Genomic DNA, 113592 nt, shown 5'->3' with positions numbered 1-113592 from the left:
GGTACTGGCGCATTGTCCGCGGTGGTTTGAACGCACCGAGTTGCAGATGGATGGCACCGTGCTCGGCGCTGTCGTAAATGCACAGCCCTTGCTGGCGATAACGCGCAATGACGGTCGGATGCGGATGACCGAACGAGTTGCCCTGGCCACGGGATATCAAAACGGCGTCGGGTTTCAACGCTTTGAGCAATGCCATCGATGATGAACTGCGGCTGCCGTGGTGCGGGGCTTGCAGCCATTGAGTGGCTACGTTCAGAGGGCTTTGCAGCAAGACTCGCTCGGCGTGTTTATCAATATCGCCGGTCAGCAGCAGGCGCTCACCATTGGCCTCGATCTGCAACACGCAGGAGCGCTGATTGCTGTCGTGAGCGTCCGCCCATTGCCAGAGTTGAAAACTGACACCGTCCCACTGCCATTGCCGGCCACTTTCACACGCCTGCGCGTTCAGTTCGGCTGGCAGCCCTGGCGGATCGCCGCTGATGACTTGCTTCACCTGCAAACGGCGCGCAACGGCCAAAGCACCACCGGCATGATCGGCGTCGGCATGGCTGAGCAGCATCAAGTCCAGTGTCTCGACATTCAGTTTGCGCAGGGCCGGCAAGACAACACGTTCGCCAAGATCGAAATCGCGGAACCGCGGCCCGGCATCGTAGAGCAACGCGTGATGACGCGTACGGATCAGAATCGCCAGGCCTTGGCCGACATCCAGTTGCCAGACATCGGCCAGTCCGGCGTCCAGCCGCTCCCGGGGTGGCACGACCAGAATCAACAACACTGGCCAGCCCAGCGGACGCAGGGGTACGCCTCGCGGCAACAGCAACAGTACGGCACCGAGACTGCCGATAGCCAACGCCCAACCGGGAAGCGACGGCGCAATCCACGCCGGCCACTGCCCGGCGATCAGTGCCAGGCCCTGGAACAGCCAGTCGATCAAGCCACCCGCCAGCCACAACAGCCCTTCGCCGACAAATGGCACCGGCAATAACAGAGTCCCAAGCAACGCCGGGGGCAGCACCACCAGGCTGACCCAAGGCACCGCCAGCAAATTTGCCAACGGCCCACTGAGGCTGATCGGCAGATTCAGCGCCAACAACACCGGGCAGAGGCCGATCGCGATCAGCCACTGCGCCCGCGTCCAGGTCTGCCACCAGCGCCATGCCCCGAGACGCCCGCCAAAGGTGAAGATCAGCACCGCCACCGCCGCGAAGGACAACCAGAAACCGGGGCGCAGACTGGCCAGCGGATCCAGCAACAGCACGCCATTAAACGCCAGCAACAGTGGCCACCAGGCGCCGAGATGACGAAAGCGCAGGCGCCACAACAGCACCAGCCCGACCATCACGCAGGCCCGTCGCACCGGCACATCGAATCCGGCGAGCATCCCGTAACCGAGTGCCGCGGCGAAGGCCAGGCCACAGGCCCAAGGCAGCCATGGCCAACGCAGCGGCCACAGACCATATCGGGCCAGCCCGGCGACCAGCCAGTACATCACCGCCGCCAGCATGCCGATGTGCTGACCGGAAATTACCAGCAGATGCACGGTGCCGGTGTCTTGCAAAGTCTGCCAATCCTCGCGACTCAGGCCCGAGCCATCGCCCAGCACCAGCGCCGCCAACGCCCCTTCCCGGCCCTGCGCGTCGACCGCCAGCAAGCGCTGACGAAGGCTGTCGCGCCACGCCCATCGCGCCTCGCCAAGGCGCTGACCGTCCTTGACCGTGCCCGTTGCGCCAATGCGTTGCGCGAGTAGCCAGGCTTCATAATCAAAGGCGTCCGGATTGAGTAACCCGCTCGGGCGTTTGAGCTTGACCGCCAGGCGCCAGCGCTCGCCGCTGCTGACCGGCGGCCCGGCGTACCAGGCCAGGCGCATCAGTGACGGCAGTTTGCCGTGGCGCGAATGGGCGTCCGCCAATTCGAAACGAACCACGCCGTCGCTGTTTTGCGGCAACCCGACCACGCGCCCTTCGAGCCAACGGGTCTCGCCATCCAGCGCCACCGGCAAGCGATCCTGCAACGCCCAATGCGCGCTGACGCAAGCCCAGGTGAAACCCAACGGCAGAAAAGCCAATGGATAGCTGCGAAACGGCAGCAACATCAAAGCCACGACCGCCAGCAGCACCATCAACCAGACCGGCGGTAACGCCGGCATCAATATCGGAGCAAGCAAACCGACTGCCAGCGCCATCATCCCTGTGCGCATAAGCCCGTCCTTGAGAGTCCCGAACTTAGGCATAGCGGGTATTTGGCACGACCGCCGTCAACAATTGTCACAAAGTCTGAATGGGCCGTTCATGGAATCCAGACATACTTGCCGCCTTAACCGACCGAGAAGCCTTATGCCCCGGCGCTTATTCAAACGTTACATGCCCGACCCGACGAGCATCAGGGAACACAAATCCTTACGCTTTCTCGGCAAGTTGCTGCATGACCCAAACCTCTGGCACCTCAATCGCCACTCGGTGGCCCGAGGGATGGCGGTTGGGCTGTTCGCCGCTTTCCTGCCGATTCCCGCTCAGATGCTGGTCGCCGCGGCACTGGCCGTCGTGGTGCGAGGCAACATGCCGATTGCCGTCAGCCTGGTGTGGCTGACCAATCCGATCACCATGCCGGCAGTGTTTTTCTGCACCTATCAGACTGGCGCCTGGCTGATGGACGTGCCGGCGCGGCACTTGCCGGATGAGCTGACCTGGGAATGGATCAGCGGTGAACTCGCGACGCTGTGGCAACCGTTTTTGCTCGGCTCGGTAGTGGTCGGGCTGGTGCTTGGCGTCATCGCCTATTTCGGCGTGATGATGTATTGGCGCTGGTGGGTGTCCCGGCAATGGGCGCGGCGCAAGAAAAAACGCATGTCGTGAATGCAAAACGGCCTCCGCAATGGAGGCCGTTTGGTTTTATCGTGTTTTTGATGCCGCCTTCGCGAGCAAGCTCGCTCCCACACGGGATCTGCGGCGCTCTGAAGATCTCTGTGGGAGCGGGCTTGCCCGCGATGGCAGCGGCGCGGTTTGGGATCAGGTACGCATCCCGCGCCCACTCACCAGCAACCGCGCACAGGCGATATACAACACCACCGTCGCCACCAGCATGAACGTGATCGCGATGCCGATGCGGATATCCGACACCCCGAGAATGCCGTAACGGAACGCATTGACCATGTGCAACACCGGGTTAGCCATCGACACGGTCTGCCAGAACGGCGGCAGCAAGGTGATCGAGTAGAACACGCCCCCCAGATACGTCAGAGGTGTCAGCACGAAGGTCGGGATAATCGAAATGTCATCGAAGTTGCGCGCAAACACGGCGTTGATGAAGCCCAGCAGCGAGAAAATCGTCGCCGTCAGCACCACCACCAAAATGGTCACGCCCAGGTGATGCACCTGCAAATCAGTAAAGAACAGTGACAGGAGGGTCACGATCACCCCGACCATCAACCCGCGCAGCACGCCACCGCAGGTGTAGCCGATCAGAATCGTGTGCGGTGATACCGGCGAGACCATCAGTTCTTCAATCGAGCGCTGAAATTTGCTGCCGAAGAAGCTCGAGACCACGTTGCCATAGGAGTTGGTGATCACCGACATCATGATCAGCCCCGGCACAATGTACTCCATGTAAGTGAAGCCGCCCATCTCGCCGATCTGCCGACCGATCAGGTTGCCGAAGATCACGAAGTACAAAACCATGGTGATCGCCGGCGGCAGCAGCGTCTGCGGCCAGATTCGCGTGAAGCGTTTGACCTCGCGGTAAACGATGGTCTGGAGGGCGACGAGGTTGGGACGGAACTCGGAACTCATACCGCCACCTTCGACAGATTTTTCTCCACCAGGGACACGAATAGCTCCTCAAGGCGATTGGTTTTGTTACGCAGGCTCAGGACTTCGATGTTCTGCAACGCCAATTGGCCGAACAGCGCGGTAATGCCCATCGATTTGTCGACCTGGACTTCCAGGGTGCGCGCATCCACCAGACGCGCCGGATAGCCGACCAGTTGCGGTGCGGCAGCCAGATCACCTTTCAGGTCGAGCAGGAAGGTTTCCACATGCAACTGACCGAGCAGCTGACGCATGCTGGTGTTCTCGACAATGGTGCCGTGGTCGATGATGCCGATGTTGCGACACAGTTGCTCAGCCTCTTCCAGATAGTGGGTGGTGAGGATGATGGTGATGCCTTTCTGATTAAGTTCGGTGAGGAACGTCCACATCGAACGGCGCAGCTCGATGTCGACGCCGGCAGTCGGTTCGTCGAGGATCAGCAGACGCGGTTCATGCACCAGCGCGCGGGCAATCATCAGCCGCCGCTTCATGCCGCCGGACAGCGAACGCGACGGCACATCGCGTTTGTCCCACAGACCGAGCTGGGTCAGGTACTGCTCGGCGCGTTCCTTGGCGATCTTCGCCGGAATGCCGTAGTAACCGGCCTGGGTCACGACGATGTCGAAAGTCTTTTCGAACTGGTTGAAGTTGAATTCCTGGGGCACCACGCCAATCGAGCGCTTGAGCTGCGCAGGGTTCTTGTCCAGGTCATGACCGAAGATATTCACCGTGCCGCTGGTCTTGTTCACCAGAGTCGAGAGAATGCCGATGGTCGTGGATTTGCCGGCGCCGTTGGGGCCGAGCAAGGCGAAAAAGTCACCTTCGGCGACGTCCAGATCGATACCACTCAAGGCCTGGAACCCGTTGCCGTAGGTTTTGGTTAGCTGCCGGATGGACAGAGCGGAACTCATATCTGATTTACGCACCATGGTGAAGGGAAGAAAGAACTGAATAAGGGCGCGCGACGGCGAATTCAACCGCGGCGCAAGAGCGCAATGGTGCGTGCCGCCGCCGCACAAGTACAGTCAAGCGTGTCGATAGTAGGTATTAAGTCAACGCGGTCATAACTGCTTTGCGGTACGCCGGACGCTGCTTCAGGCGCTCGTACCAGGCTTGCAGATGCGGTTGCGGCGCGCGCTCGATGGGCATCTCGAACCAGGCATAAATGAAACTGCCGAGCGGGATATCGCCCATGCCGATTTCGTCACCGGACAAGTAGGGTGTGTCGGCGAGGGCCTGATCGGCCATGGCCAGCAACTCGGTGCAGTCCTTGATGGCGGCGCGGATGGCCGGCCAATCCTGTTGATCCGCCGGAGTACGCACCACGCCCCAGAACACGGTGCGGAAAGGGCTGGCAAAACTCGCGGTGGCCCAGTCCATCCACTTGTCGGCAATCGCGCGCGCTTGCGGATCTGCCGGGTACCAGTTGCTGGCCGGCGCATGCTTGGCCAACAAATAACGGACGATGACGTTGGATTCCCACAGCACGAAACCGTCATCTTCGATCACCGGCACCCGGCCGTTCGGGTTCATCGCCCGGTACTCAGGCGTGTCGACCACACCGAAGGCGCCACCGGCATCAACCGCCTCGTAATCGAGGCCCAATTCCTCGGCAGCCCACAGCGGCTTTCTGACATTCGATGAGTTTTTCCGTCCCCAGATCTTCAGCATGACTGCCTCTTTGCACATGAGTGGGCAGGCAGCATACGCCGGATCAGAGTCTCCTGACATCACTCTGCATGTCGCCCAACAGTGGCGGCAAGTGATCACCGAACAGATGCGGATAGCATTTTTCCAGGTGTTCGAAGAAGAAGGTTTCCGGCACATCGGTGAACTGGCCATGATCGACCAGATACTCCATCAACTGCGCGCCGTCACGGTTGAACGGGTGGAAAACACTGTCATTGATGCCGTCGAATTCCAGCGGTGCGACGTTGAACATCTCGCAGAGCTGCTGATTGAACGCCGGGGTCGCCTTGACCCAGCGACCGTTAAGCAACAGTTCCGTGTAGCCGTGCATGGCGAACACATCGCTTTTCAGCAGTTCAAGCAATCGCGGGGTCGACAGGTGATTTCTGACATCCGCCAGCCCGATGCGCGCAGGAACACCGCAATGGCGCGCGCAGGCGGCAAGCAGCGTGGCTTTGGGCACGCAATAGCTCTCCCCCGTTGCCAGCGCATAGCTGCCGCACAACGTTTGCGGGTCACGGCTGAAGGTGTAGGGGTTGTAGCGCACCGCTTCGCGCACGGCGTAATAAAGGTTGATCGCCTGCTCACGCGGATCGCGGCTGGCACCACGATGTCGTTCGGCGAACTCCACCACCGCCGGGTGGTCACTATCGATGAAGCGGCCGGGACTCAGATACTCGCGCATGACGACAGATCTCCTGGGTGAGCCTCGAGTCTAGCGACAGCTCAAGCACAGAGATAACGACGTTTCGGCCAAACTTGGACGCAAAGGCGCGGGATAAGCGAACGATTTCCCACACGTGTTGCCCACCGAACCTACGAAAACCATCCGGGGTTTCCCACGATTTCAATCACCTTGCTCTGACCACCCGGTTTCGCAGATGCCGTCTAAGCTGTGGAGGGTCGATTTGCCTTGGTTCACGGAGGACTGAAATATGCTGTTGTTGTGGATACTGGTTTTGATCATTGGTGTGGCGTACCTCGCCCACCGGCGCATCGCCCCGCTGCCCGCACTGGGCATCGTTGCTGTCTATCTGGTGGCCATGGGGATTTTCAGCCACGCGCCAGGCTTGCTGCTGCTGATTCTCTGGGTCGTATTGGCGGTCGTCGCGGCCCCTTTGCTGCTGCCTGACCTGCGCCGTAAACATTTCAGTGCGCCGTTGTTCAACTGGTTTCAGAAAACCCTGCCGCCGATGTCTCAGACCGAGCGCGACGCGATCGATGCCGGCACCGTATGGTGGGATGGCGAGCTGTTCAGTGGTCGTCCGGACTGGGACAAACTGCTGGCCTATCCCAAGGTTCAATTGACCGAAGAAGAACAGGCGTTCATTGATGGCCCGACCGAAGAACTCTGCGCAATGGTCACGGACTGGCAGATCGGTCAGTCTATGGACTTGCCGCCAGAAGCCTGGGCGCACATCAAGGAGCACGGCTTCTTCGCCCTGATCATTCCCAAGGAGTTCGGTGGCAAAGGCTTCTCGGCCTATGCCCACTCGCAAGTGGCCATGAAGCTCGCCACGCGCAGCGGCGACCTCGCTTCCACCGTGATGGTGCCCAACTCCCTCGGCCCGGCCGAATTGCTGCTGCATTACGGCACCGACGAACAACGTAATCACTACTTGCCACGGCTGGCCCGTGGCGACGATATCCCGTGCTTCGCCCTCACCGGGCCACTGGCCGGTTCCGATGCCGGCGCGATGCCCGACACCGGGATCATCTGCAAAGGCCAATGGGAAGGCGAGGAAGTTCTAGGCCTGCGCCTGAACTGGGAGAAGCGCTACATCACCCTCGGCCCGGTGGCCACCCTGCTCGGCCTCGCGTTCAAGGCCTATGACCCGGATCACCTGCTGGGCGACAAGACCGACCTCGGTATCAGCCTGGCGCTGATTCCGACCGATACAGCCGGCGTGGAAATCGGCCGTCGGCACTTGCCACTGGGGGCCGCGTTCATGAACGGGCCGAACTCGGGCAAAGATGTGTTCATCCCGCTGGACTTCCTGATCGGCGGTCAGGAAATGCTCGGCAAAGGCTGGATGATGCTGATGAACTGTCTGTCGGTCGGGCGCTCGATTTCGTTGCCTGCCGTCGGCACCGGCGCGGCCAAGTTCACCAGCCTGGTGACTGGCCAGTACGCGCAGATTCGCGAGCAATTCAACGTGCCGCTGTCGGCATTCGAAGGTATTCAGGAAGCACTGGCGCGCATCGGCGGTAACGCGTGGATGATGGACGCCGCACGGATGCTCACCGCCAACGCGGTGGATCTGGGCGAGAAACCTTCGGTGCTGTCGGCGATCCTCAAATATCACCTCACCGAACGCGGTCGCGAATGCATCAGCCACGCCATGGATGTACACGGCGGCAAGGCGATCATCATGGGCCCGAACAATTACCTGGGACGCAGTTGGAACGGTGCACCGATCTTCATCACCGTGGAAGGCGCGAACATTCTCTCGCGCAACCTGATGATCTTCGGCCAGGGTGCGATTCGCTGCCACCCATTCGTGCTCAAGGAAATGGCTCTGGCCGGTCGCGAGGACAAGGATCAGGCCCTGAAAGAGTTCGATGGCCTGCTGCTCAAACACATCGGCTTCGCCGTAGGCAATGCCGCCAGTACGCTGTTGCTGAACCTCGGCTTCGGTCATTTCGAAAAAGCACCGGGCGACAAGATCAGCCAGGGCTACTTCCGCGCACTCAATCGTCAGGCGGCGGCGTTTGCCATGCTCGCCGACTTCAGCATGATGCTACTGGGCGGCGAACTGAAACGGCGCGAACGCCTGTCGGCACGCCTGGGTGATGTATTGAGCAATCTGTATCTGGCGTCGGCATCGCTCAAGCGTTATCACGATCTGGATTCGCCGGCCTACATGGAGCCGTTGTTCAGGTGGGCCATGGAAGAAAGCCTTGGTCAGTCGGAACGGGCGCTGGATGAACTGCTCAGCAACTTCCCTAACAAGGTCTTCGGTTGCCTGTTGCGGGTGATCGTGTTCCCGTTCGGTCGTCGTCATAAAGGCCCGTCGGACAAACTCGGTGCCGAAGTGGCAGGGGTCATTGGCCGAGCCAAAGGTGACCCGGCGCTGGAAGAACTGCTTGCCGGCTGCTATCGCCCGCAATCGGCAGACGATGCTGTCGGTGCGCTGCAACATGCCAGCGATCTGTTGAATGCCGCGCAGCCGCTGCACAAAAAACTGCACACTTCGTTGAAAAGCGGCCAGGTCAAACCGGTGGCGGGCGAACACGCCATTGATGCGGCGCTGGAAGCAGGTGTGTTGCAACCGATTGAAGCGCAGAGCCTGCGCGATGCCGAAGCAGCACGGCGCAAGGTGATCGATGTCGATGACTTCGACAAAGAAGAACTGCTGCTGGCAGAGGGCAAAGTGCGCTGATCGGCGCTACCGCCTAACCGTAAGCGGTGAAAAAAGGGCGCAGGAGCTTTATACTCCTGCGCCCGTTTTGCTCTTGAGGACTTATCTCGTGTCCAACGTCGTTGCCGATCATCTTGTGTTACTCGACCATCTGCGCAGTATTCTGGTCGCCGTAGGTGAGGCCGAACAGGTTCCCGAAGAAAGCCATGCCTTGTTCCTGGAGCGCTTTGACGAATTGCTCGCTTCACTGCCCATCGAACCGATCGAAAGCCAATACCTGGGCCAGGACATCCTGACTCAAGTGATCAGCCGTTATCCGCAAATTGCCCACCTGATCCCGCGCGATCTGCTGTGGTTCTTTGCTGGCGATTGCCTGCACTACCTGTCTGATGAAGAGATCGACATGTACCAGGCGCTGGAAGAACGTCGCTTCGAAGCTGAACAGAACGATGAACCGTTCGACTGGAATCAGGAAAAGCAGCTGCTGGCGATGTCCGCTCAGGACAGCAAGCACTGATTTTTATCGGCTGAAGATCAAAAGATCGCAGCCTTCGGCAGCTCCTACAGGAGAATACGTTCCCATGTGGAGCTGCCGAAGGCTGCGATCTTTTGCTTTTGCGCTACAACAACCCCTCGCTTTCCGGTAACTCATACGCCATCGCTGCGTTGATAACGCCCCCCGTTTTCCCCGGTTTACTCAACGTCGGCTCTTTCTCCAGGCACGCCACCAGATAGTCGATAAACACCCGCAACTTTGGCGGCAGGTAGCGCGTTGGCGAATGCAGCAACCACAGCCCCCCGTGGTATGAAGCCAGGAACGTCCAGTCTGGCAGCACCTGCACCACCAACTTCTGCTCCAGTGCATAGCGCGCAGTGAAATACGGCAGGCTGCCGATACCAATGTGCTGTAACACCGCGCCCAAGCGCACGCCGGTGTGATTGGCGGCATAGCGCCCGCGCACCCCTACCGTTACTGCTTTGGCGCCCCTTTTGAATTTCCAGCGCGCATCGCTCGGGGTTTCGCCCAGATAAATGCAACTGTGATTGAGCAAATCGTGGGGATGCGTCGGCGTACCGTGCTCGGCCAGATATTGCGGGGACGCGCAGAGCAAATGATCGATGGTCAGCAGTTGCCGCCCAACCAGCCCGGCCGGTGGCCGATCCGTGATGCGGATCGCCAGATCGACATGGTCGTCAATCAGATCGACCTCCCGGTCTTCCAGCAACAACTCGACATCGACCTTGGGGTAACGCCGCAGAAACTCGGGCATGTGCGGATGAATCACGAAACGCCCCACCGCTTTCGGCACACTGACGCGTACCAGTCCCTCAGCCTCATGGGTGAACTGGCCGCTGATCTCCATCACCGACTTGGCGGCGCTGACCATCTCCTGACAACGCTTGAACACCTCTTCCCCGCCGTCACTCAGCCGCAGCTTGCGCGTGGTGCGTTGTAACAGCCGCGTAGCCAAAGCCTTTTCCAACCGAGAAATGCTGCGGCTGACCGCCGACGGAGAAGAACCGAGCTGGCGTGCGGCCTCAGAGAAGCTGCCGGTCTCCACGACCTTGACGAAAATCGCCATTTCGCCGAGCAGTGGTAGCGGGAGATTGATGCCCACAGCGCACAAGTCCTTTGAGTTTTGAACGGATTATCACGTTATTGCACGATTCATATAATAAAAATAGAACTTTAATAAGGGCATGGAATATGACGCTTCGCCTCTTTTTCCATAGTGATGACCTCAAGGCCAATGTGGAAGTCCTCGACTGCACGCCCCAAGAGAACGAATTCGCAGTAGTGCTGCGCGCCACTTTGTTTCATCCGCAAGGTGGCGGCCAGCCTTGTGATACCGGCTGGATTGGCGAAAGTCTGGTGCTGCGCGTGGTGCAGGAACCGGATCGAATCATCCACTTCGTTGACCGACCGGTACCGCTCGGTATGACCTGCATCCGCGTCGACGAACAGCGCCGTTGTTTTAATACCCGCATGCATTCGGCCGGTCATTTGATCGGGCACTTCATTCAGGCGCTGGGCTGGACGCCGATCAAGGCGCACCACTGGCCAGATGAAGGACGTGTGCAATTCAAGCCGGGCGATGACGCGCAGGAGATCGACGCGCAATCCGTTCAACTCGGTATCGATCAATGGGTCGAACACGACCTGCCACGCCTCACGTCACTGCGCGAAGGCGCGCGGGAAATCGGTTTTGGTGAGCTGCCAGCCTATGGCTGCGGCGGCACCCACGTACGTAGCCTGAAGGATCTGGGCACAGTCACGATCGCATCCCTTTCACAGAAGAAAGGCACGCTGTCCGTCCACTACAGCGTGGAATGAGCATTTCGGCCGCTGCTCTGCGCAGTGGCCGGCGCGGGGGAACCGCACGCGCGGATTCCGTTGACTATCGATAGATGGACCTAAAGAAATGATGCTAGACGTCGAGCGTCTCGATGAGACGTGCATAAAAAAACTGGCCAACGAAGAAGTCCTCGCCATCCGCGTCAGAGGCTTTTTGCCCGAGCCGCTGGCGATCCAGATTGGCGACAAGATTCTTGCTCCAGGCTTCGAGGGCTACATCAATGCACCTAGCATCGGCCGCATCGGCATGGCGTTTTATGAAGCGGAAAACCAGCCGCTACTGATCGAGGATTATTTCGAACGGGCCAGCCGCAACATCGCCGAACTGCGTCAGCGCTGTGCGCCCTACTCTTCGCCGGTCGACACGCTGCGTTGCATGCTCGACGAATCCTGGCCAGCCGGCGCACATCTGGAAAACCTTTACGGACGCAAAATGTATGTCGGTCTGTCGCGCGTGGTGAAACCCGGCGTGTGTTTCCTGGCCCACCACGACATTTTCGCCAAGGATGCGCCGGAGAGCTTTCAGGCCCGCAGCCTTGAGGCGCAATTTGCCTGCAACGTATACCTGAACATGCCGACCGAAGGCGGCGCGTTGCAAATGTGGGATGACGACATTACGCCGGATCAATTCGACGAAATGCGCGGCGACAGTTACGGCATCGATCCGGCACTGCTCGGCCCGCCAACCCTGGAAGTGCGGCCCGAGCCCGGCGATTTCATCATGTTCAATTCGCGCTGCATGCACTCGGTCACGCCGGGCGTGGCCGATCCGCGCTTGAGCCTTTCCTTCTTTGTCGGCTACCGCGGCAATGCTTCACCCCTGACCTTCTGGAGCTGAGATGTTATCGAACTACTTGGGCGAATTTCTGGCGCTAGCCACCATTCACTTTCTGGCCGTGGTCGCTCCCGGACCGGATTTCGCTGTCACCATTCGCCAGAGTGTGCGTTTTGGCCGAGTGGTGGGCATTTGCACGGCGCTGGGTATCGGGGCGGGGATTTCCGTGCATGTGCTGTACACCTTGCTGGGCGTCGGCGCCTTGATGCACACCACCCCGTGGCTGTTGACGGTGGCCAAGGTGATTGGTGGCGCCTACATTTTGTATCTGGGTGTCAGCCTGCTGCGCAGCAAGCCGAAATCGACGCTCGAGGGTGACAAAATTGCCGATGAACCCATTGCCGAACAAACGCTGTTCAAAGCCTTCAGTACCGGTTTTCTGACTAATGCCACCAACCCCAAAGCCACGCTGTTCTTCCTCGCGATATTCACCACCATCATCAGCGCCAGCACACCGCTGGAGATTCAAGCGCTTTACGGTGTGTGGATGTGTTTTGTGAATGCGCTGTGGTTTGTGGTGGTCGCGCTGTTTTTTTCAAGCAGCAAAGTGCGGTTGTTGTTCATGCGCATGGGGCACTGGTTCGAACGCACCATGGGCGTTGTGCTGATTCTGTTTGCCGGTCGACTGATGCTGTCCTGGTAATTTGCCCCCGCAACGCAAAAGGCCCACCGACTTTCATCGATGGGCCTTTTTTGCCAGGGTGGTACTTAACGAAGAATCCAAAAAAAGCGCATACAAAAACGCCGCTCATCACTGAGCGGCGTTTTTGTGAAATTGGAGCGGGAAACGAGACTCGAACTCGCGACCCCGACCTTGGCAAGGTCGTGCTCTACCAACTGAGCTATTCCCGCAAATGGCGTCCCCTAGGGGACTCGAACCCCTGTTACCGCCGTGAAAGGGCGGTGTCCTAGGCCACTAGACGAAGGGGACACGCTACCCGGAACACATGGTGTGTGTTTCGGTGTCCAGATCCAAATCCGAAGACCTGGTTCTGGTTTCACTCAGCCCCGCCCGAAAGCAGTGCTGTTTAAAAATGGAGCGGGAAACGAGACTCGAACTCGCGACCCCGACCTTGGCAAGGTCGTGCTCTACCAACTGAGCTATTCCCGCATTGGCGTCCCCTAGGGGACTCGAACCCCTGTTACCGCCGTGAAAGGGCGGTGTCCTAGGCCACTAGACGAAGGGGACACACTACAACATTCACTCCCTACCGCGTTTCGCTGTGTGCTTTACGCTGTAAGTGGCGCGCATTCTATGGATGGATTGGGAGGTCGTCAACCCCCTGATATAAATTTATTTAAATCAATGACTTCGACCCGCTTTAAGGCACCGATCCGACTTTTCCATTGCCCGACGATTGACGCCTATATTCCGGCAGTCGCCAAGACGTTATAGTCCACCGCACAGTAATGGCAATCTGCACATCATGCGCCAGCATTCATATAAGTGGTGTATGGCCGATACAGATAGAACCCGCCGCGCCAGCTCGTCGAACGGCGCTAGGCGCGTAAATGCCCAACCACTACACTCGCATGCGAACCCTATAAAGAGGTCTTACCGGTGACACCACTCATGATCACCCTGCTAGTAGTAGCCGGGATCGCAATTCTGATCGCCATTGGCTACATGAACCATGTGGTGGAAAACAACAAACTGGAAAAGGCCCGCACCAAAGTCGAACTCAACGACCGCCTGCGCCGTTGCGGCGAACTGACCGAGACCTTCCCGGGCCAGTTCATGACACCGGCCCTCAAGCTGTTGCTGACTCGTCTGGAACTCAACGTCTGTCAGCGCTTGCTGAACCTTGAGAAAACCAGCGCAGCCACCAAAGCCCGTATCACTGAACTGAATGCGCTGGTAGCCCAAGGCGAATCGATCCCGGTCAACAATCCACCGGCGCCGATCCTGACCGAAGCCAAAGCCAAGGACGTACGCTTCCTCCTCGAAGCCCTGCACGGCCAGATCACCCGCGCCGCCCATGACGGCTTCCTGCCACCGAACGAAGCCAAACAATGGATCCGCGAAGTCCGCCACATCCTGGTACTGCTGCACATCGAGTTCTTCAACAACCTCGGCCAACAGTCCTTGCAACAAAACCAACCCGGCCAAGCCCGCCTCGCGTTCGAACGCGGCGTGCAATACCTGCGCAAACAACAAGAACCGCAGATGTATGCCGAACAACTGGAGTACCTGGAGAAACTGCTGGCTCGCGCCAACGCCCAGGTCATGGACAAAATCGCTCCGGTGGAAGGTGAAGAGAACCAACTGACTGCAGGGCTCAAGGATGCTGAAGCAGATGCGGACTGGAAGAAAAAAGTCATCTACGACTGATCGCTGATGCTGAAATAGAAGCCACCGAGAGGTGGCTTTTTTGTGGGCTCGCGCGGGAGATCAAGAACCCCTCACCCTAACCCTCTCCCAGAGGGAGAGGGGACCGACCGAGTTGCTTCAAAAACGTACGCCGACCTGAACGAAAGCGCCGAACAAAAAATCAAAACCAACCCTCACCACTAGACCACCACCACCACCACCACCACCACCACCACCACCACCACCACCACCACCCACCGCGGCAAAGCCGCCCCACTCAATAGAATGAGCGTTAGCTCGACTGCAGTTCTTGATCTACAAGGCCCCGTCGGCAGGCTGAGAGGAGGGATTCATCCGGGGGATTGGCGCGTAGCGCCGTTCGACGAAGTCGGACACATCGAAAGGAGGTGCAGCGCAGCAAACCGGAAGCGATGCCCCCGGATGGCTCCCGGAACGAAGGAACCCCGAGCCCCAGCGAGCGGGCCGAACGTTGGGGCCCAGACCTTTGGTTCCTTTGGGGCGTTTGCCAAAGGGACTCGCTGTAAAAGCGAAACCGCCAGCCGCAACACCCAAAAAAACGGATATTCACCCCAACCCCCACAACATGGTCGGCCCAAAGGCCGCCAAGTCAAAAGCGTCAAAGCCGAAAATGCCCAACCATCCCCCGCAACTCACTCCCCAACTGCGCAAGCTCAATACTCGAAGCCGCATTCCCACGCATCGCAATCGACGACTGATCGGCACTCGCGCGAATACTCGTCACACTGCGATTGATCTCCTCCGCCACCGAACTCTGCTGCTCCGCCGCCGCGGCAATCTGCTGATTCATCTGCTGAATCAACGAAACCGCCGCCGCAATACTCCCCAACGCACTCTCAGTCTGCAACGCATCACTCACCGCCAGCTTCACCAACTCACCGCTGCTTTGAATCTGCTGCACCGACGAATGCGCCGCCGAGCGCAATGCACTGACCAGCCGCTCGATCTCTTCGGTCGATTGCTGCGTGCGTCGAGCCAATGCGCGAACCTCATCGGCCACCACCGCAAAGCCCCGGCCCTGCTCCCCGGCCCGCGCCGCCTCGATCGCCGCATTCAATGCCAACAGATTGGTCTGCTCGGCAACGCTTTTGATCACACCCAGCACCGTGCCGATATTCTGGATTTCGGCACTGAGACTCTCGATGCTTAAGCTGGCCGAATTCGCCGAATCCGCCAGCTGCTCGATCCGCGCCATGCTCTGGCGCACCACCTGCTGACCACTCTCGACCTTGCCGTCCGCCGTCTGCGCCGCAAACGCCGCTTCTTCAGCGTTGCGCGCGACATCGTGGACGGTGGCGGTCATCTGGTTCATGGCGGTGGCCACCTGTTCGGTTTCTTCCTTCTGACTGCTGACCTCAAGATTGGTCTGCTCGGTGACTGCCGACAGCGACTGTGCGGAGCTGGCCAATTGTTCGATACCGGCCTGCAACCCACTGACAATTGTGCTCAACCCCGCGCCCATCTGCTGCATCGCCAACATCAGCTGGCCGATTTCGTCACGGCGGGTGACTTCCACGGTCGCACTCAAATCACCGGCCGCTATGCGCTGCGCGACATTGATCACACTGCGCAACGGCGCGACGATCAGACGAGTAATCAGCCACGCCGCAATCAAACCGACCAACAGCGCCAATGCCGAAGAACCGACAATCAACAGGGAGTTCTTTTTCAGCTCGGCCTGCATGGCGGCGTCTTCGGCAACGTAAGCCTGATCCACCCGCGCCATCACTTGTGCCGCGCGCTGATGCAATTGCTCGTAGACAGTTTTTTCCTGTTCGAGCAATCCGGTGTACTCGGCCAGCTTGTCGTTGAAACCGGCAATGTGCCCCGAGACTTCATTGAGCACCGTCAGATACCCATCGTCCTTGACCGTGGACTTCAGCGCTTCGGCCTGGCTCTGGGCTTGCGCGGCCTGTTCGATATTGCCCTTGCCACCGCTGTCATCGCCCTTGCGACTTTGATCCAGACGAACCCGCGCCTCATTCATCGCTTGCAGCATCAGCCTCGACACCTGACTGATCTGGTTGGCCTGTTCGATGAACTGCGCACCGTCCTTGCCTTCGGTGTCCTTCAGGGTATACGCACCATCGTCCGCCAGCCCGGCCTGCAAGACGTCGAGGTTATTGGCCACGCTGGAGACCGACCAACTGGCCATTTCCAGCGCCAGGTCCTTGGTCTGGGTCAACGAGACAAACTCGTCGAACGCCTTGCGATAGGCGCCCAGCGACTGCTCGACATCCATCATGACCGGGACGTTGGCCGGCGATTGCGCCTTGAGTTCGTTGGCCAGGGCAATCAAGCCATCCACGCCCTCACGCAAGGCGTCGGCCGTTTTCGGATTACCGCGCAAGGCATACTCCTGCTCGAGCAAACGCACCTTGAGCAGGCGGCTATTGAGCGAGGACATCTGTTTCAGTCCGTCGAATCGGTGACTGATGGTTTGCAGGGACCAGACGCCAATCGCCGCCACCAGTGCGGTCAGCAGCAAAACCAACACAAACCCGATACCCAGTTTTTTCGCCATACCGAGGTTGGCAAAACGTCCTTGCACGGCCGAAATCATTGCGCGTAGTCCCCTGCCAAAGTCAGTTGACGAAGAGTCGCAATGGCCATGAACAAGCACAAGTCTCTGGCGTCGGAATAATGGCAAAAAGCTACGTCTGCGTCGTTTTCAGAACATTTGAGGTCGATCCGAACCGGTATGCCGAAAAAACTGTCGAGCCCGCGGATCACAGGCGTAAGCCACGTTGATGCGATGCCAGTCGCCACCCTCGCCACTGGGGCTGAAGGCGTCCGGGGCGGACAGCAAAACACCGCAACGCTGAGCCTGTGCGCGCACTCGCGCCTGATCCGCCACCCGCGCACGTGCCCAGATGAACAAGCCGCCAGTCGGTTTGCCGAACACTTCCCAGTCGGCGTCTTCCAGTGCCTGCAATGCCGCGGCGCGATCGGCATTCAGACGCTGCCGCTGGCGCTGCACCAGTTTGCGATAAGCACCGGTCGCCATCAGGTTGGCCAGCGCCGCCTCGGAAAACCTTGAGGCCCCCAGACCACTGATCATCTTGACCTGGGCAAGCCGCGCAACAATCTCGCTGTCGGCGAGAACAAATCCGACCCTTAACGAACTGCTGAGCGTCTTGGAAAAACTGCCGACATAAATCACTCGCCCTTCATCGTCCAGCGCCGCCAGTCGAGTACCGTTGCCCGTGTGCAGGTCGGCGTAGACATCGTCTTCGATCACGCGCAAATCGTAGGCCTTGCTCAATTGCACGATGCGCTGCGCCACCGCCGGCGTCAGGCAACTGCCAGTCGGGTTCTGGTGATGGCTGTTGATGAACAATGCCCTGGGCTGAAACTGGCGCAGCAACCCCTCAAGCGCGACGGTATCCGGCCCGCTCGGTGTGCGCTGCACTTCAAGCATCTGCACCCCGTGCAGCCGCAACAGGTCGAACAGCGGCGCGTAACCGGGGGTTTCGACTACCACGCAGTCGCCGGCCTTGAACAAGGTTCGAACGATCAGGTCGAGCGCGTGACTGGCGCCGCTCGTGCTCAGCAACTGCGTGCTGCGAGCCTCGATACCGAACAGTCGCAGGCGTTTGACGATCTGCTCGCGCAGTGCCGCAAGGCCCAGCGGCGTGCTGTAGTTGAACAGGCTGGCCATGTCGGTGCGCGCCACCTCCCGCAGCGCATAGCTGAGATCGTCAGGCTCGCGCCAGCTCTGCGGCAAACCGCCGCCGCCAAGTTTCAAACCACTCGCGGCCCCACACACTGCATCACACCAGGCAAGCCGCTCCTCGAAGGGCACTGACTCATCCTCTGCGCTCACCGTCGACGGCGACGCTGCCACGATAAATCCCGCGCCCTGACGGGTGGTCAGGACGCCCTGTGAAACCAGCCGCTCGCACGCCTCGACGACACACGACTGGCTGAGCAGATTACCCCGGGCGATTTGCCGAACCGAGGGCAAACGGGTGGCTGGCGGTACCCCGCTTTGCAGGATCCACTCAGTCAGCCCGTCAACAATCTGCTGTACGACGGGCACCATTGCCTGTCGGTCAATTCTCAATTCCATGAGCAAGCAAACTCCTGTCCGTTTTGCTGGCGGCAGTTAATCACAGCCACGCGGCACAGGCTGTGCGACAACGCCGTCAAAAGCGACTGTTCTAATCATTTGATACACATTGTTTAGTGGTTTAAGTGAACTCAACGCAGCCCATAAAAAAACCCGCACGAATGCGGGTTTTTTCAACCATGTGATTCAGAACGCGGTAACGCCGCCATCCACCGCCAACGAATGGCCCGTGGTGAACGCAGCACCGTCGCTGCACAGGTACAACACCGCACTGGCGATTTCCTCGACCTTGCCGATGCGCCCCACCGGATGCATGGCATTGGCGAACTCGCCTTTCTTCGGATCGGCCTCATAGGCACGACGGAACATGTCGGTGTCGATGACGGCCGGACACACCGCGTTGACGCGGATTTTCTTCTTCGCGTACTCGATGGCCGCCGACTTGGTCAGACCGATCACCGCGTGTTTCGACGCGGCATAAATGCTCATCTTCGGCGCCGCCCCCAGGCCCGCCACCGAGGCGGTGTTGACGATCGCTCCACCCCCCTGAGCCAGCAACAGCGGCAACTGATATTTCATGCACAGCCACACGCCTTTGACATTGACGCCCATGATCGCGTCGAACTCGTCCATCGAACCGTCGGCCAGTTTGCCCTTCTCGATTTCGATCCCGGCATTGTTGAAGGCATAGTCAAGACGGCCGTAGGTATTGATCACCTCGTCCATCAGATTTTTCACTTCGCTTTCGACGGTAACGTTGCAGCGCACGAAGGTAGCTTCTCCGCCGGCTGTACGAATAAGCGCGACAGTGCCCTCCCCTCCGGCAGTATCCAGATCGGCCACCACCACTTTCAGACCCTCGGCGGCGAATGCCTGGGCCGTTGCACGGCCGATGCCGTTGGCGGCTCCCGTGACTACGGCAACCTGACCGGAAAACGTCATGCTCATTGTTATGTCCTCGAACGGATAGATGCAGGGGCTGTGTAGACGTGCAGCGCCATTGCAGCATAGCGACAAGGGTTTGCCGGACGTCAGCACTATCAGAAGGCTGTTTATGCGCCCATGCGTCGCAGTGATAAATCCATGCCTATGACTATCACTGCATTGGATCGGCGTGCATTCGCCGCATCAGCCAACCTTGCGGCATCGCCCATGAAGGTCTATCAACAAGGCTTCATTCAACTTGAGTGCCTGTCATGACTTCCCAGACCAATCGCCAGTTCCTGCTCGCCAAACGCCCGGTGGGTGCCGCCACCCGCGAGACCTTCACCTATCAGGAAGTGCCGGTCGGAGAACCTGCGGCAGGACAGATTCTGGTCAAGAACGAATACCTGTCCCTCGACCCGGCCATGCGCGGCTGGATGAATGAAGGCAAGTCCTACATTCCGCCGGTCGGTATCGGCGAAGTCATGCGCGCCTTGGGCGTAGGCAAAGTCGTCGCATCGAACAATCCGGGCTTTGCCGTCGGGGACTACGTCAACGGCGCCCTTGGCGTGCAGGATTTTTTCCTCGGCGAGCCCAGAGGTTTCTACAAAGTCGATCCGAAACTGGCGCCGTTGCCGGTTTATCTGTCTGCGCTGGGCATGACCGGCATGACCGCCTACTTCGCCCTGCTCGATGTCGGCGCACCGAAGGCTGGCGACACCGTGGTGCTTTCCGGCGCGGCCGGTGCGGTGGGCAGCATTGCCGGACAGATCGCCAAGATCAAAGGTTGCCGCGTGGTCGGCATTGCCGGCGGTGCCGACAAGTGCAAATTCCTGATTGATGAACTGGGCTTCGACGGCGCCATCGACTACAAGAGCGAAGACGTGGTTGCAGGGCTTAAACGTGAATGCCCGAAAGGCGTCGACGTGTATTTCGATAACGTCGGCGGCGATATTCTCGACGCGGTGCTGAGCCGTTTGAACATGAAGGCGCGCGTGGTGATCTGCGGTGCGATCAGCCAATACAACAACAAGGAGGCGGTCAAAGGCCCGGCCAACTACCTGTCGCTGCTGGTCAACCGTGCGCGAATGGAAGGTTTTGTGGTGATGGACCATGCCGCACAATTCGCTGCCGCCGGACAGGAAATGGCCGGCTGGATGGCCAAGGGCGAACTCAAGAGCAAGGAAGATATTGTCGAGGGGCTGGAGACGTTCCCGGAGACGCTGATGAAATTGTTCAGCGGCGAGAATTTCGGCAAGTTGGTGTTGAAGGTTTAAATCAAAGTTAAAAAGATCTCAGCCTCTAGGCAGCCCATGCAGGCGCTGCCGGAGGCTGCGATCTTTTACCATTTTCAGCCATTTGCATAAGCTGAGGGCAGATCAAAAGATCGCAGGCTACGCCAGCGCCTACCGGTTTTTGTGCAGGGGTTTCAGGCGATTTCGGCGACGACGGAGGCCAACGCCTGCGCCGGATCAGCCGCCTGGCTGATCGGACGGCCGATCACCAGGTAATCGGAGCCTGCATCCAGCGCCTGACGCGGGGTCAGAATGCGCCGTTGATCGTCCTGCGCGCTGCCCGCCGGGCGAATCCCCGGGGTCACCAGTTGCAGCGACGGATGCGCAGTTTTCAGCGCCTGGGCTTCCAGTGCCGAGCACACCAGACCATCCATCCCGGCTTTCTCGGCCAGTGCTGCCAGACGCAGAACCTGCTCTTGCGGCTCGATATCCAGACCAATACCCGCCAGGTCTTCGCGTTCCATGCTGGTCAGCACGGTGACGCCGATCAGCAGCGGCTGCGGGCCGCTACGCTTGTCCAATACTTCACGGCAGGCCGCCATCATGCGCATACCGCCGGAGCAGTGAACATTGACCATCCACACGCCCATCTCGGCAGCCGCTTTTACGGCCATCGCCGTGGTGTTGGGAATATCGTGGAATTTCAGATCAAGGAAGACTTCAAAACCCTTGTCACGCAGGGTGCCGACGATTTCAGCGGCGCAACTGGTGAACAGCTCCTTGCCCACTTTGACCCGGCACAGTTTCGGGTCCAACTGGTCGGCCAGCTTCAGTGCGGCGTCACGGGTGGGGAAATCCAGGGCGACGATGATAGGAGTCTGGCAGACGGACATTGGAAGGGCTCTCAGGCAGGTCGAAATCGGCGCGCATTGTAGCGGAACCGGCGGCGGCGCGGCACCCGATGATCGGTAAAATCGTCGCGCCAGCCGAGATCAGCATAGCGCTCGCTGCTATTGTGTCGACTCCGATACACAACCGACATGCCGCCAACACGCGCCCGCGCTAGCCTCGCCAGCCGCAACACGTCCTTACATCAGCACTTCCCGCCTCACCGCCGGACGCCTATGCTGAAACCACCACCTCGCAGCCCATCTTTGTGGTTGGCGGCCTACTGGCAGATGAACAGCCCCATGCACAACACCCAAACCACCGTGACGGATGAGCAAAAAGACGACAAGCGCTGGAGCATTCGTGCACTGATCGTCGACGACGACGTCCCGATCCGCGAGTTGATGATCGACTACCTCGCGCGTTTCAACATCCATGCGAGCGGCGTCACCGATGGCACAGCGATGCGCCAGGCCATGCAAGCCGAGCATTTCGATGTGGTGGTGCTGGACCTGATGCTGCCCGGCGAAGACGGCTTGTCGTTGTGCCGCTGGCTGCGCGCCGAATCGGACATCTCGATCCTGATGCTCACCGCACGCTGCGAACCCACCGACCGCATCATCGGCCTGGAACTCGGCGCCGACGACTACATGGCCAAACCGTTCGAACCGCGCGAACTGGTCGCGCGGATCCAGACCATCCTGCGCCGCGTGCGCGATGATCGCACCGAGCAGCGGACGAACATCCGCTTCGACAACTGGCGCCTGAACAGCGTCCTGCGCCAACTGGTCGCCGACGACGGCCTGGTGGTGCCGCTGTCCAACGCCGAGTTTCGCCTGCTCTGGGTGTTTATCGAACGCCCGCGCCGGGTGCTCAGCCGTGAACAATTGCTCGACGCTGCGCGCGGTCGCTCAATCGAAGCGTTCGACCGCAGCATCGATTTACTGGTCTCGCGCCTGCGACAGAAACTCGGCGACGACCCGAAAGCCCCGCAGTTGATCAAAACCGTGCGCGGTGAAGGTTACCTGTTCGACGCCCGAGACATCGGCTGATGCGGGCGCGCTTCGACACGCTGTTCGGCCGGCTGTTTGGTGTGCTGTTCGTGGCGATCGTCCTGGCGCACTTGCTCGCTTTTGCCTGGTTCCGCCTCTACGGCCCGCCCCCGCCTCCGCCGCCACCGGAATTCTCCCAAACCATCGAAGGCCAACCGTCGCCGCACGATTCTCGCTACCCGCCACGCCCACCGCGCCCCTGGTTCGGTGGCCCGATCGTGCCGCTGACGTTTCAGTTCATCACCTTGATGGTCGCCGCCTGGTACGGCGCCAAGTTGCTCAGTCGGCCGATCCAACGCCTGAGCGACGCCGCCGAACGTCTCAGCGAAGACCTCGACAGCCCCCCGCTGGACGAGTCAGGCCCACGCGAGGCGCGGCAAGCGGCACACACCTTCAACCTGATGCAGCGGCGCATTCGTGAGCAAGTCCAGCAACGTGCGCGCATGCTCGGCGCGGTGTCCCATGACCTGCGCACCCCTTTGTCGCGACTTAAGTTGCGCCTGGAGAACATCAGCGACGACAAACTGCAAAGCCAGATGCGGCAGGATTTGAACGACATGATCGCCATGCTCGACGCCACCCTCACCTACCTGCATGAGCAACGCACCAGCGAAGCCCAGCAGCTGATGGACGTGCAGGCGCTGGTCGAATCATTGTGCGAAAACGCTCAGGACCAGGGCGCGGACGTACACGTCAGCGGCCACTGCGCACCGCTGCCGGTGCAACCGATGGCGCTGCGTTCCTGCCTCAACAACCTGATGGATAACGCCCTGCGTTACGCCGGGCAGGCGCGCATCGAATTGCACGATCAGCGCGAGCAACTGTTGATCCGCGTGATCGACCACGGACCGGGGATCGCCGAGGACAAACGTGAAGCGGTGTTTGAACCATTCTTTCGTCTGGAAGGATCGCGCAACCGCAATTCCGGTGGCGTCGGGCTGGGCATGACCATTGCCCGTGAAGCGGCGCAGCGACTGGGCGGGCAATTGAATCTGGAAGAAACCCCGGGTGGCGGCCTTACCGCCATCATCCACCTGCCGCGCGCCTGAAAACACCACCTTCCCCTGTGGGAGCGAGCTTGCTCGCGAAGGCGTCGGCTGTTTCAACATCAATGTTGAATGTACTGGCCTCTTCGCGAGCAAGCTCGCTCCCACATTTTTTCGGGTGTACACACAACTGCGTACCTGCCCAAGGTGTGAGCCCGATGATCGGTAGCGTCAGCAACTACACGAGCTATACCAGCACCCACAGCACCGCCACGCAAAACGCCCGCAGCCAGCCACTGCAGAAAGACCTGTTCGCCAGCATATCCGTTACTGCGGGTGCTGCCGCTGGCGGTTTCGATTTACAGCGAGTCCCTTTTTCAAACGCCAAGAAGAAACCAAAAGGCTTTCCCCGGCGTACGGCACTTCGCTGAGGCTCAGTGTTCCCTCGCTACGGTGTCCATCCGGGGGCAGTCGCCTGCGGTTGGCTTCGCTGCATCTCCTCTCGATGTATGCGGCTTCGCCGCACCGCTGCGCGCCTCCCCCCTGATGACCACCTTCGCTCGGCCTGCCGATGGGGCAAAAGATCAAAAGCCGAAGCAAGATCAAAAGCAAGATCAAGAGCCCCTCACCCTAGCCCTCTCCCGGAGGGAGAGGGGACTGATTGAGGTGATTGGGCAAGGTCAGGGCACAGAGCTTTTGGTTACTTTGGGCTGGGCCAGCACTCCGGCGTTTGCCAAAGTGACCCGCCGTAAGGGCGGAACCCTAATCGGCCATCACCACAAAAACGGATATACACACCTCAAAGCGACCCTAAACCCGAGCCTGACTCTTACTCCAATCCGTCAACAAACTATAAGCCACCGCCAAAAGCGTTGGCCCGATAAACAACCCGATAAACCCGAACGCAATCAACCCGCCAAACACCCCAAGCAACACGATCACCAATGGCAAATTCCCGCCTCGGCTAATCAGATACGGCTTGAGCACGTTATCCACGCCACTGATGATCAATGCCCCCCAGATTCCCAAGAACACCGCCATCCCATACTCGCCCTTCCAGGCCAGCCAGGCAGTGGCCGGCACCCACACCAATGGTGGCCCCATCGGAATCAGACTCAGCAGAAACGTGACGATACCCAGCACCAAGGCCCCCGGCACCCCGGCAATCAGAAACCCGATCAACGCCAGAACCGCCTGCGCCGCTGCCGTGCCGATCACCCCGTTGACCACCCGCTGCACCGTGCCGGCAACCAGTTCGATGTAGTACCCGGCGCGATCGCCAATCAAACGCTCCAGCAAACCGTGCACGAACGCCGCAAGACGCGGCCCGTCGCGATAGAAAAAGAACACAAAGACAATGCTCAGTGACAGTTCGAGAATCCCGCCGCCGATCTGCGCACTGCGCGCCAGCAACCAGTTACCGACCTGCCCCAGATAAGGCTTGATCGACACCATCAACGCGGCGCCCTGCTGATCGATGCTGTCCCAGATGCCGACCAGCCGTTCGCCCACAAGCGGCACACTGCCGAGCCAGGTCGGCGCCTCCGGCAAACCGTCGACCTGCACATCCTTGATGAACGCCGTCGCGTCACGCACGTGATCGGCCAGGTTGAAGCCCAGCCAGACCAGCGGTACCGCCACCAGCAACATCCAGCCCAGGGTCAGAATCGCCGCCGCCAGCGATTCACGGCCATTGAGCAGCCGGGTCAACAGACGCATCAGCGGCCAACTGGCAAACGCCAGTACTGCGCCCCAGAACAGCGCCGACCAGAACGGCGCCATCACCCACAGGCTGGCGCCAAACAACACCAGCAGCAGGATCTGCACCAGCAGTCGATCGTTATTGAGCATGTAAGGTCTCGAAAAAGTCAGTCAGGCAAAGAGTAGGCGAACACGCCGCGCGCGCTCGCCCGATGCAGCTTATCGCAACAGATCAATGCGCAAACCAACGCCATCGACATTGCCGGTTTCCATCCGCGCCGCGCGCACGCCCTGATTGATCAATGCCTGGCGCCAGACCTCGGCTTTCGGCCCGGACACTGTCACTCGCTGCGTGGTATCGAGATTCAGTGCACGGGAAATCAGGCGCAACCACGTGTCATCAGGGTCATTGACGAGTTTGGGGAAATCCAGCTCACCGGTGCTCTTGAGCTGGCGCAACAGGGTCGCTGAGGTCGGCAGCAGCTCACCCAGCGGCGCAGCCGCTTCGAACTGTTCGACATGCAGATAGGCTTTGCGATTGCCGCGCGTGATGCTGTAGAGCGCCACCAGCGTGTTATCGCGCGGCGCGGCCAGCCTCAGCAACAGGTACGCCTGTTGCTCGTCGGAACCGTACAGTTTGGCGTTGCCGAACACTTCGTTGGCCCACAGGCTGCTTTCGCCGCAGTCGCGGGCCTGGCACCAGAACAGCAACTCGGCGTCCTGCTTTTGCAGGGCCTCGCGGGCGGCGGTGAAGGCTTCGGTGGCGGCGTGTTCGGGAGGCAACTCATAAGTGACCGAGGTGGTCTGGCCACGGGCAGTGACCTGGCCGTCAAAGCGCAACTGGCCGCTGATCTTGCGGATCGAGCCCAAGGGGTAAATCCGCTCCTGCTCTGCCGGAGGGCGATAGTCGACGATTTGCGCGTCGGCCAGTCGCGGCACGATCTGCAGATCCTGACTGCCCGGCACATCGGCGGCGAACGAAATGGAACTGAAGCAGCACAGCGCCAACAGACTGAGTGATCGCATAGTCAGGCTCATCGGATCGGCATGGCTTGGCGGATCGGGGTCGTAGCGGTATAGAAATCCATCGTGGTTGTCTCCCATTTCAACCCGCCCAGCCTCGACAGTTGCCCGGTGCAAGTCAAGGAATGGCGAAGAACCGATTGAAACAGTCTGCGACAAGATCCGCACCGGCCTCGTCGTTCAGGTGCAAATGGTGCCCGCCGGGCAGTTGTTCCCGGCTAAAGGGTAGACGCTCCAGCAGCTCCGGATGTTTGGCCAGCATGCCGTCCGCCGCGACCACCAATTGCGCCGGGCAACCGATGCGCTGGACGAAGGCCATCGCCTGCTCCTGCGTCAGGCGCAGCGGCGATGGCAGGGTCAGGCGATTGTCGGTGCGCCAGGTGTAACCGCCGGGCACTGGCATCAAGCCGCGCTGGGCCAGCAATTCTGCGGCCTCCCGACTGACCGCGACCAGGCCTTTCATCCGCGCCTCGATGGCACGGTCGAGGGTGGTGTAGACCGGTTTGCGCTTCTCGCGCAGATCCAGTTGCGCCTGCAGGGCCATGCCCATGCGCTCGGCAGCGTTTTCGCCCTTGTCTGTAGGAGGAATCACCCCATCGATCAACGCCAGATGAGTGATCCGATCCGGCAACGATCCCGCCAGCACCATGGAAACAATCGCGCCCATGGAATGCCCGAGCAGGCCGAAACGCTTCCAGCCCAGTTGCTCGGCGACTTGCAGTACGTCGTGGGCGTAGTCCCACAGCGCATACCCGGCGCCGTGCGGCCGATGCCCGGAGTGCCCGTGCCCAGCCATGTCCAGCGCGATAATGCGCAGGCCTTTGAGCTTCGGCGCGAGACGGGCAAAGCTGTTGGCGTTGTCGAGCCAGCCATGCAAGGCGATGACCGGCACACCGTCCTCGGGGCCGAACATATGCGCGGCCAGTTCGATGTGCGGCAGGCTCAGGCGCACTTCTTCGAAGGTCGGGCTCATGCGCAATCCTTGTCCTGACGGTTTTCCCAGCGGCTAAACAGGTTTTTCAGCAAGCGTGCCGTGTCCTGCGGACGCTCAAGGGGAAACATGTGCCCACCGGGCATGCTCAGCGCCTCACCTTGGGCAAGCCGCGAAACGAAGCGCGTGTGATGTCGCATGACCACCCGGCTGGTGTGCCCACGCACCACCGCCAGCGGCACCTGCAACTGGCGGGTGCGGCCGGGGCTGGTGTGCGGCACGCCGCGATAAATGCTGATTTCGGTGGCCGGGTCGAAGCGCAGGCGCAGTTTGTCGCCCACCTGGTGCAAGCCATGTTGCAGGTAGGCATCGAAGCATTCCGGGTCGAACCCGCGAAACAGGCTCTTGCCGGCGAAATAGCTGCGCGCGCTGGCGAGGTCGGTAAATTCTTCACGTCGGCCAAGGGTGCGGCCGGCCGGGGTCAGTCTGTCGATGAAACCGAAGCGCTTGGCCGCGCGGATCACCCATTGGTCGGTGCGAGTCAGCACCGGCGAATCGAGCATCACTACACCGCGATACAACTCCGGGCAACGCAACGCCGCATGCAGGTGCAGCACACCGCCAAAGGAGTGACCGACGCCCCACACGGGCTGATCTTGCTGCTGCAAATGGTGGATCAATTCGTCGACAAGGTTGTACCAGTTGTCATCCGCCGGAAAACGCGGGTCGTGAGCGTGCTGCTCCAGATGCGCGACCCGATACTCGGGCGCCAGCGCCGCGAACAGCTTGCCGTAGGTGCCCGAGGGAAACCCGTTGGCGTGGGCGAAAAAGATCGGTTGCGACATGCGGGCAAATCCATGAGCGGGAAACGTGGCGTTGATTGTCCGTAAGACCGCGTTCGGCGGCAATGACCGTAACTGCCAGGAAGGGTGACAGTCTGGTCAGGGTTGCGGTGTGTCAGGGAGATCGCCCCCCCCCCTCACCAGCCCTCTCCCTCTGGACGGTCCGACGTGTCGAGAGGGCCAGAATGAGGGGCTTTTTTCGATGTCATCGTGCTGGCGGCTGCTCACCCAGCGGCACTACCGCCATGGTCAACCGCGACACACAACTGGCCTTGCCCTCGTCGCTGGTCAGGCGGATATCCCAGACATGCGTGGTGCGACCGATGTGAATCGGCTTGGCCACCGCTGTCACCCGGCCACTGCGCAGGCCGCGCAAATGGTTGGCGTTGATCTCAAGCCCCACGCAATAAAACTTGCTGGCATCGATGCACAAATAGCTGGCCATTGAACCGACGGTTTCCGCCAGCACCACCGACGCGCCGCCGTGCAGCAAGCCATAAGGCTGATGCGTGCGGTGGTCGATGACCATGCTCGCGGTCAGCGACTCTTCGTCGAACGCTTCGAAACGGATGTCGAGCACTTCGCCGATGGTGTTTTTCTGAATCGCGTTCAACTGCTCGATGTCGGGAGTATTACGCCACAAGCTCATCGCAGACTTCCTTTGTTGTTTTAGTCGTCGCTCAATCCTGCCACAGCACCGCCTCGCTGCGCGCGCTCCATTCTTCGAAACGTGCGCCGTAGGTGTCTTCGATGACGTTGCGTTTGATCTTCAGGGTGGGTGTAAGGAAGCCGTTTTCCACCGCCCAGCTGTCCTTGACCACCACCAGCCGGCGCAGTTGCTCGTGCTTGTCGAGCACGGCGTTGACCTCCTCCAGCAGCTTTTCCAGGCTCGAATGCAGGCTCGCTCGTGGCTCTTCCTGATTGACGCTCGAGAGCACGCACAGGCCCAGCGGCGCACTCAAACCATCACCGACCACACACACCTGCTCGATGCGCGAGTGCACTGCCAAACGGTTTTCGATCGGCGCCGGGGCGACGTATTTACCTTTGCTGGTCTTGAAGATTTCCTTCAGTCGCCCGGTCAGGCGCAAGCGCCCTTCGGCATCCTGTTCGCCCTTGTCGCCAGTGCGCAGAAAGCCGTCTGCGGTCAGGGTCTCAGCAGTTTTCTGCGGCTCCTTGAAATAGCCAAGCATGTTCGCCTGACTGCGCACCTGGACCTCGCCGGATGCATCGATGCGCACCTCGACATCCGGGCACGGTTTGCCGATCCAGCCCTGTTTGTATTCGCCGGGCAAACAGATGTGCGAGTAACCGCAACCCTCAGTCATGCCGTAGACCTCCAGCACATCGAGGCCGAGTTTCTGATACCAGGCGAGCAACGTCTGTGGCACAGGTGCTGCACCGGAAAGAGCCACGCGCAAAGCGTCCAGCCCCAGGCCCGCCAACACTTTGTGCCCGACCCGCTTACCGATGAAGGGCAGACCGAGCAGCCAGTCCAAACGTTTCGCCGGGATCTTGCTGTAGACGCCCATCTGAAATTTGGTCCAGATCCGCGGCACCCCGAACATTGCCGTCGGCCGCGCCCGCTTCAGATCGGTGATGAAGGTGTCGAGGCTTTCGGCAAAGAACACGGTCTGCCCGGTATAAATCGAAGCCATTTCAACGAACATGCGCTCGGCGACGTGGCACAACGGCAGGTACGACAGCAGCCGATCGTTCTCATTGAGCCCGAACAGCTGCGTGCCACGGCTGGTGGCGAACCCCAGATTGGCAAAACTGTGCATCACGCCTTTGGGCAGGCCAGTGGTGCCGGAGGTGTAAATGATGGTCGCCAGTTGCTCGGCGGCGGGACGTGGGTCGTCCTGGATCGGCGAACTGCGTTGCAACTCAGCCCAGCTGAAATCGAAATCGCCGGGCGGATGCAGCGGCAGGCTGATGGTCGGCAAGCCCGTTGGGACGCCTGTCGACATGCTCGGCCAGTCATCAAGTTTGCCGATAAAGGCGAGCACGCACTCCGAGTGATTGAGCACTTGTGCGACGGAGTCGGCCGTCAGGTTGGGATACAGCGGCACTGAAACGTGCCCGGCCATCCAGATGGCCAGGTCGGCGATGATCCAGTGCGCGCAGTTTTTCGAGATCAGGGCGATATGACTGCCTAGCGGCAACTCCCGTGCACGCAGCCAGTGTGCGGCGCAGCGAGCCTGATGGCCGACGTCGGCCCAGGTCAGCGTCTCGACCTGGCCACCACCGATGGGCTGCACGAGAAAGCGCTGGCGCGGATGCCGGGCTTCACGTTCGTAAAACACGTCCAGCGGCAAACGGAATGCGGCAGACATGCGACTCGCTCCTGTTTTTTAGGTCTGGAGCAAGCGTAGTCAACCAAGCAAGTGCTTGGTTGGAAAATTCACACAAATAATTTCATAAGATTTGAAGGCCCCATCGCTGGCAAGCCAGCGCCCACAGGTTCAGGGTGATCCTGCAATTTGAATACGCAAAAGATCCTGTGGGAGCTGGCTTGCCGGCGATGAAGGCGACTCGGTTTCAGGGATGCTTGAGGCTGTTGAGGGTCATCGAGCCAATCAGCAGTTCAGCACTCTCAAGTTCAGCCAGCCCCGCCGTGCCGACCTTCTCCGGCGGATACCCGGCGCCGTGCTGCAGATAGCTGAGCAAATTGCCCACCAGTGGGTTGTGACTGACCAGCAGCGCATTGCTCACCGAAACCAGCTGATCGGTGACTTTGTCCGGATCGACCTCCGGCGTCAGCCACTCGACCGTGCGGATCTCGGGCTCGAAGCCCAGTGCCTCGCGGACAATCTGCGCGGTCTGTTGCGCGCGCAGGTACGGGCTGGCGTAGATCGCGGTGATCGGTTGCCCGATCAACTGCGCAGCGCTGCGCAATGCTTCTTCACGGCCATGCTCGGTCAGTTCCCGTTCGGAGTCGGGGCACGAGCCATAAGGCACGGCCTCACCGTGACGCAATACCCAGAGTTTCATAGTTTGGGTTCCTCATCGCGAACCGGGTGCGGTGCTGGCGGCACGGTATGTGGCGCCTCACCTTCGGGCGTACGCGGCGCTGGCCAGTCGGCAAACGGCCAAGGCTTCTGATCGCTGTGAAAACTGCCGAAGCGGCCGATCTGCGCCAGAAACTGGCTCAGGCTGTCGCCGAAGTTCATCAGGCTGGCGCTCGGTGCGCCATAGATCAAACGATAGATCAGTTGCACCAGCACCACTGCGCCGAGAATAAACTGCGCCACTTGCCAGACCAGCAGGTAGACGATCATCCACAACACCCGCAGGAGGATGGATTCGTACCTGGCTTCGGATTTTGATTCGTTCATGTTCAGCTCCCTACCCGTGAATAACAGCAGTCAGTTGAAACCACTGGTGGAAATAAAGTCGACGTCGGTTTTCGGCTCGGCCCGCATCAACAGCTCGATGACCTGTTCCAGCGTGCGCCCCTCGAACAGGATCGCGTGCAAGCCTGCGACCAACGGCATGTAGACGCCGACTTCCTGGGACTTGGCTTTCAGCACCTTCAAGGTATTGACCCCTTCAGCGACTTCGCCGAGGCGCGATACCGCTTCTTCAAGGCTCAGGCCCTGGCCGAGGGCGAATCCGACCTGATAGTTGCGGCTTTTCGGCGACGAGCACGTGACGATCAGATCGCCAACACCCGCCAGACCGAGGAAGGTCATCGGGTTGGCGCCCTGATTCACCGCAAACCGGGTCATCTCGGCCAAGGCGCGGGTGATCAGCATGCTCTTGGTGTTCTCGCCCATTTCCAGCGCCACCGCCATGCCGGCGATGATCGCGTAAACGTTTTTCAACGCCCCGCCCAGTTCGACACCAAAACGGTCGGCGCTGGCATAAACACGAAAGGTGCGGCCATGCAGCGCGGCCTGCACCTGTTTGCACAGTTCTTCGTCTTCACTGGCGACCACCGTGGCCGTCAGCGCATGCTCGGCGATTTCCCGCGCCAGATTCGGCCCGGACAGCACGCCGATGCGCGCCTGCGGGGCAATCTCTTCGAGGATCTGGCTCATCAGCTTGAAGGTCTGGGCTTCGATGCCTTTGGTCAGGCTGACCAGCATCTTGCCGCTCAGGCGCTCGGCATGCGCGGCGAGCACTGTGCGCAGTGCGCTGGACGGCAGCGCGACAAAGCACAGATCGCAGGCGTCGAGGGTCTGCTGCAAGTCGGTGACCGCCGTCACTCCCGGCAGAATCTTGATGCCTTTGAGGTAACGCGGATTTTCGCGATTGACCCGGATGGCCTCGGCCTGCTCGGGGTCACGCATCCACTGCAGGACTTGATGGCCGTTCTCGGCCAATAAATTGGCCACGGCGGTACCAAAACTTCCGCCTCCCAGGACCGCAATCGGGCGCTGCTCAGTCATATGCAATCCGTTAATCCATACCAATGGCGATGGCGGCATTATACGGGGCGACCCGGTCGCGGCCAGCCCCTGCGTCAATAACCGACCGTTATAGGAAGAAGACCCACAAAACCTGGGAAAATGCCCGCAACGTAACTGGAAAAGTCGCTGTCCTCGGTTAACATGCGCGCCAATTCTTCGTTCGATAGGCCGCGTCGTGTTTTTCGCTCCTCCCCCACCGCGTTCTTCCCTGCTGCTGGCGCTGTTGTTCAGCCCAATGTTGCTGGCGGACGACCTGTTCATGGACAGCCAGGCGCTGCCGCAGGTACTGACGGCCACTCGGCTAAAACAGACGCCAGCGGAAGTGCCGGGGAGCATGACCGTACTCGACAGCGAACTGATCAGCGCCAGTGGCGCCCGCGACATCAGCGAACTGCTGCGCCTGGTGCCGGGCATGATGGTCGGCAACATCAGCGGCAATCAGGCGGCGGTCAATTACCACGGCACCAACGCCAGCGAAGCGCGGCGCATGCAGGTATTGATCGACGGCCGCTCGGTGTACCGCGCAGGTCTGGCCACGGTGGACTGGAGCGATATTCCGGTGGCCATGGAGGACATCGACCGCATCGAAGTCTTTCGCGGCCCGAACACCGTCAGCTACGGCGCCAACGCGCTGATGGCGGTGGTCAATATCATCACGCGCCACCCGGCCGACAGCCACGGCACGCGGCTGAAAATCACCCGCGGCCAGCGCGGCATCAACGACTTTTATGCCAGCCAGGGCACCGGATGGAATGGCGGTGATCTGCGTCTGTCGCTGTCCGGCCAGGAGGATGACGGTTTCGACAGCGATCGCACGGGCGCCGATTACCGTGACAGCCGCCGCTTGAACCGCTTCAGCCTCGCGGTCAGCCACACACTGAATGACAACCAGAGCCTCGACTGGCAGGTCAACGCGAAGGACGGCAGCAATCAACGGCCTTATACCTACCGCCCGGTGTTCTCGGGGATTACTGACAGCGGTAACAATTCCGACGTTGTGGCCAAGGACTATGCCGGCTCGGTGCGCTGGAATCTCGACATCAATCCCGAGCACAGTCTCTATGTACAAGGTTCGGCGCAGCACTGGGATCGTCAGCAGGTATGGCGCGCCTGTGATGCCGAGGTGTCCTTCAGCCCGGAGCTGACACAGCTGTGGCAGCTCAACCCGAATTACACCGAACGTTTAGCGCGCAACATCACACGCTTCACCGGCCCAGGCGCAGCGCCCGGCACGCCGCAGGAAATGGCGCTGGCCAACCAAGTGCTCGATCAGTGGCGCAACGGCGCCAGTCAGACCCTGTGCGGCGACATCGACCAAAGCGCCCGCGAGTCACGCTACGACCTCGAACTGCAAGACACCCTCAGCCTGTCCGACAGCCTGCGTCTGGTCAGCGGCCTGAACTATCGTTACGACCGCGCCAGTTCCGAGACCTACTTCAACGGCACGCTGGACGACACCACATGGCGTGCGTTCGGCCAATTGGAGTGGCGCGCCACTGACCACTGGCTGTTGCAGGGCGGTGCAATGTTCGAAGACACGCAACTGATCGGCAGTTCACTGACCCCACGCTTCGCGATCAATTACCTGATCAACCCGCGTCACGGCCTGCGCGCGGTGTACTCGGAGGCGATCCGCTCGCCGGACATGTTCGAGAACAACGTCAACTGGAGCTATCAGGTCAGCAAATTGCGACCTTCGGCGTACGGCAAGTCTTCGGCGCGCTATTTCGTCAAGACACGCGGCCCGGGCGATCTTGATCAGGAACATATGCGCTCGCGAGAGCTGGGCTACAACGGCTACTTCGCCGAGTGGGGTCTGGCGGTCGACGTCAAACTGTTCTACGACGAGATCACCGGGATGATCAGCGAACCGCTGCGCAACAATCAGTACATCGCCAGCAACGCCAACAGCTCACGTTTTCGCGGCACCGAAACCCAACTCGACTGGCGCGTGAACACGGTCGACCGCTTGCGCTTCACTTACGCTTACGTCGACGCCGAAGCGAGCAACCCGCTGGATCAACAATTCACCGCCAGTCACAGCGGTTCTGCCGGATGGTTGCGCGATTGGGGCCATGGCTGGAACAGCGCCCTCTTCTATTACGGCGACAACGCGCTCAACGGCTATCGCTTCGAGCGCGTCGACACCCGAATCGCCAAACGCATGACGCTGGGCAAGGCCCAACTGGAACTGGCCGGCGTGCTGCAGCAGCGCCTCGATCACGAGCCCACCACGTTCGTCGACAACAATTACGACGAACGCCGGGTGATGTATGTCAGCGCCGAGCTGGAGTTCTAGGATGCGCCACGGTCTGTCAAGGAAGACGCCGACCCTCGGCCATTGGCTGGCCGGACTTGGCCTGTTTCTGACCGCATGGCTGCACGGCATGGCGGTGCAGGCCGCCGACATTCTGTTGACCGGCGCCGAAGAAAGCCCCGGCGTGCAGGCGTTCGTACAGGCGCTGAGCGAATTGCGTCCCACCGACAACGTGCGTTTCCAGCCCTTGGCCAGTCTGCCCGCGCCAGGCAAATTGCCGGCCAGCCTGCGCCTGATTCTGCTCGACCTGCCGAGCCTCGACTGGCGCCTGCAAGAACCTCAAGGCCCGGCGACGCTGGTGCTGCGCCTCAGCCGTCTGCAAGCCCGACAACGCCTCGGCGCGGCGCAACCGGCGCACCTGAGTTTGCTCTGGAGTGATCCGCCGCTGAGCCGACAGCTGCAATTGATCCGGCGCATCCTGCCTCAGGCGAGCCGGATTGGCGTGTTGTTCGATGAACACAGCGAGTTCCTCCTCAAAGAGCTGCTTCTGGCTGCCGAGCCGCTGAATCTGCAAGTGGTCAGCCAGCGCTGGGACAACACTCACGACAGCCGCCCCCTGCAAGCCGTGCTGAAAAACAGTGACGTGCTGCTGGGCCTGGATGATCCGGATCTGTACAACCCGAAGACCGCGAAAAATCTGCTGCTCAGCAGCTATTCCCGGCAAATGGCGCTGGTCGGGCCAAATGCCGCGTTCGTGCGCGCCGGCAGCCTGGCCAGCACTTACAGCGACCAGAGCGATTGGCTGAGCGTTCTCGACCGATTGCTCGACCAGCCGCCGATCCAATGGCCGCGATCGCTCTATCCCGAACGTTTCAAGGTCTCAAGTAATGCCCAGGTCGCTCGTTCCTTGGGTATCGAACCGCTGAATGAAGCATCTGTCGCCAGCGCGTTGGCTGAAGGAGAAAGCCGCCCATGAATTTTCGTCGTCGTTGGGACATCAACACCCGTACCCAATTGATCAGCCTCGGCCCGGCGCTGTTGCTGACGTTGTTGCTGATCAGTTTCTTCACGTTCGTGCGCATTCAGGATTTGCGCCAGGAGCTGAACCACACCGGTCAACTGATCGCCAACCAACTGGCGCCCGCCACCGAATACGGGGTGATTTCCGGCAACAACGACGTGTTGGAAAGTCTGCTCAAAGCGACGCTGGCAACCCCCAACGTGCGCTTCCTTGAAGTACAGGACAGCGCCAACCGGATTCTGGTGTATGTCGAACAACCTGCGGATTCCCACAGTCGTCCGCATCAGGTCGAAGTGTTCCAGGCGCCGGTTCGGTTGCAACGGATTGCCCTCAACAATGATTTTTTTCAGGACGCCAACATCAGCAGCGGCGCGGCCAGCGAGGATTATCTGGGGCGGGTGATTGTCGGTCTGTCCAACGATGCCTTCAGTCAGCGCCAGCAGGAGATTCTGCTCAAGGCCGGGATTCTGGCGCTGTTCGCCCTGCTCTTTACGTTTGTCCTGGCGCGGCGTCTGGCCGGCAGCCTGTCGCAGCCGATTCGCGATATCGGCGACGCGGTCAAGGCGATTCAGGATGGCGACTTTAAAACCCCGCTGCCGATCGTCGACGACACCGAACTGGGCGCGCTGTCGCAGCACATCAACAATCTCGCTCAGGCGCTGGAGCAGGCCAGTCGTGAACAGCATCAGGCGATGGCACAGTTGATCCAGACACGCGAGGAAGCAGAAAAGGCCAACAACGCCAAATCCGACTTCCTGGCGATGATGAGCCATGAACTGCGCACGCCCATGAATGGCGTGCTCGGCATGCTGCAATTGCTGGAAACCACCGACATGACCGAGGAGCAGATCGAGTACGCCGCGCTCGCTTCGGAGTCCACTGAACACTTGCTCAAGGTCATCAACGACATCCTCGACTTCTCGCGCATCGAGCGTTCGGAGCTTGAGCTGGAACACATTCCGTTCAACCTCGCCGAACTGATCGGCGCGTGCGCCCAGTCGTTCCAGCACAGCGCAGTGCAACGTGGCTTGGCGCTCAACCTGCGGATCCCCGAAGACATGCGCGGCTTGCAGGTGCAGGGCGATCCGACGCGGATCCGGCAGATTCTGGTCAACCTGGTCGGCAACGCCTTGAAATTCACTGAACAGGGCCGGGTCAGTATCGAGGCGCAGTGGCAGTCGCTGGATCACGAATTGCTGTGGTTCACCTGCTCGGTGCGCGACAGTGGCATCGGCATTTCCTCCGAGAGCCTGGAGCTGATGTTCAACGCGTTCCAGCAGGCCGACAGCTCGATTTCGCGACGCTACGGCGGCACCGGCCTGGGCCTGCCGATCGCCCGCACACTGGCCGAACGCATGGGCGGCACATTACGAGCGCAGAGTGAGGAAGGTCTTGGGTCGGTGTTCACCCTGGAAATCCCGTTGGCGCTTTATAAGCAGGCATTGCCAAAACAGGTCGCACCGCGCGCGTTGAACGGTGACGGCCAGGGCGCTGGACGCACGGTGTTGCTGGTTGAAGACAACCCGGTCAATCAGACGGTTATTGAAGCGATGCTGCGCAGTCTGGGCTTTACTGTCAGTGTCGCCACCGATGGCGCTCAGGCCGTGCGCAGTGCCGAGGGCAGTGAGTTCGAAGTGATTCTGATGGATTGTCGCCTGCCGATCATCGACGGCTATGAAGCCACCCGACAGATCCGCAACCTGCCCGGACGCGGCAACGTGCCGATCATCGCGCTGACCGCCAATGCTTTGCAGGGGGACCGGGAAACCTGTCTGTCGGCGGGGATGAACGATTATCTGGCCAAGCCGTTCAAACGTAATGATCTGCAGCAGATTCTGCAGCGGTGGGTGTCTTAGTGTCGGCTTTTCGACCATCTGCGACTGGCATGAAAAGCGAAAGTGCGGCAGTCTTAGGCACCCGAACGAGCCTCAAAAGAGGCTTGATTAAAAATTTCAGTGCACAAGTGTACATTCATGTCCTTGGTGCTGTGACTTTCACCACAACGCAATAGTCTATGAGTAGGCTGCCGGTTCGAGGCATGAATGCTTCGAACGGTCGGGAAGATTTGCCCCACCTGCCGCATGGGATTATTGAGGAGCTCGCATGACCAAACAAAACGCCTTTACTCGGGAAGACCTGCTGCGCTGCAGTCGCGGTGAGCTGTTCGGCCCAGGTAACGCGCAACTGCCCGCCCCGAACATGCTGATGGTGGATCGCATCACCCATATCAGCGAAGAAGGCGGCAAGTACGGCAAAGGTGAATTGGTCGCCGAGCTGGATATCACCCCTGACCTGTGGTTCTTCGCTTGCCACTTCGAGGGCGATCCGGTGATGCCGGGCTGCCTGGGCCTGGATGCCATGTGGCAACTGGTTGGTTTCTTCCTGGGCTGGCAAGGTCTGCCGGGCCGCGGCCGCGCGCTGGGTTCGGGCGAAGTGAAATTCTTCGGCCAGGTTCTGCCGACCGCCAAGAAAGTCACCTATAACATTCAAATCAAGCGCGTCCTCAAGGGCAAGCTGAACCTGGCTATCGCTGACGGTTCGGTCTCTGTGGACGGTCGCGAAATCTACACCGCCGAAGGCCTTCGGGTCGGCGTGTTTACCTCCACTGAAAACTTCTAAGGGTTATCCGCATGCGCCGCGTCGTTATCACTGGTCTGGGTATCGTTTCTTGCCTGGGCAATGACAAAGAGACCGTCTCCGCTAACCTGCGTGCAAGCCGCCCTGGCATCCGGTTCAACCCGGAATATGCCGAAATGGGTCTGCGTAGCCAGGTTTCCGGCTCCATTGACCTTCCCCTCGAAGAGCTGATCGATCGCAAGATCTTTCGCTTCGTCGGCCACGCCGCGGCTTACGCCTACCTGGCGATGAAAGACGCGATCACTGACTCCGGCCTGACCGAAGAGCAAGTGTCCAACCCGCGTACCGGCCTGATCGCCGGCTCCGGCGGTGCTTCCACGCTGAACCAGATGGAAGCGCTGGACATCCTGCGCGAGAAAGGCGTGAAGCGCGTCGGCCCATACCGTGTAACGCGGACCATGAGCAGCACCGTTTCCGCTTGCCTGGCCACGCCATTCAAGATCAAGGGCCTGAACTACTCCATCGCATCTGCCTGCGCCACCAGTGCTCACTGCATCGGTACCGCCATGGAACAGATCCAGATGGGCAAGCAGGACATCGTCTTCGCCGGTGGCGGTGAAGAAGAGCATTGGAGCCAGTCGTTCCTCTTCGACGCGATGGGCGCTTTGTCCAGCAAGCGTAACGACACCCCGGAACAGGCCTCCCGTGCCTACGACGCCGACCGTGACGGTTTTGTCATCGCCGGTGGTGGCGGCATGGTCGTGGTTGAAGAGCTGGAACACGCTCTGGCCCGTGGCGCGAAGATCTACGCGGAAATCGTTGGCTACGGCGCGACGTCCGATGGCTACGACATGGTTGCCCCAAGTGGCGAAGGCGCGATCCGCTGCATGCAGATGGCGATGTCCACCGTTGATACCCCGATCGACTACCTGAACACCCACGGCACTTCGACTCCGGTCGGCGACGTCGCGGAAATGAAAGGTGTGCGTGAAGTGTTCGGCGACAAGGCTCCAGCGATCAGCTCGACCAAGAGCCTGTCCGGTCACTCCCTGGGCGCTGCGGGCGTTCACGAAGCGATCTACTGCATGCTGATGATGGAAGGCAACTTCATTGCCGGTTCCGCCAACATCGACGAGCTGGACCCGGAAGTGGCTGACATGCCGATTCTGACCAAGACTCGCGAAAACGCCACCATCAACACCGTGATGAGCAACAGCTTCGGCTTCGGCGGCACCAACGCCACGCTGGTGATGAAGCGCTGGGAAGGCAAGTAATTCCCAAGGCTTGAGCCACACCTGAAAAACGCCCCGACTGGTTTGGGGCGTTTTTTTTCGTTTGAAGAAAATAACCGGGACACCGCTGATCCCTGTGGGAGCTGGCTTGCCAGCGATAGCGGAGTGTCAGGTAACGAAGATCTTTGCTGTGCCGACGTCATCGCTGGCAAGCCAGCTCCCACAGGGTTCTATGCATGCCCTGAAAATGAAACTTCTGTCATGAAACTTATCGCCCTGCGACCGAATGTCGCGGATTCAGCGGCCTGCAGCACTGTTGTAAAAAACGCAACAACACCTTGCGCGAATAAGCCGTTTACTTAGCTGCCTAACAAATTCTATAAAAGAGTCCTGCACACGCCTTGCTGCAGATAACTTGAGATTTGGAGCTAGCAGATGACTGTAAAAGTAACTGAACGCGACGATTCACACATGTCCCATGAAGGCGTAGCCGCCGGTATTCGGATCTGGGATGTGCATCAACAAGACTTGCTGGTCGGGATGTTCCACAACGAGATTGACGCCCACAACTACAAGGCCGAACTGGAAGTGCAAGAGCAGCAACGGGATTTACGATCCGCCTGAATCAACCACAGCATTGAAAACGACAAACCCCGCGATCAGCGGGGTTTGTCGTTGTTACAGCTTGGCGATTTACCACATCAGATCGTCTGGGATCTGATAGGCCGCGTACGGATCGTCCTCGGCGTTGACCTCTTCGGTCTGCACGTTGAGTTGCACGATGCGCTGTGGGTCGCGCTCCTGGATCTTCAGGGCCGCTTCACGCGGGATCACTTCATAGCCGCCGGCATGATGCACGATCGCCAGCGAACCGCTGCTGAGCTTGTTGCGCATCAGCGTGTTGACTGAGAGGCGCTTGACCTTCTTGTCGTCAACGAAGTTGTAGTAGTCCTCGGTGGTCAGCTTCGGCAGACGCGAGACTTCGATCAATTGCTTGACCTGCGCGGCGCGCTCCTTGGCTTCGGCCTTCTCTTTCTGCTGACGGTTCAGCTCCTGGTCGCGCTTGACCTTTTCGGCCATGGCTTCCTGGGCGGCGCGCTGCTGCGAGTCGTCCAGCTCGATCTGACCTTTATGGGCCAGACGCTGCTGCTTCTGCTTGTCCTTGCTGACCTGCTTGGCCTGCTTTTGGTTGACCAGGCCTGCTTTGAGCAACTGATCGCGAAGGGAAATACTCATGGTGCTTACTCACTTGGGCAGTTGCTCAGCCACAGCTGGGCAAATTCTTTTCCTGACGTTTGGCTTCACCCCACAGGGCGTCCAACTCTTCGAGGGTGCAATCTTCTATGGGACGGTGGGTGTCGCGCAATGCCTGTTCGATAAAACGGAAACGTCTTTCAAACTTGCCGTTGGCGCCACGCAGTGCAGTTTCCGGGTCAACCTTCAGATGCCGGGCCAGATTGACCACGGAAAACAGCAGATCACCGATCTCGTCAGCCACCGCGGCGGGATCGTTTTCGGACATCGCCTCAAGCACTTCATCGAGCTCTTCACGCACTTTGTCGAACACCGGCAACGCGTCCGGCCAGTCGAACCCCACCTGCCCCGCACGCTTCTGCAGCTTGGCTGAGCGCGACAATGCCGGCAACGCGGCCGGTACGTCATCAAGCAGTGACAGTTGCTGCGGCGCGGCGGATTTCTCGGCACGCTCTTGGGCCTTGATTTCCTCCCAGCGCTGCTTGACCTGCGCTTCATTCAAACGCGGCACGTCCAGCGGCGCGTACAGGTCGCCGGTGGGGAAAACGTGGGGATGACGGCGGATCAGCTTGCGGGTGATGCTGTCGATCACACCGGCAAACTCAAAGCGCCCTTCTTCGCGCGCCAACTGGCTGTAATAGACGACCTGGAACAACAGGTCGCCGAGCTCGCCCTGCAAATGATCGAAATCGCCACGCTCGATGGCGTCGGCCACTTCGTACGCTTCTTCAAGGGTGTGCGGGACGATGGTTGCGTAGGTTTGCTTGATGTCCCACGGGCAGCCGAACTGCGGATCACGCAGCCGGCTCATGAGATGGAGCAGGTCTTCAAGGCTGTACATCATTTCACTCATTGCATAGATCCCTGTGGGAGCGAGCTTGCTCGCGAAGAGGGTGTGTCAGTCGGCACTAAACTGACTGCCCCACCGCTTTCGCGAGCAAGCTCGCTCCCACATGGGTTCAGCGTTCAACATTCGAAAACACCAACATTCACGGGGTGCGATTACGCCGCGTCTCGATGATGTTCGGCAACTGCGAAATCCGTCCCAGCAACCGCCCCAGTGCATCCAGACCCGGGATCTCGATGGTCAGGGACATCAGCGCAGTGTTGTCTTCCTTGTTCGAGCGGGTGTTGACCGCCAGCACGTTGATCCGCTCGTTAAGCAGCACCTGCGAGACGTCACGCAACAGGCCCGAACGGTCGTAGGCGCGGATAACGATGTCCACCGGATACGTGAGCACCGGCACCGGCCCCCAGCTGACCTGAATGATCCGCTCTGGCTCGCGTCCGCCCAGTTGCAGCACCGAGGCGCAGTCCTGGCGGTGAATACTCACGCCACGGCCCTGGGTGATGTAACCGACGATCGCATCGCCCGGCAAGGGCTGGCAGCAGCCGGCCATCTGCGTCATCAGGTTACCAACGCCCTGAATCTGAATATCGCCGCGCTTGCCCGGCTTGTAGCCGGTCGCTTTGCGCGGGATCAGTTCCAGCTGTTCGTTGCCGCGTTCCGGCTCGACCAGTTGCTGCGCCAGGTTGACCAGTTGCGCCAGGCGCAGGTCACCGGCCCCGAGAGCGGCGAACATGTCTTCAGCGGTTTTCATGTTGGCCTTCTCGGCCAACTTGTCGAAATCCACCGCCGGCAAGCCGAGGCGCGTGAGCTCGCGTTCGATCAGGGTTTTACCGGCGGCGACGTTCTGGTCACGAGCCTGCAACTTGAACCAGTGAACAATCTTCGCCCGCGCCCGCGACGTGGTGACGTAACCGAGATTCGAGTTCAGCCAGTCTCGGCTGGGAGTGCCGTGTTTGCTGGTGATGATCTCGACTTGCTCGCCGGTCTGCAGGCTGTAGTTGAGCGGCACGATGCGCCCGTTGATCTTGGCGCCACGGCAGTTGTGACCGATTTCGGTGTGTACGCGATAAGCGAAGTCCAGCGGTGTTGCGCCTTTCGGCAAGTCGATGGCATGACCGTCGGGCGTGAAGATGTAGACCCGATCCGGCTCGATATCAACGCGCAGCTGTTCGGCCAGACCACCGATATCACCCAGCTCTTCATGCCACTCGAGTACCTGACGCAGCCAGGAAATTTTCTCTTCGTAGTGATTGGAGCCGGATTTGACGTCGGTGCCCTTGTAACGCCAGTGCGCGCAAACCCCGAGCTCGGCTTCTTCGTGCATCGAATGCGTACGAATCTGCACTTCCAGCACCTTGCCTTCCGGACCGATCACGGCCGTGTGCAACGAGCGGTAGCCGTTCTCTTTCGGGTTGGCGATGTAGTCGTCGAATTCTTTCGGGATGTGCCGCCACAGCGTGTGGACGATACCCAGCGCGGTATAGCAATCGCGCATTTCCGGGACCAGCACGCGCACCGCACGCACGTCGTAGATCTGGCTGAATTCCAGACCCTTGCGCTGCATTTTGCGCCAGATCGAATAGATGTGTTTGGCTCGACCGCTGATGTCGGCGTCGACGCCGGTGGCCTGCAGTTCATCCTTGAGCTGGGTCATCACGTCGGCGATGAAACGCTCGCGATCAAGCCGTCGCTCATGGAGCAACTTGGCGATCTGCTTGTATTGATCAGGCTCCAGATAACGGAAGGACAAGTCCTCCAGTTCCCATTTGATATGACCGATGCCGAGCCGGTGCGCGAGCGGCGCATAGATGTCGAAGACTTCCCGGGCGACACGGTTACGCTTCTCGTCGTCGGCGGTTTTCACTGCACGAATGGCGCAGGTGCGTTCCGCCAGTTTGATCAGGGCAACCCGCACGTCGTCGACCATGGCGACGAGCATTTTGCGCAGGTTTTCCACCTGCCCTTGCGTGCCCATGACCATGGACTGGCGCGGGCTGAGACTGGCACTGATCGCGGCCATGCGCTGCACGCCGTCGATCAGTTTGGCCACCACGGGACCAAAGCGCTGGCTGACCGCCGCGAATTCGATCTGGCCTTCGCGCACACCGCGGTACAGAACCGCCGCGACCAGTGAATCCTGATCGAGCTTGAGGTCGGCGAGAATCTCGGCGATCTCAAGGCCGGTTCTGAAACTCCCGGAGCCCTCGGCCCACAGATTTTTCGCAGCATTGGACTGTTGTTCGGCCTCGCGAGCAAACTCGCAGGCTTCTTTCAAGGCTTCGCGATCCAGTGCCAGATCGACACTGACCGCGTGATCGAGCCAAGCCTCGAGATTGATACTGCCGTCAGTGTTGATCGGCTGGTGTGCTCTCACCTGTACCATCTTGCTTTACCTTCCCTACGACGCAGATTCAATGCGTCAAATCGCTGACCTTTGTTGCCCGTTTGCACTCGTGGGGCTAAAGCGAGCGCTGTACGGACGGACCAGACGGATCAGACGAGCCATCCTGGCTCGCTTCAAATAACGCCATGGCCTCGACATGTGCCGTCTGAGGAAACATATCGAGAATCCCGGCACGTTTTAACCGGTAGCCCTGCTTGATCAATTCGACCGTGTCGCGCGCCAGCGTTGCAGGGTTGCACGACACATACACCAACCGCTTCGCACCCAGGGTCGCGAGCTTGCGCACCACCTCGAAAGCACCGTCACGCGGTGGGTCCAAGAGTACCGCAGAAAAGCCATCTCCGATCCACTGAGCATGGCTCAAAGGCTGGGATAAATCGGCTTGAAAAAACTTTGTGTTATGCAAATTGTTACTGGCGGCGTTCGCAGCGGCACGCTCGACCATGGTCTGCACACCCTCCACCGCCACCACTTCGCGCACCGTTCTGGCCAGTGGCAAAGCAAAGTTGCCGAGCCCGCAAAACAGGTCCAGCACGCGCTCTTCGCTGGTCGGCTTCAGCCAGTCCAGTGCCTGCGCAACCATCGCTTCGTTGACGCCCGCGTTGACCTGTATGAAATCCCCCGGCCGGTAAGCCAGATCCAGATCCCACTGCTCCAGGCGATAACTGAGCGACTGTGTGACATCGACCGGTTGCGGCTCGCCTTCGCCGTGCAACCACAACTGCGCTTCATGAAACTGGCAGAAGTCCTTGAGGATCGTCAGATCTGCTTCGGACAACGGCGCCATGTGCCGCAGCAACACGGCCAGCGACGAGCCAGCGAACAATTCGACATGGCCCAACGCTTGCGGCTTGCTCAAACGACGGAGCATCTCAGGCAAACGGGTCATGATCGGCTGCAAGGGCTGTACCAGCACCGGACATTCGTTAATGCCGACGATGTCCTGACTGCCGGCGGCACGGAAACCCACTTCGAGTTTCTTCGCTTTCATGTCCCAGCGCACAGCAACGCGGGCACGACGGCGATAGCCGAACTCGGGACCGGTCAGCGGCGCTGCCCACTCTTGCGGTTCGACACCGGCAACCTTGGATAATTGCTCGGCGAGCATGCGCTGTTTCAGGGCGAGCTGTTCACTGTGGGGCAAGTGCTGAACGCTGCAACCACCGCAGCGACCGGCGTGCTGACACGGCGTCGGGCGGCGCAGTTCGCTGGCCTTGAACACGCGTTCGGTGCGCGCCTCGACCACTTTGCCGTGGGCGCCGAGCACTCGCGCTTCGACCTCTTCACCGGCAAGCGCGCCGAGCACGAACCAGGTCCGGCCTTCGAAAAACGCGATACCGCGCCCGTCATTCGCCAGACGCTCGATGTTCAAGCGCTGCTTCTTGCCAGTCGGGATTTGCGGGGCCTTGCTGCCGCCGGTGGGCTGGAAGCGCAGACCTCTCTCTTGCTTGGCCATCAGTTGGGCGCGTCGAAAATGCCGGTCGACAAGTATCGGTCGCCACGGTCGCAGATGATCGCGACGATCACCGCGTTTTCAACTTCCTGGGACAGACGCAGCATCGCTGCTACCGCACCGCCTGAGGACACGCCGCAGAAGATGCCTTCTTCGCGGGCCAGACGACGGGTGACGTCCTCGGCTTCGCTTTGCGCCATGTCGACAATGCGATCAACGCGATCAGCCTGATAGATCTTCGGCAGGTATTCCTGCGGCCAGCGGCGAATACCGGGAATGGCCGAGCCTTCCATCGGTTGCAGACCAACGATCTGCACCTTGTCGCTCTGCTCTTTCAAGTAGCGCGAGACGCCCATGATGGTGCCGGTGGTCCCCATCGAACTGACGAAGTGAGTGATGGTGCCCTCGGTCTGACGCCAGATCTCCGGGCCGGTGCTGGTGTAATGCGCTTCAGGATTGTCGCCATTGGCGAACTGATCCAGCACCTTGCCACGACCTTCGGCCTCCATGCGTTGGGCAAGATCGCGAGCGCCTTCCATGCCCTCTTCCTGACTGACCAGAATCAGCTCGGCACCATAAGCGGTCATCGCCGCTTTGCGCTCGGCGCTGGAGTTGTCCGGCATGATCAGGATCATCTTGTAACCCTTGATCGCGGCGGCCATCGCCAACGCAATCCCGGTATTGCCCGAGGTTGCTTCGATCAGCGTGTCGCCGGCGTGGATCTGCCCGCGCAACTCGGCACGGGTGATCATCGACAGTGCCGGACGGTCCTTGACCGAACCCGCCGGGTTATTCCCTTCGAGCTTGAGCAATAAGGTGTTGCTGGTGACACCGGGCAGGCGCTGCAAACGCACCAGCGGAGTGTTGCCGACGCAATCGGCGATGGTTGGGTACTGCAGGGTCATGGCGTATTCGCAATCCAGACGTGCGGGGGCGCCTATCATACCGGCAAACCCGCGAAGGCCATATCACGCAAAGTGCGGTGCTTATGGTTTATGGGAATAAGCAGCAATTGACTCGCCAATGGTGAGCCATTTCAGATTCAGTAAGGGTGCAAAAGGCCTCATCGCTGGCAAGCCAGCGCCCACAGGATTTTGGTGCCGCTATATACGTGTGTTCCTACAGGGCCTGGGGGTGGGTGAAGGTCGGATGAGCGACGCTGACACCTGTGGGCGCTGGCTTGCCAGCGATGGCGTCTGGGCTGGCAACACCATCATCCGCCACCAACCGCAAATTCACCCGCAACCCCGCCCCGCTATTCTGCGCCCAAAGCGTTCCGCCCTGGCGCTGCACCGCATTCCTGGCGATGCTCAACCCCAGACCAAACCCGCCATCCCCCGGGCGCGAACCGTCGAGTCGGGTGAATGGATCAAAAATCCGCTGCAGATCCGCTTCAGCCACGCCGCCGCCCTGATCTTCCAGCCACAGATGCCAGTATTCCCCGTCCCGCCGTCCTTCCAGCCGCACAATCCCGCCTTCAGGCGAATGACGAATGGCGTTGCGCAGAATGTTCTCCAGCGCCTGAGCCAAGGTGTTGAGATTGCCGCGCACCCAGCACGAGGCCTGCACCGAGCACTGCAACTGTAGGCTCGGCCAGCCGCTTTCATAACAGGCGTTGTCGGTAAGCATCTCCCACAGCGCCTGGATCTGGATCGCTTCGTCCGGCAAGGGTGAACGTTCGGTGTCGAGCCACGCCAGTTGCAGCGTGTCTTCGACCAGTCGCTGCATGCCGTCGACTTCACGACCGATGCGTTCGCGCAATTGCACCAGGCCCTGTTCGCTTTCGCTCGCTACACGCAATCGGCTCAGCGGCGTGCGCAGTTCATGGGACAGGTCTCGCAGCAGTTGCTGTTGCAGGGCGACAGTGGACTGCAGACGTTCGGACATCGAGTCGAACGCCCGGGCCAGCTCACCGAGTTCGTCCGGGCGCTGGGTGATGCCGCTCGACAGCCGCGCATTCAATTGATCGGCACGCCAGGCATTGGCTTGTTCGCGCAGATTGTTCAGCGGCACCACCAGCAGGCGATACAGCCCTACGCACAGCAGCAGGGTGAACAGCCCCGGAATCACTCCGTTGGTGATCACCCGCCAAAACAGTCGATATTTGCCCGGCAGGAAACGCTCGGGTAACTCGATCACCAGACTGCCGGCGGAAGGATCCATGGGAAACGGTACACGCAGCCCTGGCCGGCCCTTTTTATGAATCGGCCAATCGAGCCCGCGCAGAAAAGTCAGGCGCTGGATTTCCTGCTCGTTCAGCGGATCATTGCCCAGCGACTGCAAATTGCTGTCAATCACGCCGACCCAGCCAGCCTCGCGCAATTCCATGCTCTGCAGCCAACTATCGACGCCATCACGCCGACCTTGCTGCCACGCCCGCTCGGCCTCACCGGAATAACGCGCCAAGGTGCCGCGAGCCTCGTCGGAGAGGTACTGATTACGCTCCTCCATATAACGGCCCCACGACCAACTCAGCCAGATCATCAGCAGACAGAACGCGACCAGCAAACAGGCCAGTTTCCAGAACAGCGAATGACGCCCCGGCAGCTCAGACACTTTCATCGGCACCACTGAGCACGTAGCCCTTGCCCCACACGGTGCGTACTTCGCGCTCGGTGTAGCCGATGGCTTTGAGTTTGCGGCGGATCTGGCTGATGTGCATGTCGAGGCTGCGATCGTGCGCGGCGTAGCCGCGTTGCAGAACGTGCTGATAGAGGAAGGCCTTGCTCAGGACCTCCTCGTCGTTGCGATTGAGGGTTTCCAGCAAACGGAATTCGCTTCGGGTCAGGCCGGCGGGTTGCTCACGCAAGTACACGTCGCACTGTTCATCGTCGAAGCGCAGCGTGCCGGTCGCCACCGGCGCCGAGCGCCCTGGAGGACGCCGATCAAGGGCGACCCGGCGCAGGATCGCTTCGATGCGTACATGCAGTTCGGCCATGCTGAACGGCTTGGGCAGGTAATCGTCGGCGCCCAGCCGAAAGCCACTGATGCGATCGGCTTCGGCACCCAGCGCCGACATCAGCAACACTGGCGTCGAATGGCTCTGGCGCAGTTGGGTGAGCACGTTCAGACCGTCCAGCCCCGGCAAAAGGATGTCCATCAACACCACGTCGAATGGCTGGCGTTGGGCGATGTTCAGGCCTTCCTGGCCGTTCTGGCACCAGGTCACCTGAAACCCGCTGCGCCCTAGATGTTCATGAACATAGGCACCGAGGACCGGATCGTCCTCGATGGAAAGAATGCGTGGCTGGCCAACGGGAACAGGAGTCATGAGTATCTGCAAGTAATTCTCAGTTAGGCGCGATTATTCAAGATTGGCGGACACCGGGCAACCCAAGGTTGCACTGTCGGACGAACGCGCCTTGCCAGGCCGAACGACAACGCCCGTATTTTTCCGGAGATTGCCCGCGAGCAAATCGCTACACTGCGCCCATGTCGCGTGCCGGATGCACGCATGAGTCAACAGATCAGCGGGATGCAGGAGATAGGCGTGCTCAAGAAACTGGGAATCAAAGGTCGCGTGTTGTTGCTGACCTTGTTGCCGACCAGCCTGATGGCGCTGGTGCTGGGTGGTTATTTCACCTGGACGCAGCAGTCCGACCTGCAAACCCAATTGCTCCAGCATGGCGAAATGATCGCCGAGCAACTGGCACCATTGGTAGCGCCGGCAATGGGCCACGGCAATGGCGAACTGCTCGAACGCATTGCCACTCAGTCCCTCGAACAACCGGACGTGCGCGCGGTGACCTTTCTCGCGCCGGATCGCTCGCCACTGGCCCACGCTGGCCCGACCATGCTCAATCAGGCGCCGAGCGGCGACAGCGCGCATTTGCAACGACGCAGCGGCAATGACGCGACCCGTTACCTGATGCCGGTCTTCGGCAAGCACCGCAACCTCGCCGGCGAACTGATCCCGGAAGAATCCGACCGCCTGCTCGGCTGGGTTGAACTCGAGCTGTCGCACAACGGCATGTTGCTGCGCGGGTATCGCAGCCTGTTTGCCAGCCTGTTGTTGATCGCCGCAGGCCTCGCCGGTGCGGCGCTGCTCGCGTTGCGCATGGGCCGCACCATCAATCGGCCGCTGAGCCAGATCAAACAGGCCGTCGCGCAACTCAAGGACGGTCACCTGGAAACCCGTCTGCCACCGCTCGGCAGTCAGGAACTGGACGAACTGGCGTCGGGCATCAACCGCATGGCCGGGACCCTGCAAAACGCCCAGGAAGAATTGCAGCACAGCGTCGATCAAGCCACTGAGGACGTGCGCCAGAACCTCGAAACCATCGAGATTCAGAACATCGAACTCGATCTGGCGCGTAAAGAGGCTCTGGAGGCAAGCCGGATCAAATCCGAATTCCTCGCCAACATGAGCCACGAAATCCGCACGCCGCTCAACGGCATTCTCGGCTTCACCCACCTGTTGCAAAAAAGCGAACTGACCCCGCGCCAGCTCGACTATTTGGGCACCATCGAAAAGTCCGCCGACAGCCTGCTCGGGATCATCAACGAGATTCTCGACTTCTCGAAAATCGAGGCCGGCAAACTGGTGCTTGACCACATTCCGTTCAACCTGCGCGACTTGTTGCAAGACACCCTGACGATTCTCGCCCCCGCTGCTCACGCCAAGCAGCTGGAACTGGTCAGTCTGGTGTACCGCGACACCCCGCTGTCGCTGGTCGGTGATCCGCTGCGCCTGAAGCAGATCCTTACCAATCTGGTCAGCAACGCCATCAAGTTCACCCGCGAGGGCACCATCGTTGCCCGTGCAATGCTGGAAGAAGAGCACGATGACAGCGTGCAACTGCGCATCAGCATCCAGGACACCGGCATCGGCCTGTCGAATCAGGACGTGCGCGCGTTGTTCCAGGCTTTCAGCCAGGCGGACAATTCGCTGTCGCGCCAGCCCGGCGGTACCGGGCTGGGCCTGGTGATCTCCAAACGCCTGATCGAACAGATGGGCGGCGAGATCGGCGTCGACAGCACGCCGGGCGAAGGTTCGGAATTCTGGATCAGCCTGAGCCTGCCCAAGGCCCGCGACGACGCCGAAGACTTGCCCTCGGCGCCGCTGCTCGGTCGCCGGGTCGCCGTGCTGGAAAACCATGAACTGGCACGTCAGGCCTTGCAGCATCAACTGGAAGACTGCGGGCTTATCGTCACCCCGTTCAATACGCTGGAAAGCCTGACCAATGGCGTTACCGGCGCACACCAGACCGATCAGGCGATTGATCTGGCGGTGATCGGCATCACCAGTAACGACATGCTGCCCGAACGCCTGAACCAGCATATCTGGGACCTCGAACACCTCGGCTGCAAAGTGCTGGTGCTGTGCCCGACCACCGAGCAGACGCTGTTCCATCTGTCGGTGCCCAACCCGCACAGCCAGCTGCAGGCCAAACCGGCCTGCACGCGCAAACTGCGCCGCGCCTTGTCGGACCTGGCCAACCCGCGCCAGCCGCGTAACGAACCCGGCGAACCGCTGTCGAGTCGCGCGCCGAAAGTGCTCTGTGTCGACGACAACCCGGCCAACCTGCTGCTGGTGCAGACCTTGCTCGAAGACATGGGCGCCAAGGTATTGGCCGTGGAAAGCGGTTATGCCGCGGTCAAGGCGGTGCAGACCGAATCGTTCGATCTGGTGCTGATGGACGTGCAAATGCCGGGCATGGATGGTCGCCAGAGCACCGAAACCATCCGCCAGTGGGAAAGCGAGCGGCATTGCACGCCGCTGCCGATCGTCGCCCTCACCGCCCACGCCATGGCCAACGAAAAACGTGCGTTGCTGCAAAGCGGCATGGATGACTACCTGACGAAACCGATCAGCGAGCGGCAACTGGCGCAAGTGGTGCTGAAATGGACCGGTCTGGCACTGCGCAATCAGGCACCGGAGCGAGTCAGCGAAGGTGCTGCGGGCAATCACGAACTGCCAGTGCTTGATCACGAGGAAGGTTTGCGTCTGGCTGCCGGTAAAGAAGATCTGGCGGCGGACATGCTGGCGATGCTGCTGGCTTCACTGGAGGCCGACCGCGAAGCCATCCGCAGCGCGCGCGACAACCACGATCAGAATGCACTGATTGAACGCGTGCATCGCCTGCATGGCGCCACGCGTTACTGCGGCGTACCGCAATTGCGCGCAGCCTGCCAGCGCAGTGAAACCCTGCTCAAACAGGAAGACCCGAAAGCAGCGACGGCGCTGGATGAGCTGGAACTTGCGATCAACCGACTGGCCGCGCAAGCGAAGATCAGCGCCTGATCCGGCGCAATGCCGGTCAACGCCGTCACGACTACAGTGGACTTGGGTGATGCAGCCCGGTGATGCTCCAGGAGGATTTCATGCGCACGATCATTTTCAGCAGCCAGACCTACGACCGCGAGAGTTTCCTCACTGCCGATTGCCCGGCAGAGATTGAACTGCATTTTCAACCGGCCCGGCTCAGTCTCGATACGGCGGCATTGGCCGACCGGCATGAGGTGGTCTGCGCCTTCATCAATGACGACCTCAGCGCTGCAGTGCTGGAACGTCTGGCGGCGGGCGGTACCCGGCTGATAGCCTTGCGTTCGGCCGGTTACAACCATGTCGATCTGCCCGCGGCCAAACGTCTGGGGCTGGCCGTCGTGCGGGTTCCGGCCTACTCGCCGCATGCCGTGGCCGAGCATGCCGTGGCGCTGATCCTTGCCCTCAACCGTCGCCTGCACCGCGCCTACAACCGCACCCGCGAAGGTGACTTCAGTCTGCATGGCCTGACCGGTTTCGATCTGGTCGGCAAGACTGTCGGCATCGTCGGCACCGGGCAGATCGGCGCTGCCTTCGCGAGAATCATGCACGGTTTCGGCTGTGAATTGTTGGCGTACGATCCGTATCCTAATCCCGATGTTCTGGCACTCGGCGCACGTTATCTGAGCCTGCCGGACTTGCTCGCGCAGTCGCGCATCATCAGCCTGCACTGCCCGTTGAACGAGCAGAGCAAACACCTGATCAATCGCGATTCATTGGCGCACATGCAAGCCGGCGCCATGCTGATCAACACCGGTCGCGGCGGACTGGTCGACACCCCGGCGCTGATTGACGCCCTCAAGGACGGTCAGCTGGGCTATCTGGGGCTGGATGTGTATGAAGAAGAAGCGCAGCTGTTTTTCGAGGATCGTTCCGACTTGCCGTTGCAGGACGATGTGCTGGCGCGTCTGCTGACCTTTCCTAACGTGATCATCACCGCGCACCAGGCGTTCCTGACGCACGAGGCGCTGGGCGCGATTGCCGCGACCACCCTGCACAACATCGCGACCTGGGCGGCGGGATCGCCGCAGAATCTGGTCGAAGGTTGATCGCTTGACCGCTTACTTCAGCGACGACGCCAGAATCAGCAACGCCAGCCAGCCAAAGCCGAACAACCGCTGTTTCGCCGAGTGGCCGCTGCGCAGCAGGAACCAGATGAAAATCCACGGAACCAGGAACACCATGATCTTCAGCCAGCCTTCCACCGGGCGGCTGCCGTCCTCATTGACCTGCGCCGCTTGCGCGGCCTGTTGTCGACGCCGACGCCCCGCCGCGGCCGGCATGATTTTCGGCAAACCCTGCGAAGCTTGCGGCAACACCGCGGCCTCAGGCACCGCGCTGTTACGCGGCAGACTGCCGAAAGAAATCGTCGAAGCCTGAGCCGATGCGCCTGCGGTCCGCGCCCGTGCGTGGGCCTGGTGCTCCGCCATCGGAGCCCCGCAATGAATGCACGCTTTGACTTCGGAACTGATGCTCCGCTTGCATTCATAACATTCGATCAGCGCCATGTTCCGTTCCTTCAGAGTCGAGGGCGGCAGTTTGCCATGTGCGCAGGTCGATTTGAACCTGATCGAAGGTCACACGCGTGCATCATTCTGCAATCCAGCCCGTGCTAGCATGTCGCGCATATTTGGAGGACCCATGGTCGAACACGATTTCCGCTACAACCTGATGAACCCGCAACACACCCTCACCGAATGCCGCGCCCTCGTACCGGGCCGCTATCAGGTCACCGGCAACGGTGGCTCGATTCGCATCGGTGACGCGCTGTTGGTCACCCTCAAAGGCAGCAAGGATTTGTCCATGCGCCTGACCGTTGAAACCGTCCGCCACCTGATCAATCCGCCGGGCCAATGGACCGCGATGACCACAGGCCCGGTGTTCGGCGAACTCGCGATCCACACCTGGGAGGTCAATTGCGACAGCTGCGCCAAAGCGCTGAGCTTCGAGTTTGCAGTGGACGCCAAGCTGGGCAAAACGGCAGAAAAACCGGCCGCCACCGCACGCATCGCCGAGTTGGGCTGGAAAGCTGTTGGCGACAAGCACCTGTGCCCGAAATGCCAGGAGCCTGCGTGATGAAACGCTTTGCCCTGACCGCTCTGGTCGGTGTTGGCCTCGCGGGCTGCGCCGCCGAGCCTGTGCAACTGCAACAGAACCGCAGCTACATTCTGGAATGGATCGGCGAGCGGCCATTGATGGATTACAGCCATCTGACCGTGACCCTTGGCGATGATGGTCGCGCCTACGGTAACGGCGGTTGCAACCATTGGTTCGCGCCGTACACCCTGGATGGCGACAAGCTGACCTTCGGCAAGATCGGCAAGACCCGCAAACTGTGTGCACCGGCGCTGATGGAACAGGAACAACGCTTTCTGGAAGCGCTGGAACATGTCGAGCGCTGGGACATTTCGCCAATCGAGCAGATGCGCTTCTGGCCGGCGCAAGGCAAACCGTTGCGCTGGTGGCTGGAAGAGGGTTGATCGCTTGAATCGCCAAGCCCCTCACCCTGGCCCTCTCCCACTGGGAGAGGGAACCGATTGGGGGATATTGGAGAAGTCCGCCGACCTGAAAGGCTCCTGCCGAATCCAGAAGCGATTGGGTCTAGCTTCAGCGAATCCAGAATCGACCAGGTATTGCGCTGCTGAATCCAGCATCCACTTGATTCAGCTTTGCCGAATCCATAATCGACCGGATCTTTCAGGTCGATGCAGGGCGCCAGACACCTCGGTCGGCACCCTCTCCCCCCGGAAGAGGGCCGGGGTGAGGGGCTTTTGAAAGCTACTTCGTAGCCTGCAACGCCTCAAGCTTGGCCATCACCCCGGCCGCCGTCTGCTCACCCATCAGCTGTTCCCGCACCTTGCCCTTGTTGTCGATGATGTACGTCACCGGCAGTGCTTCGCTGCGTGGCAGCTCGAACAACTCCGCCGGGTCCTGTGCCAGCACGGTGAACTTGATGCCCAGTTTTTCGCTGGCGCTCTTCAGCTCTTCACCCTGCACGTTGTCGAAGTTGACCCCGAACACACCGACATTCCTGCTCTTGAGCTCTTCAGCCAAGTGGTTGAGTTCCGGGATTTCGGTTCGGCACGGGCCACACCATTCAGCCCAGTAGTTGACGATTACCCATTGCTTGTCGAGGCGCTCGGATGCGACCTTCTGACCGTTCTGGTCAATCCCGTAATCGTTGCCGCAGCCCCCCAGCATCAACGCCCCGATTATCGTCAATGCCGCTGCCAATCGCCGTGTCATGTCCTGTTCCTTGTGAAAATTTGAAAACGCCTGCGACCCATCGCCTCTGAAGGTTCTGGATTGTGCGCTGCACAGTTAGAATAGCCGCCACTCTACGCCAGAAGCGACCCGACATGACCGATCTGACGCTTTATCACAATCCGCGCTGCTCGAAATCCCGCGGTGCGCTGGAGCTTCTCGAAGCCCGCGGCCTGACGCCAAACGTCGTGCGCTACCTCGAATCCCCGCTGAATGCCGCGCAAATCAAGGCCCTGCTCGGCAAGCTCGGCATCAGCGCGCGGCAATTGCTGCGTACCGGGGAAGATGAATACAAAATGCTTCAGCTCGCTGACGACAGCCTCAGCGAAGATCAACTGATCGCTGCGATTGCCGAGCATCCAAAACTGATGGAGCGACCAATTCTCGAAGTCGGCGCCAAAGCGGTCATCGGTCGCCCACCGGAGAACATTCTGGAGTTGCTGCCGTGAGCGCGCCGTACATTCTGGTCCTCTATTACAGCCGCAACGGCTCGACCAACGAGATGGCGCGGCAGATTGCCCGCGGTGTAGAACAGGCCGGCCTCGAAGCGCGCCTGCGTACCGTGCCGGCGATCTCCACCGAGTGCGAAGCCGTAGCGCCAGACATCCCCGACGAAGGCGCGCTCTATGCCACCCTCGACGACCTGAAAAACTGCGCCGGTCTGGCCCTGGGCAGCCCGACGCGTTTCGGCAACATGGCCGCGCCGCTCAAGTACTTCCTCGATGGCACCAGCAACCTTTGGCTGACCGGCGCGCTGGTCGGCAAACCGGCCGGCGTATTCACCTCCACCGCCAGCCTGCATGGCGGTCAGGAAACCACCCTGTTGTCGATGATGCTGCCGCTGCTGCACCACGGCATGCTGATCACCGGCCTGCCCTACAGCGAGTCGGCGCTGCTGGAAACCCAAGGCGGCGGCACGCCTTATGGTGCCAGCCACCACGCCGGCGCAGATGGCAAAAAAGGTCTTGATCAGCACGAAGTGGCGCTGTGTCGCGCCCTCGGTCTGCGCTTGGCCAAGACCGCGCAGAAACTGGAGGGCTGAGGTGGCCAGGAAGCCGAAAGTCCTGCCGTCTGTCGAGTGGCTGGCGCCGCGCGTGAAGGCGATGCGGATCATCAGTTTGCTGAGCTTTTTCGCCCTCGGCGGGTTGCTGGCTGCTTATTACCTGCTGTTCGCCGACCTGCATGGTGCGCGGCCGTGGGTGATTCTGCTGGTCGAACTGGTCCCGTGGCTGATTCTCGCCCCGGCGATGATCATGGGCAGCGCCCGCGGGCATTCGTGGATGTGCTTTGTGGTGAATCTGTATTTCATCAAAGGCGCACTGGCCGCGTATGACCCGAACCGGCAGTGGTTTGGCGTGCTGGAAATGGCGGCAAGCCTGGCGGTGTTCTGCTCGGCGCTGTTGTATGTGCGCTGGCGGTATCAGTTGAATCGCAAATTGGCTGGCGAAGGGGAAATCTCAGTCGCCTGAGCTGACGCCATCGCTGGCAAGCCAGCTCCCACAGGATCTGTGTCGGGACACTAATGCGTGATCGACGCAAAACCTGTGGGAGCTGGCTTGCCAGCGAATGGGGCGACGCGGTCTTAATGATTGACGGTGTACGCGAGCATCATCGAAATCTGGCTCATCGCCCGCCCGCCACTCTGTTCATGCCACTGATTGAACGCGTCCTGCACAATCGCCAGATCACGCAGACTGGTCGGCACTCTGTCGACGATCTTCTGCGCATTCAGCGCTGCCACCACGTCATAGCTCGGCACAAACGTGTCCTTGCCGACCATGCGCAAAAACCGGGGCGCCGACAACCCCCCCAGTTGATGCCCACGCTTCTTCAGGTACGTCCACAGACCGACAATGTCGGTCACCGGCCAGTCGGCAATCAGCGCGCCAAAGCTGCCGCGTTCTTTTTCCTCATCGAGAATGAACTGCGCGTTGCGCGGCACGCTTTTGAGCTTGCCCAGGTGACGGATAATCCGCGCGTCCTGCATCAACCGTTCAAGGTGTTCGGCGCTCATCAGCACGACTTTTTCCGGGTCGAATTTGAAGAACACTTCTTCGAAAGCCGGCCACTTGGCGTCCACCAGACTGTGCTTGAGGCCGGCGCGAAACACGCGCAGGGCCATGGTCGAGAGGTAGCGGTCGTCGCTGATCTTGCGTAGTTGTGCCGCAGTCTTGGGGACGGGCAGATGGGCTTCCAGTTCAGCCGCCGAACCGAAACGGTTCAGACAGAATTCGTGCAGCCACTTGTAATCGCGCATGCCCTCTCCCGGGAATTGAAAATAAAATTTCACCTATGAACACACATCCCTGTGGGAGCGAGCTGGCTCGCGAAAGCGGTGTGTCATTCAGCACATATGTCGACTGACACGACGCCTTCGCGAGCCAGCTCGCTCCCACCAGTGAATGGGGTTACAGGTTTACAACATTCACGAAGCGCGAAGCCGCCGTCTCGTCGATCTTGAGACTGGTGAAGTCGAACAGGTTGCGGTCGGCCAGTTGTGACGGAATCACATTCTGCAGACTGCGGAAGATGCTTTCAGTTCGGCCCGGAGTCTTGCGATCCCATTCCTGAAGCATGTCCTTGACCACTTGGCGCTGCAGATTTTCCTGCGAGCCGCAGAGGTTGCACGGGATGATCGGGAATTGCTTGAGGTCCGAGTAGGCCTGGATGTCTTTCTCGCTGCAGTAGGCCAGCGGGCGGATCACCACATTACGGCCGTCGTCGGCGCGCAGCTTGGGCGGCATTGCCTTGAGGCTGCCGTTGAAGAACATGTTGAGGAAGAACGTTTCGACGATGTCGTCACGGTGGTGACCGAGGGCCATTTTGGTCGCGCCGATTTCATCAGCGAAGGTGTACAGCGTGCCGCGACGCAGACGCGAGCACAGCGAGCAGGTGGTCTTGCCTTCCGGGATCAGCTCTTTGACCACCGAATACGTGTCTTTTTCGACGATGTGATACTCGACGCCCAGCTCTTTGAGGTAGGCCGGCAGCACGTGCTCGGGGAAGCCCGGCTGCTTCTGGTCCATATTCACGGCGACGATCTCGAACCTGATCGGCGCAACCTTCTGAAAATGCATCAGCACGTCGAGCATGGTGTAGCTGTCCTTGCCCCCGGACAGGCAGACCATGACCTTGTCGCCGTCTTCAATCATGTTGAAATCGGCGACAGCTTCGCCCGCCAGACGGCGCAGGCGCTTTTGCAGCTTGTTCTGGTTGACCGTAAGAGTGCCCATGACGCGAAATCCGTGAGGTGTGACGAAAGGCCGGCATTTTACGCAAAAAAATCGTGAGGGCGAAGGGCCGTCGGGCCGCGCCAAGACCCCAGCGCGATTAAGCCCCGTGTTTACAGCGCAATTTGCTCTAAGCCCCCAGTGCCTGTGCGGTTAAGACCTTTCTATACTGCGACGTAAGGTCGCACACATCTGAAGACCTGAATTTGCTCGGCCACCTTGGCCCGTAGGCGCTCCGTTGGGGGGCGATGGCAATAACAAGAGGAGTGAATGGCATGATCCATCACGTAGTGGGGCTTTTTACCCACCCCGATCAGGAATGGAAGGAAATCCGTGGCGACCAAGAGGAAAGCATCAGCCACATGTACCTGACGCACACGCTGATTCTGGCGGCGATCCCCGCCATCTCGGCGTTTATCGGCACCACCCAGGTTGGCTGGGTCATTGGTAATCGCTCGCCGGTCATGCTCACCGTCGAAAGTGCGGCGTGGATGACGGTCATGTCATACCTGGCGATGCTCGGCGGGGTCGCGGTCATGGGTGCCTTCGTGCACTGGATGGCCCGCACTTATGACGCCAACCCCAGCCTGGCGCGTTGCGTGGCGTTTGCCACCTACACCGCGACGCCGCTGTTTGTCGGCGGGCTGGCGGCGCTGTATCCGCATATGTGGCTAGGCATGATCGTTGGCACGGCAGCCATCTGCTACACCGTGTATCTGTTGTACGTGGGGCTACCGACGTTCATGAATATTCCGTCGGACGAAGGTTTTCTGTTTTCCAGCTCGGTACTGGCGGTCGGTCTGGTGGTGCTGGTAGCCATCATGGCGTTCACTGTGATTGTCTGGGGACTGGGCGTGGGCCCCGTTTATACCAATTGACGCAATGACTCCCCGAGAAAAACAAGATCTGCCAATACAGGCCGCCGCAAGGCGGCCTTCTCGTGTAAGGGATGACCATTCGGCGGTTCGGCGATTCGCAACGCTTGAGGGTTGCGGCATACTTGACGCCTCTGGAGATCCATCAAGCATGCCCGAGCAACTCAATACTCGCGTCGAAGACTGTTACCAACTCGCTGAATCCTTTTTCAAACGTCATTTCCAACGCCCCGTGGTGAGTCTCAAGCTGCGCGGACAAAAAGCCGGGGTCGCGCATCTGCACGAGAACCTGCTGCGCTTCAACCCTCAGCTCTACCGGGAAAACGCCGAACACTTCCTCAAGCAAACCGTGGCCCACGAAGTGGCGCACCTGATCGCCCATCAGCTGTTCGGCGACCGCATCCAGCCTCACGGCGAAGAGTGGCAACTGATCATGCGCGGCGTTTACGAACTGCCGCCGGATCGCTGCCACACTTATGCAATCAAGCGCCGCAGCGTGACCCGCTACATCTACAAATGCCCGTGTGCGCAAAGTGATTTTCCGTTTTCGGCGCAGCGCCATAGTCTGGTGCGACAAGGACGGCGGTATCTGTGCCGCCGCTGCCGGAACACGCTGGTGTTCAGTGGTGAGATGCGGGTGGAATAGTCGGATTAGTGGTACAGCGACTGGCCCTATCGCTGGCAAGCCAGCTCCCACAGTGTTCAAGGTGTCTACAGATTCTGTGTACGACTCCGAAACCTGTGGCAGCTGGCTTGCCAGCGATGAAGCCAGAACAGGCACTAAAGAATGACTTTGGCCCGGCGCAGCTCTTCAATTTTCGAAGGGCTCAACCCCAACTCTCCCAATACCTCATCCGTATGCTGCCCCAACACCGCCCCGACATGCCGTGGCGCCGGCAACCCTTGGGAAAACTTCAGCGGGCATGCCATTTGCGCTTGAGTCGAACCATCCCCGCGCGGCACTTGCGCCACCAACTCCCGCGCCTGTAATTGCGGATGTTGGGTTGCTTCGCCGAGATTCAACACCGGCTCGACACACGCATCGATCCCGGCAAACAACTCGCACAGCTCGGCAAAGTCATGCTTTTCAAACTCGACCTTCAAGGCTTCCTTGAGCGCTCGCTGATGCTCGGGCTTGGGCGACAAGCCCTGCGCCGCCAATTCCGGCCGCCCCAGTGCCGCGCACAATGGCTGCATGAATGCCGGCTCCAGACTGCCCACCGACATCCAGCGACCATCCCGTGAACGGTAATAATCATAAAAACTGCCGCCATTGAGCATCTGGTCTTCCCAACCCGGCTCTGCACCACAGGCGAGAAAACCGGCACCGGCCATGGCATTCAGGCTGAATGCACAATCGGTCATGCTCACGTCCAGATGCGTGCCCTGCCCGGTTTGCTGGCGGGCGATCACCGCCGCAAGCAGACCAATCACCCCGTGCAGCGAACCACCCGCAATATCCGCAACCTGCATGCCCAACGGCAACGGCCCGCTGTCGGCGCGGCCGGTGTAACTGGCAAGCCCGGCCAGCGCCAGGTAGTTGATGTCATGCCCGGCGCGATCCTTGTACGGGCCGGTCTGGCCGTAACCGGTGATCGACACGTAAATAAGCTTCGGATTGATCGTCTTCAGGGCCTCGTAACCCAGGCCCAGACGCTCCATCACACCGGGGCGAAACTGCTCGAGGACGATGTCGTAATCGGCCAGCAACTGCTTGACCAGCTCCAGCGCTTCGGGCTGTTTCAGGTCGAGCGCGAGACTGCGCTTGTTGCGGTTCAGATAAGCGTGACTGGCCGACAGCCCCTGATCATGCGGCGGCAAGACTCGTAGCAGATCCATGCGCGTCGGCGATTCGATGCGCAACACCTCGGCGCCCATGTCCGCCAGCAACAGCGAAGCAAACGGCCCCGGCAGCAGCGTCGAGAAATCGAGAATTTTCAATGAGGCCAGCGGTGCGGACATGAGCGAACTCCTTGGACGATGCCTTCAGCCTAGGCAGCCATGGCCGGTACAGCAATCACCGTAAGTGTCACCAGCCGTGACCGTTACGCTCAAATCGCGGGCATGAAAAAACCCGCCGAAGCGGGTTTTTCCTACACGCGATGCTTACTTCAGATTGACCGGGGCTGGGCCTTCAGCCACACCCAGGTCGTCTTCTTCACGCTGGTCGGAGATACCGCGACCGCCCGAGGCCAGCTCGGATTGCAGCACGTCGGTGTCCAGCTCTTTCACCCACTTGGCGACAACGATGGTCGCAACCGCGTTACCAACAAGGTTGGTCAGTGCGCGAGCTTCAGACATGAAGCGGTCGATACCCAGGATCAGCGCCAGACCGGCCACCGGCAGGTGACCTACCGCCGACAGCGTCGCCGCCAGCACGATGAAGCCCGAACCGGTCACACCCGCCGCCCCTTTGGAGGACAACAGCAGCACCAGCAGCAGAGTGATCTGGTGGGTGATGTCCATGTGGGTGTCAGTCGCCTGAGCAATGAACACCGCAGCCATGGTCAGGTAGATCGAAGTACCGTCGAGATTGAACGAGTAACCGGTCGGGATCACCAGACCGACTACCGACTTCTTCGCACCCAGACGCTCCATCTTGATCAGCATGCGTGGCAGTGCCGATTCAGAGGACGAAGTGCCCAGTACGATCAGCAGCTCTTCGCGGATGTAGCGAATCAGTTTCAGCACACTGAAACCGTGCGCGCGGCAGATCCCGCCCAACACCACCAACACAAACAGCACGCAGGTGATATAGAAGCAGATCATCAACTGGCCCAGTTGCACCAGCGAGCCGACACCGTAAGCACCGATGGTGAAAGCCATGGCACCGAACGCACCGAGCGGCGCCAGTTTCATGATCATGTTGATGATGTTGAACATCACGTGGGCGAAGCGATCAATCATGTCCAGCAGCGGACGACCATACGAACCCAGACGATGCAGGGCGTAGCCGAAGATCACCGAGAACATCAGCACTTGCAGGATATCGCCTGTGGCGAACGCGCCGACGATGGTGTTGGGGATCACGTTGAGCAGGAAGCCGACGATGCTCTGGTCTTTACTGGCCGTCACGTAGGTGGCGATTTTCGAGGCATCCAGAGTGGTCACGTCGATGTGCATGCCGGCGCCCGGCTGCACGACGTTGACGACGATCAGGCCGATCAACAAGGCAATGGTGGATACGACTTCAAAATACAGCAGCGCATAGCCGCCGGTCTTGCCCACCGATTTCATGTTCTGCATGCCAGCGATGCCGCTGACAACGGTGCAGAAGATGATGGGGGCAATGACCATTTTGATCAGTTTAATGAACCCGTCACCCAGCGGTTTGAGGGCCACACCGGTTTGCGGATAGAAGTGACCAAGCAGAATGCCGATAGCGATGGCAACGATCACCTGGAAATACAGGGATTTGTAAATTGGCTGACGAGTCGTCATTGCAAGTTTCCTCAAGCGTCCCGCGTGGCAACATCCATCTGTCGTCAGCGAAACCTGAATTGCGAACCCTCCTGCACTGGAGGGATTTGTTGTTGGAACGGCGCTTTGCGGCAAGCAGAACGCACGCTTCTGTCACTTGTATCGCAAACGTCGTGCCACTTTGGTGCAGATGGCTACAAGCCTTTTGATATCAGGGTTTACAGGTTTTTTTCGTCACTACACGGTTACTTAAGGGTGGCGGATATCCGCCAACTCGCCGGTTCTCGTCCTACAATTTGGCGGAAATCCGCCTTGTTCCCCTGCCACCCCCCGGCTACCATCCGACGCCTGAGGAAGGATCTGCCGCTTATGCGCGAACGCACCGTTGCCAGTCATTTCGCCCGTGCCGCCCTGGGGGGCGCACGCCGCCTGGGGTTCGATTACTCTGGCCTGCTATTGCAACTGGGGATCAGCCCCGAACTGCTTGACGAGCCCCGCGCGCGCATCGCCCCGGAGCAGTTCACCCGCCTGATCCAGAGCCTGTGGCTGGCACTGGACGACGAATACCTGGGCTTCGGCAAGGCCGCGAGCAAACCCGGCAGCTTCGCCATGATGTGCCACGCCTCGATTCACTGCCGCAACCTGGAGAAAGCCCTGCAACGCGGCCTGCTGTTTTACAGCCTGTTCCCCGAGGCACCGCGCCTGACCCTGAGCCGTGAGGACGAATGGGTGCGCCTGAGCCTCGACGATTCGCAACTGTGGGACCCGGATCACTTCCTCAGCGAAAGCCTGCTGGTGATCTGGCATCGTCTGGGCAGTTGGCTGATCGGCCAGCGAATCCGCTTGGAACAGGCGACATTCAGCTATGCGAAACCTGCACACGGCGCCGAATACGACCTGCTGTTCCCCTGCCCCTTGGTGTTTTCAGCAGATCGAAGCAGCCTGCTGTTCCATAGCCGCTACCTGCCCATGCCGTTGCTGCAGGATGAACGCACCCTCAAACACTTCCTCGAACGCTCCCCCGCTGATTTGCTGTCACGCCCCGACGACGGCGACAGCCTGAGCAGCCGCCTGCGCCGCTTGCTCAGCCGCGATAGCACACGCTGGCCGGATCTCGACGCCGTGGCCGCGCACCTGCACATCAGCCCGCAAACCCTGCGCCGGCATTTGCGCGAGGAAGGCACCAGTTTTCAAGCGTTGAAGGACCAGCTGCGGCGGGATATCGCCATCTACCATTTGGGCCGCGCAGATCTGTCGTTGCAACAGATCGCTGAACAGTTGGGTTTTTCCGAACCGTCGGCGTTTCATCGGGCATTCAAGAAGTGGACGGGGCTGACGCCGGGGGCGTATCGGGCGCAGGAGTTGTGAGACGCTCGCCTGACCAAACATCTCAATCATTGATTACGTGAGGCGAGAAACCGAAGATTTTTCGTTGCCACGGATCTTGCCCGCCCTCAATTGCGAAGCTTGTTGCCCATGGAGCATGGTCGACTTGCACGGGATTTATGGCGACCTCCTAGCCGTGCCAGCAGTGGGTGTGCATTCATCGCTCAATGGTTTGATGAATGCACATTGTATTGCGTGGCATCAGCCTCCCAGGCTATCAATATATGCCTGAGTAATCTGGCGTACTCTGATTTCACCCAACTTGACATTGGACTCTCCGATTCTGCTATCGGTGTGCACATACAGCTCCAATGTTTGCTGAAGGCCTCCCGAATTTATAAATATGTGATGTTCTTTCAGGGTGCCCTCCGTCGCAAGAAGGGGCATTTCCACCCGGCCGGTATCATATTGAAGTTTCACAAAGCCAGGATGGGGAGATTCATAAGTAAAGGTAACCTGGTAGGCCTTCCCCTCTGGCAGATCTTCGAAGCTTTTACCCACTCTGGTGAAGCCATGACTACCGAGTAACGGCAGCGCTTCCAAAAAGAAAGAGCCCTTGATGTTAACGATATGAACCCGGCTATTACTCCCCTCCCACCCGTTAAAATCGAAGTTCTTAAAATCCGTAAAATCATCGAAATTATCTGTTTTGTCGTTCACTTTAAGTCCCTCATGTTTTCACCACAGTGGAAGTCCGGCCCTTCAAACGAGGTTCCGGTGCGGCACAATAACGTCGAACCGCCCCACTGACACCTGTAAGAACTGACAGGTTTTAATAACAATAGCGAATAAAAAACTTGCTATATCTCGAACTTCGATATAGCCGAGGAACCTCCGAATGACATTACTTTTTATTCATATAAAAAGATAAATGCCCCGCATTGCTACAGATCGCTGAACAGTTGGGTTTACCGAACCGTCGGCGTTGCCTGAAAGCATGTCTGAAAATGTCGATTTAACCCCTTCGTTGAAAGTGATTCAGGCAATAAAAGGCAGGTCGGGCGAGTAAATCCGGGGGGCTGCGCTCCCTCGCCTGAAACTTTGATACTTCAAACCTTTCCATTCGCCATCCTTTGAAACAGACGGGGCACTTTGCCTCCATGACGTTTCACCGCTTCTCACCGGTAAGGTTCCCGCTTCAAAAAAATTCTCCGCGACAATTGCACAGGCCAGAGAGCCTGCCTTGCACGGAGCCTTATCAAGGAACGATCATGCTTCAAATACTCAATATTTCGATCATCCCCGCGCTTGCGCTGCCGCTGCTGTTAGCCGGATGCCTGACAGCCCCCGTACCGCCCGCTATCGATCCGACGCCGTTCGAGACGCAGGAATATCAAGCCCAGAAAGGCTTGGCGATCATTCATGCTTCATCTCTGTATGCCCGTGGCGGCACCGGTCAGGGCGTGGCCGTCGCACTGATCGACTCGGGATTGAACAGCGACGTGCCGGAATTTCAGGGACGGCTGCGTGATCCGGGGTTTGATCATGTCGAAAACCGAGTCGGCACCTTTGACCGAATCGGTCACGGCACCCAGATGGCGGGCATTCTCGCCGCCAACAAGGACGACCAGGGTATGCACGGCGTCGCGTTCAACGCACAGCTGATCCCGTTCCGCTTCGGTGACGACAATGAGCCGTTTTTCTTCGACAGCGAAATTGCCCAATCCTGGCAGGCCGGTTTCGACAAAGGCGCGCTGATCCTCAACAACTCGTGGGCCAATGCCATCCCGGCGACCGAGATCAACGAAGCACGCTACAAGCAGGTCATGCCGGAGTCGCTGGCAACCGCCCGAAAACTGGTTCAGGACGGCGCGGTATTTGTCTTCCCGACCGGCAACGAGTTGAAGCGAGAACCCCTGGCAGAACCTGGATTGCCGCTCGCCCTGCCAGAACTTGAAAAAGGCTGGATCGCAGTGGTTGCACTGAAAAACGATGGCAGCGCCATCAATGCCAAATCCAACTACTGCGGCGTGGCAGCCGCCTGGTGCATCGCCGTACCGGGTGGCGACTCAGGTGCTGACCAAGGTCTGTTGACCACCAACAAGGATGGTCAATACGTGCAGACTGCCGGCACATCTCCCGCGGCAGCACTGGTCAGTGGCGCCATGGCGGCGCTGCAAAGTCGCTATCCCGAACTCACGCCACAACAAGTCCGCGCACACCTGCTGGCCACCGCCAACCGGACGGGCATCTACGCCAACAGCGAAGCCTACGGACAAGGACTGCTGGACCTGGAAGCCGCCTCCCGCCAAGCGCCGGACTCCAGCATTGATTGATGCAGTTTTGAGGGACTGACGGAGGAGTTAGGGGGAAGTACGCACCCGCGGTATATCGAACCGCGCACGCATCCAGAAAAACACCGCAAAGATCAGAATCAAAAGATCGCAGCCTCCGGCAGCTCCTACAGTTGAACCGAGTACACGCAAAAAACTGCCGACTGTCAGCCCCCCATCGCTGGCAAGCCAGCTCCCACAGTTATATTGGCGCCCCAAGCACGTGGCGCAGCCACCCCACTCAACACAATGAGCGTTAGCTCGAGTGCAGCTGTTGATCTTGATCTAAAAGGCCCGTCGGCAGGCTGAGTGTAGGGGTTCATCCGGGGAAGACATCGAAAGGAGGTGCAGCGAAGCAAACCGGAATCGATGCCCCGGATGGATCCCGGAGCGAAGGAACCCCGAGCCCCAGCGAGTGGGCCGAACGTCAGGGCAAAGCCTTTTGGGTTACCTTTTCGGCGTCTGGAAAAGGTGACTCGCCGTAAGGGCGAAACCCTAAGCCGCCATAACCGCAGCAACGGATATACACCCCCACCCCAACCCCAACCCAAAAACCAAAACCAAAACCAAAACCCCGGTCAAAACTCAAACCGCAGGAAAGTGAATCCTGAACGCCGCCCCCCCCATCGGCGAATCCCCCAACATCAACTTCGCGTTATAGCTCTCAATAATATCCTTCACCACCGCCAACCCGATCCCCTGCCCCGGATGCTGACGATCCAGGCGCTCACCACGCTCCAGAATCCGCGCCCGCTGATCCGGCGGCACACCCGGCCCATCATCCTCAACACACAACTCAACCCCGGTCAGGCTCTCACGCACACTGATGCGCACCTCACCCAGACAAAGCCGATAAGCGTTCTCCAGCAAATTCCCCATCATCTCCAGCAAGGCGCCCTGCTCGATCGGCACATAACAATGCTCGGGCAGATCAAACACCACCCGCACACGCTTATCGCGATACACCTTGTCCAACGTATCGCACAGACTTTGCAGCACCGGACGCAACCGCACCTGATGCCGCACCAGCCCACTTTTACGCAAACTCGCCCGCTGCAGCTGATAACTGATCTGCTGACTCATGCGCTCAATCTGACTCTGCAGAACCCAGGCCTGATCGACGTCTTTAGGCCGCTGAGCCATGTCCTCACTGACGCCTTGCAACACCGCCAACGGCGTTTTCAGGCTGTGCGCCAAATCATCCAGAGAATCGCGATAACGGCTGCGCTGCTGACGCTCGCTCAGCAGCAAACGGTTCAGCGAGCCTGTCAGGCGCAGCAGTTCGCGCGGGTGTTGTTCGGTAAGGCTTTCGCGAGTACCGGTTTCGATTTCGTCGAGTTCCTGACTGAGTTGGCGCAAGGCTTTCAGGCCCCAGGTCAGGCCAATCCACAACAGAGCCAGCAACACCAGCAAGGCTGCGCCGAAGCCCAGATAGAGATTTTCGCGCAGGCCTTCGAGGGTGGTTTCGTACTCGCGCACCGGTTGCAGGGCGACGATGCTGAACGCCGCACTTTTGCCGCCGAGCAGTTTGACTTCGACGTCGTAAACGAAGAACTCCTGGCCATTGGCTTCGCGTATCCGCGCGAACTCATTGCCGAGTCCGTCGTAACGCGGCTTGTAGTTGATCTGTTCTTCCTGAGTCGCTCTGGAACGCCAGACCAGGTGCCCTTCACGGTCGTAGATGTAACCGAGCAAACGGAAGTCGGTGAGGTTGAAACGCTCATCGGGCAACTGCGACGGCATCATCAGTCGCCCGTTTTCAACGCGCGCGGCAGAGATCAGCGTGGTGACGTCCGAAGCCAGGCGTTGCTCGATCGAATCCTGCAAGGCAAGGCTGAATGCGCCTTGCATCGCCGGCAGCAGGGCAAGCATGAACAACACCGCCAACGTGGTGGCGGCGAGCATCAGTCGAACGCGAAGGGAACGAATCAAGTGCAGCGCTCATTGAACAGGTAACCGAGGCCCCGCACGGTATCGATCGGCTTGAACCCGGCCGGGCCTTCGAGTTTGCGGCGCAAGCGGCCGACCAGCACTTCGATCACATTTGGATCGCGCTCGTCGTCGTCCGGATAGAGCTGCTCCATCAAGCGATCCTTGGGCACCACTTGCTGGTGATGGCGCATGAGGTATTCAAGGATGCGGTATTCGTAAGCGGTCAGCGCCAGCGGTTGCTCATCGAGGCTCGCCTGTTTGCGATTGAGATCAAGCAACAGCGGGCCGGCAACGATGGTCGACTGGGTGAAGCCGCTGGAACGGCGCAGCAAGGCATTCAGGCGCGCGTCGAGCTCTTCGAACTGGAACGGTTTGACCACGTAATCATCGGCACCAGCGGCGAGGCCTTCGACCTTGTCCTGCCAGTTACCGCGCGCGGTGAGGATCAGGATCGGAAAGGTCTTGCCGCCTGAGCGCAACTGACGAATCAGGTCGAGACCGCCCATGCCCGGCAGACCGAGATCGATCACCGCCAGGTCAAAGTTGAACTGGCCGGTCTGGTACAGCGCCTCTTCAGCATTGGCCACGGACTCAACCACGTGACCGCTCTCCGTCAGGCGGGTTTGCAGGTGATGGCGCAACAGCGCTTCATCTTCGACGACCAATAGCTTCATGACGCTCTCCCGGGCAAATCAGAAATCTCCAAAAACACACCGGTGGGAGCGAGCTTGCTCGCGAAGGCGGATAGTCAGTCAACGAAGATGTTGAATGAACCATCGCTTTCGCGAGCCAGCTCGCTCCCACAGTGTTCTACGGCGAATCACACTTTAGAAAAAGTAGTTGGCCGACAAGTACGTCTGCGCGCTGCTGGTCAGGTCCAGCGAGCCTTGCTTGCTGCCACCGCGTTCGCTCATCTCGGTGCTGGCATTGCTGCGCAGGTAACGGTAACCGAGTTCCACCGACGTGTTTTGCGAAACTTGCTGCATCACACCGAACTGGCCGCCGACTGCATAGCCGATGTCGCTGTCACGGCTAAAGCCTGGGGATTCCTGAGTCAGCTTGGTCAGACCCGCCGTCGCGCCGCCGAACAGTTTGGTGCTGCTGCCCACCGGGTAGAACAGATCGTAGCTGCCCAGCAGGTTTTCCTGACGCAGTTTAATGCCATCGTGCGAACCGGACACGTTGTCGTAGGTGGCGTAGTAGCGACCTTGCGAGTTTTGCTGACCGAGGCGTACGCCGTAGGTGTTGTTGCCGTCGATCGCGCCAGTGGCGTTCGGGTGATCAAGGTTATCGTTCAGTGCGTGGGACTTTTTGATCTTGTCGCTCGTCTGGCCGAAAGTCAGGCCAGCGAAGTTGGAAGGGGTGTCGGCATGGGCCGCGATGCTGGCGCTCATTACGGTCAATGCCAGCAGCAGTTTGTTTAAACGAGTCATGGTATTTCCTCTTTCACAGTGCTGTTTGGGTATGGCGCAAGGTTACTGACCCTCCCCTGTACCGACCCTGAACGCTCTCTGAACCTGACCTGAACCAAATCGACTAGGCTGTTTTGACCACTTATCAATAAGGAGACCACCATGCGCCTGTTCCTCGCCCTCACGTTGCTCGCTGTCAGCAGCCTCACCCAGGCTGCGATCAAGACTGAGGAAATCCCCTACCAGAGCGCCGACGGCACGAAGCTGATCGGTTACTACGCCTACGACGACGCCATCAAAGGCAAACGCCCGGGGATCGTCGTGGTGCATGAGTGGTGGGGCCTGAACGATTACGCCAAGCGCCGCGCGCGGGATCTGGCCGAACTCGGTTACAGCGCGCTGGCGATCGATATGTACGGCGAAGGCAAGAACACCGAGCACCCGAAAGATGCGATGGCGTTCATGCAGGCAGCGACCGCGGACGCCGCGGCGGCCAGCAAGCGTTTCGAAGCCGGGCTGGATGTACTGAAGAAACAGCCGCAGACCGACGTGAACAAACTGGCGGCCATCGGTTACTGCTTCGGCGGTGCGGTGGTGTTGAACGCGGCGCGTCAGGGTGTGCCGTTGGCGGGTGTGGTGAGTTTCCACGGCGCACTGGCAACCAAAACCCCGGCCACGCCTGGCAGTGTGAAAGCGAAGATTCTGGTGGAGCATGGCGCGCTCGACAGCATGGTCACACCTGACGCCGTTACCGCGTTCAAGGCGGAAATGGACAAGGCTGGCGCTGACTATAAGTTTGTCAGCCTGGACGGTGCCAAGCATGGTTTCAGCAATCCGGATGCTGATCGCCTGAGTCATGGCGAACACGGTGGCCCGGATATCGGCTACAACAAGGCCGCCGATGAAAAATCCTGGGCGGACATGAAAGCGTTTTTCGAAAAACTATTTGGCTGACCTGAAAGACCGCGGCGCGGCCTTCGCGAGCAGGCTCGCTCCCACTTTGAATCTGCGTTGATCACAAATTCTCTGTGGAAGCGAGCCTGCTCGCGAAAGCCGCACCACTGATCTCGACCTTGTCCCGACTAACCGGCAAAATGCCCGTCATGAATCCAACTCCAGCCCTCCCCGCCTGTTGCACCCCGCTCGATGCTCACTGGCCGTTGCCGACGGTATTGCCCGACACGGTGCTGCTCAGCACCCATTTCGATCCGTCACAACTGCTTGGCAATGACTTCCAGCGTAGCGCCATCGAGCCGCCGCCGAGTATTCAGCGTTCGGTGGCCAAGCGGCAGGCGGAGTTTCTCGCGGGGCGCATCTGTGCCCGCGCGGCGTTGCAGCAACTTCAGGGTAGCGGCGTGGTTCCGCCAATTGGCGAAGATCGCGCGCCGGTCTGGCCAGCGCACATCTGCGGCTCGATCACCCACAGCACCGGCCGCGCGGCGGCGATTGTCGCCAACAAGCAGCATTGGCGCGGTTTGGGCATGGACCTGGAAAACCTGCTCAACCGCGAACGCGCCGAGCGCCTGGCCGGAGAAATTCTGACCGCGCCGGAAATGCAGCGCATGGCTGCGGCATCGCCGGATCAAACGGCCCTGTGGGTGACACTGACGTTTTCGGTGAAAGAGAGTTTGTTCAAGGCGCTCTACCCGATCGTGCAGAAGCGCTTTTACTTTGAGCACGCCGAGGTGCTGGAGTGGACCGAGGCGGGCTCCGTCCGGTTGCGCTTGTTGACCGATCTGTCGGCTGAGTGGCGAAACGGCACGGAGCTGGATGCCCAGTTCGGGGTGCAGGATGGTCAGTTGTTGAGTCTGGTCAGCATCAAGGCCTGAGATTATTGTTGGCTGATGGGGCCTCATCGCTGGCAAGCCAGCTCCCACAGTGTTGGTGATAGACACAGATATTGTGGACTCACCTCAAACCTCACACCTTTGACTGAATTTATGGATCCACCTCATACCTGTGGCTGAACTTATTGGCCCACCTCACACCTGTGGCTGAGTTTATGGTCCCACCCCACACCTGTGGGAGCTGGCTTGCCAGCGATGGGGCCAGCCGGCCAGCTCAAGACTCAGCGGCGCTCCTGATTTCTCGGCCAACTCAAACTGAAGCAAGCCCCACCCAGGCTTTTGCTTTTGCCAATGATCGCCCGGCCGTCATGCCAATGGATGATCCGCCGCACAATCGATAACCCCAAGCCATGCCCGCCCGACGCCCGCGTGCGACTGTCATCCAGACGTAGAAACGGCGTGAAAATCCGTTCCCACGCCACCTCCGGCACACCCGGCCCGTCATCTTCGATATCGACCCGACAACGCAATTGCCCGACCTGATAACTCACCGTGACTTTCGAGTGCGCGTGGCGCATCGCGTTACCCACCAGATTCTGCAGGGCGCGGTGCAGATACCGAGGCTCAGCCTCAACCCAGGCATCATCGTTGTCGGCAGCCGACAGGCACAACCCACGCTGCACCGTGACCTCGGCGCGCAACGGCGCCAGTTCTTCGATCACCTGATTGACCAGTGCGTCCAGGTCAATGCGCTGAAACGTCAGCGCCGGTGAACCCTGCTCCAGCCGCGCGTAGGTGAGCATTTCATCGACCAGCTTATCGAGGTCCTCAATGTCGTGATCCATGCCTTCACGGTACTTTTCCAGTGCTTGCGGGGTGGTCGCCGAGCCGATCATCTCCAGGCCGAAACGCAGGCGCGCCACCGGCGTGCGCAATTCGTGGGACACCGCGCGCACCAGTTCGCGCTGGATCGCCAGCAACTGCTGCAAGTGCTCGGCCATGCCATTGAACGCCGAAGCCAGGCGCCCGACCGAGTCGGCACCGCGCGCCGGCACGCGGGTTTCCAGGCTGCCCTTGGCGATGCGCGTGGCCGCTGCTTCGAGACCGCGCAAACGCCGCTCCAACTGACGCACCAATAGATAAACAATGAGGCCGATCAAACTCAGGCCGAGCGCGGCGATCAGCACCAGCCATTCCGGCGGGTACGGATTCATCTGATACAACGGGCCGATTTCCAGCACCCACGGCGTGCCGACCATGCCGGCAAAGACCCGGATCGAATCGCCGCCCTTGCCCAGCGCCATCACCGTATCGCCCTCGGACACGCGCCGGCTCTGGTCTTCATCCATGTCGGCGTCATTGATCGTGACCAGCCGCAGGTCAAAACCAAAACCCTTGTCTTTCTTTATCTGCGCCAGCCGTTTCGGTTGCTCGGCCACGGGCACGCGCACCAGTTCATCAGCCAGCAGGTAAATCGTCGCCCGGGCCAGTTGCTCGCTGATCTGCTGCACTTCGCCGGTGAGGACGATTTGCTCCTTGTTGCTGACCAGTCGATAGACTTTCGCTGCATGCGGCCCGGTCTGTTCGACCAGCGCCTGGCCGCGCTGCACCCGGGCGCGCTGGGACAGATCGAGATCGGTTTCGGCAAATGTCTTCAGCGCCAGCGGAATCCCCAGCAGTCGTTCCCACACCAGCAGCGCACGATGGCGCTCGGTTTCGTTCATCGGTTGCAGGTTGTCAGCCATCAGCGAGAACGTGCCATGGGCCAGACGCTCGCGATATTGTTCGCTGCGCACCTGATTGAGCAGGTGCAGCGCCAGCACACCGAGCACCGCCACCAGAATCAGCGCTGCGCACATGCCGCCGTAAATGCGCAGAAAGATCGAGTTCACAGCGTCAGGTCTACGCAGGCTTCAGGGACAAACAGGTAGCCTTTGCTGCGGATGGTCTTGATCAGACGCGGGTGATCGGGGTCATCACCGATTTTCGGGCGGATGCGCGAGATACGCACATCGATCGAACGGTCCTGGCCGTCGTAACCGATGCCACGCAGCGCAGTGAAGATTTCCTCCCGCGACAGGATGCGCCCGGCGTTGGACACCAGCAGCCACAGCAGATCGAATTCGGCGCTGGTCAGCTCGATGCCGTTGTCGCTCAGCCAGGCCTCGCGCAAGGCGTTGTCGACCACCAGCGGACCGAATTGCAGGCGACGGCTTTTCTCCGCGCTCGGCTCGGGTGTGTCACTGCGTCGCAGCAATGCCTGAATGCGTGCCAGCAACAATCGCGGACGCACCGGTTTGCACACGTAATCGTCGGCACCGAGGTCAAGCCCCTGGATCTGGTCGGCATCGTCGGTGCGCGCGGTCAGCATCAGGATGGGCCCGTCATAACGGTCGCGCACCTTGCGGCAGATCGTCAGGCCATCTTCACCGGGGAGCATCAGATCGAGGATCACCAGATCCGGCTGCTCGGCGATGATCCGCGCCGCCGCCAGCGCGCCGTTGCCTTCGATTTCCACGCGCAATCCATTGGCTTGCAAGTAGTCCCGAGTGAGTTCGGCCAGACGTTGATCATCCTCGACTATCAATATCTGAAAGGCTTGTTGCTCCACCGGTGACCTCTGCTTGCTGTTTTTATTAATAGAAGGAAATGCCAGGGACAACACTATCCCTGTGGGAGCGAGCTTGCGCGCGAAAGCGGTGGATCAGTCGACAATAATGTGGGATTCGCCGACGCCTTCGCGAGCAAGCTCGCTCCCACAGATTCTCTGGATCCTCCCGTTCATTTGTCATGTTGTTGGAGGATAAGAATGCCTGCGCGTGAGCCGATTGTATAAACGGCGTACAGCCAGAACACAAGTCGGTAAATGCGTTCGGACAAGGCCGGATTTTGTGATAGGGTTCGCGCCCTTAAAAAACCGCTGAAGCGATTTTGTCGGCGGCAAAACAGTGACAAACGGTCTAGGTCAGCAGGTTCGCGGCCTACACGGGAATTCCAGGTTTCTTACACAATTTACGCACAGGTTTATCCACAGTCCGTACGTTGCAACACCCCTTAAAACGCATTATCTTGTAGCACGGCGAAAACAGAGACCCTACATGTAGGGTTTTTGCCTTAATAGCCCAACCACATTTCAGAGCTGAAACTCAAGCGATTTATGGTGAGTTTCAGCTTGGACACAGCAAGTTTTTCGAAGACCAGACCGCACCGGCGGACGGCACCGTTTTTATAGCCCCGAACGGGCAAAACGGTATGGGTGTTGCAGTCATTACTGTCATCCGAAAGGAATCCGGTTCGAGCCTGTGCTCGCAACCAGAAACTTCGGCAAGGATGCGGCGTCGTAGCCTTTTTCCTACTGCTCCGAAGTTGTGAATGCCGACTCTCGTCGGTTGTAGTGCTTCGGGACAGAACGGTGAGCACCATGATGGTGCCCAAACAAACATAGAGAATGTGGAGACAATCCCTCATGCAAACCGACACAACTCGCGAGAACCCGCAGGGCACCTTGCCGCAGGCCGCTGATTCGAATTCGGATCTGGCAGCCACCGCGCCTGGTCAACTGCGCGTGATCAAGCGTAATGGCACTGTCGTTCCTTACACCGATGACAAGATCACCGTCGCTATCACCAAAGCGTTTCTCGCAGTTGAGGGCGGCACCGCTGCCGCTTCGTCGCGAATCCACGACACCGTTGCCCGCCTGACCGAACAGGTCACCGCGACCTTCAAGCGTCGCATGCCTTCGGGCGGCACCATCCACATCGAAGAAATCCAGGACCAGGTCGAACTGGCCCTGATGCGTGCCGGTGAGCAGAAAGTCGCTCGCGACTACGTGATCTACCGCGACGGTCGTTCGAAAGAACGCGCGGCCCACGCCCCGGCCGAAGAAGCCGTCAACGCGCATCCGTCGATCCGCATCACCCGTGCCGACGGCAGCCTGGCGCCGCTGGACATGGGTCGCCTGAACACCATCGTCACCGAAGCTTGCGAAGGCCTGGCTGAAGTCGACGGCGACCTGATCCAGCGCGAAACCCTGAAAAACCTGTACGACGGCGTGGCCCTGACCGACGTCAACACCGCCCTGGTGATGACCGCCCGTACGCTGGTCGAGCGCGAGCCGAACTACTCGTTCGTGACCGCCCGCCTGCTGATGGACACCCTGCGTGCCGAAGGCCTGAACTTCCTGGAAGTGGCCGAGAGCGCCACTCACCACGAAATGGCCGACCTGTACGCCAAGGCCCTGCCGGCTTACATCGCCAAAGGTATCGAGTTCGAACTGCTGAACCCTGTGCTGGCCACCTTCGACCTGGAGAAACTGGGCAAGGCGATCAACCACGAGCGCGATCAGCAATTCACCTACCTGGGCCTGCAGACCCTGTACGACCGCTACTTCATCCACAAGGATGGCGTGCGTTTCGAACTGCCGCAGATCTTCTTCATGCGCGTGGCCATGGGCCTGGCGATCGAAGAGAAGAACAAAGAAGACCGTGCGATCGAGTTCTACAATCTGCTGTCCTCGTTCGACTACATGGCTTCGACGCCGACCCTGTTCAACGCCGGTACCCTGCGTCCTCAGCTGTCGAGCTGCTACCTGACCACCGTGCCGGATGACCTGTCGGGCATTTACCACGCGATTCACGACAACGCCATGTTGTCGAAATTTGCTGGCGGCCTGGGCAACGACTGGACCCCGGTCCGTGCGCTGGGTTCGTACATCAAAGGCACCAACGGCAAGTCGCAAGGCGTGGTTCCGTTCCTCAAGGTCGTGAACGACACCGCCGTAGCCGTTAACCAGGGTGGCAAGCGCAAGGGCGCTGTGTGTGCTTACCTGGAAACCTGGCACATGGACATCGAAGAGTTCATCGAGCTGCGCAAGAACACCGGTGATGATCGTCGTCGTACCCACGACATGAACACCGCCAACTGGATCCCTGACCTGTTCATGAAGCGCGTCTTCGATGACGGTCCGTGGACCCTGTTCTCGCCATCCGAAGTACCGGATCTGCACGACCTGACCGGCAAGGCATTCGAAGAGCGTTACGAATACTACGAAGCGCTGTCCCAGTACCCGGGCAAGATCAAGCTGTTCAAGACCATCCAGGCCAAAGACCTGTGGCGTAAAATGCTGTCCATGCTCTTCGAAACCGGCCACCCATGGCTGACCTTCAAAGACCCGTGCAACCTGCGTAGCCCGCAGCAGCACGTCGGCGTGGTTCACAGCTCGAACCTGTGCACCGAGATCACCTTGAACACCAACAAGGACGAGATCGCGGTCTGCAACCTGGGCTCGATCAACCTGCCGAACCACATCGTCGACGGCAAGCTAGACACCGTTAAACTGCAACGCACCGTGAACACCGCCGTGCGCATGCTCGATAACGTGATCGACATCAACTACTACTCGGTACCGCAGGCGAAGAACTCCAACTTCCGCCACCGTCCGGTGGGTCTGGGCATCATGGGCTTCCAGGACGCTTTGTACCTGCAGCACATCGCCTACGGCTCCGACGCTGCCGTCGAGTTCGCCGACAAGTCGATGGAAGCGGTCAGCTACTACGCCATCCAGGCCTCTTGCGACCTGGCTGACGAGCGCGGCGCTTACGAGACGTTCCAGGGTTCGCTGTGGTCCAAAGGCATCCTGCCGCTGGATTCGCAACAGATCCTGATCGAACAACGCGGCCAGAAGTACATCGACGTTGACCTGAACGAATCCCTGGACTGGGCACCGGTTCGCGCCCGTGTACAGAAAGGCATTCGTAACTCCAACATCATGGCCATCGCACCGACCGCGACCATCGCCAACATCACCGGCGTATCGCAGTCGATCGAACCGACCTACCAGAACCTGTATGTGAAATCGAACCTGTCGGGCGAATTCACCGTGATCAACCCGTACCTGGTTCGCGACCTCAAGGCGCGCGGTCTGTGGGACTCGGTCATGATCAACGACCTGAAGTACTACGACGGTTCGGTTCAGCAGATCGAGCGCATCCCGCAAGAACTCAAAGAGCTCTACGCAACCGCGTTCGAAGTGGACACCAAGTGGATCGTTGACGCGGCCAGCCGTCGTCAGAAGTGGATCGACCAGGCCCAGTCGCTGAACCTGTACATCGCCGGCGCATCGGGCAAGAAGCTGGACGTGACCTACCGCATGGCTTGGTACCGTGGCCTGAAAACCACTTACTACCTCCGTGCCCTGGCCGCGACCAGCACCGAGAAGTCGACCATCAACACCGGCAAGCTGAACGCGGTTTCCAGCGGCGGCAACCACGGTGAAGATTCGGTCCTGGCAGCTCCGGCCGGTCCTGCTCCAGTGCCAAAGGCTTGCGCGATTGACGAGCCGGATTGCGAAGCTTGCCAATAAGCTGAGCTGACTCAGGCGTTGCGAAACGCCTGATTCTTCCAGGCAAAAGAACCCCCGACAGACTTTTGGTTTGTCGGGGGTTTTGTTTTTTTGGGGTTGGGGGCATCGCCTTCGCTCGGTGTGCTGAAGGGGCAAAAGATCAAAAGCCCCTCACCCTAGCCCTCTCCCCGAGGGAGAGGGGACTGACCGTGGTGATGGGTAGAGACATACCGAGGTGAGTACCGAGTCGAGTTCAAGCTCTGAATAGCCAACAAGTCCGCTCCCTCCTCCTCGGGAGATGGCCGAACGTGAGGGCACAGACCTTTGGTTACTTTGGACTGGGCCGGCACTCCGGCGCTTGCCAAAGTGACCCGGACGTCAGGGCACAACCTCAAGCAGCCATCATCGCAGCAACGGATATCCCCCGCCCCCAAAACCGCCACCCACAAAAAAGCCCCTCAAAAAGAGGGGCTCCCTTTACAGCCAAAAACCCAGAATCAAGCCATCTGAATAATGGTCTGCATGATCGTGCTCTGAGTCGAAATCGTTTTCGCGTTCGCCTGATAGTTCGATTGACCCTTGATCAAATCAACCAGCTCATTGGTCAGGTTAACGTTCGACTCTTCCAGCGAGTTGGACTGAATGGAACCCAGAGTACCGGTTTTCGGAGCGTCGTAACCCGGAATACCCGAAGCAAAGGTTTCTTTCCAGCTAGTACCACCAACAGCCTGCAAACCCTGCTCGTTAGTGAAACTGGCCAATGCAACCTGGCCGATGGCTTTGCTTTGATTGTTACTGAAGTTGGCAAACAGCGTACCGGTGCCGTCGATGGTCAGGTTGGTGATCTGGCCAGTGGCGTAACCATCCTGAGTCGGAATCGTACGCGAGTTGTCCGCGTTGTACTGGGTGGTCTTGGCCATCGAAATGGTCACACCCGCCGGGTTTGCTGCTGCGCCGTTAGGAACAAAGTTACCGTTGATCACATTACCCGGCACCCAGCCTGTCATCTTCAGGTCGCTGCTGATGATCGGATTGGCCGGATCTGCCGGGTTTGGTGTGCTGACCTGAGTCAACTTGCCTGCAGAGTCAAAGGTCAGGGTCGATGCCACTGGCGGAGTGGTTTTTGGATCGCTACCCGTTGCATCCGGGTTACGACCGTCGACCAACGTGTACACCTTCCAGGTGTTCTCGCCCGTCTTCACCACATACTGATCCATGTCGTGCTTGTTGCCCTGCGTATCATAGATCGGGGTGCTGAACGACTTGGTGTAGGTCTCGACCTTGGACGGATCGAACTTGACGGCGGTGGCGCCAGTATCAACGATCACGGGGGACGAAGAGTTCAAGTTGATGCTCGATCCAACGGCCGAAGTCGACTTCGGTGCCAGGTTCGAGGTGTCGATTTTCAGATCGGTCAACACGCCGTTGATGATCTTGCCGTTGGCATCCACACCGTAACCTTGCAGGCGCGAGGTGTAATCGGTGTTGGTGATGTAACCGGCATTGTCTACTTTGAACGTACCGGCACGGGTATAGGAGGTCGAGCCGTTATTGCTCATGGTGAAGAAACCCGAGCCGTTGATGCCCATGTCCAACACGTTACCGGTGTTGTTGATGTCACCCTGGGTGAACTGCTGCGAAACGTTGGCCAGACGCACACCGTTACCGATGACCTTGCTACCGCTGCCCAGTTTGGTCGCCGAATAGACGTCTTCAAACTCTGCACGGGAAGATTTGAATCCGGCAGTCGCGACGTTGGCGATGTTGTTGCCGGTCACGTCCAGTTGTTTGTTGGCTGCATAGAGACCGCTAAGGCCGATATTGAAAGACATATTCCACTCCTTTGTGCCGGTTAGTCGGCTCTATATACCAATGGTTTGTACTTTGGACAGGGCGACGGAGCCCTTGCCGGCCAGGTTGAGCATCAGCTCGCCGCCGGTCTGGCTGATCGTCACGCTGTTGACCGTGGCTGGCAGGTAAGTCGCCAGGTCCGTCGCGGCGCCGTTGATCGGTGCGTTGGCCTTGAAGGTGTAGGTACCGACGGGTACCACGGTGCCGCTGGTGTCCTTGCCATCCCACGTGAAACTGGCGGCGCCAGCGGCGCGGCTACCCAGGTCGAGGGTGCGCACCGTTTTGCCGTCCTTGTCGGTGATGGTCACGGTGCCTTCGGCGATGGACGATGGCACGTTTACCGAACCGGTCAGGCCTTTGGTCGGATCGTCGAGCTGTGCGGTGTTGGTCTGCACAATTACGTTGCGGCCAACCAGAGACGACGCCTGCAACGCTTGCGAAGAGTTGTAGTTGCCGGCCAGCCCGCTAACGGTGCTGTTGAGCGTGGTAATGCCTTCCAGGCTGCTGAACTGCGCCAACTGCGCAACGAATGCACTGTTGTCCTGCGGATCGAGCGGGTTCTGGTTTTTCAGCTGGGTGACCAGCAGTTGCAGAAACGCATCCTTGCCCAAGGCCTGGCCGCCGGTGGCGCTGTTGGTGGCCGAAGCGATGCCGCCCGAAGTTGTGCTGCTCGTCTTCTTCGTGGAGTTCGCCAGGATGTCGTTCATGCTGACGCCGCTGGTGGTATCGGTAACGCTCATGGCAGTCGCCCCTTATTACTGACCGAGGGTCAGTGCCTTCTGCATCATGGTTTTGGCGGTGTTCATCATTTCGGCGTTGGTCTGGAAGGACCGGCTCGCGGAAATCATGTCAGCCATTTCTTCCACCACGTTGACGTTCGGGTAGTAGACGTAGCCCTTGCCATCGGCAGCCGGATGGTTCGGCTCGTAGCGCGCTTCGAGGTTGCTCTGGTCTTCGACGACACCGAGTACCTGCACGCCCTGACCCGCAGCGTCCTGGTTCTGGAACAGCGAGTTGCTGCCGCCACTCTGGCCACCCTGGAACATGGTAGCGAATACCGGGTGACGGGCACGGTAGGTCTGGTCGATGCTCGACGAGACGGTCTCGGCGTTGGCGATGTTCGATGCCACGGTGTTCAGACGCGTGGTTTGTGCGCTCATGCCGCTGCCGGCAATGTTGAAAACGCTGGACAGGGACATGAATTACTCTCCGCGCAGGGCTGAAACCAGCCCTTTGAATTTGCTGTTGAGCAGGGTGAAGCTGGCCTGGAAGCCCACGGCGTTTTCCGCGTAGTTGGACTGTTCCAGTTGGGCGTCAACGGTGTTCTGGTCGATCGACGGTTGCATCGGCGTGCGATACAGCAGCGATTCGTCGCCATTACCCAGACCTTCAGCCTCGATGTGACGGCTATTGGTCATGTTCAGGGCGAAGTGGCCGCCGCTTTTGGTTTTCTCGGTCTGTGCTTCCAGCACTTTGGAGAAGTCCAGATCCCGAGCCTTGTAGTTCGGGGTATCGGCGTTGGCGATGTTGTTGGCCAGCACTTCGGCGCGTTGGGCGCGGAAGCCCAAAGCCTTTTCGTGAATGCCGAGCGCTTTATCGAAGCTGATGCTCATGTCGGGAACCTTCAGGTGACCGGTTTTTCGTAACTGAGCTTTAGCAAGCCGCGTGCCAATACAAGAAACCCCCGTAAACCGGGGCCTTGCGGGCTATCGGCAAAGCGGCAATGCCAGAAAAGCGGCAACCGGTTTCCGCCACATGCCGCTTTTCTGCCGCTTGCCCCTCCCCTCTATCAGCCAACACTGAATCCGTGGGAGCGGGCTTGCCCGCGATGGCGGTCTGTCTGTTCAATCTAAATCGACTGACACGACGCTATCGAGGGCAAGCCCGCTCCCACAGGTTGTTTCGGTGATTACGGATTAATCGCCAGGCACAAAAAACGGGAGCCCCTGAGGACTCCCGCTCTTGTGATGCCGATGCCGGTTACTTCGCCTGGTAAATGATTCCCGGGCTGCACTGAACCATCTTGTAATGATCCGGCAACCCGTTCAGCGCTTCGGAAGCGCCGAGGAACAGATAACCGCCTGGCTTCAATGTGCTGTGAATGCGCAACAGGATGTCTTTCTTCACTTCGGCAGAGAAGTAGATCAACACGTTGCGGCAGAACACGATGTCGAACTTGCCCAGCGCTGCATAGCTGTCGAGCAAGTTGAACGAGCGGAACTCCACCCGGTTCTTGATCGGCGCCTTGATCACCCAGCGACCCGGCCCTTTCGGGTCGAAATAACGCTGCAAGCGGTCGGCGGACAAACCGCGACCGATCGCCAGGCTGTCGTACTCGCCGGTCTTGCAGTTGTTCAGCATGAGACCGGACAAGTCCGTGGCAACGATCTGCACGCCCATCTTCAACTGACCAAGATTGCTGCGCTCGAACTCATCGATCGACATCGACAGCGAGTACGGTTCCTGACCCGACGAGCACGCCGCCGACCAGATCCGCAGACGCTGGTTGGGACTGGCCTTGATGGCTTCGGGCAGCACCTTGTTCTTCAAGACTTCAAACGGATAGGTGTCACGAAACCACAGGGTTTCGTTGGTCGTCATGGCATCGACCACCTGCTCGCGCAAACCGCTGCGTGGCTGGGTCTGGATGCGCTGAACCAACTCACCCAGGGATTTGATGCCTTGCACTTCCATCAGCTTGTTGAGACGGCTCGAGACCAGGTACTGCTTGTTTTCACCGAGCAAAATGCCACAGGCTTTTTCCAGGAATACCCGGAACTGTTCGAAATCCAAATTACCCGTAGACAATGATGCCGCCTCTTAAATCGTGTTGACCGCCAGGGGCAGAAGGCCCCTAGCTGATATCTGCTGCTTTGATCCGGTCGACTACCCGGGATGCCAGGTCATCAGGACGGAATTTGGCCAAAAAGTCATCGGCACCGACTTTCTTGACCATCGCCTGATTGAACACTCCCGACAACGAAGTATGCAGGATGATATGAAGCTTTTGCATGCGTGGGTCGCTGCGGATTTCCGCCGTCAGGGTGTACCCGTCCATCTCCGGCATCTCGATATCGGAGATCATCATCAGGAACTCTTCTTCCGGCTTCTTGCCCTCGTCGACCAGCTTGCGCAGGTAATCCAGCGCCTGCTTGCCGTCGTTCAACGCCACGACTTCAACGCCGACCGTCTGTAGACACCGCGAGACCTGCTTGCGTGCCACCGACGAGTCATCGACTGTCAGCACCCGCAGCGACAATGCTTTGGTCTGGGTCTCGACATCGACCACGCCGACCGAAATCGCTTCCGGCGTCGGTGCGACTTCCGCCAGCACTTTCTCGACGTCGATGATTTCGACTAACTGATTGTCCACCCGAGTCACAGCGGTCAGGTAATGATCGCGACCCGTGCCCTTGGGCGGCGGATGAATCTCTTCCCAGTTCATGTTGACGATGCGCTCCACCGAGCGGACCAGGAAACCCTGGGTCTTGGTGTTGTACTCCGTGATGATCACGAACGGGTTTTTCTTGTCTTTCAACGCACCGGAGCCGGTCGCCATTGCCAGATCAAGGATCGGAATGGTCGCCCCCCGAATACTTGCCACCCCGCACACGACAGGACTGGACTTGGGCATCAACGTCAGCGAAGGGCATTGCAGCACTTCCCGAACCTTGAACACGTTGATCCCGTAGAGCTGCTGACCGTCGAGACGGAACAACAACAGCTCCAGGCGATTCTGCCCTACCAGTTGCGTGCGCTGGTTCACCGAATCCATTACACCAGCCATGCCAGACTCCTAAACCAACGCCAAGTGTTGTTGCGACGCACATTCATTGCTAAACGGCACGGCGCTTGCTTTTTAACTCGTATGAACGCTCAAACGACATTTTTCCGACGCCTGACATCTTCCCTCCGCAGAGGGCTTTGCGCGGTGTCCGCCATTTACTGCTGTTTCGCTGGCAGCCCTGTCATTGCTGATGCGGTTACCCTGCCTGACATGCTTATCGGCGTCACTCAGGGCTTTCTTGAGTTCACCGTAGAAGACTATCTGGCAACCAGTCAAACGGAAGGCCGCTACGAAATCGAAGTGAACCAGCTGGATCCCCGCATGCGCATGCCTATGTGCGACAAGGAATTGACAGCCTCGCTGGAGAGTCCGGCACGTCCTTTGGGGCGGGTAACGGTCAAGATTCGCTGTGAGGGCGCGTCCCCCTGGACCGTGTTCGTACCCGCTCAAGTCCGCCTGTTTCGCGAGATTGTGACCACTACCCGGCCACTCAAGCGCGCCGGAATTATCGAGCCTCAGGACGTGACATTGCGCGAGCGCGATGTCAGCACAATCAACCAGGGTTTTTTGACGTCGGTAGACGAAGCGATCGGGCAGAAATTAACCCGACCAACGGTAGCCGATCAGGTCATTACCCTGGTGCATCTGGAACAGGCGGAAGTTGTGCGCAAAGGCGATCACGTGGTCATCATCGCCCGCAGCGGCACACTCGCCGTGCGCATGCCCGGTGAAGCCCTGGCCAATGGCGGCTTGAGAGAACAGATCCGGGTGAAAAACCTCAACTCGCAACGGGTCATCAAGGCGCAAGTCACCGCGCCGGGCCAAGTGGAAGTCGCCATGTAGAAGCCCTCGTGAGAAAACTGGCGCGGACCTCGTCGCTTCCCTAAACTGTGCCGCAGCAGGACACGCGCCGGCGCATGCAGACTCATTCGCAAATGGGCCTAAAGTTTTCCAGGGGATAGCCGAAAACATGGCAAGCGTCCAAATTCCCAGAGGTTTTTATCATGGTCATCGATTTCAGCCGTTTGAACAGCTCCTCGTCACTTACGGGCAGTACGCGTACCAGCAACGCCAAGGAAACCGCCGAAAACGGCACCTCCGCGCCGCTGAATACCCCGGCCGAATCGGCCAGTACCGCCAAAAGCGGGGAATCGGTACACCTCAGCAATGAGGCTCAACAGTTGCAGAAGGTCACTGACAAGCTGCGCGATCAACCTGCTGTCGACAAAGCCCGTGTGGCCGAGTTGAAAGCCGCGATTGCCGATGGCAGCTATAAAGTCGACAGCAACCGTGTAGCCAGCAAACTGCTCAACTTCGAAGCCCAGCGCTAGGCCTTCGCCTGCGCCAGGCTTTTGGACGCTTAAAACCCAAGGCCCGCCATGCACGACACCAATTTACTGCAACTGATCAACGACGACTTTGCTCCAGCTCAACAATTGCTGGAGTTACTGCAAACCGAGGCCCTCGCTTTGCACGGTCGCGACATGCCCTTGCTGGAAGAAATTCTGGCGCGCAAACAGGCATTGATCATTCTGCTTGAACAGCATGGCCGCAAGCGCAGCGAAATCCTCGCCAGCCTGAACCTGCCGACTGACCGCACAGGGCTCGAGCAACTGGCCAGCCAGTCGAGCATTGGCGAGCAGTTGATGACGCAGGGCGATGCCCTCACTGACCTCATCAGCCAGTGTCAGGCAGCCAACGCCAAGAACGGCCAGTCGATCCAGATCCAGCAGGCCGCGACGTCCAATCAGTTGAAAATCCTCACCGGGGGCGAACCGCCAGCGCTGTATGACGCCAGCGGCACGTTCGCCAGACCCGTCAAGCCGCGCACCTTCAGCCAGGCGTGAGCCATTCGATGTGCCTGCACTATCAACACGCGGAACATGCTGGCAAAATGCTGGCCATTCATCGTCAAATTTTGTCTGGAGATTGAGAGAACGTGCCAAACGCCCTAAGCGCGGATGATGCTCCGCAGCCCCCTAAGGTGCTCACCACGCCACTGGAAATCTCCAGCAACCTGCGTCAACTGCAAGACAGTCACGACCCGCTGATCATCACGTTCCATGAACGCAGCCAGCGCTTTCAGAGCTACCTGATCAAAGTCGACCGCGACAGCGCCTCGATTGCCCTGGACGAAATGATCCCGCGCGACGGCGAACGCTTTCTGCTCGCCGGCGAACCGTTCAGGGTTGAAGGCTTCCATGATGGCGTACGCATTGCCTGGGAATGCAACGGTACACTGAACATCGAAGAATCCGACGGCGACCGTTTTTACACCGGCGAACTGCCGAGCGAAGTGGTTTATCACCAGCGCCGCAACGCGTTTCGCGCAGCACTGAAACTGACCGATCTGGTCAGCGTTGAACTGGGTGGCGAAAAGCTCAAGGCACCGATTCAAGGCAAGCTGCTGGATATTTCCGCCACCGGTTGCAAACTGCGCTTTGAAGGCGACATCACTGACCGGCTGCAACTGGGCCAGGTCTACGACCGTATGATCGCCCCGCCACTGTTCGGCAACCAGCCGATTTCCGTCGAACTGCGTTATCTGCACTTCGAAGAAAAACTCAATATCACCTTCGCCGGCCTGCGCTTCCACAACATCAGTGGCCAGGCCGCGCGCAACGTCGAGCGTTTCGTCTATCAGTTGCAACGTGAAGCACGGCGTTTCGACAAAGACGATATGTGAATCGGTCGCGCCAATAAAAAGGGCAGTCCTTGACGGGACTGCCCTTTTTTATGCGCGACCGATTTTCAAGGTCTGGCGCCACTGATATCCGGCGTGGGGGTGTCGCTGTCCTCATCCGGGCTTGTTGCTGGTTCAGGCGCGGGTTCTTTTTCAGGCTCTGGATCCGGCTCTGGTTCCGGCGGCACCGGATTCTGCATCTGCTCCTGCACCACCTGCTCATCCACTCGCGGATCGAGCGCAGCGACCAGCGGCGAACTCGACATGCTGTCCGGCATCGCCACGTGATGCAGCGGCGCGTCGTCGACCTGATGCAGATTGGTCACGGCTTTCGGGCGGATTCGCCACACCAGCACCAGCGCAAAAAAGCTGAAGAACGCATACAGGCTCTGGCTGCCGAGAAACTTCATCAGCACACCCGCCAGCAGTGGCCCGATACTGGCGCCAACGCCGTAAGTGACCAGCAGCATCGCCGTCAGCGACACGCGCCGATCGCCCTCGACGTGGTCGTTGGAAAACGCCACCGCCAACGGATACAGGCAGAACTGCACCAGCGAACAGAAGAAGCCGACGACGAACAGCACCTCCAGCGGCACCTGCGGCAAGATCGCCAAGGGCAAGGCCGCCACCGCAAGAAAACCGGCGAAACAACGGATCAGCAACGCGCGGTCATAACGATCAGACAGCCAGCCCAACGGCCACTGCACCAGCAGTCCGGCAAAGATGCAGCTACCCATGAACAGACCGACCTGCTCGGTCGACAGTCCCTGCTGCGACGCATACAACGGTGCCAGACCGTAAAACGCGCCGATGATCAATCCCGCACCGAGCACCGTGCTCAACGACTGCGGCACCCGCTTGATAAAGAAGCGCGGCTCCATCGGCGCCGGATGAAGGGGCGCCGGGTGAATCCGCCGGGTCAGCGTCACCGGCACCAGACACAGGGCAAAGCACAGCGCGACCAGCATCAGCAGTTCCAGACCCAGCCCCGGGTGCATGACCAGAATCAGCTGACCGAGCACCAGCCCCAGGTACGAGGCAATCATGTAGCCGCTGAACACCAATCCACGTTGATTGGCATCGGCCTGCTCATTGAGCCAGCTCTCGATCACCATGTACTGGCACATCATGCCCAGACCGACGATGGTCCGCAGCACCAGCCACGCCGGCAACCAATCGACCATGCCGTGGCCAAGGACCGCCGCACCGACGATCCCGGCACACGCGGAATACGCCCGGATATGGCCGACCCGGGCGATCAACCGATGGCCGATCTTGCCGCCCAGCACCAGGCCGAAATAGTTGGCCGCCATCAGCGCACCGACCCACAGTCCGTCGACATTCTCGGCCGCCAGGCGCAACGCCAGATACGTAGACAAAAGGCCCGAGCCGATCAACATCATCAGCGAGGCGAAATACAGCGCTCGAAAGGATTTCCAGATTTGGCGCATCGGCGTTCCGAGCGGCTCCTTGCAGTAAAGATCGGGCTACCAGAACGATAGCCCGGTGACGATGGTACGTCAGGCCTGGGCTGCTAGAACACGCCGTTCCCAGGGAGTTATTTCATCAAAGAAGCTGGTCAGTTCCATGGTCTTCGAAGCGATGTAGCCTTCGATGAACTCCTGTCCAAACAGTTCCCTCGCCAATTGACTACGCTTCAGACGCTCAAGCGCGGCGTGCAAGGTACACGGCAGCGAAAGATTGTCCGGCACCTCGAACTCGCCCTGGATCGCTTCACTCGGCTCAAGCTCATGCTCGATGCCATGCAAACCGGCGGCCAGGCTGGCGGCGATCGCCAGATAGGGGTTGGCATCGGCGCCCGGCAAACGGTTTTCCACCCGACGAGCGACCGGCGCACTGGCCGGAATCCGCAACCCGGCCGCACGGTTATCGTGCGACCAGCAAGCATTGTTCGGCGACGCATACGGATGGCACAGACGCTGGTACGAGTTCACGTTGGGTGCAAACAGTGCGGTGAAATCAGCCATGCCCGCCTGCTGGCCGCCGATGAAGTGGCGGAACATCGCGGTCGGCTCGCCGTGAGGGTCACTGAAGACGTTTTTGCCCGTAGCGATGTCGACGATGCTCTGGTGAATATGCATCGAGCTGCCCGGCGTGTGCGCCAGCGGTTTGGCCATGCACACCACGGTCAAGCCGTGCTTGAGCGCGACTTCTTTAAGCAGATGCTTGAACAGGAACGTCTGGTCGGCCAACAGCAGCGGATCGCCATGCAGCAGGTTGATCTCGAACTGGCTGACGCCCATTTCATGCATGAAGGTATCGCGTGGCAAACCAAGGGCCGCCATGCATTTGTACACTTCGCTGAAGAACGGCCGCAGACCGTTATTGGAGCTGACGCTGAACGCCGACAAACCGTCCTCGCGCCGGCCATCGAGGCCGATTGGCGGGCGAAACGGTTGGGTTGGATCGGTGTTGGGCGCGAACACGAAGAACTCCAGCTCGGTCGCCACCACCGGTGCCAGGCCGCGCGCCGCGTAACGGGCGATGACGGCCTTGAGCTGACCGCGGGTCGACAGATTGGAGCTTTCGCCGGTCAGCTCATCAGCATCGCAGATCGCCAGGGCACGCGGCTCGTCGCTCCACGGCAAGCGATGAATCTGGCCTGGCTCGGCAATCAGCGCCAGGTCGCCGTCATCGCTGCCGTAAAACCGCGCCGGCGGATATCCCCCCATGATGCATTGCAGCAGCACTCCCCGCGCCAACTGCAAACGCCGCCCTTCGAGGAAACCCTCGGCAGTCATTACCTTGCCCCGTGGAACGCCGTTCAAATCCGGCGTGACACATTCAATCTCATCAATGCCCGTCAGTCGCTGTGCGAGTGAACGCTGGCCATCGGTTGTCATGACGCAATCCTTGTTATTTTGCGAGCCGCGAACGGCGACCCGTACAAAATAGGCTCCGGCTGTTCGCAATATCAAGCAGCGTCAAACAAAATCCCGCGTCACGGTAGATAAAGACTGAAAACCCCGCCACCCAGCGGCCCGCCATTACCGATTTCGGTGCGCCCTTCAACGCCATTGCGCTGATGCAACGCCGCAATTCGATTGGCGAAATACAGGCCTAGCCCGGTGCTGCCGCTGCTGTGATTGATGCCCTGCACGTAGTCGGCCTGACGCTCGAGCATCTGGGCCGGATAACCGTCACCGTCATCGTTGATGCTGATGACCAATTGCCCGGCCTCGTCACTGACAGTAATCAGCAACGACTCGCGGGCGTAACGGATGGCGTTGTTGATGCAGTTGCCCAACACCGAAGCGACCAATTCACGGTCGAAGAAACCCAGCGGAATCAGCGGATCAACTTCATAGGTCGCGATGATCCCGCGACTGGCAAACACCTCTTGATGCGCCGCCAGTTGCGCCTCGATGAAATCATCGAGTTCGTGGTACGCCGGCTGCAAAGGCATCTGGTTGACGCCGAGCTTATAGAGCCCGAGCAGTTGCACCAGCATGCCGTTGAGGTGGGCGAACTCGAAGTCGATCACGCCCTGCTCCGTGCCTTCGCGTTGTCCCTGCGGCAAACGCGCCAGCCATTGGCTGTGGGCCTGCATGAGCATGGCCAGCGAGTTCTTCATGTCGTGGACGGTGGAGGCAATCACCGTGGAAAAATCGAGAGCCTGCTCGTCTTGGTTCATTCGCCAAACGCCTTGCTTTTCAGCTTCTGATAACGCGCATGACGCGCGTCGGTGTCGGGCATCAGGCCGACCATTTTCAGGCAGGCCCGACATTCTTCCAGCTCCGCCGACGGCACACTGGTGTCGGTGCCGTGCAGCAGCGACTGGGCCATGTTCAGCGCAATACTGATGTTCTTCGGTTGCATCTTCAGCGCCTTGCGGAACACCTCGCGGGCCTCCACCAGATTGCCGGTCTTGTACACGCGCACACCCTGACGGTTGAGGTCGGCGGCGGCGTTGCTGGAACTGAGGATCGTCGGGTCATCGGTGAGCTTGGCGATGTCTTTCATTACCGCCGGATCGTCGCCGTAGATTTCCGCACAGCTCTTGAGCATCGAGTTACCCGCCTCGGCCTGACCGAGCATCTGCAACTGCTTGGCGACCAGCAACGCCGCCTCCGGACTCATGAACTGCTCCATGCCGTCGAGGCGCATCATCGCCTGCTCGGTGAGCTTGTCAGCGGTTTCGGCATCGTTGAGCAGCAGGCTGGTGGCCTTCATCAGACGCGCCCGAATCTGCAGGCCCGGATCGCTCGGGTTCTCTTTGGCCACGGCGCTCAGCGTGGTGTTGATCTCAAGCCGCGTGCGGGTGTCGAGACCGCGCTCGCTGCCCTTGCTGATCAATGCGTGGGCCAGGCCGAGGTTGCTTTCCGCATCCTTGAATCGCGACTGCGCGCCTTGCGCCACGGCCTGACGATAAGCGCGCGAGGCGGTGTCAAAATCCTCGTTGGCCATCGCCAGTTTCCCCAGTAACGCCTGTCGACGCACCGCCAGTGGCGACAACCGGATCGCCTCTTCCAGCACCCGCTGCGCGCCTTTGGTATCGCCCTCGGCAACCAGCACATCGGCCATGCCGTCATACAGCGACGGCATCAGCGGGAACGCTTTCAGGGCTTTCTCGTACACACCTTTGGCTTGGGCAACCTGGCCACGCTTGAACAACAACTTGCCCAACCCGGCGAATGCCCAAGGCAGCGGCCGATCAGCAATGATGCTGTCGTACAGACGCTCCAGCGCTTCGTTCTGATTCAGGTCGCGCAGCGCATCGGCACGGTAACGCAGGCACAGCGGCGAATAGCGGATGTCCTGCTTGCACAGGGCGATGCAGGCATTGAGCACCTCGACCGGTTTGCCACGATCGAGCGCTTGCAGAATCGGCTTGAGCAACGTCTTGCGCTGCTCCAGACGCTCAAGGCGCTGAGCCAGACCCGAGCGGTTGAACGGTTTGGTCAGGTAGGCATCCGGCTCATGCTCAAGAGCACTGAGCACCATCGCCTGACTGGTCTCGGCGGTCACCATGACGAACACCGCTTCATGACTGATGAGCTTTTCCACCATCAAGTCTTCGAGGACTTGCTGGCCGTTCTTTTTACCGTCGCCGAGGTGAAAATCCTGCAGGATGAAATCGTAGGACTTCTGCGCACACATCTTCAGCGCCTGCTCGCCGGTGTCTGCCGTGTCCACGTCCTTGACGCCCAGTTCGCGCAACATCGAGCGCACGGAACTGCGAAAATCCGAGAAATCATCGACGATCAGAAAACGCTTTTGGTGATACGACAGCATCGAGGATTTCCAGGCAATTGAAGTAGATGAACCAAGGACGATTTCAGGCGCGCAGATGATAACTGCCGGCAAAATGCTATCAAGCGTTTTCACGCAAGTCTGAACTCACCGTTTGGGTTATCGGCCAGAAGTCGCGTTCCCTGAAGCGGGTGCTTCAAGATTCCTTGCACTGCGATTACTCTGCGCGCCCGCACAACTTTCACTACAAGGCTTACTTCGTGTACATCAAAGGACGCTACATCGTGTCCGCCTGTGCGCTGCTGTTTCTCCAGCAGGCAATGGCGAACGCAATGGACTGCAGCAAAGCGGCGAATGCCGTTGAAAACACTATCTGCGCGAATAAAGGTTTGTATGAACTGGATGCGCAGATGGGGACGGTTTATCGGGGGTTGATGAAGGCTTCTGTCGAGGCACAACCCGAGCTCAAACGTACTCAGCGGCTTTGGCTGAAAGCGCGCAACGGATGCGTTGAAGATGTCGCCTGCCTGGATCAACGCTACCGCGAGCAACTGAAGGTTTTGCAGGCGCAGTGGTCAGAAGTTGTCGCCCATCAGCCGAGTGGCGTCGACAAACAGGTATTGGATGATCTTCAGAACAGTATTCGGGCAATCAGTAAAAATGATCCGGAGTTTGCCCTGGAACGAGCACTCGTTTCACTGTCGTTAAAAAACACTGAAACCACATTTTCTGCAGAGCCGGACGCCGATCAATATTCTGATAAAACGCACTTCCCTAAAACCATCCCCAAAGGCGTTTCGCGAAATGAGTGGAAGGCCTTGAGCGCCACTGATTTCGAGGCTGACACCGCACTGGGCCCGACATCCTTTACGCTGCGGGATCTCGACGGTGACGGGCAACGTGACCTGATTGTTCAGACTTATAACGGCGGTACCAGTCTCTACACTTCCGTTGGAACTTATCACCGTGACGGAGATAAGTTCACCCGCAGGACACCAGCGTCGGACGGAGAATCAATTGGCGGCGTCCTCTATTCCACTAGTGATCGCGGCGCCAACCAGTCCGTGAGCTGGATCAGCATTCGCGGCAAGGTCTATGCCGCCTATCGCGACAGCGGGTACGGCATTGATGATGTCTACCTGCTCAGTCCGTTGCAGGTAAACCGCGAAGTGCCGAAGTTGACGGTTCGCTATCGCTATCGACTCAGTATCCCCCGCATTCAGTCTGATGATCACAAAACCACTTATAAGCTGAAGCCAGACCTGCACCATGCACTTGCCCAAGGCCTGGCTACCGTCGAGGAACACACGCCCGACACCGCACCAGAAAGAAAGCCCCTCTGCCCCATTCCTGAGTCCGCCACAGACAGCGAGGAGTATTACGGCTACGGAGCAGGCTATTACGCCATCGAACCAGTCGCCGACTTCCCGGTGATCATCGGTGGCGAGTGTTTTATTGCGAGGATGAATAACTGGTTCGGCACCTACAGTGCGAAGGATGGCTTGTATGCGCAAATGACTGTGCGCAAACCGGGCCAAGCAGAACAAGAACGTGACTACAAGGTTAACGGCCGTCGGCGCATTACCGAGATGAGCACTTCAATCGGCAAACCCGGAGGTGGCGCCGAGGAGTAGTCTCGATGCCCGCGCATGAAAAAGCCCCGACAACCGGCGCTACGCGGGGCTTTGCTTGATCTGAAATCATCGGCTCTTCGAAATCACATCACTCATGTACTGATTCAAATCGCGAAAATCCTTAACCGTCCAAGCGTGCGGCGCCAGTTTTACACCATTCTCTTGCAACGTCCGGGGGATCAAATCCCCATTTGGGCGAAGAATTATTGATGACACGATAACGCCCGGATAAGCCTTCAATCGTTGTTTGAAAGCGGATGTTGTCAGATCAGGCGTGGGTGGATTGCTTCTATCAGCCAATGGCCCTGTTGCTTTGAGATCTGTCCCGTGGCACATGGCGCACCGCTGGGAATAGAGGTTCTTTCCGCTGACATTATCTGCAAACGACCGCGACGGTTGCATCAGCGATAAACATCCAAGCGAAACGATGCACAGTGTTTTCAGGCCATCCATTGGCAACATCCTTAAACCGTGAAGACGAAAAAGCCCCTTCCAGATCATTCTGAAAGGGGCTTTATCTTATCCTGCAGCTGCCGCGCTGCCATAGCAGGAAACGCGGCTGGCAGAGGAGTGGCCAGAAGGCCTGAAATAGATGGTGTCCCAGGGCAGGTTCGAACTGCCAACCTTCCCCTTAGGAGGGGGATGCTCTATCCAATTGAGCTACTGAGACACTGAGTTGTCGGCAGCAGACGCTGCGCGACGGACGGCGTGCATGTTAACGGCCGGGCCCCGATTTGTCATGTCGTCCGTAGGGCTTTTTAAGTGTAGGCAGGCGCCTCGCAATGCTGAGGGAAGCTTTACCGTGCATTTTGCACTACTGCAAAATGCCAGCATTGCAGATTGCAACCCGCAACATCCGACAATGCCGCTCAAATCCTTGTTTTTAAAGGACTTAACAGCGGTTAGACTGTTGGCACGACGGCTGCTTTGTCTGTTCAATAGAAGAACAATCGGAGCACCGTCCCATGAACAGCACTCTCTTGCTTGCAAACGCAATTGCATTCGCGGTTTTGATGGGTTTTCACTTCATCCCGGAGCGAGCTGCGCCAGAGTCGGTGGCTCAACGCATGCCGCACTACTTGCAGGTGCAAAAAGCGCCGCAGTTAGCGGTGTTGAGCGACCAGCACAGTTTCGTCCCACAGGCGGTCAGCGAGCCTGAGCAGGCATTGTCAGCTCACGCTACCGAACGTCTGGTTTTTTGAAATATCTTCAGGAGTACAGCATGTCCAAGTCAGCTGCAGGATTTCTGATCCTCGCCTTAGTCAGTGGCGTTTTGCATTTATCGCTGTTCGAGGAAACCGAAATCACCCTGCCTCTGGTTGGCTGTGGCGTATTTACGGTGTTGTTCGTATTGGCACTGGTGGCCGGGCGCAAATTCAAGTTTGATCCGGTTCTGCGTTGAGACGGATAAAATCCAATAGATGGCTGACCGCGTCAGCCAAATCACCCGAGTTGTCTATCAGGTAAACAACCTCGTCGGTTGATCGCCTGTCCTTGAACAGGGCGTTGCGGGCCAGCCTCGCATCAATTTGCTGAAGCGTCTCACGGCCACGTCTGAGCAGGCGCTCACGCAAAACTTCATCCTTGACTGTCAGCAAAACCGGTAACAGCGTCGGATAGCACTCCAGGGCTTGCCGAAGGTTGGCGCGAGAGCCGTTTACCAGCACGTGCCGCCCATCCTTGAGCCATTGATCCATTTGCGCAGGAATGCCATAGGCAAGGCCATTGGCCTGCCACGCCAGGGAAAAATCCCCTGCGCGCTGACGCCTTTCGAACTCCTGCGGCATCACGCCGATCGCATCCTCGCCTACCGATTCGGCCGAGCGCGTAATCACCCGGCGTATCACTTCGCAGCCGAGCGTGCGCAATGGCTCACGCGCTGCCTCAATCAAGCTGTCTTTGCCGGAACCGGACGGTCCCATCAGATAAATAAGCCTGCCATCCATCTCGAAAACGCCCTCCGGCATGCTTCAGCGCTAGTAAATCGGCAAAATGCCACTATTCTGTGTAGATAAGGGACAAGGATCGAACGCCACATAGCATGCACCTTGTGACGTCTTTGGACATCAACTGGTGCGCGCCAGGAAGCGGACAGGGATGCGACTCAGGTCAAAGTTTTCAAACCAGTCCGCATTTCTGATAATTGGTGCTGGCATTAAGCCTTTATCCGGATCAATATTTGTCACAGAATTGACGCCAATGATCTGGCAATTTTGAGGCATGATGCGGGCCTCTTAACAATTCAGGTTGAACCATTTGGCGCAAATGCGTGTCCTACCACACATCCTGCGGCCAATCCCGAGAACCGCTCCCCTGAACTAACCGGTTAAATATATGCGCCCATTGAAACAGGCAATTTATTCCAGCCGTACGGCTGACAAGTTTGTCGTACGTCTGCCAGACGGAATGCGTGAACGCATTGCCGAGGTGGCTCGCAATCATCATCGCAGCATGAACTCTGAAATCATTGCGCGCCTTGAGCAGAGTCTTATTCAGGAAGGTGCATTGGGCGAAGAGCTGAGCATGCGCCTGGACAGCCCTGAGCTGTCGTTGCACGAACGTGAACTGCTGCAACGCTTCCGCCAACTGTCTCACCGTCAACAGAACGCACTGGTGTCCTTGATTGCACACGACGCCGAAATGGCCGCAGACGCGTCCTGAGCCCTATCGAACATGTCAAGCCAGCGTTATTGCTGGCTTTTTTTTACCCAGAATTTGGCTTGGCAGTTTTCGCAGACATAAAAAAGCCCGCCAATTGAGCGGGCTGTTTAATTGCAGCAGATCAGAGCAGGAAGATCGTTGCCAGCCCCAGGAAAATGAAGAAGCCACCGCTGTCCGTGACTGCGGTGATCATCACACTTGCACCCATTGCGGGATCGCGGCCCATCTTCGCCAAGGTCATGGGAATGAATACACCCATGAGCGCAGCGAGCAACAGATTGAGCGTCATTGCGGCCGTCATGACCACGCCCAGCGACCAGCTGCCATAAAGCAGGTAAGCGACTACGCCAATCACCCCACCCCAGACCAGGCCGTTGATCAGCCCGACTGCCAACTCTTTACGCATCAACCGTGAAGTGTTGCCGGTGCTCACCTGATCCAGCGCCATGGCTCGCACAATCATGGTGATCGTCTGATTACCCGAGTTGCCGCCGATACCCGCCACAATCGGCATCAGCGCCGCGAGCGCTACCAGCTTCTCGATCGAGCCTTCGAACAAGCCAATCACTCGAGAGGCGACGAACGCGGTGATCAAGTTGATCGCCAGCCACGCCCAACGGTTGCGCAGTGATTTCCACACGGAGGCGAAGATGTCTTCCTCCTCACGCAGACCGGCCATGTTGAGAACTTCGCTTTCGCTCTCTTCACGAATCAGGTCGACCATCTCGTCGATGGTCAGACGACCGATCAGCTTGCCGGTCTTGTCGACCACAGGGGCGGAGATCAAGTCGTAACGCTCGAACGCCTGTGCGGCGTCGTAGGCGTCTTCGTCCGGGTGGAAACTCACCGGATCGCTGGCCATCACCTCGGCAACCTGTTTTTCCGGATCATTGACCAGCAAACGCTTGATCGGGAGCACGCCTTTGAGCACGCCGTCGTAATCGACCACGAACAGCTTGTCGGTATGCCCCGGTAGCTCCTTCAGACGACGCAGGTAGCGCAGAACCACTTCAAGGCTGACATCCTCACGGATAGTCACCATCTCGAAGTCCATCAGCGCACCGACCTGATCCTCGTCATAAGACAGGGCCGAACGCACACGCTCGCGCTGCTGGTTATCCAGGCTCTCCATCAGCCCATGTACGACGTCTCGCGGCAGCTCGGAGGCCAGGTCAGCAAGTTCGTCGGCGTCCATGTCCTTGGCGGCGGCCAGGAGCTCGTGATCGTCCATGTCGGCGATCAGCGTTTCACGGACGGAATCGGATACTTCGAGAAGAATGTCGCCGTCGCGATCGGCCTTGACCAGTTGCCAAAGCGTCAGACGATCGTCCAGCGGCAAGGCTTCAAGTATGTAGGCGACGTCGGCGGAGTGCAGATCATCGAGCTTGCGTTGCAGCTCGACCAGATTTTGCCGGTGAACCAGGTTTTCCACCCGGTCGTGATGCGCGCCTTCCTGGCGGTGAGTCAGGTCTTCGACGACCCGTTGGCGCTGCAGCAACTCGACGACCTGAGCCAGGCGGTCCTGCAGGCTTTCCTGTGTTTTCTTTACTTCGATTTCAGACATAGGCGAACTCCACTCCCAGCAGCGGGGCACGCCGGAAGGATCAATCAGTCAATTCATGATTGGAAAAACGGGGTACTGAGTAGCTACTGGGTAAGTCCATGGAGGTATTCCATAAGCCCCGGCGGGGCTGACGGGCGCAATGATACACCGCCTAACGGTTTAACACGCTAAAAAATCGTGGCTGAAACAAGCGCTTGCGAGACAAACCTGAGCGCCATCCTGATCCATGTAGATGCGACGACTCATCCTGAAAAGAAAACACACCAGCGGCGAAGATTGTAGCGACTACCCTTGAACGGAGATTGTCATGGAGGACATCGAATGCCATCGAAAACTTCGCTTTTTGTACTCACCAGCCTGCTCTCCCTACCGCCTGCCAGCGCTGCAACCAGCCTGCATCGCTGCGAAGCCCCCGACGGCAGCATCACGTTCACGTCGATGAGTTGCGCGAACGGTGAAAAACTTTCAGTTCAGGAGGTTCACCCCTACCTCCCCGGATCGGTCGTGGCAATCATGCCGGAGCACAACCACGAAGAAATATCCGGTATGAAAAACACAGGCCGCGAACCGGGCATCGTTGGTCGCACACCAGACAAATGCGGAAATCTGATCAACGCCAGACAACGCCGCGAAGCGATCATCAATCGACACGTGATTGCCGGCATGAGTCAGCAGGATGTCGAAAGCGCGCTCGGCAAACCGGACAAGGTGAATATTCGGACGTCGACGACAAGCTATCGATACGACCTCAAACGAGGCCGAAGTGCTCAAGTCGATTTTGATGAGAGAGGCTGCGTCAAGGCAAAAGCCAAATCCCGGACAGCAAAAAGCCCGCGTTAAACGCGGGCTTTTCGGTATATGGTGCACTCGACAGGATTCGAACCTGTGACCGCTCGGTTCGTAGCCGAGTACTCTATCCAGCTGAGCTACGAGTGCATTTTGTGTTTTTAGACCAGACCACAACTGGCTGAAACCGAGTTACTTACATTGCTGCAACTAACTCTTAAGTGGTGCACTCGACAGGATTCGAACCTGTGACCGCTCGGTTCGTAGCCGAGTACTCTATCCAGCTGAGCTACGAGTGCATTTGTGTTTTTTAGACCAGATCACACCTGGTTGAAGCAAGTCACTTACATTGCTGTAACTGACTCTTAAATGGTGCACTCGACAGGATTCGAACCTGTGACCGCTCGGTTCGTAGCCGAGTACTCTATCCAGCTGAGCTACGAGTGCATTTGTTGCGCCGCATTATAGCCCGTCTAATCTCTATTCCAACCACTTTTTCTAGTAATTTCAACAACTTACCGAAAAAGCCAGATTACGACGTACTAAGCAAATAATGGCGGAGAACGGGGGATTCGAACCCCCGACACCCTTTTGAGGTGTACTCCCTTAGCAGGGGAGCGCCTTCGGCCACTCGGCCAGCTCTCCGCAACACGGGGCGTATATTAACCAGCTTCTTCCCCGTTTGCAAACATAAAAATCGATAAAAATTAATGGCTTGGTTCTTCGTCCTTCTCTTTCTTTATACGCAGGTAAATTTCTTCACGGTGCACGGCAACCTCTTTCGGGGCGTTGACGCCGATACGCACTTGATTTCCTTTAACGCCGAGCACGGTCACGGTGATTTCGCCATCACCGATAATCAGGCTTTCTGCGCACCGACGAGTCAGAATCAGCATACCTTTCTCCTTACGCAATTCAGTTCAGGGACAACAGTCTGCAAAAAAAAGGCACCCGACCTACAACCAGAGCGATCGTAGCCCTACATGCCTGAGTATTGACCAGCGCGAGCAAAAGAACAGATCAGGGCTCGCGCCATTCAAAAAATAAAGGGCGCGGTCAGACCGCGCCCTTCAAGAAGCGGAATTACTCGCCCTGGCGGGCCGGAGCATCCAGTTCGAAAGCCGTGTGCAGGGCGCGCACGGCCAGTTCCAGGTACTTCTCTTCAATGACCACGGAAACCTTGATTTCCGACGTCGAGATCATCTGGATGTTGATGCTTTCTTTCGCCAGCGATTCGAACATGCGGCTGGCCACACCTGCGTGGGAACGCATGCCGACGCCGACGATCGAGACCTTGGCAATCTTGATGTCGCCAACCACTTCGCGAGCACCGATCTCGCGAGCGGTGTTTTCCAGCACGGTCTGTGCGGCCTGGAAGTCATTGCGGTGCACGGTGAAGGTGAAGTCGGTGGTGTTATCGTGCGCAACGTTCTGCACAATCATGTCGACTTCGATGTTCGCGGCACTGATCGGGCCGAGAATCTTGAACGCCACACCCGGGGTGTCTGGCACGCCACGGATGGTCAGCTTGGCTTCATCGCGATTGAAAGCGATGCCGGAAATGATCGGCTGTTCCATGGTTTCCTCTTCATCAATAGTAATGAGGGTGCCCGGACCCTCTTTGAAGCTGTGCAGTACGCGCAGCGGTACGTTGTACTTGCCGGCGAATTCCACCGCACGGATCTGCAACACCTTGGAACCGAGGCTGGCCATTTCCAGCATCTCTTCGAAGGTGATCTTGTCCAGGCGCTGAGCGACCGGCACGACGCGCGGATCGGTGGTGTAAACACCATCGACATCGGTGTAGATCTGGCATTCATCGGCTTTCAGCGCTGCAGCCAATGCCACACCGGTGGTGTCCGAACCGCCACGCCCCAGCGTGGTGATATTGCCGTGCTCGTCGACACCCTGGAATCCGGCGACAACCACAACGCGGCCTGCCTTCAGATCACCGCGAATCTTCTGGTCATCAATCTGCAAGATACGCGCTTTATTGTGTGCACTGTCGGTCAGGATCCGCACCTGATTACCGGTGTACGACACCGCCGGCACACCGCGCTTGATCAGCGCCATGGCCAACAGGGCAATCGTCACCTGCTCACCGGTGGAGACAATCACGTCCAACTCACGCGGAACCGGTTGACCGTCACCACTGATTTGCTTGGCCAGATCGATCAGACGGTTGGTTTCGCCGCTCATTGCAGACAGCACAACCACCAGGTCATCGCCGGCATCACGGAACTTCTTAACCTTGTCGGCGACCTGCTCGATTCTCTCGACAGTACCGACCGAGGTGCCTCCAAATTTCTGTACGATCAAAGCCATTTCAAAGCCGCCTCAGCCCATGAAGGGCGCCCAATAATTTCTCGAACAGCCACCGGACCCGCCACTAGACTGCGGGCCCGGCGGGCCGTCTTATAAACCCTGCTCGACGAATGGGACGGTCAGCGCCAGTGCGCCATCCAGCGCGCCGGCGTCGACACCGCCGCCCTGCGCCATGTCCGGACGACCACCGCCCTTCCCGCCCACTGCCGCAGCAGCCTGTTTCATCAAATCACCGGCTTTGAGTTGGCCAGTCAGGTCCTTGGTTACGCCTGCAACCAGAACGACCTTTTCCTCATGGACACTGCCGAGCAGGATCACTGCGCGGCCGAGTTTGTTTTTCAGCTGATCGACCAGCGCCAGCAGCGCCTTGGCGTCCTGACCGTCGAGACGCACGGCCAATACCTTCACGCCTTTGACATCCAGTGCCGAAGCCGACAGATCGTCGCCCGCAGCGCTGGCAGCCTTGGCCTGCAACTGCTCGAGTTGCTTTTCCAGCAGACGGTTGCGTTCCAGCACAGCCGACAGCTTGTCGATCAGGTTGTCACGGCTGCCCTTGACCAGGCTGGCCGCTTCCTTGAGTTGTTCTTCCGCCGCGTTCAAGTAGGCCAGTGCGGCTGCACCGGTGACGGCCTCGATACGACGCACGCCCGATGCCACACCGCCTTCGCTGATGATTTTCAGCAGGCCGATGTCGCCGGTACGGTTGGCGTGGATACCGCCACACAGCTCGACGGAGAAAGCCCCGCCCATGCTCAGCACGCGCACGTTGTCGCCGTACTTCTCGCCGAACAGCGCCATCGCGCCTTTGTTCTTGGCGGTTTCGATGTCGGTTTCTTCGGTTTCAACCGCGGAGTTCTTGCGAATCTCGGCGTTGACGATGTCTTCCAGTGCCTTTATTTGCTCAGGCTTGATCGCTTCAAAGTGGCTGAAGTCGAAGCGCAGGCGCTGACTGTCGACCAAGGAGCCTTTCTGTTGAACGTGTTCGCCCAGCACCTGACGCAATGCGGCGTGCAGCAAGTGCGTCGCCGAGTGGTTGAGCGCCGTGGCGTGACGCACTTCGGCATCAACGTGGGTTTCAACCGGCGCGCCGATGGTCAGGCTGCCCGACGCCAACACGCCGTGGTGCAGGAACGCGCCGCCAGTCTTGGTGGTGTCGCGCACATCGAAACGTGCGTTGCCGGCCTGAAGGAAGCCGCAGTCGCCGATCTGGCCACCGGATTCGGCGTAGAAAGGCGTCTGGTTGAGAACGATCACGCCCTCCTCGCCTTCACTGAGAACGTCGACCGACTGGCCTTCTTTATAGATGGCAACGATTTTGGCCGAACCGCTGGTGGCAGCGTAGCCGGTGAACTCGGTGGCCACGTCAACTTTAACCAACGTGTTGTAGTCCAGGCCGAACGAGCTGGCCGAACGCGCACGCACACGCTGAGCTTCCATCTCACGCTCGAAACCGGCTTCGTCGACGGTCAGGCTGCGCTCGCGGGCGATGTCCGCGGTCAGGTCCATCGGAAAACCGTAGGTGTCGTAGAGCTTGAACACCACGTCGCCCGGCACGACGGTGCCTTTGAGTTCCAGCAGATCCTGTTCGAGAATCTTCAGGCCGTGCTCCAGAGTCTTGGAGAACTGCTCTTCTTCGGCCTTGAGCACGCGCTCGATGTTGCTCTGCTGCTTCTTCAGTTCCGGGAACGCTTCGCCCATTTCGGCAACCAGCGCCGCGACGATCTTGTAGAAGAAGCTGCCGGTGGCGCCCAGTTTGTTGCCGTGACGGCAGGCGCGACGGATGATCCGGCGCAGCACGTAGCCGCGACCTTCGTTGGACGGCAGCACGCCGTCGGCAATCAGGAAACCGCACGAACGGATGTGGTCGGAAACAACTTTCAGCGAAGACTGATCGCCATTTTCGCAGCCGATCGCTTCAGCCGAAGCTTTCAGCAGGTTCTTGAACAGGTCAATGTCATAGTTGGAATTGACGTGCTGCATCACCGCACTGATCCGCTCCAGGCCCATGCCGGTATCGACCGACGGCGCTGGCAACGGATGCAACACGCCATCGGCGGTGCGGTTGAACTGCATGAACACGTTGTTCCAGATCTCGATGTAACGGTCGCCGTCTTCTTCCGGCGAACCCGGAGGGCCGCCCCAGATGTGGTCGCCGTGATCGTAGAAAATCTCGGTGCAAGGGCCGCATGGGCCGGTATCACCCATGGTCCAGAAGTTGTCGGATGCGTAAGGCGCGCCCTTGTTGTCGCCGATGCGGATCATGCGCTCGACCGGCACACCAATTTGCTGGGTCCAGATGTCATACGCTTCGTCGTCCGAGGCGTACACGGTGACCCAAAGTTTTTCCTTCGGCAGTTGCAGAACGCCGGTCAGGAAGGTCCACGCGTAAGTGATCGCGTCTTTCTTGAAATAGTCACCGAAGCTGAAGTTGCCGAGCATTTCGAAGAACGTGTGGTGACGAGCGGTATAACCGACGTTTTCCAGGTCGCTGTTCTTGCCACCGGCACGCACGCATTTCTGGCTGCTGGTTGCACGGGTGTACGCACGTTTTTCCTGGCCCAGGAAGCAGTCCTTGAACTGGTTCATCCCCGCGTTAGTGAACAGCAGGGTTGGGTCGTTGCCCGGAATCAAAGAGCTGGAGGCTACACGGGTGTGGCCTTGCTCTTCGAAGAAGCGAAGGAAGGCTTCACGGATTTCTGCGCTTTTCATTAGGTTCTTCCACGGAGGCTGCGGCCAAAGGCCTGTTCGAAACGTCAACAGACGAAGCGACGGCAAAGGGCCGCATTATATCGGCCCTGCGCGCGGGGTACAGCGTGTTTATACGATAGAAACGGTCAATTGGACGGGTAACGCTGTCACTTGCGTGAAAACTCGACGAATGTCGCGATCACTCGTTCGATTTGCGAGTGACTGACGTCCATGTGCGTGACCATCCGCAGACGTGCCGCGGCGCTCAATTTGATCCCGCGCTCGGCGGCAAATGCCTTGAACGCTTCAGCGTTGTCGCCCATCTGCACATAAACCATATTGGTCTGCACCTGCTCGACGCTGAAACCGGCGCTACGCACGCCTTCGGCGAGAAATTGCGCGTTGGCGTGATCCTCGGCCAAACGCTCGACGTTGTGATCCAGCGCATACAGCCCCGCGGCCGCCAGCAATCCGGCCTGACGCATGCCGCCGCCGACCATTTTGCGCAGGCGCCGAGCCTTGCCGATCAACTCGACCGAACCGCACAACACCGAGCCCACCGGCGCGCCCAGGCCTTTGGACAGGCACACCGACACCGAGTCGAAGTGCTGGGTGATTTCCCGGGCATCAACGCCCAATTTGACCGCCGCGTTATACAGCCGCGCGCCGTCCAGGTGCAGTTGCAGACCGTTGTCCTGAGTGAATTTACGCGCGCGGGCCAGATACTCCAGCGGCAACACTTTACCTTGCATGGTGTTTTCCAGCGCCAGCAGCCGGGTCCGGGCGAAGTGGAAGTCATCAGGCTTGATCGCCGCCGCGACCTGCGCAAGATCCAGCGAACCGTCAGCCTGAACTTCCAGCGGCTGCGGCTGAATCGAACCGAGCACTGCCGCGCCGCCGCCCTCGTACTTATAGGTGTGCGCCTGTTGGCCGACGATGTACTCGTCACCGCGCTCGCAATGCGCCATCAACCCGAGCAGGTTGCTCATGGTGCCCGTCGGCACAAACAACGCGGCAGCGAAACCCAGCCGTTTTGCCAGTTCCGCTTCCAGACGATTGACCGTCGGATCTTCGCCATAAACGTCGTCACCGGTGTCTGCCGCGGTCATCGCGTCGAGCATGGCGGGGGTCGGTTGGGTGACGGTGTCGCTGCGAAGATCGATAACGCTCATGAACCTGGCCTCAAGTCAGCAGGGGAAATCCCTTTACGAGGGTGAATTACTGCGGTCATCGCGGCGATTAATCAAGCCCTGGACAAGGAAAAGGCACCTGACTCCTTGAGAAGGCACACCCCATGTGGGAGCGAGCTTGCTCGCGATAGCGGATTAGCAGTCAGCATCCGCGTTGAATGTTAAACCGCTTTCGCGAGCAAGCTCGCTCCCGCAGGTTCTGTGCAGGGCTGGAAAATATGTGTTAAAAACGCTGCGTCGCCCAAAAGGGGCGGCAAAAAACGTTCTCAGGGCGGGGTGCAATTCCCCACCGGCGGTAATTGCGCGCAATGCGCATAGCCCGCGAGCGCTTGGCGACGAACACGGTTTTGACCAGTGGTCGACGGCAAGGTCAGCAGACCCGGTGTGATCCCGGGGCCGACGGTCATAGTCCGGATGAAGAGAGAACGGGATTAACGCCAGAGGGCCGTCCGCGTGCATTCGTGCCAGCGTGCGCACCCTTGAATCCCTTTCGATTCATAACGCCCTGTTTTTCACACAAACAGGAGTCAGAACATGCAACCCACCGCTATTGACAGCAAAAGCAAACACCCTCACGGCGAGCGCGTCGCGTTCATCCAGGCCTGCTGGCACAAGGAAATCGTTGATCAGAGCCGTAAAGGTTTTGTCACCGAAATGCTTGCCCAGGGGTATCAGGAATCGGACATCGACTTCTTTGAAGTCGGCGGTGCCTTTGAAATGCCCCTGCACGCCAAGCTGCTGGCCAAAACCGGTCGCTATGCCGGTATCGTTGCAGCAGCCCTGGTGGTGGACGGCGGGATCTATCGTCACGAGTTCGTCGCCCAATCGGTCGTCAGCGGCTTGATGCAGGTTCAGCTGGAAACCGAAGTGCCGGTGTTCTCGGTGTCACTCACCCCGCACCACTTCCATGCCGGCGAAGAACATCAGAAATTCTTCTTCGAGCACTTTGTGCACAAGGGTCAGGAAGCGGCGAAGACGTGTGCGGATACGCTGCAAAAGATTCGTGCGCTGCGCCGTAGCGAGCCGCGCGCTCTGGCGGTCTGATCCGCTGATGAGTGAGATATCTGATCTCACTCAACACCACTGTGGGAGGGAGCTTGCTCGCGAAAGCGGTCTGACAGCCAACAGAGATGTTGCAATGACAGATTGCATTCGCGAGCAAGCTCCCTCCCACAGTTTTTTGTGTCAGCTCCAAGATCGAGTCAGGCGAGGTTTTCGTCAGTGGCCGGGACGATCAGGATGCCAGCGCGCAAGCCGTTCTTGACCTTGGGATTGGGGAAGATGATCCGCGCGCCCGGCTCTTCGATGATCCAGCGGGTATTGGCCAGGTCTTCGGCCAATACATAACCCACTTCCAGCTCCGAAAAGTTTTCAATGTCCGCCGGCAGGTTCAGGCGGAACGCATCGCTGTGCTTGATGATTTCCCGCGACACGCTAAACAACTGCAAACCGTCCAATTCTTGCGTGGTCTGCTCCGGTTCGTTGCCTTCGATAATCTGCTTCAGACGCGTTTCCAGCAACGATACGTTGACCCCGTCGTTCTGCCCGAACGGCCGCGCCTTGCCCAGTTCCAGCGTGAAGGCCTCGGCGCCGAGCTTGTCGTAGGTGTACGAGCTGAACACGATCGATGGCTTGTTTTGCAGCAACACCGCCTCCATCCCGGCCGCGCGCAGACGCGCCAGCTCGAGACGTGAATGCTGGCGACCTTCCTTCCACGGATACAAGGCGAACTGCTCGATCTTCGAGCCACGAATCGCCGTGTGCAGGTCGTAGTGCAAACGCTGGCGATCCGGCTGGCTGAAGAAAACCGCCGCCAACCGCTCCAGCTCACAGGCACGCAGCGCTTCGCTGCCACTGCTTTGCTCGTGACGGCCGTTGAACAGTCGATTGACGTCCTGTTCGATAAAGCGCTCGCCTTTGCGAATCGCCTCGGGGTTGCCGAACAGGAACAGAATGCGTGCGCGCGGCTTTAGATCGCCGCGAGCGATGTCGTGCAGCAGCCGATCAAGTAACTCGATCGGCGCTGTTTCGTTGCCATGGATGCCCGCCGAGAGCAGCAGATCCAGGCCATTGTCGCGAGCTTCGGGAGGCCGGACTTCCAGCGCGCCCTCGCTCAACCAGCGCATGCGCACGCCTTCGACAGTCAGTTGAGTCTTCTCCGCCGGTTCGCGGCCGGCGAGGGTCAGTTCAAGCAGTTTGCCGAGAGCGAGCATAGAGCGGTTTCCTTAGTGGTCGTGGTTGCAATCCGGGCCGTGCACGTGATCTTCGTCGTCGCCGACGTCGGCCGGTTCCATTTCCAGTTGCAGACTTACCAGATTAGTCGCCAATGGGCGCAACAGCAGGTTGGCGTACTCGGCATCGCCTTCTTCAACGTCTACGCCGATCAACAGCTGGCCGCGGCCGTCCTGCTGGATCCACAGCTCTTTGCCTTGCCACAGGACCGCGACGCGGGTGCAGGAAGTTTCCAGTTGCGTGCCGTCGGTGTCTTCAAGGATCAGCTGCAGGGAATCGCTCATGTTTTTACTCTCTTGTGAAGACAAGCCGCGCGCCGCGTTCAGGCGACGCGCCAGCCATCAATTGATCTGGAATGGATAAACCGCGCCCAGTTTAAGGATTTGCGTCAGTTCATCCAGTGCCGTCCGGCATTCAAGCAGCAATTGCGGGTCCGCCAGATCGGTTTCGCTCAGGCGGTCGCGGTAGTGCTTTTCAACCCATGCGGTCAACGAACCGTACAACGGGGCCGTCATGATAACCCCTGGGTTGACCGCCGCCAGTTCGGTTTCGTTGAGCGCGACGCGCAGTCGCAGGCACGCCGGGCCACCGCCGTTCTGCATGCTCTGCTTGAGGTCGAACACCTTCACTTCGCGGATCAGGCCGCCGGAGCTGGTCAGGCCTTGCAGGTAGTTCCACACGCGCTCGTTGGCCTGGCACTCTTGCGGCACGATCAACAGCATCGAGCCATCAGGACGCGACAGCAGCTGACTGTTGAACAGGTACGAACGCACCGCGTCATCCACGGTGACCGCCGAACGCGGCACACAGATCGACTGGAAATTGCTGCCGACCCTGGCGAGTTTGCCTTGCAACTCGGCCAGCATCTGCTCGGTGTCGAGGAACGCGTCCTCGTGATAGAACAGCGCTTCGCCGTTACCCACCGCGATCACGTCGTTATGGAAAACGCCCTGATCGATCACGCCAGGATTCTGCTGCGCGTACACCACGCCTTCGTCACGCAGACCGTGCAAACGCGCAACAGCTTGCGACGCTTCCAGAGTCTGGCGCGCCGGGTACTTCTGCGGCGCCGGGTAGCGGTTGTCGAAGGCACTGCGACCGAACACGAAAAACTCGACACCGGCTTCACCGTATTCACGGCAGAAACGCGTGTGGTTGGCTGCGCCTTCGTCACCGAACTGCGCCACTGCCGGCAGCGCCGCGTGATGGGCGAAGTGCTGCTGATTGGCGAACATCGCGCCGAGTACGCGGCTGGTGGTCGGGTGCTCGATGCTGCGGTGATATTTGCAGTTGAGGTTGGCGGCGGTGAAATGCACACGACCGTCAGCGGTGTCGGCGCTCGGGCTGACGGTGGCGGCGTTGGCCACCCACATGCTCGATGCCGAGCAACTGGCAACCAGCAGCGGCATCGCTTCTTTGGCGGCACGCTCGATCACTTGAGCGTCGGTGCCGCTGAAACCCAGACGGCGCAGTGCGGCCACGTCCGGACGTTCCTGCGGTGCGAGTACGCCTTGCTGAAAGCCCATTTCCATCAGCGCTTTCATTTTTGCCAGGCCTTGCAGCGCGGCTTCCTTCGGGTTCGAGGATTGCTGGCTGTTGCTCTGGGACGCGACGTTGCCGTAGGACAGACCGCCGTAGTTATGAGTCGGCCCCACTAGACCGTCAAAATTGACTTCATAGGATTTCATCAGCGAGGCTCCACGAGAATCTGTTGTTATAGGCTTCAGTAACTAACTGTTCAGTGCGACCGCGTCGCGGCCATCGCTGGCAAGCCAGCTCCTACAGGATTGGCGGTGTTCACAGATTTTGTGGACGACTCAATCCCTGTGGGAGCTGGCTTGCCAGCGATAGGCATCACACCATTTTCACGCCGGGGGTCAACGTCGCAGGCATCACCAGGCTCGGCGTTTCCAGCGACGCCACCGGGTACGCGCAATAATCCGCTGCGTAGTAGGCGCTGGCGCGATGGTTGCCAGAGGCACCCACACCGCCGAACGGTGCGCTGCTCGCAGCCCCCGTCAGTTGCTTGTTCCAGTTGACGATACCGGCGCGGCTTTCCAGCCAGAATTGCTGGTAGCGATCTTCAGAATCCGACAACAAACCGGCGGCCAAGCCATAGGCGGTGTCGTTTGCTTCGCTGATTGCCGCTGCGAAATCGGTGTAACGAATCACTTGCAGCAACGGGCCGAACAGTTCTTCGTCCGGACGCTCGGCAACCGCGGTCACATCAACAATGCCCGGCGTCAGCAGTGCGGCTTGCGTTTGCGGCTGAGTCATTGGCAGCAGCGATACGGCACCGTTGGCCAGCAAATGTTCTTGAGCATCCATCAGCGCTTTTGCAGCGCCCAAGGAAATCACCGAACCCATGAAAGGCGCGGGTTGTTGATCGAACGCACCGACTTCAATGGACGCGCTCACTTCAACCAGACGCTTGAGCAGGCTGTCGCCCCACGCGCCTTGCGGCACCAGCAGACGACGGGCGCAGGTGCAGCGCTGGCCGGCAGAAATGAACGCCGACTGAATGATCGTGTAAACCGCCGCATCCAGATCAGCAACCTGATCGACCACCAGCGGATTGTTGCCACCCATTTCCAGAGCCAGAATCTTGTCCGGACGACCGGCAAATTGCTGGTGCAGATGATTGCCTGTGCGGCTGGAGCCGGTGAAGAACAGACCGTCGATACCGGCATTCGCGGCCAGCGCGATGCCGGTTTCGCGAGCGCCTTGCAGCAGGTTCAACACGCCGGCGGGCAGGCCCGCTTCGATCCAGCACTTGACCGTCAGCTCGGCGACTTTCGGCGTCAATTCGCTTGGCTTGAACAGCACGCTGTTACCGGCCAGCAGCGCCGGCACGATGTGACCGTTCGGCAAGTGACCGGGGAAGTTGTAGGGGCCGAACACCGCCACCACGCCGTGCGGCTTGTGGCGCAATACAGCGGTGGCGTCGCCCAATGGGCCGCTCTTCTCGCCTGTGCGTTCGCGGTAGCTCTGCACCGAGATCGCGATCTTGTTGACCATGCTGGTGACTTCGGTCGCGGCTTCCCACAACGGTTTGCCGGTCTCCTCACCAATGGTGCGAGCCAGTTCGTCAGCGTGGTTTTTCAGCGCGGCGGCAAAGGCTTCAAGAACGCTGATGCGCTCTTCCAGCGAACGACGCGCCCACTCCGGAAACGCCTGACGTGCAGCCTGCACCGCCGACTCAACCTGAGCGGCAGTAGCGCCCTCCCCCGACCACAGCACTTGCTGGGTCACCGGGTTCAGCGATTGAAAGGCTTCGCCCTGGCCGGCCAGCCACTCACCTGCGATGTATAGCGAATTCATTATTTCGACTCCCGAGCAGCGGACAACGCCACGGCGCGAACCTGGTCGCCTGCGTTAAGTTGAAGACGTTTGGCAGTCTGCGAATCGACCACCAGCGTGCCGGCAGCCAAACGGGCCGGCGCGGCAGTGATGCGGCAATCTTCGCGTTTGCGGTTATGGATGATGAACGGCGTAGCGTCATCGCCCGGCGTACCAATGGCCAGCACCAACGCTTCGCTGTCACGCACCGCGCGGATCTTGCCAGTCTCGCATTCAATCCCCGGGCCGGCGTCGAAGATGTCGACGTAACCCTGATAGCTGAAGCCTTCGCTCTTGAGCATCGCCAGCGCCGGTTCGGTGTCCGGGTGAACCTGGCCGATCACGCTGCGCGCGTCTTCCGACAGGAAGCAGGTGTACAGCGGGAATTTCGGCATCAGTTCAGCAATGAATGCCTTGTTGCCGACACCAGTGAGGTAATCGGCCTGGCTGAATTCCATCTTGAAGAAGTGACGCCCCAGGCTTTCCCAGAACGGCGAACGGCCAGCTTCATCGGACACGCCGCGCATCTCGGCAATGATCTTGTTGCCGAACAGTTCCGGAAACTCGGCGATGAACAGCATCCGCGCCTTGGACAGCATGCGACCGTTGAGGCCGTTGCGGTAATCGGCGTGCAGGAACAGCGAGCACAGCTCGGAATTGCCGGTCAGGTCGTTGGCCAGGAACAGCGTCGGAATCTCGCGATAGATGTTCAGCTCTTGCGAAGCGCTGACGGTCAGGCCGACACGGAAGTTGTACCAAGGCTCACGCAGACCGACCGCGCCGGCAATGGCGGAAATCCCCACCACGCGACCGTCGTCGTCTTCGAGCACGAACAGGTAGTCCGCATCGCCACGGCCGGCTTCGCCGCGAAAGGTCTTCTCGGCCCAGCCAACCCGGTGGGTCAGGCGCTCTTCGTTGGCCGGCAACGTGGTCAGGCCGGTGCCGGTGCTGCGGGCCAGGTCGATCAGCGCGGATAAATCGCTGCTGCGTACGGGACGAACAATCATGCTATCTCCTCAAACGGGCCGCCTGCGGCCACCCGTAAAACTCGCTAAGGCGTTAAACCGCCACCAGGCGCACGCTGGCACCTTCACCGACGCCCAGGGCTTCGGCCGCTTCCAGATCCAGAGTCACCGGTTTGCCCGGCGCGTAATCCAGCTCGAGCAACACGGCGCGGTAATCCTGCAGCTGTGCGTTGGCCACCAGATACTGACGCCCGGCACCTTTGACCGGCTCGCCGATCTTTACCGGCACGACGCGGCTCTGGGCGATCGAACGGATCCCCGAAACGCGCGCATGCAGGGTCGGGCCACCGTCGAAGATGTCGATGTAGTGATCGGTCTCGAAGCCTTCGCGCATCAGGATGTCGAAGGTGATCTGCGCACGCGGGTGCACCTGGCCCATCGCCTCTTGGGCGGAATCCGGCAGCAGCGGCACGTAGATCGGGTAATGCGGCATCAGTTCGGCGAGAAACGTACGGCTTTTCAGGCCACAGAGGCGTTCAGCCGCAGCGTAGTTGAGGTCGAAGAAGTTGCGACCGATGGCATCCCAGAACGGCGAGTCGCCATTCTCGTCGCTGTAACCGACGATCTCGGTCACCACCGAATCAGCGAAACGCTCCGGGTGGCTGGCGACGAACAGCAAGCGACCACGGGAGTTGAGCTCCGACCACGGTGAACCGACCAACTCGCGCTGCACGTAAAAACTGGTCAGCAAGCTGTTGCCGGTCAGGTCGTGGCACTGCGAAAGCACGTGGATCTTGTTGTGGATCTTCAGCTCGCGGGAAGCGTGGACGAAGGTCTCGTTGCGAAAGCTGTAGAACGGCTCCGAATATCCGGCCGAAGCAACAATGGCCGAGCAGCCAACCAGTTTGCCTGTCGCGGAATCTTCGAGGACAAAGAAATAGCTCTCTTCACCGTTGAAGCTCACTTCGGCGGCGAACGAGGCTTCGCTCGCCGCGATCTTGTCGCTCAGACGTTCCACGTCATCCGGCAAGGAAGTGACACCAATCGGGCTGTCCGCAGCCAGACGCTGTACCTCGCCCAGATCAGCCATTTGCGCGGGGCGCATCACCAGCATGGTGTCACTCCTTTCTCTTATAAATTCACAAAAAAAACACCGGACACTGTGGGAGCGAGCTTGCTCGCGAAAGCGGTGTATCAGTCAGCATAGATGGCGACTGAAACTCCCTCTTCGCGAGCAAGCTCGCTCCCACAATGAATCTCACCGGCATCAAAAATTGGGTTCGACGCCTGAAAAACTCCAGGCGCCGAAGGGTTTATCAGGCTTGCGCCAGCTTCGCTGCGGCACGTTCAAAGCGGTCGAGACCGGCATCGATATCGGCATCTTCCACCACCAGGCTCGGGGCGAAACGGATCACGTCCGGGCCGGCTTGCAGAATCATCAGGCCTTCTTGTTCAGCGGCGTTGAAGATGTCCTTGGCCTTGCCTTTCCAGGCATCGCTCAGCACGCAACCGATCAGCAGACCGAGGCCGCGCACCTGACTGAACAGGCCGTACTTCTCGCCGATCTGCTGCAGACGGGTCTTGAACTTGTCGTGCTTGGCATTGACGCCGTTCAGCACCTCAGGGGTGTTGATCACGTCGATCACCGCTTCCGCCACCGCGCACGCCAGCGGGTTGCCGCCGTAAGTGGTGCCGTGGGTGCCGACGACCAGATGCTTGGCCAACGCTTCGGTGGTCAACATCGCTGCGATCGGGAAACCACCGCCCAGGCTCTTGGCGCTGGTCAGGATGTCCGGGGTCACGCCGTAATGCTGGTAGGCGAACAGCTTGCCGCTGCGGCCCATGCCGGTTTGCACTTCGTCGAACACCAGCAGCGCGTCACTCGCATCGCACAACTCGCGTGCACCTTGTAGGTAAGCCAACTCGGCCGGCAGCACGCCGCCCTCGCCCTGAATCGGTTCCAGCACGACCGCACAGGTCTTGTCGGAAACGGCGGCCTTGAGGGCAGCCAGATCGTTGTACGGAACGTGGGTAATGCCGGTGATTTTCGGACCGAAACCGTCGGAGTACTTCGACTGGCCACCGACGTTGACGGTGAACAGGGTACGGCCGTGGAAGCTGTTCAGCGCGGCAATGATTTCGTATTTCTCGCTGCCAAAACGGTCGAATGCAACACGACGGGCCAGCTTGAACGCGGCCTCGTTGGCTTCAGCGCCGGAGTTGCAGAAGAACACGCGCTCGGCGAACGTGGCGTCGATCAGCTTGTGCGCCAGGCGCAGGGCTGGCTCGTTAGTGAACACGTTGGAAACGTGCCACAGCTTGTTCGCTTGCTCGGTCAAGGCACCGACCAGCGCCGGATGCGCATGGCCCAATACGTTGACGGCGATACCGCCGGCGAAGTCGATCAGCTCGCGGCCGGCCTGATCCCAGACGCGGGAACCGGCGCCACGCACCGGAATGAAAGCGGCAGGCGCGTAGTTGGGAACCATAACCTGGTCGAAATCGGCGCGTTGTACCGCAGCGTGCTCAACGGACATCGGAGTCTCCTGATGAGGGCCACCCGCCGGAAACTGGCGAGCGATGGGGGGATTGTAAGGACAGTTATCGGCCCGGCCTTGCCGCCAGGCGACAACTTCTTATAGCGCCAACCCCGGATTTTTCCGGGTTTACGGCAATGCGACAAATAACGTCGCAAAGGCGCAGTTTAAACTGCCGCCGCCGATTTGCGGCAGGCCCGGGAGGATATCAATTCAACCCGGTGCCAGCGGTATATATATGTACCGCACCGCCATCGCATGACTCTGATTTGCTGGGGCCTTTCCAGACCAAGGAACGGTCCCGATGCACCCAATCCCAGATCGGCAATCTGCCAGGCTCCCCAAGCCACCCTATGACGACATACATGACGCGCACTTTCGCCCGCTCATAGCCGGCATCCCTGACTGGCTCGGCACCGCTTCCGCTGCCAGGCGCGAGG

Annotated in this window: 104 protein-coding genes, 9 tRNA genes, 1 pseudogene and 1 riboswitch (2 of these 115 cut by a window edge); of the genes and pseudogenes, 42 read left to right on the top strand and 72 right to left on the bottom strand. The window is 59.4% G+C overall.

Annotated elements, in window-relative coordinates; genetic code table 11:
- On the bottom strand, window positions 1-2197 hold the 5' portion of the coding sequence (locus tag AB4P91_RS13310; RefSeq protein ID WP_395604927.1) for a DNA internalization-related competence protein ComEC/Rec2. The gene continues 38 nt to the left of window position 1, outside the view; only the first 2197 of its 2235 coding nucleotides appear in the window; the start codon lies at window positions 2195-2197; the stop codon falls past the left edge of the window.
- A gap of 136 nt (window positions 2198-2333) precedes the next feature.
- Between AB4P91_RS13310 and AB4P91_RS13305 the strand changes: the two genes are divergently transcribed.
- Complete coding sequence (locus AB4P91_RS13305) at window positions 2334-2852, top strand: DUF2062 domain-containing protein (RefSeq protein ID WP_150593023.1); 519 nt, start codon at window positions 2334-2336, stop codon at window positions 2850-2852.
- 153 nt (window positions 2853-3005) lie between these two features.
- Here AB4P91_RS13305 and AB4P91_RS13300 read toward each other — a convergent pair whose 3' ends face one another.
- The 4 genes from AB4P91_RS13300 to AB4P91_RS13285 form a co-directional block, all read right to left on the bottom strand.
- Window positions 3006-3785, bottom strand: coding sequence for an ABC transporter permease (locus tag AB4P91_RS13300; protein ID WP_150593022.1), 780 nt, complete (start codon window positions 3783-3785; stop codon window positions 3006-3008).
- Complete coding sequence (locus tag AB4P91_RS13295; protein WP_042560455.1) at window positions 3782-4714, bottom strand: ABC transporter ATP-binding protein; 933 nt, start codon at window positions 4712-4714, stop codon at window positions 3782-3784. Before AB4P91_RS13295 ends, AB4P91_RS13300 begins: the two co-directional genes overlap by 4 nt.
- A gap of 136 nt (window positions 4715-4850) precedes the next feature.
- Complete coding sequence (locus AB4P91_RS13290; RefSeq protein ID WP_150596285.1) at window positions 4851-5474, bottom strand: glutathione S-transferase family protein; 624 nt, start codon at window positions 5472-5474, stop codon at window positions 4851-4853.
- Between the two features lie 43 nt (window positions 5475-5517).
- The gene (locus tag AB4P91_RS13285) at window positions 5518-6177 is read right to left on the bottom strand and encodes a transglutaminase family protein (RefSeq protein ID WP_395604926.1); all 660 of its coding nucleotides are present in this window, start codon (window positions 6175-6177) and stop codon (window positions 5518-5520) included.
- 250 nt (window positions 6178-6427) lie between these two features.
- Here AB4P91_RS13285 and AB4P91_RS13280 point away from each other — a divergent pair, with 250 nt between their 5' ends.
- Both AB4P91_RS13280 and AB4P91_RS13275 read left to right on the top strand, forming a co-directional pair.
- Complete coding sequence (locus AB4P91_RS13280; RefSeq protein ID WP_395604925.1) at window positions 6428-8875, top strand: acyl-CoA dehydrogenase; 2448 nt, start codon at window positions 6428-6430, stop codon at window positions 8873-8875.
- An 88-nt stretch (window positions 8876-8963) separates the two neighbouring features.
- A complete protein-coding gene (locus tag AB4P91_RS13275; RefSeq protein ID WP_042560459.1) occupies window positions 8964-9371 on the top strand; it encodes a PA2817 family protein in 408 nt (135 codons plus the stop codon).
- Window positions 9372-9474: 103 nt separating this feature from the next.
- Here AB4P91_RS13275 and AB4P91_RS13270 read toward each other — a convergent pair whose 3' ends face one another.
- Window positions 9475-10473, bottom strand: a complete 999-nt coding sequence (locus AB4P91_RS13270; RefSeq protein ID WP_395604924.1) for a LysR substrate-binding domain-containing protein — start codon at window positions 10471-10473, stop codon at window positions 9475-9477.
- A gap of 89 nt (window positions 10474-10562) precedes the next feature.
- On the opposite strand from AB4P91_RS13270, the gene AB4P91_RS13265 reads away from it, so the two are divergent.
- From AB4P91_RS13265 to AB4P91_RS13255, 3 genes are all read left to right on the top strand, one after another.
- Window positions 10563-11189 (top strand): alanyl-tRNA editing protein, encoded by a 627-nt coding sequence (locus AB4P91_RS13265; RefSeq protein ID WP_150593017.1) that lies wholly within the window; start codon window positions 10563-10565, stop codon window positions 11187-11189.
- A gap of 88 nt (window positions 11190-11277) precedes the next feature.
- Complete coding sequence (locus AB4P91_RS13260) at window positions 11278-12048, top strand: 2OG-Fe(II) oxygenase (RefSeq protein ID WP_395604923.1); 771 nt, start codon at window positions 11278-11280, stop codon at window positions 12046-12048.
- Window position 12049: 1 nt separating this feature from the next.
- The gene (locus AB4P91_RS13255) at window positions 12050-12688 is read left to right on the top strand and encodes a LysE family translocator (protein WP_395604922.1); all 639 of its coding nucleotides are present in this window, start codon (window positions 12050-12052) and stop codon (window positions 12686-12688) included.
- A gap of 133 nt (window positions 12689-12821) precedes the next feature.
- Here AB4P91_RS13255 and AB4P91_RS13250 read toward each other — a convergent pair.
- The 4 genes from AB4P91_RS13250 to AB4P91_RS13235 form a co-directional block, all read right to left on the bottom strand.
- A tRNA-Gly gene (locus tag AB4P91_RS13250) sits at window positions 12822-12897 on the bottom strand.
- Between the two features lie 3 nt (window positions 12898-12900).
- Window positions 12901-12976: transfer RNA gene (locus AB4P91_RS13245), tRNA-Glu, on the bottom strand.
- A 104-nt stretch (window positions 12977-13080) separates the two neighbouring features.
- Window positions 13081-13156 (bottom strand) — tRNA-Gly (locus AB4P91_RS13240).
- Window positions 13157-13158: 2 nt separating this feature from the next.
- Window positions 13159-13234: transfer RNA gene (locus AB4P91_RS13235), tRNA-Glu, on the bottom strand.
- 384 nt (window positions 13235-13618) lie between these two features.
- Between AB4P91_RS13235 and AB4P91_RS13230 the strand changes: the two genes are divergently transcribed.
- Window positions 13619-14377 carry a hypothetical protein gene (locus AB4P91_RS13230; RefSeq protein ID WP_191627770.1) on the top strand — a complete coding sequence of 253 codons (759 nt, stop codon included), beginning with the start codon at window positions 13619-13621 and terminating at the stop codon, window positions 14375-14377.
- A 616-nt stretch (window positions 14378-14993) separates the two neighbouring features.
- On the opposite strand, the gene AB4P91_RS13225 is transcribed toward AB4P91_RS13230, so the two are convergent.
- The 4 genes and pseudogenes from AB4P91_RS13225 to AB4P91_RS13210 form a co-directional block, all read right to left on the bottom strand.
- Complete coding sequence (locus AB4P91_RS13225; protein WP_395604963.1) at window positions 14994-15698, bottom strand: methyl-accepting chemotaxis protein; 705 nt, start codon at window positions 15696-15698, stop codon at window positions 14994-14996.
- A 204-nt stretch (window positions 15699-15902) separates the two neighbouring features.
- Window positions 15903-16079 (bottom strand): annotated as a pseudogene (locus tag AB4P91_RS13220) (HAMP domain-containing protein); the annotation flags it as partial.
- Between the two features lie 987 nt (window positions 16080-17066).
- A complete protein-coding gene (locus AB4P91_RS13215; protein WP_150593012.1) occupies window positions 17067-18467 on the bottom strand; it encodes a PLP-dependent aminotransferase family protein in 1401 nt (466 codons plus the stop codon).
- A 186-nt stretch (window positions 18468-18653) separates the two neighbouring features.
- Window positions 18654-19415 (bottom strand): SDR family oxidoreductase, encoded by a 762-nt coding sequence (locus AB4P91_RS13210; protein ID WP_150593011.1) that lies wholly within the window; start codon window positions 19413-19415, stop codon window positions 18654-18656.
- A gap of 248 nt (window positions 19416-19663) precedes the next feature.
- On the opposite strand from AB4P91_RS13210, the gene AB4P91_RS13205 reads away from it, so the two are divergent.
- Window positions 19664-20668 (top strand): NADP-dependent oxidoreductase, encoded by a 1005-nt coding sequence (locus AB4P91_RS13205; protein WP_150593010.1) that lies wholly within the window; start codon window positions 19664-19666, stop codon window positions 20666-20668.
- A 152-nt stretch (window positions 20669-20820) separates the two neighbouring features.
- Here AB4P91_RS13205 and pyrF read toward each other — a convergent pair whose 3' ends face one another.
- Complete coding sequence (gene pyrF / locus AB4P91_RS13200) at window positions 20821-21519, bottom strand: orotidine-5'-phosphate decarboxylase (protein WP_042560469.1); 699 nt, start codon at window positions 21517-21519, stop codon at window positions 20821-20823.
- 285 nt (window positions 21520-21804) lie between these two features.
- Here pyrF and AB4P91_RS13195 point away from each other — a divergent pair, with 285 nt between their 5' ends.
- The 3 genes from AB4P91_RS13195 to AB4P91_RS13185 all read left to right on the top strand — a co-directional run bounded on the left by AB4P91_RS13195 (window position 21805) and on the right by AB4P91_RS13185 (window position 23983).
- Window positions 21805-22566, top strand: coding sequence for a response regulator (locus AB4P91_RS13195; protein WP_395604921.1), 762 nt, complete (start codon window positions 21805-21807; stop codon window positions 22564-22566).
- Window positions 22566-23615 carry a HAMP domain-containing sensor histidine kinase gene (locus AB4P91_RS13190; protein ID WP_150686841.1) on the top strand — a complete coding sequence of 350 codons (1050 nt, stop codon included), beginning with the start codon at window positions 22566-22568 and terminating at the stop codon, window positions 23613-23615. Before AB4P91_RS13195 ends, AB4P91_RS13190 begins: the two co-directional genes overlap by 1 nt.
- Window positions 23616-23770: 155 nt before the next feature.
- Window positions 23771-23983, top strand: a complete 213-nt coding sequence (locus tag AB4P91_RS13185) for a hypothetical protein (protein WP_395604920.1) — start codon at window positions 23771-23773, stop codon at window positions 23981-23983.
- A gap of 379 nt (window positions 23984-24362) precedes the next feature.
- Here the strand turns inward: AB4P91_RS13185 and AB4P91_RS13180 are convergent, their stop codons facing one another.
- The 9 genes from AB4P91_RS13180 to AB4P91_RS13140 all read right to left on the bottom strand — a co-directional run bounded on the left by AB4P91_RS13180 (window position 24363) and on the right by AB4P91_RS13140 (window position 32443).
- Window positions 24363-25403 (bottom strand): AI-2E family transporter, encoded by a 1041-nt coding sequence (locus tag AB4P91_RS13180; protein WP_150686842.1) that lies wholly within the window; start codon window positions 25401-25403, stop codon window positions 24363-24365.
- 69 nt (window positions 25404-25472) lie between these two features.
- Entirely contained in the window at window positions 25473-26279 is an 807-nt protein-coding gene (locus tag AB4P91_RS13175; RefSeq protein WP_150593005.1) for a DUF4892 domain-containing protein, read from the bottom strand.
- 115 nt (window positions 26280-26394) lie between these two features.
- Complete coding sequence (locus AB4P91_RS13170) at window positions 26395-27249, bottom strand: alpha/beta hydrolase (protein WP_150598194.1); 855 nt, start codon at window positions 27247-27249, stop codon at window positions 26395-26397.
- Complete coding sequence (locus AB4P91_RS13165) at window positions 27246-28052, bottom strand: alpha/beta fold hydrolase (RefSeq protein ID WP_150593003.1); 807 nt, start codon at window positions 28050-28052, stop codon at window positions 27246-27248. The genes AB4P91_RS13170 and AB4P91_RS13165 overlap by 4 nt, the downstream gene beginning before the upstream one ends.
- A 202-nt stretch (window positions 28053-28254) precedes the next feature.
- Window positions 28255-28698 carry a hotdog fold thioesterase gene (locus AB4P91_RS13160; RefSeq protein ID WP_395604919.1) on the bottom strand — a complete coding sequence of 148 codons (444 nt, stop codon included), beginning with the start codon at window positions 28696-28698 and terminating at the stop codon, window positions 28255-28257.
- Window positions 28699-28729: 31 nt separating this feature from the next.
- Entirely contained in the window at window positions 28730-30385 is a 1656-nt protein-coding gene (locus tag AB4P91_RS13155) for an AMP-binding protein (protein ID WP_395604918.1), read from the bottom strand.
- 205 nt (window positions 30386-30590) lie between these two features.
- Window positions 30591-31043, bottom strand: coding sequence for a phosphohistidine phosphatase SixA (gene sixA, locus AB4P91_RS13150; RefSeq protein ID WP_150593001.1), 453 nt, complete (start codon window positions 31041-31043; stop codon window positions 30591-30593).
- Window positions 31040-31387: a DUF4389 domain-containing protein gene (locus tag AB4P91_RS13145; protein ID WP_150593000.1), complete on the bottom strand. Its 348-nt coding sequence runs from the start codon at window positions 31385-31387 to the stop codon at window positions 31040-31042. Before AB4P91_RS13145 ends, sixA begins: the two co-directional genes overlap by 4 nt.
- Window positions 31388-31417: 30 nt before the next feature.
- On the bottom strand, window positions 31418-32443 hold the full coding sequence (locus AB4P91_RS13140) for an NAD(P)H-dependent glycerol-3-phosphate dehydrogenase (protein WP_042560480.1): 1026 nt from the start codon (window positions 32441-32443) through the stop codon (window positions 31418-31420).
- A gap of 196 nt (window positions 32444-32639) precedes the next feature.
- Between AB4P91_RS13140 and AB4P91_RS13135 the strand changes: the two genes are divergently transcribed.
- The 6 genes from AB4P91_RS13135 to AB4P91_RS13110 all read left to right on the top strand — a co-directional run bounded on the left by AB4P91_RS13135 (window position 32640) and on the right by AB4P91_RS13110 (window position 40175).
- Window positions 32640-34763 carry a TonB-dependent receptor plug domain-containing protein gene (locus tag AB4P91_RS13135; protein WP_395604917.1) on the top strand — a complete coding sequence of 708 codons (2124 nt, stop codon included), beginning with the start codon at window positions 32640-32642 and terminating at the stop codon, window positions 34761-34763.
- Between the two features lies 1 nt (window position 34764).
- Entirely contained in the window at window positions 34765-35697 is a 933-nt protein-coding gene (locus AB4P91_RS13130; RefSeq protein WP_150592998.1) for an ABC transporter substrate-binding protein, read from the top strand.
- Window positions 35694-37598, top strand: coding sequence for a response regulator (locus AB4P91_RS13125; protein WP_395604916.1), 1905 nt, complete (start codon window positions 35694-35696; stop codon window positions 37596-37598). Before AB4P91_RS13130 ends, AB4P91_RS13125 begins: the two co-directional genes overlap by 4 nt.
- Window positions 37599-37845: 247 nt before the next feature.
- Window positions 37846-38361 carry a 3-hydroxyacyl-[acyl-carrier-protein] dehydratase FabA gene (gene fabA / locus AB4P91_RS13120; RefSeq protein ID WP_042560484.1) on the top strand — a complete coding sequence of 172 codons (516 nt, stop codon included), beginning with the start codon at window positions 37846-37848 and terminating at the stop codon, window positions 38359-38361.
- A gap of 11 nt (window positions 38362-38372) precedes the next feature.
- Complete coding sequence (fabB, locus tag AB4P91_RS13115; protein ID WP_042560485.1) at window positions 38373-39593, top strand: beta-ketoacyl-ACP synthase I; 1221 nt, start codon at window positions 38373-38375, stop codon at window positions 39591-39593.
- A 393-nt stretch (window positions 39594-39986) separates the two neighbouring features.
- Window positions 39987-40175, top strand: coding sequence for a hypothetical protein (locus tag AB4P91_RS13110; RefSeq protein WP_008079144.1), 189 nt, complete (start codon window positions 39987-39989; stop codon window positions 40173-40175).
- 69 nt (window positions 40176-40244) lie between these two features.
- Here the strand turns inward: AB4P91_RS13110 and AB4P91_RS13105 are convergent, their stop codons facing one another.
- From AB4P91_RS13105 to AB4P91_RS13075, 7 genes are all read right to left on the bottom strand, one after another.
- The gene (locus AB4P91_RS13105; RefSeq protein ID WP_210704328.1) at window positions 40245-40787 is read right to left on the bottom strand and encodes a DUF2058 domain-containing protein; all 543 of its coding nucleotides are present in this window, start codon (window positions 40785-40787) and stop codon (window positions 40245-40247) included.
- A gap of 25 nt (window positions 40788-40812) precedes the next feature.
- Complete coding sequence (mazG, locus tag AB4P91_RS13100) at window positions 40813-41646, bottom strand: nucleoside triphosphate pyrophosphohydrolase (RefSeq protein WP_150593235.1); 834 nt, start codon at window positions 41644-41646, stop codon at window positions 40813-40815.
- 148 nt (window positions 41647-41794) lie between these two features.
- Window positions 41795-44038, bottom strand: coding sequence for a GTP diphosphokinase (gene relA, locus AB4P91_RS13095; RefSeq protein WP_042560488.1), 2244 nt, complete (start codon window positions 44036-44038; stop codon window positions 41795-41797).
- Window positions 44039-44114: 76 nt separating this feature from the next.
- Window positions 44115-45515: a 23S rRNA (uracil(1939)-C(5))-methyltransferase RlmD gene (rlmD, locus tag AB4P91_RS13090; protein WP_150598200.1), complete on the bottom strand. Its 1401-nt coding sequence runs from the start codon at window positions 45513-45515 to the stop codon at window positions 44115-44117.
- Entirely contained in the window at window positions 45515-46417 is a 903-nt protein-coding gene (cysM, locus tag AB4P91_RS13085; protein WP_042560490.1) for a cysteine synthase CysM, read from the bottom strand. Before cysM ends, rlmD begins: the two co-directional genes overlap by 1 nt.
- A gap of 214 nt (window positions 46418-46631) precedes the next feature.
- Window positions 46632-48074 (bottom strand): histidine kinase sensor domain-containing protein, encoded by a 1443-nt coding sequence (locus AB4P91_RS13080; RefSeq protein ID WP_395604915.1) that lies wholly within the window; start codon window positions 48072-48074, stop codon window positions 46632-46634.
- Entirely contained in the window at window positions 48061-48783 is a 723-nt protein-coding gene (locus tag AB4P91_RS13075; RefSeq protein WP_150592994.1) for a response regulator transcription factor, read from the bottom strand. Before AB4P91_RS13075 ends, AB4P91_RS13080 begins: the two co-directional genes overlap by 14 nt.
- Window positions 48784-49002: 219 nt before the next feature.
- Here AB4P91_RS13075 and AB4P91_RS13070 point away from each other — a divergent pair, with 219 nt between their 5' ends.
- Together AB4P91_RS13070 and AB4P91_RS13065 are read left to right on the top strand one after the other, a co-directional pair.
- Complete coding sequence (locus AB4P91_RS13070; RefSeq protein WP_150593234.1) at window positions 49003-51756, top strand: response regulator; 2754 nt, start codon at window positions 49003-49005, stop codon at window positions 51754-51756.
- Window positions 51757-51836: 80 nt separating this feature from the next.
- Complete coding sequence (locus tag AB4P91_RS13065; protein WP_395604914.1) at window positions 51837-52826, top strand: 2-hydroxyacid dehydrogenase; 990 nt, start codon at window positions 51837-51839, stop codon at window positions 52824-52826.
- Between the two features lie 12 nt (window positions 52827-52838).
- Here the strand turns inward: AB4P91_RS13065 and AB4P91_RS13060 are convergent, their stop codons facing one another.
- Complete coding sequence (locus tag AB4P91_RS13060) at window positions 52839-53285, bottom strand: hypothetical protein (RefSeq protein WP_395604913.1); 447 nt, start codon at window positions 53283-53285, stop codon at window positions 52839-52841.
- Between the two features lie 133 nt (window positions 53286-53418).
- Between AB4P91_RS13060 and AB4P91_RS13055 the strand changes: the two genes are divergently transcribed.
- Both AB4P91_RS13055 and AB4P91_RS13050 read left to right on the top strand, forming a co-directional pair.
- Window positions 53419-53853 (top strand): hypothetical protein, encoded by a 435-nt coding sequence (locus AB4P91_RS13055; RefSeq protein WP_150592991.1) that lies wholly within the window; start codon window positions 53419-53421, stop codon window positions 53851-53853.
- Window positions 53853-54257, top strand: a complete 405-nt coding sequence (locus AB4P91_RS13050; protein ID WP_150598205.1) for an META domain-containing protein — start codon at window positions 53853-53855, stop codon at window positions 54255-54257. The genes AB4P91_RS13055 and AB4P91_RS13050 overlap by 1 nt, the downstream gene beginning before the upstream one ends.
- Window positions 54258-54555: 298 nt before the next feature.
- Here AB4P91_RS13050 and AB4P91_RS13045 read toward each other — a convergent pair whose 3' ends face one another.
- Window positions 54556-55023: a TlpA disulfide reductase family protein gene (locus AB4P91_RS13045; RefSeq protein WP_150686851.1), complete on the bottom strand. Its 468-nt coding sequence runs from the start codon at window positions 55021-55023 to the stop codon at window positions 54556-54558.
- A 113-nt stretch (window positions 55024-55136) separates the two neighbouring features.
- On the opposite strand from AB4P91_RS13045, the gene arsC reads away from it, so the two are divergent.
- From arsC to AB4P91_RS13030, 3 genes are read left to right on the top strand one after another with little or no spacing between them, the layout of a single operon-like run.
- On the top strand, window positions 55137-55490 hold the full coding sequence (gene arsC / locus AB4P91_RS13040) for an arsenate reductase (glutaredoxin) (RefSeq protein ID WP_150592987.1): 354 nt from the start codon (window positions 55137-55139) through the stop codon (window positions 55488-55490).
- Window positions 55487-56083, top strand: a complete 597-nt coding sequence (wrbA, locus tag AB4P91_RS13035; protein ID WP_150592986.1) for an NAD(P)H:quinone oxidoreductase — start codon at window positions 55487-55489, stop codon at window positions 56081-56083. Before arsC ends, wrbA begins: the two co-directional genes overlap by 4 nt.
- A 1-nt stretch (window position 56084) precedes the next feature.
- Window positions 56085-56510, top strand: coding sequence for a DUF2069 domain-containing protein (locus AB4P91_RS13030; protein ID WP_150598207.1), 426 nt, complete (start codon window positions 56085-56087; stop codon window positions 56508-56510).
- Window positions 56511-56623: 113 nt separating this feature from the next.
- Here AB4P91_RS13030 and AB4P91_RS13025 read toward each other — a convergent pair whose 3' ends face one another.
- The gene (locus tag AB4P91_RS13025; protein ID WP_150592984.1) at window positions 56624-57298 is read right to left on the bottom strand and encodes a DNA-3-methyladenine glycosylase I; all 675 of its coding nucleotides are present in this window, start codon (window positions 57296-57298) and stop codon (window positions 56624-56626) included.
- Between the two features lie 151 nt (window positions 57299-57449).
- Window positions 57450-58274 (bottom strand): tRNA 2-thiocytidine(32) synthetase TtcA, encoded by an 825-nt coding sequence (ttcA, locus tag AB4P91_RS13020; protein ID WP_150592982.1) that lies wholly within the window; start codon window positions 58272-58274, stop codon window positions 57450-57452.
- Window positions 58275-58546: 272 nt separating this feature from the next.
- Here ttcA and AB4P91_RS13015 point away from each other — a divergent pair, with 272 nt between their 5' ends.
- Together AB4P91_RS13015 and AB4P91_RS13010 are read left to right on the top strand one after the other, a co-directional pair.
- Complete coding sequence (locus AB4P91_RS13015; protein WP_150592981.1) at window positions 58547-59149, top strand: Yip1 family protein; 603 nt, start codon at window positions 58547-58549, stop codon at window positions 59147-59149.
- A 148-nt stretch (window positions 59150-59297) separates the two neighbouring features.
- On the top strand, window positions 59298-59792 hold the full coding sequence (locus AB4P91_RS13010) for a SprT family zinc-dependent metalloprotease (RefSeq protein WP_395604912.1): 495 nt from the start codon (window positions 59298-59300) through the stop codon (window positions 59790-59792).
- Window positions 59793-59926: 134 nt separating this feature from the next.
- On the opposite strand, the gene AB4P91_RS13005 is transcribed toward AB4P91_RS13010, so the two are convergent.
- On the bottom strand, window positions 59927-61108 hold the full coding sequence (locus AB4P91_RS13005; RefSeq protein WP_395604911.1) for a CaiB/BaiF CoA transferase family protein: 1182 nt from the start codon (window positions 61106-61108) through the stop codon (window positions 59927-59929).
- 144 nt (window positions 61109-61252) lie between these two features.
- Window positions 61253-62587: a dicarboxylate/amino acid:cation symporter gene (locus AB4P91_RS13000; RefSeq protein ID WP_150592979.1), complete on the bottom strand. Its 1335-nt coding sequence runs from the start codon at window positions 62585-62587 to the stop codon at window positions 61253-61255.
- Window positions 62588-62935: 348 nt separating this feature from the next.
- Here AB4P91_RS13000 and AB4P91_RS12995 point away from each other — a divergent pair, with 348 nt between their 5' ends.
- On the top strand, window positions 62936-63934 hold the full coding sequence (locus AB4P91_RS12995) for an AraC family transcriptional regulator (protein WP_150592978.1): 999 nt from the start codon (window positions 62936-62938) through the stop codon (window positions 63932-63934).
- 219 nt (window positions 63935-64153) lie between these two features.
- Here AB4P91_RS12995 and AB4P91_RS12990 read toward each other — a convergent pair whose 3' ends face one another.
- On the bottom strand, window positions 64154-64612 hold the full coding sequence (locus AB4P91_RS12990) for a hypothetical protein (protein WP_150592977.1): 459 nt from the start codon (window positions 64610-64612) through the stop codon (window positions 64154-64156).
- A gap of 551 nt (window positions 64613-65163) precedes the next feature.
- On the opposite strand from AB4P91_RS12990, the gene AB4P91_RS12985 reads away from it, so the two are divergent.
- Entirely contained in the window at window positions 65164-66228 is a 1065-nt protein-coding gene (locus tag AB4P91_RS12985; protein WP_395604910.1) for a S8 family peptidase, read from the top strand.
- Between the two features lie 582 nt (window positions 66229-66810).
- Here the strand turns inward: AB4P91_RS12985 and AB4P91_RS12980 are convergent.
- From AB4P91_RS12980 to AB4P91_RS12970, 3 genes are all read right to left on the bottom strand, one after another.
- On the bottom strand, window positions 66811-68157 hold the full coding sequence (locus AB4P91_RS12980; RefSeq protein WP_150592975.1) for an ATP-binding protein: 1347 nt from the start codon (window positions 68155-68157) through the stop codon (window positions 66811-66813).
- Window positions 68154-68831: a response regulator transcription factor gene (locus AB4P91_RS12975; protein WP_042560510.1), complete on the bottom strand. Its 678-nt coding sequence runs from the start codon at window positions 68829-68831 to the stop codon at window positions 68154-68156. Before AB4P91_RS12975 ends, AB4P91_RS12980 begins: the two co-directional genes overlap by 4 nt.
- A gap of 153 nt (window positions 68832-68984) precedes the next feature.
- Window positions 68985-69590 carry a hypothetical protein gene (locus AB4P91_RS12970; RefSeq protein ID WP_395604909.1) on the bottom strand — a complete coding sequence of 202 codons (606 nt, stop codon included), beginning with the start codon at window positions 69588-69590 and terminating at the stop codon, window positions 68985-68987.
- A 141-nt stretch (window positions 69591-69731) separates the two neighbouring features.
- Between AB4P91_RS12970 and AB4P91_RS12965 the strand changes: the two genes are divergently transcribed.
- Window positions 69732-70523 carry a dienelactone hydrolase family protein gene (locus AB4P91_RS12965; RefSeq protein ID WP_395604908.1) on the top strand — a complete coding sequence of 264 codons (792 nt, stop codon included), beginning with the start codon at window positions 69732-69734 and terminating at the stop codon, window positions 70521-70523.
- Between the two features lie 149 nt (window positions 70524-70672).
- The gene (locus AB4P91_RS12960) at window positions 70673-71398 is read left to right on the top strand and encodes a 4'-phosphopantetheinyl transferase (RefSeq protein ID WP_150592972.1); all 726 of its coding nucleotides are present in this window, start codon (window positions 70673-70675) and stop codon (window positions 71396-71398) included.
- 239 nt (window positions 71399-71637) lie between these two features.
- On the opposite strand, the gene AB4P91_RS12955 is transcribed toward AB4P91_RS12960, so the two are convergent.
- A complete protein-coding gene (locus tag AB4P91_RS12955) occupies window positions 71638-73248 on the bottom strand; it encodes an ATP-binding protein (RefSeq protein WP_150592971.1) in 1611 nt (536 codons plus the stop codon).
- Window positions 73245-73967 carry a response regulator gene (locus AB4P91_RS12950; protein ID WP_042560515.1) on the bottom strand — a complete coding sequence of 241 codons (723 nt, stop codon included), beginning with the start codon at window positions 73965-73967 and terminating at the stop codon, window positions 73245-73247. The genes AB4P91_RS12955 and AB4P91_RS12950 overlap by 4 nt, the downstream gene beginning before the upstream one ends.
- A gap of 855 nt (window positions 73968-74822) precedes the next feature.
- Between AB4P91_RS12950 and AB4P91_RS12945 the strand changes: the two genes are divergently transcribed.
- Window positions 74823-77717, top strand: coding sequence for a ribonucleoside-diphosphate reductase subunit alpha (locus AB4P91_RS12945; RefSeq protein WP_042560516.1), 2895 nt, complete (start codon window positions 74823-74825; stop codon window positions 77715-77717).
- Between the two features lie 476 nt (window positions 77718-78193).
- Here AB4P91_RS12945 and flgE read toward each other — a convergent pair whose 3' ends face one another.
- The 6 genes from flgE to AB4P91_RS12915 all read right to left on the bottom strand — a co-directional run bounded on the left by flgE (window position 78194) and on the right by AB4P91_RS12915 (window position 83334).
- On the bottom strand, window positions 78194-79528 hold the full coding sequence (gene flgE, locus AB4P91_RS12940) for a flagellar hook protein FlgE (RefSeq protein ID WP_150592969.1): 1335 nt from the start codon (window positions 79526-79528) through the stop codon (window positions 78194-78196).
- 30 nt (window positions 79529-79558) lie between these two features.
- Window positions 79559-80287, bottom strand: a complete 729-nt coding sequence (flgD, locus tag AB4P91_RS12935) for a flagellar hook assembly protein FlgD (protein ID WP_395604907.1) — start codon at window positions 80285-80287, stop codon at window positions 79559-79561.
- Window positions 80288-80302: 15 nt separating this feature from the next.
- Window positions 80303-80746, bottom strand: coding sequence for a flagellar basal body rod protein FlgC (flgC, locus tag AB4P91_RS12930; protein ID WP_395604906.1), 444 nt, complete (start codon window positions 80744-80746; stop codon window positions 80303-80305).
- Window positions 80747-80749: 3 nt separating this feature from the next.
- Window positions 80750-81160 carry a flagellar basal body rod protein FlgB gene (gene flgB / locus AB4P91_RS12925; RefSeq protein WP_042560520.1) on the bottom strand — a complete coding sequence of 137 codons (411 nt, stop codon included), beginning with the start codon at window positions 81158-81160 and terminating at the stop codon, window positions 80750-80752.
- A 367-nt stretch (window positions 81161-81527) separates the two neighbouring features.
- Window positions 81528-82355, bottom strand: a complete 828-nt coding sequence (cheR, locus tag AB4P91_RS12920; RefSeq protein ID WP_150597778.1) for a protein-glutamate O-methyltransferase CheR — start codon at window positions 82353-82355, stop codon at window positions 81528-81530.
- A gap of 46 nt (window positions 82356-82401) precedes the next feature.
- Window positions 82402-83334 carry a chemotaxis protein CheV gene (locus tag AB4P91_RS12915; RefSeq protein WP_042560522.1) on the bottom strand — a complete coding sequence of 311 codons (933 nt, stop codon included), beginning with the start codon at window positions 83332-83334 and terminating at the stop codon, window positions 82402-82404.
- An 81-nt stretch (window positions 83335-83415) separates the two neighbouring features.
- On the opposite strand from AB4P91_RS12915, the gene flgA reads away from it, so the two are divergent.
- The 4 genes from flgA to AB4P91_RS12895 all read left to right on the top strand — a co-directional run bounded on the left by flgA (window position 83416) and on the right by AB4P91_RS12895 (window position 86020).
- Window positions 83416-84177, top strand: a complete 762-nt coding sequence (flgA, locus tag AB4P91_RS12910; RefSeq protein WP_395604905.1) for a flagellar basal body P-ring formation chaperone FlgA — start codon at window positions 83416-83418, stop codon at window positions 84175-84177.
- A gap of 161 nt (window positions 84178-84338) precedes the next feature.
- Window positions 84339-84665: a flagellar biosynthesis anti-sigma factor FlgM gene (gene flgM, locus AB4P91_RS12905; RefSeq protein WP_042560523.1), complete on the top strand. Its 327-nt coding sequence runs from the start codon at window positions 84339-84341 to the stop codon at window positions 84663-84665.
- Window positions 84666-84713: 48 nt separating this feature from the next.
- On the top strand, window positions 84714-85181 hold the full coding sequence (locus AB4P91_RS12900; protein WP_042560524.1) for a flagella synthesis protein FlgN: 468 nt from the start codon (window positions 84714-84716) through the stop codon (window positions 85179-85181).
- A gap of 92 nt (window positions 85182-85273) precedes the next feature.
- A complete protein-coding gene (locus AB4P91_RS12895; RefSeq protein WP_150592965.1) occupies window positions 85274-86020 on the top strand; it encodes a flagellar brake protein in 747 nt (248 codons plus the stop codon).
- A gap of 65 nt (window positions 86021-86085) precedes the next feature.
- On the opposite strand, the gene AB4P91_RS12890 is transcribed toward AB4P91_RS12895, so the two are convergent.
- The 4 genes from AB4P91_RS12890 to AB4P91_RS12875 all read right to left on the bottom strand — a co-directional run bounded on the left by AB4P91_RS12890 (window position 86086) and on the right by AB4P91_RS12875 (window position 91273).
- Window positions 86086-87468 carry an MFS transporter gene (locus AB4P91_RS12890; RefSeq protein WP_150592964.1) on the bottom strand — a complete coding sequence of 461 codons (1383 nt, stop codon included), beginning with the start codon at window positions 87466-87468 and terminating at the stop codon, window positions 86086-86088.
- A 69-nt stretch (window positions 87469-87537) separates the two neighbouring features.
- Entirely contained in the window at window positions 87538-88779 is a 1242-nt protein-coding gene (locus tag AB4P91_RS12885) for a glutamine synthetase family protein (RefSeq protein WP_395604962.1), read from the bottom strand.
- Window positions 88780-88979: 200 nt separating this feature from the next.
- A complete protein-coding gene (locus AB4P91_RS12880) occupies window positions 88980-89672 on the bottom strand; it encodes a sensor histidine kinase KdpD (RefSeq protein ID WP_150592962.1) in 693 nt (230 codons plus the stop codon).
- Complete coding sequence (locus AB4P91_RS12875; RefSeq protein ID WP_150592961.1) at window positions 89669-91273, bottom strand: tetratricopeptide repeat-containing response regulator; 1605 nt, start codon at window positions 91271-91273, stop codon at window positions 89669-89671. The genes AB4P91_RS12880 and AB4P91_RS12875 overlap by 4 nt, the downstream gene beginning before the upstream one ends.
- Window positions 91274-91491: 218 nt before the next feature.
- Here AB4P91_RS12875 and AB4P91_RS12870 point away from each other — a divergent pair, with 218 nt between their 5' ends.
- The gene (locus AB4P91_RS12870) at window positions 91492-92865 is read left to right on the top strand and encodes a lysozyme inhibitor LprI family protein (RefSeq protein ID WP_395604904.1); all 1374 of its coding nucleotides are present in this window, start codon (window positions 91492-91494) and stop codon (window positions 92863-92865) included.
- 66 nt (window positions 92866-92931) lie between these two features.
- Here the strand turns inward: AB4P91_RS12870 and AB4P91_RS12865 are convergent, their stop codons facing one another.
- Window positions 92932-93318, bottom strand: coding sequence for a c-type cytochrome (locus AB4P91_RS12865; RefSeq protein ID WP_150686863.1), 387 nt, complete (start codon window positions 93316-93318; stop codon window positions 92932-92934).
- Window positions 93319-93458: 140 nt separating this feature from the next.
- Window positions 93459-93535 (bottom strand) — tRNA-Arg (locus tag AB4P91_RS12860).
- A 295-nt stretch (window positions 93536-93830) separates the two neighbouring features.
- Between AB4P91_RS12860 and AB4P91_RS12855 the strand changes: the two genes are divergently transcribed.
- A complete protein-coding gene (locus AB4P91_RS12855) occupies window positions 93831-94067 on the top strand; it encodes a hypothetical protein (RefSeq protein ID WP_150592958.1) in 237 nt (78 codons plus the stop codon).
- A 20-nt stretch (window positions 94068-94087) separates the two neighbouring features.
- Window positions 94088-94267, top strand: coding sequence for a PA3371 family protein (locus AB4P91_RS12850; RefSeq protein ID WP_150592957.1), 180 nt, complete (start codon window positions 94088-94090; stop codon window positions 94265-94267).
- Here AB4P91_RS12850 and phnN read toward each other — a convergent pair.
- On the bottom strand, window positions 94242-94811 hold the full coding sequence (gene phnN, locus AB4P91_RS12845) for a phosphonate metabolism protein/1,5-bisphosphokinase (PRPP-forming) PhnN (protein ID WP_395604961.1): 570 nt from the start codon (window positions 94809-94811) through the stop codon (window positions 94242-94244). The two genes, AB4P91_RS12850 and phnN, sit on opposite strands and share 26 nt — an antisense overlap.
- A gap of 388 nt (window positions 94812-95199) precedes the next feature.
- Between phnN and AB4P91_RS12840 the strand changes: the two genes are divergently transcribed.
- Window positions 95200-95526: an Arc family DNA-binding protein gene (locus tag AB4P91_RS12840; RefSeq protein WP_003178899.1), complete on the top strand. Its 327-nt coding sequence runs from the start codon at window positions 95200-95202 to the stop codon at window positions 95524-95526.
- Window positions 95527-95647: 121 nt separating this feature from the next.
- On the opposite strand, the gene mgtE is transcribed toward AB4P91_RS12840, so the two are convergent.
- The gene (gene mgtE, locus AB4P91_RS12835; RefSeq protein WP_150592956.1) at window positions 95648-97090 is read right to left on the bottom strand and encodes a magnesium transporter; all 1443 of its coding nucleotides are present in this window, start codon (window positions 97088-97090) and stop codon (window positions 95648-95650) included.
- 321 nt (window positions 97091-97411) lie between these two features.
- Here mgtE and AB4P91_RS12830 point away from each other — a divergent pair, with 321 nt between their 5' ends.
- The gene (locus tag AB4P91_RS12830) at window positions 97412-97930 is read left to right on the top strand and encodes a cell envelope protein SmpA (protein ID WP_395604903.1); all 519 of its coding nucleotides are present in this window, start codon (window positions 97412-97414) and stop codon (window positions 97928-97930) included.
- A 19-nt stretch (window positions 97931-97949) separates the two neighbouring features.
- On the opposite strand, the gene AB4P91_RS12825 is transcribed toward AB4P91_RS12830, so the two are convergent.
- The 8 genes from AB4P91_RS12825 to ltaE form a co-directional block, all read right to left on the bottom strand.
- Window positions 97950-98026 (bottom strand) — tRNA-Arg (locus AB4P91_RS12825).
- 72 nt (window positions 98027-98098) lie between these two features.
- A tRNA-Arg gene (locus tag AB4P91_RS12820) sits at window positions 98099-98175 on the bottom strand.
- A 71-nt stretch (window positions 98176-98246) separates the two neighbouring features.
- Window positions 98247-98323 (bottom strand) — tRNA-Arg (locus AB4P91_RS12815).
- Window positions 98324-98430: 107 nt separating this feature from the next.
- Window positions 98431-98521 (bottom strand) — tRNA-Ser (locus AB4P91_RS12810).
- Between the two features lie 62 nt (window positions 98522-98583).
- On the bottom strand, window positions 98584-98772 hold the full coding sequence (csrA, locus tag AB4P91_RS12805) for a carbon storage regulator CsrA (RefSeq protein ID WP_002554426.1): 189 nt from the start codon (window positions 98770-98772) through the stop codon (window positions 98584-98586).
- A gap of 187 nt (window positions 98773-98959) precedes the next feature.
- Entirely contained in the window at window positions 98960-100201 is a 1242-nt protein-coding gene (locus AB4P91_RS12800) for an aspartate kinase (protein ID WP_042560536.1), read from the bottom strand.
- Window positions 100202-100291: 90 nt separating this feature from the next.
- A complete protein-coding gene (alaS, locus tag AB4P91_RS12795; protein WP_150592954.1) occupies window positions 100292-102910 on the bottom strand; it encodes an alanine--tRNA ligase in 2619 nt (872 codons plus the stop codon).
- A gap of 146 nt (window positions 102911-103056) precedes the next feature.
- Complete coding sequence (gene ltaE / locus AB4P91_RS12790) at window positions 103057-104061, bottom strand: low-specificity L-threonine aldolase (protein ID WP_395604902.1); 1005 nt, start codon at window positions 104059-104061, stop codon at window positions 103057-103059.
- Window positions 104062-104337: 276 nt separating this feature from the next.
- A riboswitch (FMN riboswitch) is annotated at window positions 104338-104510 on the top strand.
- A gap of 103 nt (window positions 104511-104613) precedes the next feature.
- On the opposite strand from ltaE, the gene AB4P91_RS12785 reads away from it, so the two are divergent.
- A complete protein-coding gene (locus AB4P91_RS12785; RefSeq protein WP_150592952.1) occupies window positions 104614-105123 on the top strand; it encodes a 6,7-dimethyl-8-ribityllumazine synthase in 510 nt (169 codons plus the stop codon).
- A gap of 158 nt (window positions 105124-105281) precedes the next feature.
- Here the strand turns inward: AB4P91_RS12785 and astE are convergent, their stop codons facing one another.
- From astE to AB4P91_RS12750, 7 genes are all read right to left on the bottom strand, one after another.
- A complete protein-coding gene (astE, locus tag AB4P91_RS12780; RefSeq protein ID WP_150592951.1) occupies window positions 105282-106292 on the bottom strand; it encodes a succinylglutamate desuccinylase in 1011 nt (336 codons plus the stop codon).
- Between the two features lie 12 nt (window positions 106293-106304).
- The gene (locus tag AB4P91_RS12775) at window positions 106305-106595 is read right to left on the bottom strand and encodes a hypothetical protein (RefSeq protein WP_064119940.1); all 291 of its coding nucleotides are present in this window, start codon (window positions 106593-106595) and stop codon (window positions 106305-106307) included.
- Window positions 106596-106652: 57 nt separating this feature from the next.
- Window positions 106653-107999 (bottom strand): N-succinylarginine dihydrolase, encoded by a 1347-nt coding sequence (gene astB / locus AB4P91_RS12770; RefSeq protein ID WP_395604901.1) that lies wholly within the window; start codon window positions 107997-107999, stop codon window positions 106653-106655.
- Window positions 108000-108165: 166 nt separating this feature from the next.
- Window positions 108166-109635: a succinylglutamate-semialdehyde dehydrogenase gene (astD, locus tag AB4P91_RS12765; protein ID WP_191627810.1), complete on the bottom strand. Its 1470-nt coding sequence runs from the start codon at window positions 109633-109635 to the stop codon at window positions 108166-108168.
- Window positions 109632-110657, bottom strand: coding sequence for an arginine N-succinyltransferase (gene astA, locus AB4P91_RS12760; RefSeq protein WP_150592948.1), 1026 nt, complete (start codon window positions 110655-110657; stop codon window positions 109632-109634). Before astA ends, astD begins: the two co-directional genes overlap by 4 nt.
- Window positions 110658-110709: 52 nt before the next feature.
- Complete coding sequence (gene aruF, locus AB4P91_RS12755; protein ID WP_150592947.1) at window positions 110710-111729, bottom strand: arginine/ornithine succinyltransferase subunit alpha; 1020 nt, start codon at window positions 111727-111729, stop codon at window positions 110710-110712.
- A gap of 202 nt (window positions 111730-111931) precedes the next feature.
- Window positions 111932-113152 (bottom strand): aspartate aminotransferase family protein, encoded by a 1221-nt coding sequence (locus AB4P91_RS12750; protein ID WP_395604900.1) that lies wholly within the window; start codon window positions 113150-113152, stop codon window positions 111932-111934.
- A gap of 304 nt (window positions 113153-113456) precedes the next feature.
- On the opposite strand from AB4P91_RS12750, the gene AB4P91_RS12745 reads away from it, so the two are divergent.
- Window positions 113457-113592: the 5' end (the start) of a dermonecrotic toxin domain-containing protein gene (locus AB4P91_RS12745; protein WP_395604899.1), read on the top strand. It continues 7652 nt past the right edge of the window; 136 of the gene's 7788 nt are visible here — the first part of the coding sequence; it begins with the start codon at window positions 113457-113459; its stop codon lies off the right edge, out of view.

The organism is Pseudomonas sp. B21128 (genome assembly GCF_044218865.1).
GTDB lineage: Bacteria > Pseudomonadota > Gammaproteobacteria > Pseudomonadales > Pseudomonadaceae > Aquipseudomonas > Aquipseudomonas iridis.
The sequence above is the reverse complement of the archived record's forward strand: the minus strand, read 5'-3'. Positions and strand labels throughout refer to the sequence as shown.

Bases quoted from the DNA above. Each gene is read 5' to 3' on its own strand.
- sixA (WP_150593001.1), bottom strand. From the start codon at position 31,043: ATGAAACTCTGGGTATTGCGTCACGGTGAGGCCGTGCCTTATGGCTCG.
- AB4P91_RS12900 (WP_042560524.1), top strand. From the start codon at position 84,714: ATGCACGACACCAATTTACTGCAACTGATCAACGACGACTTTGCTCCA.
- mazG (WP_150593235.1), bottom strand. From the start codon at position 41,646: ATGTACAGCCTTGAAGACCTGCTCCATCTCATGAGCCGGCTGCGTGAT.
- flgB (WP_042560520.1), bottom strand. From the start codon at position 81,160: ATGAGCATCAGCTTCGATAAAGCGCTCGGCATTCACGAAAAGGCTTTG.
- arsC (WP_150592987.1), top strand. From the start codon at position 55,137: ATGACCGATCTGACGCTTTATCACAATCCGCGCTGCTCGAAATCCCGC.
- AB4P91_RS13130 (WP_150592998.1), top strand. From the start codon at position 34,765: ATGCGCCACGGTCTGTCAAGGAAGACGCCGACCCTCGGCCATTGGCTG.
- AB4P91_RS13195 (WP_395604921.1), top strand. From the start codon at position 21,805: ATGAACAGCCCCATGCACAACACCCAAACCACCGTGACGGATGAGCAA.
- AB4P91_RS12800 (WP_042560536.1), bottom strand. From the start codon at position 100,201: ATGGCTTTGATCGTACAGAAATTTGGAGGCACCTCGGTCGGTACTGTC.
- AB4P91_RS13160 (WP_395604919.1), bottom strand. From the start codon at position 28,698: ATGAGCTTGTGGCGTAATACTCCCGACATCGAGCAGTTGAACGCGATT.
- AB4P91_RS13075 (WP_150592994.1), bottom strand. From the start codon at position 48,783: ATGACTCCTGTTCCCGTTGGCCAGCCACGCATTCTTTCCATCGAGGAC.
- AB4P91_RS13170 (WP_150598194.1), bottom strand. From the start codon at position 27,249: ATGAGCCCGACCTTCGAAGAAGTGCGCCTGAGCCTGCCGCACATCGAA.
- AB4P91_RS13045 (WP_150686851.1), bottom strand. From the start codon at position 55,023: ATGACACGGCGATTGGCAGCGGCATTGACGATAATCGGGGCGTTGATG.
- AB4P91_RS13140 (WP_042560480.1), bottom strand. From the start codon at position 32,443: ATGACTGAGCAGCGCCCGATTGCGGTCCTGGGAGGCGGAAGTTTTGGT.
- AB4P91_RS13280 (WP_395604925.1), top strand. From the start codon at position 6,428: ATGCTGTTGTTGTGGATACTGGTTTTGATCATTGGTGTGGCGTACCTC.
- AB4P91_RS12890 (WP_150592964.1), bottom strand. From the start codon at position 87,468: ATGCGCCAAATCTGGAAATCCTTTCGAGCGCTGTATTTCGCCTCGCTG.
- AB4P91_RS12985 (WP_395604910.1), top strand. From the start codon at position 65,164: ATGCTTCAAATACTCAATATTTCGATCATCCCCGCGCTTGCGCTGCCG.
- AB4P91_RS13175 (WP_150593005.1), bottom strand. From the start codon at position 26,279: ATGCGATCACTCAGTCTGTTGGCGCTGTGCTGCTTCAGTTCCATTTCG.
- AB4P91_RS13155 (WP_395604918.1), bottom strand. From the start codon at position 30,385: ATGTCTGCCGCATTCCGTTTGCCGCTGGACGTGTTTTACGAACGTGAA.
- mgtE (WP_150592956.1), bottom strand. From the start codon at position 97,090: ATGTCTGAAATCGAAGTAAAGAAAACACAGGAAAGCCTGCAGGACCGC.
- AB4P91_RS13205 (WP_150593010.1), top strand. From the start codon at position 19,664: ATGACTTCCCAGACCAATCGCCAGTTCCTGCTCGCCAAACGCCCGGTG.
- alaS (WP_150592954.1), bottom strand. From the start codon at position 102,910: ATGAAAAGCGCAGAAATCCGTGAAGCCTTCCTTCGCTTCTTCGAAGAG.
- AB4P91_RS12775 (WP_064119940.1), bottom strand. From the start codon at position 106,595: ATGAGCGATTCCCTGCAGCTGATCCTTGAAGACACCGACGGCACGCAA.
- AB4P91_RS13230 (WP_191627770.1), top strand. From the start codon at position 13,619: ATGATCACCCTGCTAGTAGTAGCCGGGATCGCAATTCTGATCGCCATT.
- AB4P91_RS13000 (WP_150592979.1), bottom strand. From the start codon at position 62,587: ATGACGACTCGTCAGCCAATTTACAAATCCCTGTATTTCCAGGTGATC.
- AB4P91_RS12885 (WP_395604962.1), bottom strand. From the start codon at position 88,779: ATGACTGCCGAGGGTTTCCTCGAAGGGCGGCGTTTGCAGTTGGCGCGG.
- AB4P91_RS13005 (WP_395604911.1), bottom strand. From the start codon at position 61,108: ATGTCCGCACCGCTGGCCTCATTGAAAATTCTCGATTTCTCGACGCTG.
- fabA (WP_042560484.1), top strand. From the start codon at position 37,846: ATGACCAAACAAAACGCCTTTACTCGGGAAGACCTGCTGCGCTGCAGT.
- AB4P91_RS13050 (WP_150598205.1), top strand. From the start codon at position 53,853: ATGAAACGCTTTGCCCTGACCGCTCTGGTCGGTGTTGGCCTCGCGGGC.
- AB4P91_RS13025 (WP_150592984.1), bottom strand. From the start codon at position 57,298: ATGCGCGATTACAAGTGGCTGCACGAATTCTGTCTGAACCGTTTCGGT.
- AB4P91_RS13290 (WP_150596285.1), bottom strand. From the start codon at position 5,474: ATGCTGAAGATCTGGGGACGGAAAAACTCATCGAATGTCAGAAAGCCG.
- AB4P91_RS13065 (WP_395604914.1), top strand. From the start codon at position 51,837: ATGCGCACGATCATTTTCAGCAGCCAGACCTACGACCGCGAGAGTTTC.
- rlmD (WP_150598200.1), bottom strand. From the start codon at position 45,515: ATGGCCAAGCAAGAGAGAGGTCTGCGCTTCCAGCCCACCGGCGGCAGC.
- AB4P91_RS13060 (WP_395604913.1), bottom strand. From the start codon at position 53,285: ATGGCGCTGATCGAATGTTATGAATGCAAGCGGAGCATCAGTTCCGAA.
- flgC (WP_395604906.1), bottom strand. From the start codon at position 80,746: ATGTCCCTGTCCAGCGTTTTCAACATTGCCGGCAGCGGCATGAGCGCA.
- AB4P91_RS13300 (WP_150593022.1), bottom strand. From the start codon at position 3,785: ATGAGTTCCGAGTTCCGTCCCAACCTCGTCGCCCTCCAGACCATCGTT.
- AB4P91_RS13180 (WP_150686842.1), bottom strand. From the start codon at position 25,403: ATGCTCAATAACGATCGACTGCTGGTGCAGATCCTGCTGCTGGTGTTG.
- flgD (WP_395604907.1), bottom strand. From the start codon at position 80,287: ATGAGCGTTACCGATACCACCAGCGGCGTCAGCATGAACGACATCCTG.
- cysM (WP_042560490.1), bottom strand. From the start codon at position 46,417: ATGACCCTGCAGTACCCAACCATCGCCGATTGCGTCGGCAACACTCCG.
- AB4P91_RS12750 (WP_395604900.1), bottom strand. From the start codon at position 113,152: ATGTCCGTTGAGCACGCTGCGGTACAACGCGCCGATTTCGACCAGGTT.
- ttcA (WP_150592982.1), bottom strand. From the start codon at position 58,274: ATGGGCACTCTTACGGTCAACCAGAACAAGCTGCAAAAGCGCCTGCGC.
- AB4P91_RS12880 (WP_150592962.1), bottom strand. From the start codon at position 89,672: ATGAACCAAGACGAGCAGGCTCTCGATTTTTCCACGGTGATTGCCTCC.
- flgE (WP_150592969.1), bottom strand. From the start codon at position 79,528: ATGTCTTTCAATATCGGCCTTAGCGGTCTCTATGCAGCCAACAAACAA.
- AB4P91_RS13295 (WP_042560455.1), bottom strand. From the start codon at position 4,714: ATGAGTTCCGCTCTGTCCATCCGGCAGCTAACCAAAACCTACGGCAAC.
- AB4P91_RS12830 (WP_395604903.1), top strand. From the start codon at position 97,412: ATGCCATCGAAAACTTCGCTTTTTGTACTCACCAGCCTGCTCTCCCTA.
- aruF (WP_150592947.1), bottom strand. From the start codon at position 111,729: ATGCTGGTGATGCGCCCCGCGCAAATGGCTGATCTGGGCGAGGTACAG.
- AB4P91_RS13305 (WP_150593023.1), top strand. From the start codon at position 2,334: ATGCCCCGGCGCTTATTCAAACGTTACATGCCCGACCCGACGAGCATC.
- AB4P91_RS12785 (WP_150592952.1), top strand. From the start codon at position 104,614: ATGCAACCCACCGCTATTGACAGCAAAAGCAAACACCCTCACGGCGAG.
- astB (WP_395604901.1), bottom strand. From the start codon at position 107,999: ATGAAATCCTATGAAGTCAATTTTGACGGTCTAGTGGGGCCGACTCAT.
- AB4P91_RS12875 (WP_150592961.1), bottom strand. From the start codon at position 91,273: ATGCTGTCGTATCACCAAAAGCGTTTTCTGATCGTCGATGATTTCTCG.
- AB4P91_RS13110 (WP_008079144.1), top strand. From the start codon at position 39,987: ATGACTGTAAAAGTAACTGAACGCGACGATTCACACATGTCCCATGAA.
- ltaE (WP_395604902.1), bottom strand. From the start codon at position 104,061: ATGAGCGTTATCGATCTTCGCAGCGACACCGTCACCCAACCGACCCCC.
- relA (WP_042560488.1), bottom strand. From the start codon at position 44,038: ATGGTACAGGTGAGAGCACACCAGCCGATCAACACTGACGGCAGTATC.
- AB4P91_RS13255 (WP_395604922.1), top strand. From the start codon at position 12,050: ATGTTATCGAACTACTTGGGCGAATTTCTGGCGCTAGCCACCATTCAC.
- astA (WP_150592948.1), bottom strand. From the start codon at position 110,657: ATGATTGTTCGTCCCGTACGCAGCAGCGATTTATCCGCGCTGATCGAC.
- AB4P91_RS12975 (WP_042560510.1), bottom strand. From the start codon at position 68,831: ATGAAGCTATTGGTCGTCGAAGATGAAGCGCTGTTGCGCCATCACCTG.
- AB4P91_RS13285 (WP_395604926.1), bottom strand. From the start codon at position 6,177: ATGCGCGAGTATCTGAGTCCCGGCCGCTTCATCGATAGTGACCACCCG.
- AB4P91_RS12850 (WP_150592957.1), top strand. From the start codon at position 94,088: ATGTCCAAGTCAGCTGCAGGATTTCTGATCCTCGCCTTAGTCAGTGGC.
- fabB (WP_042560485.1), top strand. From the start codon at position 38,373: ATGCGCCGCGTCGTTATCACTGGTCTGGGTATCGTTTCTTGCCTGGGC.
- AB4P91_RS13105 (WP_210704328.1), bottom strand. From the start codon at position 40,787: ATGAGTATTTCCCTTCGCGATCAGTTGCTCAAAGCAGGCCTGGTCAAC.
- AB4P91_RS12945 (WP_042560516.1), top strand. From the start codon at position 74,823: ATGCAAACCGACACAACTCGCGAGAACCCGCAGGGCACCTTGCCGCAG.
- AB4P91_RS13125 (WP_395604916.1), top strand. From the start codon at position 35,694: ATGAATTTTCGTCGTCGTTGGGACATCAACACCCGTACCCAATTGATC.
- AB4P91_RS13210 (WP_150593011.1), bottom strand. From the start codon at position 19,415: ATGAGCATGACGTTTTCCGGTCAGGTTGCCGTAGTCACGGGAGCCGCC.
- AB4P91_RS13260 (WP_395604923.1), top strand. From the start codon at position 11,278: ATGATGCTAGACGTCGAGCGTCTCGATGAGACGTGCATAAAAAAACTG.
- phnN (WP_395604961.1), bottom strand. From the start codon at position 94,811: ATGGATGGCAGGCTTATTTATCTGATGGGACCGTCCGGTTCCGGCAAA.
- AB4P91_RS12995 (WP_150592978.1), top strand. From the start codon at position 62,936: ATGCGCGAACGCACCGTTGCCAGTCATTTCGCCCGTGCCGCCCTGGGG.
- AB4P91_RS13185 (WP_395604920.1), top strand. From the start codon at position 23,771: ATGATCGGTAGCGTCAGCAACTACACGAGCTATACCAGCACCCACAGC.
- AB4P91_RS12865 (WP_150686863.1), bottom strand. From the start codon at position 93,318: ATGGATGGCCTGAAAACACTGTGCATCGTTTCGCTTGGATGTTTATCG.
- AB4P91_RS13190 (WP_150686841.1), top strand. From the start codon at position 22,566: ATGCGGGCGCGCTTCGACACGCTGTTCGGCCGGCTGTTTGGTGTGCTG.
- AB4P91_RS12840 (WP_003178899.1), top strand. From the start codon at position 95,200: ATGCGCCCATTGAAACAGGCAATTTATTCCAGCCGTACGGCTGACAAG.
- AB4P91_RS13055 (WP_150592991.1), top strand. From the start codon at position 53,419: ATGGTCGAACACGATTTCCGCTACAACCTGATGAACCCGCAACACACC.
- AB4P91_RS13215 (WP_150593012.1), bottom strand. From the start codon at position 18,467: ATGGAATTGAGAATTGACCGACAGGCAATGGTGCCCGTCGTACAGCAG.
- flgA (WP_395604905.1), top strand. From the start codon at position 83,416: ATGAACGCTCAAACGACATTTTTCCGACGCCTGACATCTTCCCTCCGC.
- AB4P91_RS13010 (WP_395604912.1), top strand. From the start codon at position 59,298: ATGCCCGAGCAACTCAATACTCGCGTCGAAGACTGTTACCAACTCGCT.
- AB4P91_RS13015 (WP_150592981.1), top strand. From the start codon at position 58,547: ATGATCCATCACGTAGTGGGGCTTTTTACCCACCCCGATCAGGAATGG.
- AB4P91_RS12960 (WP_150592972.1), top strand. From the start codon at position 70,673: ATGAATCCAACTCCAGCCCTCCCCGCCTGTTGCACCCCGCTCGATGCT.
- AB4P91_RS13265 (WP_150593017.1), top strand. From the start codon at position 10,563: ATGACGCTTCGCCTCTTTTTCCATAGTGATGACCTCAAGGCCAATGTG.
- AB4P91_RS12965 (WP_395604908.1), top strand. From the start codon at position 69,732: ATGCGCCTGTTCCTCGCCCTCACGTTGCTCGCTGTCAGCAGCCTCACC.
- AB4P91_RS12855 (WP_150592958.1), top strand. From the start codon at position 93,831: ATGAACAGCACTCTCTTGCTTGCAAACGCAATTGCATTCGCGGTTTTG.
- AB4P91_RS13145 (WP_150593000.1), bottom strand. From the start codon at position 31,387: ATGAACGAATCAAAATCCGAAGCCAGGTACGAATCCATCCTCCTGCGG.
- AB4P91_RS12970 (WP_395604909.1), bottom strand. From the start codon at position 69,590: ATGACTCGTTTAAACAAACTGCTGCTGGCATTGACCGTAATGAGCGCC.
- AB4P91_RS13225 (WP_395604963.1), bottom strand. From the start codon at position 15,698: ATGACCGCCACCGTCCACGATGTCGCGCGCAACGCTGAAGAAGCGGCG.
- AB4P91_RS13080 (WP_395604915.1), bottom strand. From the start codon at position 48,074: ATGAAAGTGTCTGAGCTGCCGGGGCGTCATTCGCTGTTCTGGAAACTG.
- AB4P91_RS12915 (WP_042560522.1), bottom strand. From the start codon at position 83,334: ATGGCTGGTGTAATGGATTCGGTGAACCAGCGCACGCAACTGGTAGGG.
- AB4P91_RS13165 (WP_150593003.1), bottom strand. From the start codon at position 28,052: ATGTCGCAACCGATCTTTTTCGCCCACGCCAACGGGTTTCCCTCGGGC.
- csrA (WP_002554426.1), bottom strand. From the start codon at position 98,772: ATGCTGATTCTGACTCGTCGGTGCGCAGAAAGCCTGATTATCGGTGAT.
- astE (WP_150592951.1), bottom strand. From the start codon at position 106,292: ATGCTCGCTCTCGGCAAACTGCTTGAACTGACCCTCGCCGGCCGCGAA.
- flgM (WP_042560523.1), top strand. From the start codon at position 84,339: ATGGTCATCGATTTCAGCCGTTTGAACAGCTCCTCGTCACTTACGGGC.
- pyrF (WP_042560469.1), bottom strand. From the start codon at position 21,519: ATGTCCGTCTGCCAGACTCCTATCATCGTCGCCCTGGATTTCCCCACC.